The organism is Nonomuraea sp. B208, assembly GCF_057536035.1.
The window spans coordinates 489338-600728 of record NZ_BAAJOU010000025.1 but is presented as its reverse complement, the minus strand read 5'-3'; the positions used below and the strand labels follow the sequence as shown (position 1 = coordinate 600728).

The following is a 111391-nucleotide window of genomic DNA, read 5'->3' as shown; positions in this document are numbered from 1 at the left end:
GTCGTGCTGGACGCCGCCGGGGCGGAGCTCCAGCGGCTCGCCGAGCCGGCGCGGGCGAGGAACCGGGCGCTGCTCCAGGTTCTGCCATAGTTCGTGGGTGGACGATTTCTGGGGGACGGTCAACCGGGCGGTCTGCGGGGCGGCGGCGTACATCACGGACGAGCGCGGCCGGGTCCTGCTGGTGGATCCCAACTACCGTGAGCACTGGGGCTTTCCCGGCGGCATCATCGACGCCGGGGAGCACCCCGCGCAGGCGTGCGCGAGGGAGGTCGCCGAGGAGGTGGGGCTCACCGTCAAGGTCGGCCCCCTGTTGACCGTGGCCTGGGTCGACGGGCTGCCCTATGTGCCTTTCCCGTTGGTGAACTTCATGTTCGACTGCGGTGAGGTGCGCTCGGACACGCCGATCACGCTGCAGGCCGAGGAGCTCGACGGCTACGGGTTCTTCACCGTCGAGGAGGCCGGGCGGCTGCTCGCCGACCACGCCCACGCGCGGCTGGTGGCCGCCGCGGCCGCCCGGGTCTCTGGCGTGATCGCCTACCTAGCGCCCGGCCAGAACCGGCTGATCGGCCAGTAGCGATGACGGCAGCGCCACCACCGCGGTCAGGCCGCCGTACGGGGAGGCCACCAGGGTCGCCTTGATGCCGTGCCTGGCCGCCAGCCGGCTGACCACGAACAGCCCGAGCCGCTCGCTCTGCGCCAGGTCGAACTCGGGGGTGCGGTCCAGCCGGTCGTTGAGCTCGTCCAGCTCGGCGCGGGGCAGGCCGAGCCCGCGGTCCTCGATCTCGACGAGGAGGCCGTGCGGGCTGGTCGAGGTGCGTACGTCCACCCGGGTCTGCGGCGGCGAGAAGAGGGTGGCGTTCTCGATCAGCTCGGCCAGGAGGTGGGCCACGTCGGTGACGGCCGAGCCCACGAGCGCGACCGGCGGCGTCGAGAGCACCTCGACCCGCTCGTACTCCTCGATCTCGGCCACGGCGGCGCGCAGCACGTCGTGGATCGGCACCGGGTTGCGCCAGGCGCGGCCGGGGCTCTGGTCGGACAGGATGATCAGGCTCTCGGCGTGCCGGCGCATGCGGGTCGTCAGGTGGTCGAGCTTGAACAGGTCGGCCAGCATGCCGGGCTCCTCGGCGGCCCGCTCCATGCTGTCGAGCTGGAGGAGCTGGCGGTGCAGCAGCGACTGGTTGCGCCGGGCCAGGTTGACGAAGACCTGGTTGACGCCGTGCCGCAGCCTGGCCTGGTCCACGGCGGCCTCGACGGCGGTCGACTGCACCCGGTTGAACGCCTTGACGATGTCGTCCACCTCGGAGCTGTGCGTCACGACCTTCAGCGGCGCGGTCTCCTCGGGCGTCGGCTTGGAGGTGTTCGTCCGCAGCCGCGCGACCAGGGCGGGAAGGCGCACCTCGGCCAGCTCGGTGGCCGCGTCGCGGAGCCCGGCCAGCTCCTCCACCAGCCGCCGGCGGAAGCGCAGCGAGAGCAGGACCGAGGCGACCACCGCGATCAGGCCCAAGCCGCCGGCCACGCCGACCTTGACCAGCAGCCCGATGGCGGCCGGCTTGCTCCGGCCGGTGATGTCCTGGGTGAGCCGCACCTGTTCGCGCTCGACCACGGTCCACATGTTCTGGGCGTCGACCGGCCACGTGGCCGCCGCGGCGGGCAGGCCGGCGGCGGTCGACTGGTCCCTGATGGCGTTCTCGGCCGTCAGGAACTCCTTGTTGACGGGCGAGGCGACCAACCGCTCGTACGGCCCCCGCAGCTTGTTGTCGAGCTGCGGGAGCGCCTGGTTGAGCAGCAGTCGCCGGGTGGCGACCATCCCGGTGAACGCCGCCCGCTCCCGTGCGCCCACCCGGCCCGCGGAGAGCACGACGGCGATGAGCGCCCGCTCGCGCGAGAGCATCTCCGTGGCCTCGCCGAGCATGGTCGAGGCCCGCGCCTGGCGGTAGAGGCCCGTGTCGGGCACCAGGATCATGGCGTCGTACATGCGGAAGAAGGCGTCCACGGTCGTGCTGTAGCCGTTGATGACGTCGAGCGGCGCCCTCGTGCGGGCGTCCACGCCGCGGCGGGTCTCGCTGAGCTGGTCGAGCTTGCCGAACACCACGTTGAGCTGGGTCGCCATCTCCGGCGACAGGTCACGCATGGGCCTGGCGGAGGAGCGGAAGGTCGCCACGGCCTGGTCGGTGCGGGTGCGCTGCTCGGTGACCTTGCTGAGCGGCAGGTCGCCGACCATGAACTCGATCGAGGCCAGCCGCTCCTTCTGCAGCTCGGCGGCGGCTCTCTCCGAGGGCAGGGCCACGTTCGTGGCCAGCTCGCTGATCGCGAGCAGGCGCAGCCCGTCTCCGCCGGTCAGGCCCGCCGCGAACGCCCACAGCCCGGCCAGGGACAGCAGGGGGACGAGCAGCAGGACGAGGAGCTTCACCGCGATGGGACGGCCACGCTTGGGGGGCATGCGACCTCCGGGTGCATGATGAGATCGCCTCGCAGATTACACCCCCCTTCGGAAGGATTCCTGTGCGTCTCCCGCGTTCCTTCTCCGGCTGGACCATGGCGGTGTTCGGATTCCTGGCCTTCGCGCTGGGCCTGCTCGGGCTCGTCTCGCCCGCGACGCTGCTGGCCATGCTGGGGTTCGAGGTCCTCGACGTACGACCGGCGGGGGACTACACGCTGGTCTACATGGCCGCCTCGTCCATGGCGGCGGTGAACATGGGGGTCTACTACCTGTTCGCGGCGGCGGCCGACTACACGCCGTTCTTCCGCTGGACCGTGCCCTTCCGGCTGGTCACCTTCGCGGTCTTCACCACGCTCGTGCTGACCGGGGCCGCGCCGGCGAAGTTCTTCGGCGTCGGGCTCTGGGAGGGCGTGGGCGCGCTGGTGACGGGGTTCGCGCTGTGGCGCGAGGGCAAGCTCCTGCCCTCGCGCCACAAGCCGCGTGACGTGGCCTGACGGCCTTACCGCCTGCTGTCCTCGGAGCCGCGGGCCACGAGGCGGTCGTCCTCGGGCACCGCCGAGTGGCGGGCGGTGTGCTGGGCGGTGTGCTCCCGCTGCGCGGGAACGCCCTTGACGGGAGCCTGCTTGGCGGCGTGCTCACGCTCGAGACGCCGTTCGAGCTCGCGCTTCTCCTCCTCCAGCCGCGCCACGCGGCTGGAGGCCTCCGCCCGCTGGGCGCGGAGGCTGCGACGCTGCTTGGCCGTACGGCGCGCGCCCGAGCTCAGCATCCAGAGCCCCGCGAGCAGGACGGCCGCCGTGACCGCCCCGGCGAGGAACATCTCGACCTGGTTGAGCTCGAAGGTGTAACCGAAGAGGATGTACCTGCTGCTCTCCTCGGTGAAGACCAGGACACCGGCGCCGACGGCGAGCAGGACCAGGATCAAACCCAGGAAGATCATCCGACTCACCCCTTGTCGTAAGAGTGGGTTTCATCTGCCCGGCGGGCGCGGGGGTATGCGCGATGATGACTTTCATGAGACCAGAGCCCGGTCAGGTGCTGCACTTCTCCGAGGACCCGTCGATCGCGCGGTTCGTCCCGCACGTGGCGGTGACCACCTCGCTGGCCGAGCCGTACGTGTGGGCGGTCGGTCCCGAGCGCTGCCCCGACTACTGGTTCCCGCGCGCCTGCCCGCGCGCGATGGCGTGGGTGGGCCCGCGCACCACCGAGGACGACCGGGCCAGGATCATCGGGGCCGGCTGCGGCGAGCGGGTGCACGCCGTCGAATACTGCTGGCTGCAGGCCATGCGGGAGGTCGAGCTGTTCGCCTACCGGCTGCCGGCGAGCGAGTTCAGGCCGATCGGCGACCCGCCGCACGCGGTGGTCGCCACCGTCCCGGTCGAGCCGCTGGGCCCGCCCGAGCCGGTCGGCGACCTGTTCGAGCTGCACGAGCGGGCGGGCATCCAGCTGCGGGTGCTGCCCAACCTGTGGTCGTTCTGGAACGAGGTGACGGCCAGCAGCCTGGAGTTCAGCGGGATCCGGCTGCGCAACGCTCGTCGATGAGCGCGTTGAGCGTCTCCAGCGGCATCGAGGCGGGCGGCAGCTTCTCGCGGGCGCACCGGTCGGCCTCACGCCGCAGCACCTCGTTGACCGGGGTGGGCACGCCGTGCAGGCGGCCGAGCAGGACGATCTCCCCGTTGAGGTAGTCGGTCTCGATGGAGCCGCTGGCCCTGGCCAGGCTCTGCCACGACGAGCCGCCGCCGCGCCGGACGCCGGCGATGGGGCGGACGTCCACCTGGTGGCCGCGCACCGCGGCCTCCTCCTCGGGGGTTGAGTAGGGGATGCCGGCCCGGTCGAGGACCGTCCGCGCCTCGGCGCGGGCGCGTTCGGCCAGGTCGGCCATGCCGTCGGGGTGGCCCACCAGGGCCTCGACGGCGTTGCCGAGGTTGCCGAGCAGCTTGCCGTGCTTCCAGCGCATCACGTCGGGGGTGGCGCGGGCGGCGAGTCCGTGCTTGCCGAGGTCGGCGACGATCCGCTCGGTGAGGTCGTCCACACCCTGGGGATAGCGGCCGACGTGCAGCATGCCGGTGCAGGGCTGCGCGTACGCGGCCACCACCCCGGGCTCCAGGTGCTGGGCGGGCAGCCACACGCACATGCCGTAGACGTCGGGGAAGCGCCGCAGGACCTCGCGCTCGTTGGCGACGCCGTTCTGGGCGCACACCACGGGCAGGTCGCGGGACCAGCCGTCGAGTGCGGCGACGGTGTCCTGGGACTTGGTGGCGAGGATCAGCACGTCGTCGGCGCGGGCCGGCACCGGCCCGCCCGCCGCGGGGATCCGGAGGGTCTCGGCGCCCTCCGGCGTGATGAAGCGGAGTCCGTCGGCGCGTAGTGCCGCCAGATGGGCGCCTCTCGCGACGAGGAGGACGTCATGGCCTCCTTGGTGCAGACGCGCCCCGATGGCGCCGCCGACGGCTCCCGCTCCGATCACGATGTAGCGCATCGTTGAAGAATGCCATCCGTCACTCTGCGAAGGCGACCTGGGTGCGCCCCGCCACGGTGGCGCGCCCGGACCGCTCGCGGATGATGGTGCGCAGCACCCGCAGGCCGTCGCGGACGGCGTTGAGGTTGCTGGTGCCGTGGATGCGGGAGCGCTCGTGGCTGGGCACCTCGCGGATGACGAGCCCGGCCTTGGCGGCGCGGACGTTCATCAGCGTCTCGATCTCGAAACCGTCGCAATCGAGGTTCAGTGCGTCCAGGTGGCGCGCCCAGAAGGCGTTGTAGCCGTAGCACAGGTCGGTGTAGCGGGTGCCGTAGAGCAGGTTGGTCAGGCCCGTCAGGGCCTTGTTGCCGAGCGAGCGCACTGGGCTGAGGTCGTCGGAGCCGCCGCCGGGCGCGTAGCGGGAGCCCTTGGCGAAGTCGGCGCCGGCGAGCAGCGTGTCGACGAAGCTGCGGATCTCCCGGCCGTCGGTGGACCCGTCGGCGTCGATCATGACGATGATGTCGCCCTTGGCGGCCTGGAAGCCCTCGATGAGCGCGTTGCCCTTGCCGCGCCGGGTCTGCACGACGACCCGCAGGTCGGGGCGCAGCTTCCGCGCGACGGCGACGGTGTCGTCGGTTGAGTTGCCGTCGACGAGTATCACCTCGTCGATCCATTCGGGCAGCGTGGCGAAGACGTGGGGCAGGTTGTCGGCCTCGTTCATCGCAGGCACGATGACGGTGACGCTGACGCTGGCGGCGGAAGGCTGCATGTTCATGACTTCAGATTCTCCACAGCGCATGCAGTCCGCTTGACAGCGCCTTGCATAGATCGTTCTATGATTTGACGATTATCGCTTCATCCCATCTAGTGATGATTTTGTCGACCGTCTCCTCGGGGGTTTGCTCCGAGGTGTCCAGCCATAGGCCGAGCCGGGGCGTTTCGCGGCGAAGCACGGCGTCGAGCATGGCCGGTGTCCATCCGCCCGCATAGCCGGTCTTGACCCGACCTTGCTCTCGCGCCGCCACTACCTCGGGCCGGGGCGCCAGCACGACCACGCGCAGGGGGCGGGTGCGGATCAGGGTGACGAGGTGCTCCAGCTCGGCGCCGAGCACGACGTCCTGGACGACCGGGGTGAAGCCGGCCTCGGCGTACATGTCGGCGGCTGTCGCGGTGAGCCGGTAACGGAGGCGGAGCTGGCGGAGCGCCTCTTCCGACGGCTCGGGGGTCATCTCGGCGCGGCCGGAGACCACCATCCGGCGGAAGGCGTCGCCGCGCACGTGGGCGGCCCGCGGCAGGCGTTCGGCCAGCCGCTGGGCCACCGTGCTCTTGCCCGAGGCCATGATGCCGGTGATGAGGAAGGCGCTCATGCGCCGACCAGCTTGCGTACGCGGTCGGCACCCACCGCGAGTAGCAGTGTGGGCAGGCGCGGGCCGGTGTCGCGGCCGACGAGCAGCCGGTAGAGGAGGGCGAAGAAGGCCCGCTGGGCGGCCTTCAGCTCCGGGGTCGCGGCGGCGTCGGCGGGCAGGCCCGCCTGGAGCTTGGGCACGCCGTACACGAGCGTGGTCAGCCCGTCCAGCGACCAGTCGTCGAGGCCGTCGGCCAGCAGCCGCAGCGACTCGCGCTCGTCCGGGCCGAGCGAGTCGAGCAGCCCCTCGTCCGGCTCCTCGCGCACCCGCGTGCGCTGGTCGGCGGGCAGGTGCAGCTCCACCCAGCGCTGCGCCCGGTCCAGGCGCGGCGCGGCGGCGTCGAGCCCGGCGACGCCGTCGAGGTCGCGCAGGATGCGCAGGGTCTGCTCGGCGTCGCCGGTCGTGACGTCGGCGATGGAGGCCAGCGTGCGGTAGGGGACCGGGTGCGGGGTCGCCGGCAGCGGGCCGTCGGCGGTGGTGACCGCCCGCTCGTACGCGGCCAGCTCGGCCGGCTGCCCCTGCCCGGCGGCGACCTTGCGGCCGAGGGCGTCCCACTCGTCGTAGAGCCGGTGGATCTCCTGGTCAAAGGCGATCTTGAAGGACTGGGCCGGCTTGCGGCGGGCGTACAGCCAGCGCAGCACCGGGGCCTCCATGATCTCCAGGGCGTCGGACGGGGTCGGCACGTCGCCCTTGGAGCTGCTCATCTTGGCCATGCCGGTGATGCCGACGAAGGCGTACATGGGGCCGATGGGCCGCTCGCCGCCGAACACCTCGCCGACGATCTGGCCGCCGACCGTCCACGCCGAGCCGGGGGAGTGGTGGTCGACGCCGGACGGCTCGAACAGCACCCCTTCGTACGCCCACCGCATCGGCCAGTCGACCTTCCACACCAGCTTGCCCTGGTCGTGCTCGGCCAGGCGTACGGTCTCGCCGAAGCCGCACTCGCAGGTGTAGGCCAGCTCGGTGGTCTCGTCGTCGTACGCGGTGACCGTGGTGAGGTCGCGCCCGCACAGCTCGCAGTAGGGCCGGTAGGGGAAGTATTCGCCGGGACGCTCGGGCTCCTCGGGCTGCTCGGCCTGCTTGGTGCGGTGCCGCGAGAGCACGGCGTCGATCGCCGCCCGCTCGCGCATCGCCAGCAGGATCCGCTCCCGGTAGGCCCCCGAGGTGTACTGCTCGGTCTGGCTGATCATCCGGCACCGCACGCCGAGCGCGGCCATGGCCTCGATCATCGGGGCCTTGAAGTGCTCGGCCCAGTTGGGGTGCGGGCTGCCGGGCGGCGCGGGCACCGCGGTCAGCGGCTTGCCGATGTGCTCCGCCCAGGACGGGTCGATGCCCGCGGGCACCCGGCGGAAGCGGTCGTAGTCGTCCCACGACAGCAGGTGGTCGCAGGGCACGCCGCGCCGCCGCAGCTCGTCGGCCACCAGATGAGGGGTCATGATCTCGCGCAGGTTGCCCAGGTGGATCGGGCCCGAGGGGCTGAGACCGGAGGCGCAGACAATCGGGTGGCCGGTGCCGCGCCGCTCCGCCTCGGAGATCACCTCGTCCGCGAACCTGGACACCCAGTCGCCATCACCACGTTCAACCATCGGGCTATTGTCCCGGTTCTGGATGGCCGGAGCCAACGGATCAGCCGGGTTCGATCGGCGGATCCGAGAAGACCTGCCCGCCGACCCGGCGGCCGGCCTCCTCCGTGACGCGCAGAACGTGCAGCCCGGCCTCGGGGAGGACGGGCACCAGCCCGTAGCCGGCGTCGACCTCCTCCTCGGTCAGGCCGAGGGTTTCCAGGGCGTCGGCGAGGGTGGCGCCGGGCGGCAGGCGGACCTGGAGCAGGATCATTTGGCTTCCTCCCGGCCCTGAAGGATCGGGATTCCCCGTGCCGCTGACGCGGCATGCTGCCGCGCTCGTGGCCGGGGTGGTTGACGCTTCACAGACCGCCTGGTGGCGAGGTCTCCACGCCCTGAGACCGCCTGCCCGGCGGCCTTGATGTTCTTGGCGGCGTTCACATCGGCGTGCTCGACATAGCCGCAGGAGGTGCAGGCGAACCGCGCTTGGCTCTCACGCGATGCCGCATCCACCAGCCTGCACGCCGAGCACGTCTGAGACGTGTACGCCGCCGGGACCTTGATCACTCTGCTGCCGGTGTACCGGGCCGCGTTGTTGACCGCGCGTTCGAGCCCGTGCCAGCCCTTGTCCAAGATCGCCTTGTTGAGGCCGGACTTCTGAGCGACCCGCGAGCCGGGCCGCTCAACGGTGCCCTTCGCGCCGGCCGTCATGTTCTTCGTCTTGAGGTCTTCCAGCACGACCGTGCCGTACCGCCTGGTGAGCTGCGCGGCGAGCTGGGCGTTGAAGTCCGCGCGGCGGGACCGGACCCGCCGCATGATCGTTGCCAGCTTGGCCACCACGCGCGCACGCCGGTTGCCGCGCTTACGGGTGCGGGCCAGTTGCTGCTGGAGGCGGCGATACCGCTGCCTCTCGCCGCCGCTGATGAACGGCCGATCATGGAAATCCCCGTCGCTCGTGGTGGCGGCGACCACCACTCCCCGATCGATCCCCACAGCCGGACCTGGATGCGTGGCGGGGGTGACCTGGCCGTCCTCGACGAGGAACGACACGAACCAGTGCCTGCCGTCGCGGGCGATCGTGGCTGAACGCGCAGCTCCACCGAGCGGGCGTGACCAGCGGAACCGCACCCACCCGAACTTCGGCAGCTTCACCCGGCCCCACTTGCGGCCGATCCGTTCCACGATGATCTGCTTGGCGTCGGGGAACCGGAACGATGGCGACCACTTGCGGTGCGACCGCCACCGGACCTTCCATGTCCCATGGGTTCTGACCGCCTGGTCCAGGTCCTTGAGCGTCTGCTGGAGCACATGGGACGGCGCGTCCGCCAGCCATCCGAAATCCTTCTTGGCGTCGGCGAGTTGCTTGCACTGCTCGGCGTAACCGATGAACGCGCCGCGCTCGCGGTAGACGCGGCGCTGTTCCAGGCCGGTGTTCCACACCGACCGGCAGATACCGCCGATCCGCTCGGCGAACTCGGCCTGCGCCAGGGTGAACTCGACCTGGTACTTACGGCCGGACAGCATGAAGCACCTCCCTCCGCAGAACCCCGCAAGATCTCTGATGGTACCATGCAAAATCATGGTCGAGCGTATGAGCATTCGGGAACTCCGCAACAATCTGGGTCGCCGTGTCGAGGCCGCACACCTGGCTGGGGAACACACCATCGTGGAGAAATACGGCGAAACCCAAGCTGTCCTCGTCCCCTATACGTGGTGGGCCGAACAGCAAGAACGTGCGCGTCAGGGCACGCTCGCGCCCTAGCGGGCACCCGCGCTCGGGCTAACCCCGACCATGCAGGCCAGGGCTTGCGTCCTTCGAGTTCGGTCAGGCCGCGCGGGCGCGACTGAGGGCGGCGACCGCGGCGGGCGGGTCGATGACGCCCCAGCCGTAGTCGTAGTCGTAGCCGACGGCGCTGCGGTCGTCGGCCGTGCGGTTGAGCTGGGTGCGCAGCTGCTCGGGGGAGAGCTGCGCGGCCGGGCGGGCGGTGCGGACGGCGGCCACCACCCCGGCCGCGACGGGGCAGGCGGCGGAGGTGCCGGTGTCGGCCTCGCCGACCGCGCCCGAGCCGGCGAAGTGCGTGTAGGCGCACAGGTCGGGCTTGCGTTCGGCGAGCCGGCCCGGCCCCTGGGAGGAGTAGCCGACGCGTTCGCCGCGGACGTTCACCCCGCCGACGGACAGCACGTCGGGATGGCCGTTGGCGCCGACGATCGGCCGCTCGCGGAAGCCGCAGCGCCCGTCGGGGCAGTCGCGCCCGCAGTTGCCGGCCGCGAAGACGATGTCGGCGCCCGCGTCGGCCAGGCTGCCCACGATCAGGTTGAACGGGTGCGCCGGGTTGTCGGAGTAGTTGCCGGGGTGGCCGGGCGGCAGGTCGTGCTCGGGGCTGAACAGGCCCCAGCTGTTGGAGACCACCAGCGACCTCGACTCCTGCGGCATGGCGTTGAGCACGTCGCGCAGGTGGGAGTAGGCGGCGACGGCGTCGGAGAGCAGGCCCGTCATGTCGCCCTGCCGCGAGAGCAGGATGGGGATGTCGAGCAGGGTGGCCTTCGGCGCGGGCAGCAGCGCGTCGAAGGCGCACATCGTGCCGTGCTCGACGGGGTAGCGGCCGGGGGTCCTGCGGACGCCGGGTGGCGCCCAGCTGCGCTCCGCGTCGATCCTGACCTCCTCGCCGAGGACCGAACGGACGTGCGCGGCGTTGATGCCGGTGTCGCAGACGGCGACGGTCACGCCCTCGCCGTCGTGGCCCCGCTCCCACAGGTCGGCGGCGCCCAGCAGCCGCCTGACCTCCTGCCAGTCGCCGGCCGGGTCGTCGCCGCCGCAGGTGGGGCCGGCCGGGCTGATCCGCGGGTCGGCGTAGACGCCGGCCACCTCGCGGACCGCCGACTGCAGGCGGGCGAGCCTGATCGGCAGCTCCGAGTCGGGGATCTCGCCGCGCACCAGCACCGAGGCGTGCTCGGGGGACAGCGAGAACTCCACGCGCGAGGAGAGCGAGAGCGGGCCGCCGTGGGCCGCGCTGGGCCTGGCGCGCGGCACCGCCACCGGTCCGTACGCCTCGTCGAGCAGGACACCGGGCAGGTCGGCGACGACGTCGGACACCGAGCTGGCGACCAAGGGGTCGAGCACGGACGCCACGACGTCGGCCGCAGGACGGAGCTGGATCAGGACACGCATGTGATCACCTTCGCGAAGAGAGAAGCGTGGTCGCTCGATTACGCTCCGTGATACATGCAGTGACCGGCCTTTGGCAATGCCGGGGGGCGCGGGTGCGACCCGCGCCGCCCCGGTCTCACGCCAGCGTGGCGGCGTGCGGGTCCCAGCCGTCGGGCAGCGGCCCGGGCGCGGTCAGGGTCGAGGTGATCGCCCGGAACTCGCCGCGCTCGCCCGCCTCGGCGATCGCGGCCATCAGCTCCAGCACGTGGTACGCCAGCTCGCCCGAGGCCCGGTGCGGCGTGCCCGCCCGCAGCGACCTGGCCATGTCCAGGACGCCGATGCCCCGGCTCGTGGTGGTGCCCGAGACCGGCAGCTCGCGCCAGTCCGTGTCGTGCGCGCCACGGGCCAGCAGCGGCCCCTCGAAGGTGTTGGGATCGGGCAGGGAGAGCGCGCCCTCCGTGCCGATGATCTCGATCATCCTGCGGTTGACGGGGGAGTCGAAGCTGAACGTGGCCGCCGCCGTCGCCGTGCCGGGGAAGTCCAGCAGGGCGTTGACATGGGTGGGCACGTCCACGGGGAATGTGGTGCCGGCCTTGGGGCCGGAGCCCACGACGCGCTCCGCGCGGGCCCTGCGGGTGCTCGCCGCGACCCGGGCGACCGGGCCGAGCAGGGACACCAGGGCGGTCAGATAGTAGGGGCCGAGGTCGTACAGCGGGCCGCCGCCCGGCTGGTAGAAGAACTCGGGATTGGGGTGCCAGGACTCGGGGCCGAGGCTCTGCGTGGCCGCCGTGACGGCGACCGGCTCGCCGATGAGGCCGGAGCGCAGGGCGTGCAGCGCGGACTGCAGCCCCGCGCCTAAGAAGGTGTCGGGCGCGCCGCCCGCCCGCAGGCCGCGCGCGGCGGCCTCGGCGAGGATGGCGGCGCCCTCGGCGGGGTCCATGGCGAACGGCTTCTCGCCGTACACGTGCTTGCCGGCGCGCAGCGACTCCAGCGCGACGGCCGCGTGCGCGGCCGGCACGGTGAGGTTGACGACGAGCTCGACCTCGGGCAGTGCGAGCACGTCGGCGAGCGAGCCTGAGACGGGCACGCCGTGCTCGCGGGCCACCGCGGCGGCCCGCCCGCCGTCGAGGTCGGCGACGGCGAGCACGCGCACGTCGGGGAACGAGGTGAGGTTGCGGAGGTACTGGCCACTGATGACACCGGCGCCGACCAGGGCGACGCCGACGGGGCCTGCGGTCAACGGGCCTCCAGTGAGGTGAGGTAGGCGTGACTGTCGGCCAGCGCGGCGAAGACGTCGGTGGCGCACTCGTCGAGCTCGACGACGCGCCAGGCGTCCGGCGCGGCGGCGAGCACGGCGGGCACGGGCATCGCGCCCGCCCCCACGGCGGTGTGCGGCTCGCCCTTGACCATCGGGCCGTCCTTCACGTGCAGCGCGAGGACGCGCCCTGCCAGGCGGCCGAGCAGGGCGGGCACGTCGGCGCCGCCGACCGCCGCCCAGTAGGTGTCGATCTCCAGGAACACCTCGGGCGCGAGCAGGTCGGCCAGCGCCTCCAGTGCGTGCCTGCCGTCGATCCGCGGCTCGATCTCCCACCAGTGGTTGTGGTAGCCGATCCGCACGCCGTGCCCGGCCGCCCGCTCGGCCAGGCCGTTGAGCAGGTCGGCCGTGCGCCGCAGGCCGTCGGGGGTGGTGAACTCCTCGTGCGGGATGCCGCCCGGCACGATCGCCAGATCGGTGCCGATCGTGGCGATCGCGTCGAGCACGGCGTTGGTGTCCTCGGTGAGCAGCGCGTACGCGTGCGTCGCCGACACCTGTAACCCGAGGTCGTCGGCCACCCTGCGGAAGCCCTCCGGGTCGGCGGTCGGGTCGTACGGCTCGACCGCCGCGTAACCGATCCCGGCGAGCCGCCGCAGCACGGCGTCGCGATCGGCGGCCAGCGCATCCCTGACGGTGTAGAGCTGGACGCTGATCGGTGTGCTCATCCGCGGACCCCCATGAGGTGTTCGAGCGCGAGCTGGTTGAGCCGGGTGAAGTGGAAGCCGCGGGCGGCGGCCTCCTCGACGTCGAAGTCGTCCTTGGCGAGGTCCTGCCAGGTCTCGCCGGCGGCGAGGGTGGGCTGGGCCAGCTCGGTCACGCGGGAGGCGGCCAGGGCCTCCTGGACCTCGGGGTCGGCGCGGAAGGCGCGGGACTTCTCGCGCAGGATGAGGTAGGTGCGCATGTTGGCGGCGGCGGAGTCCCACACGTCCTGCGCGTCCTCGGTGCGCAGCGGCTTGTAGTCGAAGTGGCGCGGGCCGTCGTAGCCGCCGTTCTCCAGCAGGTCGACCAGGAAGAACGCGCTCTTGAGGTCGCCGTGGCCGAAGATCAGGTCCTGGTCGTACTTGGGGCCGTGCTGGCCGTTGAGGTCGATGTGGAAGAGCTTGCCGTGCCAGAGCGCCTGGGCGATGCCGTGGACGAAGTTGAGCCCGGCCATCTGCTCGTGGCCGACCTCCGGGTTGAGCCCGACCATCTCGGGGTGCTCCAGCTCGCCGATCAGGCCGAGGGCGTGGCCGATCGTGGGCAGCAGGATGTCGCCGCGCGGCTCGTTGGGCTTGGGCTCCAGGGCGAAGCGGATGTCGTAGCCCTTGTCGATGACGTACTGGCAGAGGAGGTCCAGGCCCTCCTTGTAGCGGTCGAGCGCGGCCTTGACGTCCTTGGCGGCGTCGGACTCGGCGCCCTCGCGGCCGCCCCAGCACACGTACGTCCGCGCGCCGAGCGAGGCGGCGAGGTCGACGTTGCGCATGACCTTGCGGAGGGCGTAGCGGCGCACGTCGCGGTCGTTGCTGGTGAACGCGCCGTCCTTGAAGACGGGGTGCGCGAAGAGGTTGGTGGTGGCCATGGGGACCTTCATGCCGGTCTCGTCCAGGGCCTTCCTGAAGGCGGCGATGGCCTTGTCGCGGTCGGGCTCGACGGCGAGCAGGTCGTCGTCGTGGAAGGTGACGCCGTACGCGCCGAGCTCGTGGAGCTTGTGCACGGTCTCGACCGGGTCGAGCGGGGCCCGGGAGGCGTCGCCGAACGGGTCGCGGGCCTGCCAGCCGACGGTCCAGAGGCCGAAGGTGAAGCGGTCGTCGGGGGTCGGGGTGAATGCGGTCATTTCCCTGCGCTCCGGTTCTTTAGTCCATAATCTGTACATAATCCTGAGGAGGTGGACGGGGTGTCGTCAAGAGGAGTGCGGCATGATTCCATGCGCGCCCGTAACCTGGCCGTAGTGCTCGACGCCATCCACCGCACCGGACCCCATACCCGCGCGGCGCTCGCCGAACGGACCGGGCTCACCAAGACCACCGTCTCCAGCCTGGTCGCCGACCTGCTGGAGGCCGGCGTGGTCAGCGAGCGCGGTGCCGTGCGCGGCGGCGAGCGGGGCCGGCCGGGAGTGGCCGTCAGCCTGAGCGGGCAGCGCGTGGCCACGCTGGGGCTGGAGGTCAACATCGACTACCTGGCCGCCTGCGTCGTCGATCTGACCCGCGCCGTACGCCTGCGCCGCACCCGCCCCGCCGACAACCGCAACTCCGACCCCGCCGAGATCCTGGGCCTGCTGCGCGCCCTCGCCCGCGAGACCATCGAGGCCGCCGAGGCCGGCGGGCTGCGCGTCATGGGCGCCGCCCTGGCCGTGCCCGGCACCGTGGAGGACGGCGTGCTGCGGAGCGCGCCGCACCTCGGCTGGCGGGACGTACGGGTCGCGGACCTGGCCGGCGACCTGCCGCTCGCGATCGACAACGAGGCCAACCTGGCGGCGCTCGGCGAGCTGTGGTTCGGCTCGCGGGAGGCCGACTTCCTGTACGTCTCCGGCGAGATCGGCATCGGCGCCGGGCTCGTCGTGGGCGGGGCGCTGTTCCGGGGGACGTACGGGCTGGCCGGCGAGCTGGGCCACGTCGTCGTCGTGCCCGACGGGCCCGCCTGCCGGTGCGGCGGGCGGGGCTGCCTGGAGGTGTACGCGGGACAGGACGCCCTCCTCGGCCCCCTGGAGTCGGTGACCGCGCTGGTCGAGCAGCTGGAGGCGGGCGAGCCGCGGGCGCTGGAGGCGTGCGCGCGGGCCGGACACGCGCTCGGGGTGGCGCTCACCTCCGCCGTGCACCTGCTGGACCCCGGCAGGATCGTGCTCGGCGGCGTCTTCGCCCCGCTCTTCCCCTGGCTCGACGGGCCCGTGCGGGACGGGCTCGGCGGCCGGCTCGCCCAGATGCGCGGCGCCCCGCCCCCGCTCGTCGTGTCGGGGATCGGCGCGGACGCGGCCGTGCTCGGCGCGGCCGGGCTGGTCATCCAGCGCATCCTCGCCGACCCGGCCCAGGCGCTCGGCCTCTGATCGCCGTCCCTACGATGACGGGCATGGTGATCGAAGAAAGGGAGCTGGGCGACGCCGAGCTCGGCACGCTGCTCGACGCGGCCTACGCCGAGCTGGTGGCCCGCTACGGCCCCCAGGGGCGCTCACAGGTGAAGCCGGGAGCCCGGTACCTGGTGGCGGTCGTGGACGGCGGCGCGGTCGGCTGCGGGGCGGTGCAGGACGCCGACGCGCTGACCGGCGAGCTCAAGCGCATGTACGTCGCCCCCGCCCACCGGGGCCGCGGGATCGCGACGGCGCTGCTCGGCGCACTGGAGGAGCTGGCACTCGCCATGGGGCACCGGCGGCTGCGGCTGGCCACCGGCCTGCGGCAGCCGGAGGCCATCGCGCTGTACGAGCGGTGCGCGTACGTGCTGACCGAGCCCTACGGCAGCTACGTCGGCGCGCCGCTGATGCGCTGCTACGCCAAGGCGCTCTAGCGGTCGCCAAGTCCACACCAAGAAGGGCCTAAGAGCGGCGGCGCACCCTGGTGGCATCCCCTAGCAGAGGAGCGACCCCATGGCGCCCAACACGATCGGCTTCCGCATCACCCACCGGGCCATGCGCGGCGACACGCGCCGCCTGGCCCGCACGATGGACGGCATCGCCGCCGGCGACGAGCGGGCCGACGCCGCCCGGTACAAGGCCATCGCCACGTTCGCCACGAAGCTGTGCGCCGGCATCCACCACCACCACAAGGCCGAGGACGACGTGCTCTGGCCGGTGATCGTCCGCTCGGCCGGGGCCGAGGTGGACCTGACCGACCTCACCGACGACCACACCCAGCTCGACCCGCTGCTGGACGAGATCACCCAGGCGGCCCGGGGGCTCGGCAAGGACCCGGCCGCCGCCAGGCGCCTGGCCAAGACCCTCGGCGTCCTCGCCGACCTGCTCGACGAGCACATCGAGGAGGAGGAGCGGCTGCTGTTCCCGATCATCGAGAAGTACGTCTCCGAGTCCGACTGGCACAAGGTCGAGACCGAGGTGCGCAAGGGCGGCGACACGGCCTTCGACCTGCCGCGCATCGCGGAGTACGCGCGGCCTGAGGAGCTGGCCGAGCTGCGTAAGGCTGCGGGGCCGGTGCTCGCCGCGCTGATCGCGGTGTTCAGCCGCGGGCACCGCCGCCGCCAGCGGCTCATCTTCGGGAGCCTGTGACGTCTCCGAGGCTTTCGCGGGCGGCCGCGGCCCAGTGCGGCGAGCCGATCCGCTCGGCGACCTGCGCCGCCCGCGCGTAGTGCGCGCCGGCCACGGGCAGCTCCAGCAGGCGGGCCAGGTCGCCCAGCACCTGCGCGACCGGCCCGAGCGCGACCGAGCCGCTGCTGAGCCCGGCCACCCGGTCCTCCCAGGGCAGCAGGGTGTCGTAGCAGCGCGCGGCCGTCTCGCGGTCTTCGAGCGCCACGGCGGTCTGCGCGTGCATCGCCTCCCACAGCAGCCAGTAGTAGTCGCGCGAGTGCCGCTCGCCGGGCCGCCAGACCCGGCGGGCCGCGTCCAGCTCGCCGACCTCGGTCAGGGCGCGGGCGTACAGCTCGCGGGTCCCGGGGTTCGACAGGCGCGCGTACAGGGCGGACAGCTCGGGGAGCGAGTCCCGTACGTCGCCGCGCGCCATGCGCACCGAGAACCTGCTGAGCATGCCCATGGCCGCGGCGTTCACCGCGCCGCGCTCGGCCATCTGCCGGGTGATCGCGGTGTACGCCTCCTCGGCCGCGTCGAAGTCGCCCTCGACGAGCTTGCGCAACGCCCCGAACAGCGACAGGACGACCAGCGACAGGCCGAGCTGCCCGCTCGTGGAGGACTCCAGGCCGGCGTCGGCGTGCCGGGCCGCCGCCTCCAGGTCGCCCCGGCCGAGCGCGCCCATGAGCAGCGCGAAGTGGGCCAGCGTCAGGTAGCCGACCAGCCGGTGCGCCCGGCCCAGCTCCAGCAGCTCCTCGCCCAGCGCGGCCAGCTCCTCGCGCCGCTCGGGGGAGAGCAACGAGAAGTAGCGGGCGTTGAGCGCCAGGCACAGCAGGTCGGGGCGGTCCAGCTCGCGGGCCAGCGCCACCGCCTCGGCCCCGGCGGCCTCCACCCGCTCGTCGTCGTGGCCCTCCACGGCGAAGACCAGCGCGGCGAGCAGCCGGCAGCGCGCCTCCGGCCCGTGCCCGGCGGCCAGCTCCCGCTCCACGGCCGCGACGAACTCCGCGTCGTAGCGGGTGTCGGGCTGGATGGTCCAGATCACGGGGGCGTCGTACGAGGTCAGCGCCCGCACCCCCGGCGACAGCAGGACCGCCTCCGCCCGCGCCTCGACCGCCCCGGCCACGTCGCCCGCGTGGCCGAGCGCCGACACCAGGCCGCACAGCAGCTCCAGCCGGGTGTCGTCGTCGCCCGCGTACGGCAGCGCCGCCCGGTACAGCGCCGCCGCCTCCCGGTGCGCGTGCAACCCCGACGCCTGCGCCGCCGCCGCCCTGGCGTGGCCGACCGCGCCCGGCGCCCCGGCCTCCAGCGCGTGGTGCGCCAGCGCCGCCACCTCGCCCGGTCGCAGCCGCTCCAGGGCCGCCACCACGCGGCCGTGCAGGCGGGTGCGCCGGATCCGGGCCGTGTCCTCGTACAGCACCTCCCGCACCAGGACGTGCGTGAACCGCACCCGCCCCGGGCCCGGCTCGGACAGCAGGCCGGTCATGACGCCGGCCTCCAGGCCGTCGAGCACCGTGTCCTCGTCGCCGTCCTGCAGCGCGACCAGCACGTCCACGTCCGCGTCGCGGCCGACGACAGCGGCGTTGCGCAGCACGGTCTGCGCCGTGGCGGGCAGGCGGGCGATCCTGCGCCTGATCAGGTCGCGTACGCCGGGCGGCAGCGCCCGCGTGGCCCCCGGACCCTCCGAGGCCAGCAGCCGGGCGATCTCGCACACGAACAGCGGGTTGCCCAGCGTGCGCTCGCACACCGCGCGGACGGTCGCCGCGTCGGGGGCCCGCTCGGTGTGGCGTTCCAGCAGCTCGGCGACCGCGTCCTCGCCCAGCCCTGACAGCTCCACGTGCCGGCTGCCCGCCGCGAGCGCGGCCAGCGTCGTGCCCAGGTCCTCGGTGGTCTCGGCGGGGCGGAAGGTGGCCACCACCAGCAGCCGCGCGGTCTGCGGCAGGTGGCGCAGCAGGTGCAGGGTCTCGCCGTCGGCGCGGTGGACGTCCTCCAGCACCACCAGCAGGGGCGCGCAGGAGGCGAGATAGCCGGCGACCGCCCTGGCGAGCAGGAACTGGTTGGGGATGGGGACGCCGTCGTGCAGCAGCGGGGCCAGCCCGGCCGGGTCCTCCGGCGGGTGCTCTTCGGCGAGCGTGCGGACGATCTCGCTCCACGCCCACGCGGGCGGGGCCCCGCCGTCGGTCTCGGGGCAGCGGCCGAACGCCACCCGCCAGCCGCGCCCGGCCAGCTCGGCGGCGAACGCCTCGGCCAGCGTGCTCTTGCCCGCGCCCGGCTCGCCGCCCAGCCAGACGGTGCGGTGGGTGGGCTGGGCGGCCTCCTCGTGCAGGATCGCCAGCTCGCGGGCGCGGCCGACGAGCACGGGGGCCGCCGGGTGCTCCAGGTGGCCGGCGGGCTGACCGGGGTGGCCGGGCTGGCCGGGGTGGCCGGGGTGGCCGGGGTGGCCGGGCTGGGCGGGCTGGCCGCGCTGGGCGGGCTGGGCGGGCTGGCCGGGCTGGCCGGGCTGGTTTGGCTGGGAGGGGTGGCCGGGGTGGCTTGGCTGGGCGGTCGGCTGGGGCTGGGCGGTGGCGGGTCTGGGCACCTCCGGCGCGTTCAGCGTGTCGGCGTGCCGGAGGATGTCCTGTTCCAGGGTCCGCAGCTCCGGGCCGGGGTCCACGCCCAGCTCGTCCGCCAGCCGCTCCCTGGCCCGCCGCAGCACGGTCAGCGCCTCCGCCTGCCCGCCCGCCCGGTAGCAGGCCAGCGCCAGCAGCCGTACGCCGCTCTCCCGCAGCGGGTGCCGCTCCACGTGCCCGCGCAGCTCCGCCACGACCTCCGCGTGCCTGCCCAGCAGCAGCGCGGCCTCCGCCCGGTGCTCCACGGCGAGCAGCCGCAGCTCGGCCAGCCGCTCGACCTCCGGAACGGCCCACTCCTCGTCGGCGAACTCCTCGTACGCCGCCCCCGTCCACAGCCCGAGCGCCCGGTCCAGCAGCTCGTACGCGACCGCCCCCGCCCCCTGACGCAGCGCCGCCCCCGCCTCCTCGACGATCCGGGGCAGCCGCCAGGCGTCCACGGCGTCCTCCGGCAGCCGCAGCCGGTAGCCGGGCGGGGCGCTCACGACGACCCGGGCCGGCGCGCGCGGCGGCCGGTCGGGCTCCAGGACGCGGCGCAGGTTGGAGACGTACACCTGGAGCGCGGCCAGCGCCTTCGGCGGCGGCTGCCCCCGCCACAGGTCGTCGATGAACCGGTCGGTGGACACGACCTGCCCGCCGGCCACGGCCAGCCGCGCGAGCACCGCCCGCTGCCTGGCCGGCCCGAGGTCCACGGCCCGCCCGTGCGCCTCGGCCTGGAGCGGACCGAGCACCCGGAGCGTGAGCGCGGGCGGTTCCTCCGGGAACGGTCCATGTATCACCCGCACAGAGTGGGGCAAAGAGTGAGCTCCTGGCAATCCGCAGCCGTCAGGCGCAGCGGTAGCCGGACGGGAACTGCGCGCCGCCGGACCGGATCGCCTGGAACCCGAACGTCGTGCTCTGCCCCGGGGCCAGCGTGCCGTTGTGCGCGGCGTTCCGCGCCGTCACGGTCTGGCCGTTCACCGTCAGCACGGCGTTCCACGAGCTGGTGATGGTGTGGCCGGCCGGCAGCGTGAACGTGACCGACCAGCCGTTGAGCGTGGCGGTGCTCGTGTTGGTGACCGTCACGGGCTGGATCACGTACCCGTTGCTCCACTGGGTCTGGGTGGTGGCGGTCACGGTGCAGGTCTCCGGCTGGCCGACGCCGGTCGGCGGGACCCGGATGATGCGGTCGTCGGCGGCGACCGGAGTGCCACGGCCGTCCCGGTTGCTGGTCGAGAGCCACAGCCAGCCGTCCGGGCCCACGGCGGCGGCCCGCAGCCGCCCGTACGCGCCCTGCAGCTCGGCGGTCGGCGTGCCCGCCGTGCCGTTCGGGGTGAGCGGCACGGCCCACACCCGCTGCCCGCGCAGCGCCGCCGCGAAGAGGGTGCCGTTCGCGTACGCCAGGCCGCTCGGCGACGCCTCCGCCGTCGCCCAGGTGACGATCGGGTTGCGGAAGGAGGAGCCGGAGCAGACGCCCTCGCAGGTCGGCCAGCCGTAGTTGCCGCCCGCCACGATCTGGTTGATCTCGTCCCAGGTGTTCTGGCCGAACTCGGCGGCGTACATGCGGCCCTGCGCGTCCCACGCGAGGCCCTGCACGTTGCGGTGGCCGTAGCTGTAGACGAGCGAGCCGGGGAACGGGTTGCCCGCCGGCACGCCGCCGTCGGGTGTCAGGCGCAGGATCTTGCCCGCCAGGCTGTTGAGGTTCTGCGCGTTCGCGGTGGTGTTGGCGTCGCCGGTGGAGACGTACAGCATGCCGTCCGGCCCGAACGCCAGCCGCCCGCCGTCATGGATCGTCGCGCTCGGCACGCCGGACAGCAGCACCGGCTGCGTCTGGGGCGCGGTGAGCCGCAGCCTGACCAGCCGGTTGTCCCCGGCCGTGCTGGTGAAGTAGGCGTACACCCAGCCGTCCTGCGCGTACGTCGGCGAGACGGCGATCCCCAGCAGGCCGCTCTCGCCCGACGCGCTCACCCCGCTGATCGTGGCGACCGCCGTGGCCGGCTGTCCGGGGCGTACCTGCATGATCCGCCCGGTGCCCCGCTCCGACACGAGCGCGCTGCCGTCCGGCAGGAACGCGATCGCCCACGGCACCTGCAGCCCCGTGGCCGCGACCTCCGCCCGGTTGAAGTCGAACCCGCCTGCCGCCTGCGCCCGTGCCTCGGGCGCGGTGACCAGGAACGCGAGCAGGGCCAGGACCAGAGCTGGGATGACGCGACCGCGCCGCATGACGGACTCCTTGACCGGATGGGGGCAAACCGCCGTCAATACCGTAGGCAGCCCTCATGCCCCGCATCAACGCGCCGGCCCGGGAAAACCCGCCCACCTGCGCGGCCTCGCTGAAACTTTCACTCAAGGAGCCGCAGGGCCGCCCGGCTGCGCGCGATCAGCTCGGGATCGCCCTCCCTCTCCCGCAGCGCCAGCGCCTCCTCCAGGGTTCGCCGTGCCTCCCGTACGCGTCCCCGCTCGGCGAGCGTCTTCCCGAGATGCTGCAGCGCGAAGCCCGTCAGCTCTGGCGCTTCCCGCCGCGCGACGGCGAGCGCCTCCCGGCACAGGCTCTCCGCGGTCGCCGCGTCGCCCGAGTAGCGATGGGCGTCCGCCAGGTTGATGGACGCGGCGATCCTCCTGCCGCCGCTGTCCGCCAGGTCGAGCGCCCGGTGGAGGTGCCGGATCGCCTCGCCGTGCTCGCCGAGGACCAGCAGCCCTATCCCGAACGCCCGCAGGGTCGCGTAGTCGGCGGGGGACTGCGCCCGTACCGACTCGACGACGGCCGCCAGCCGCTCACGGTCGCGCGGGACCATCCGCTGCCGCTCGTCATAGGCGACCAGCCGATCGATCTCGCGCAACAGCTCAGCGGACAAGACGGGTCACTCCCCCTCGGACACGGCCTTCTTCATGAGGGCGGCGATCCGCGCCTCCTCGTCGGGGCCCAGATCGGTGAGGGCGTAGGCGGACGGCCACATGGTGCCCTCGTCGATGTTCGCGACGTCGTTGAAGCCGAGCGTCGCGTAGCGGGTCTTGAACTTCGTGGCGGGCTGGAAGAAGCAGAGGACCTTGCCGTTCTTGGCGTACGCCGGCATGCCGTACCAGAGCTTCGGCGCGAGCTCGGGCGCGCTGGCCTTGATGATGGCGTGGATGCGCTCGGCCATCTCCCGGTCAGGCCCCTCCATCTCGGCGATCTTCGCGAGCACGTCCGGCTCCAGGTCGACCTGCTTGGAGCCACGCCGCGCCGTCTTCTTCAGCTCCTGGGCGTGCTCCTTCATCGCGGCACGCTCCTCCTCCGAGAAGCCCTCGAAGGTGGTGGCTTTGGTGTTCTTCGCGGCGCTCATACCGGTTCCTCCTGTGGTGCTGCTTGCTGGGCGTTTCCCATGTTAGGGAGGCACCTAGGCGTCAGGCTTCTTGAAAACTGACCTGAAGCGCACCCGCGTCACATGTGCTGAAATTTGCCACGATGATCGGACATATCCTCATCGCCGCCCTGCTGTCGGCGCCGACCACCCCCGCGCCGACCCTGCACGTGATGACCTGGAACGTCTGCGCCGGCACGAACAGCGCCTGCCCCCTCTACCGCCGCTCGACCGCCGACCTGGCCTGGCACGTCGCCGTCCTGGCCACCGAGACCGACGCGATCTTCCTCCAGGAGTTCTGCACCGGCGCTGACGCCGACCTCGAACGCGAGCTGGAAGCCCGCACCGGCCGGGCGTGGACCGTCAAGTCGGCCCCGCTCACCCACCCGGACGGCTCCCCGTACCAGTGCCACCCCGACCGAACCGGCAAGCCACGCGGAACCCAGAGCGCCACCCTGGCCGTGGCCGGCAACGACACCCGCTTCGAGATACACCCGCTCACCTCGCCCCCGTGGGGCCCGCGCCGCTTCGCGGTCTGCACGGCCGACCGCACGTTCTGCACCACACACCTCTCCTCCGGCATGGCGAACGACGACCACCAGAAGGGCGCCCCATACCGGCACGCCCAGCTCCGCGAACTGCTGAAGTTAGGCGCGGACGTCGTCGGCGGCGACCTCAACCTGATGCCACGCGCCGCCGCCACCGCCTACCAGGGCCGCGACGAATGCGACCCCCGCAACCGCTGGACGTACGCGACGCGCAAACGCAAGATCGACTACCTGTTCGCCGCCGACGGCCGCGTCCGCCGCTGCTTCCTCGACCACGCCCGCAGCACGTGGTCCGACCACGTCCCCCTGCACGCCTGGATCAGCCGGCGGTGAACCCGAGCGCCCGAAGTTGGTCGATCCACTCCGCGCCCAGCCGCCGCCCGTCCGGAAGCTGATCGCCTGGCTCCCACCGCCAGGTCGCGATGATCGCGAGCACAAGGGCCCGGCACTCACGCAGCAAGTCCGGATTGACCCCCGCATAATGATGGCCGACGTCTTCGGGCGCATGAGCGAGATCGAACTCGACCGGCCCACGGCAACACGTCTCCAGATCGATGAACAGCAGCCCGTTCTCGGTGCTGAGCACGTTGCCCGGGTGCGGCTCGCCGTGCAGCAACTGCTCGCCGCCGCCCCGCTCGCCGATCACTCGCCTCAGACTCCGCAACGTGTCCCCGAGCAGCTCCCGATCCGCGTCGGCGAGCTCCGGCGTGAGATCACGGCTCGCCACGAGCCGCTGAGCCTGCTCAACACGATCCATGAAGTGCGGCACCGGGACATCGACCTCACGCATGCCGGCGTGCAGCCGTTCGAGCGCCTTGGCGTACTCGGCCGGAGAGACCTCCCGAGACGACGCAGGCGCGTAGTAGGTCCACAGCGTGACCACGAACCCGTCCCGCTCATGAACGCGCGGCTCCACCCGGGGGTCGAGAGCAGCCACAGGACAACCGGACTCCGCCAGCCTCTGAGCAAGCTCCACCTCGAACCGCGCGACCTGCTGCGCCACGGGCGCCACCCGGGCCACGACGTCACACGGCAGCAGCCGCAGGGTGAGCTTGTTCGAGTCATGAAGAACGACCGCGTCGTCGGCCGCCAGCCCGAGCGACGAGGCGATCGACCTGGCCGCCGCCACCGCGCGGCGGATCTCTGAAGCCTGCATCCTCGCTGTGCCATCCTCTCCAAACGGTGCGACCCGGGCACGGTACCAAGCCGGAGACCGCTGCGCGGTTTATGTCGTTTTGTCCGATAAGTCCGGGTAGGGGGGAAGTGGAGGTGAGACGGGGATGGCTGAACGTAAGGATCCAGCAGGTGACGGGGGAGCGCGCCGCGGGCCGGACAGCTCCAAGAGCCTGAAGTACGCCCAGGAGATCCACTCGCCGGAGGAGGAGCCGGAACGTGCCAGCCGCAGCCTGGTGACCACGAGCCATGAGGTGATCCGGCAGTGGGCCGAGGAGCGGGAGGCGCAACCGGCCACCGTCGAGGGCACCGAGCACGGCGACCACCTGGGCGTGCTACGCCTCGACTTCCCGGGATACGGCGGCGACAAGCTCCGGCACGTGAGCTGGGAGGAGTGGTTCGCCACGTTCGACGAGCGGGGCCTGAACTTCATCTACCAGGAGCGCAGGAGCGACGGCAGCCCGAGCAACTTCTTCCGGCTGGAGAACCCTCAGCGCGAGGATGCCTGAGCGCCCGCGCTATGGGGAGCGGACTTCGTCGTCGGAGGCCGACGGGGTGGCGCGGAGATACGGCCGGTCGGCCGAGCGATAGAGCACGGCGATCAGGACGACGAGGGCGGCGAACCACCCGGCGAGCAGCACGGGTGGCAGCTCGCCGTAGCCGTGTTTGGCCAGCAGACCGGCCCCGCCCAGCCCGGCCACCGCCCAGCGCAGCACGTCCAGCAGGGCGATCTGGGAGCTGTCACCGTGTGAGCGCATCCGCATCATCAACGCGTCCACGATCAGCCAGACCGTGATGAGACCACCCACCGTGACGGCGATGCCGATCACGTGCTTGATCGGCTCATCCGCGCGTACGCCGCCCGCGAAGACGGCCACCAGCGAGACGGGGGCCATGCAGAGCGCCCACGCCCGGGCCACGGCGAAGGCGTCGCCCGGTCGCCGCAACGACAGCAGCCCGGCGGCGCACAGGGCCCAGCCGACGGGGTCGAACAGCAGGTCGACACCGTTGAGCCGGAGCGCGCAGAAGGCGATGACCAGCCCGGTGGCGATATTCGTGACGGGACGCACGCGCAGTGTCCTCCTCTCGTGGGGCCGGCCGTCAGAGCTCGCCGCTCACTGCCTTGTTGCACACCAGACTGGCCAGGCCGCGCTGCCAGGCCACGGGAACCTGACCCTCGCTCCCGGTCAGCTGCCACGGGTCCAGAATCACCTCCGACGACCCCGATCCCAGCCAGGTCCGGTAGGTGAATCGGATCGGCCGCGGCTCGCGCGGCACCGCCGCACAGTCGGCGATGACGATCCGCCGGACCACCGTCCTGGACCCGTTGCCCTCGACGGTGATCTCGGCGGGATCGTCCTCCGTGTCCTTGGAAGGGAGCAGGCGCAGGCCCGGAATGGACATCGAGATATCCGTGATGGTGAATGGGGCGATCGTCTGGTTCTCAAGCTCGATCAAGGCGCTGGTCGACAGCACGCCATTGCCGTCAACGTCGGCCTGGAGAAAGAAATCCTCGATTCCCCAGCGGATGTGCGGCGTTATCGACCCCGACCACCATAAACCCGCCGCGACGCACATCAGCACGACACAGCTGGACACCGCGGACGGCAATTGCCTACGCCGAGCAACGCCGAATTGCTGCCTTAAGTCCGCTGAAGTCACGAGACGGAACCATATATCGTGGCGCCTTGTGACGACACCCCCGATGATCTCCTGGGTGGCCGCGGTGATCACCGTGCTCGCGGCGGCCGTACCCCTCGGTTCGGGGCACCTCGGCAGGTTCGCCACCCTGACGGGCCTGGAAGTCACCTCGACCAATGCCCGCCAGGTCGCCGACCATTTCGCCGGCCTGCGCCGGTGGCGACTGGCGACCGTCGTCCTCGCGGCTCCCGTGGCGGGCCTGACCGCGGACCCGTTCTATCTCGTGCTGGGCTGGTGCGCCGTCCCGGTATTCCGCGTCGTACGGTCATCGTCCGCTGACGCCGCCTATCACCGCGCCTGGGCGCTCGCCGTATGCGCTTCTGCCCTAACAGGCTGCTATCTCCTGACAACGCAGGGAATCACTCCGACCCGGTTGGCCCACGCCGCCGTCGTGGTCGTGGTGGTGGCGGCGATATCGTACGCCCGACGAAATGCCGGGCCCGAAATGCCGGACGAAACAGAGTCGGCCATTCGCCGATGGTCCGTTCGTACCCGCTATTTAGCAGGAAGCGCGACAGTGCTCGCCGGCGTTCTCCTCGCTCCCTGGCAGCCGCTACCGACTGAACCGCCGCAGTACACGATGCCCAGACAGTTCCCGGAGCAGCAGGTCTCCTTCCAGGAGATCGACGAGGTCAAAAGGCCCACCTGTCCGTGGCTCGACGAAATGGACGCCCCGTGCCGCTACTGGCGGGTGGACGGCGAGCCGTTCCCGCAGGCCGCGCCGTACGTCGTCATGAAGGGCGGGGCGCCGACGGCGGCGCCGTTCCTGGTGAGCCCCGACCGGCGATCCGTCGTCTACCTGGACCGGACCTCGCGCCGCATGGTCTACCAGCACGCAGAAACCCGGCACGACCTCAGCGGCCCGCTCGCCGACCCGGACGTGCCCGAGGTGAGCATCAGCGAGCACGGCAGGTACGTCACCCTCACCAAGAACGACACCCGCGTCATCGACACCAGGTCACGGAGCGAGATCGTGCTCCCCGGCGCGCTGAAGGTGCTCGAAGTCAACTCGGCGGGGGTGGTGGTCACGACGGCTTCCCGCCTGGTGGCCCATGACCATCACGGCAAGGAGCTCCTGAGCATCCCCGTCCCCAGCACGCTCCTGGAGTCCCACACCGCCTTCCTCAAGCCGGACGGCAGCCGGCTCGTGGTCATCAGCGATGACGGAGACCTCGTCGACACTTACGACCTCGCCACCCGCAAGCGGATCCACCGCGTACGCCCCCGGCTCCCCGACGGCGACCCGATCGAATCGGGCACCGGCTGGTCCGGCAAGGGCCCGTTCCAGATCTATCGGGACGCTGATGAGGAGGAGCGCAGGGACTTCTTCCTCGACCTGGCGACCGGCAAGACCAGGTATGTCAAGAACGGCCTGCCGGACGGCTACCGCCCCGCGGACCAGTAGGCATAGCTGACGCCGGTAAGCCGTTCGGGCAGCTGCCACAGGCGAGCGGCCGTGTCGGTGTCGCGGATGGCGCGCTCACGAGTACGACGAGCCGGCTCACCGCGCAGCTGCAGCAGCCCGTCCGGAACGATGTAGCTGCCCCCGGCCAGATCCGGCATGGTCGCTGCGTACAGGGAGGTCTTCGCGCCTTCCGGGGCGGGTCGGAAGGCCACACGCACCAACAGGGACCACGGTGTACCGGCGGTGGAGAGATCGCGAGCGCCTGCTCAGCGGACGCCCTTGCCGAACACGTGGCAACGGACATTCCCGTCCCTGACACCAGAGCGATCGAGACCGACCTGCGAGCGCTGGCACGCTCGATCGTCCAAGCGTTCACCAGTCCAACCGGGCAGGCCATCCTCGCCGCCATGTTCACCCTCTGTCGAACGACCAGCCCACGGCGATGCCGCCGGCGAACGCGCTCTATGGCTCATGCCCACGAACACGCAAGCCGTCAGAGGAGCCGGCCGGAGCGGCGCAGCCGGCGCTCGCGCAGCGCGAGAGCGGGCGGCACGCAGAGCTGCACGCCGATGTAGACGGCCACGGCAAGCGCTTCCCAGAAGCCGGCCGAGGTGACCGAGTTGCTCGTGAGCTGCTCCAGCCCCCATTGCCCCAGGGAGACGACCAGCGGCAGCACGACGGTCGCGAACATCCAGCCCATGACGGCGACCCCGGCGACGTACGGAATCACGAACCAGCGGGCCACGCTCCGGTCGCGCTCCGACATCTGCGCCAGCTCGTTCGCCTCGGGCGGGCTGAGCCGGAAGAGCCGGGACTTGGCCGTCAGCCATGTCGCCCGGTAGAGGTTGTGGCAGCGCAACGCATTCGCCAGCAGCGCGTACGCGTCGCTGCGCAGCGGCAGCGCGGCCCACTGCCAGACCAGGTTGACGACCAGGAGGAGCGACACGGCGGCGAGGAATTCGCCGGCGACGCCGCCCACGCCGAGCAGCCGCGCGCCCAGCGACGCCGCCAGCAGCACGACGTCGACGGCCATCCCGGCGAGGTACACGCCGTGGCGGCGATGGCGCGGCACCGTCACGATCTGGGTGAGGTCGGTCTCGTAGACCAGGTACAGGCCGCGATGGCTCACCCGGAACACGGCCGGCACGTCGATCGCGCGGCCGGCCAGCCAGTGCCAGGCCTCGTGCACGGCGCCGCACGCCATGGCGAGCAGCAGCCAGATGAACGCCGAGAGCCCGGGGCTGGGCAGGAACCAGGCGTCCTGCCAGGACGGACGCAGCTCGGGCCGGAACAGCAGAAGCCCGGCGGAGAGCACCGCGGCGGCCCCGTAGCAGGACCAGGCGACGGGCCCGAACAGCCGTCGTGCGGCCCGCGGGCTCACTCCCTCGATCCACTTGACCCGGCCGCGCGGGTCGGGCTGCTCCCCAGGCGGGTCGAGGAGCCCGGCGGCGGTGAGTCCGTCGAGGAAGTCCGCTCCGTCCACCGGCTCCCCGGCGACGTCGCCGGCCCGAGCCGTGGCCTCGTCGAGAGAGCCGGTGTCCTGGAGCGTGGTGACGAAGACAGCGCCCGGCTCCGGCACCGCGACGAAGACGCCCAGCTCGGGGCGGCCGAGGATCCACGCCTCGCCGTCGTGGGCGACGGTCAGACGGGCCGCTCGGGCACGTAGTTCCTCATCCGTAGAAGTGGCCATTGTCTGTCTCCAACCGATGACGGCACCGACATGGGAGGGCCGCGCTCCGGCGTCGCCGGAGCGCGGCTCCTCGCCCGGATCAGGAGTCCGGGTGGATCAGCTGGGTCAGCCGGGTGTTCTCGATGCGCTTGATCTCGAGCTTCACAAGGATCACCTCCCTCCGCAGACGGCACAGTCGGGGTCGCGTGGCCACTCGGTCTGGCTCGTCGCGCAGCCGCGCGCGAAGTCGACGGTGAGCGGCCGGCCGGCGTACGCCGGCGGCTCGAAACCGGTCAGGTAGCGGAGCACCTCGAACGCGCCGAACGCGCCGAGCAGCCCGGCCACGGGACCGATGCCGCGGTTGGGCCGCGGCAGGCGGGCGAACAGCCGGTTCGCCGCGATCGCACCCGCGATGTCCGGGTCGTCGGGGTCGGGGAAGTCGGCCGGGTTCGCCGGGTCGGCGGGGACGCAGGCGCGGCAGGCGCTGACCCCCGGGTGCACCGACCACACCGTCCCCGTGGTGACGGCCATGCCGCCGCGGACGAAGGGCACGCCGGCGCGTACGCACGCCTCGTTGACCCAGAGGTCGATCCGGTTCGGACGGTCGACACCCGAGGCCACGACGTCCGGGCCGAGGCGGCGGATCAGCTCAGCGAGCTGCTCGGGCCCCTCAAGGTCGGCGTCGATCGCCTCGACCTGGATTCCCGGGTCGAACGCCCTGATCCACTCCGCGGCCCGTTCGGCTTTTCGCGCGCCGATGTCGGCCCAGCGGTACAGGTACTGGCGGGCGAAGTTGCGTGGCTCGACGACGTCCCGGTCGAGCACGGTCATCATGCCCACGCCGAGCCCCGCCAGATGCGGGATCGTGTTGGAGTTGAGCCCGCCGGTGCCGAGCACGAGCACGTGCGCGTGCCGCAGCCGTTCCTGCAGATCCTCGCGGCTGCGCTCCAGCGTGCCGAACGACTCGAAGAAGGCGAGGTTGCTGAAGTACCGCTCGGCGGCGTCCGGCTCCAGCCTGCCGAGACGATCGCCGTCCTCCAGCAGCCGCTGGGCGTCGAACGCCTCGACGGCGGCCCGTACGTCGGCCTCGTCGAGCCCGAGCTCGCCGGCGAGCTCGGGGACGGTCCTGCCGCCCTCGCCGAGCAGCTGGAGCAGCTTCTCCACCAGCCCGTCGGGGTCGGCGATCATCAACTGGTCGCGTGGGTCGTTCACCAGCCGCAGCTCGTCGCCGACCCGTTCCCAGGCCGTGTTCTTGAGTTGTGGCCTCATCGCCGCGTCCGCCAATCTCTCGGAGGGATCGGCCCACACAGTGGCAGCCGCCGGCATGATTCCCGCATGGATCGCGCATGGGCGGAGTTCAGGACGGGCGGAAAACGCATCGGCTAGCGTCTGACGGGTGCCCTCCGCCGACATCCGATTCCTCCTTCTCGGCACTGCGGAAAGCGTGGTCGCCGGCCGGGCCGTCCACCTGACGGGCAGGCAGCGCACGCTGCTCGCGGCGCTGCTGCTCGACCTCGGTCGTGTCGTGTCCGTCGAGCGGCTGGCCGACCACCTCTGGGGAGAGGACCTTCCGCCCAGCGCTCCCGCCAGGGTGCGCGGGCTGATCACGGAGCTGCGCCGGGCGCTCGGCGCGGACACCGTCGTCACGCGCAGCCCGGGATACCTCATCCCCGCCGAAGCCGCCGAGGTGGACACCGAGGAGTTCACCGCGCTGGTGGAGCGGGCGCGCGGGGAGAGCGGGGAGGTCGCCGTCGCCCGCTACGAGCGCGCTCTGGCGCTCTGGCGCGGCGAGCCCTTCCAGGAGCTGAGCGGCCCCGCCGCCCAGGCGGAGCGCTACCGGCTGGAGGAACTGCGGTACGAGGCGATCGAAGGCAGGGCCGCGACGCTGCTGGAGCTGGGTCGCGCCCATGAGGCCGGCACCTCACTGATGCGGCTCGCCGCCGAGCAACCGCTGCGCGAACGCCCGCACGGCCTGCTCATGCGCGCGCTGCACGAGACCGGGAGGGCCCCGCAGAGCCTGGAGGTGTATCGGGCGTTACGAACGCGGCTCGTAAGGGAACTCGGGGTGGAGCCGAGCGCGGAGCTCCAGCGGCTGCACCAGCGGCTGCTACAGAGCGATCGCCCGGAGCCGGCGCCGGCCCTCGTCCCGCGTCAGCTGCCGCCCGGCACCGGCCACTTCGTCGGCCGGTCGGCGGAGCTGTCACGCATCGCCGAGGGCCGGGCCCTGGTCGTGACCGGCCCCGCCGGCGTCGGGAAGACCGCGCTGGCCGTCCACTGGGCCCGTCAGGAGAGCGCACGTTTCCCCGACGGGCAGCTGTTCCTCGACATGCGCGGCTTCGACCAGCGGGAGCCGATGCGGGCGGCCGAGGCGCTGCCCCTGCTGCTGCAAGGGCTCGGTCAAGCCGTGACGGACATCCCGGTTGAACTGGACGCCCAGGTCGCGCTGTACCGATCGTTGCTGGCCGACCGGCGCCTGCTCGTGGTCCTCGACGACGTCGCCGAACCAGATCAGGTCCGCGCGCTGCTGCCCGGCGATCCCGGCTGCCTCGCCCTCATCACCAGCCGGGACCGCCTGCCCGGCCTGGTCGCGCTGGACGGGGTCGAACGCCTCACCCTGGACGTGCTGACCCACGAGGAGGCGCTGCGACTCGTCGCCCAGCGGGTCGGCGAGGATCGCCTGCGCCGCGAGCCTGAGGCGGCCGCGCGGCTCGTGACGCTCTGCGGCCGGCTGCCGCTTGCCCTGTCCATCGCCGTGTCCTGGATCGGCGAACACGAGCACCGGACGATCGGCCACTACGTACGCGAGCTCGCCGATCATGGGCAGCTGGCGCGGCTACGGGTCGAGGGCGACGAGAGCGCCACCGTACGGGCAGCACTCGACCTGTCCTACCAGGCGCTGCCGCAGGCGGCCCGGCGGGTCTTCCGGCTGCTCGGTCTGGCGCCGGGGGCCGGCATCTCGACCGCGGCCGCGGCGGCCCTGGCGGGCACGAGCGGCGAGCGCGTGCAGCAGTCGCTCGACGCGGCGGCGCGGATCCATCTGCTCAAGGAGACCGCCCTGAGCCGCTACGCCGCCCATGACCTGGTGCTGGAGTACGCCACGCAGCGCGGCCTCGCGGAGGACTCCCCCGAGGAACGCCGGGCCGCCGTCGAGCGGCTGTGCGCCTACTATCTGCGCACGGCCGAAGCCGCCGCCTCGGCCGCCGGGTTCCGGGCCGTGATCCCGCCGCACGGCCAGGCCGTTCCCGACGTGACCCCCACGGCCTTCCGCGACGCGACCGAGGCCCTCGACTGGCTCGGCCGCGAATGGGACAACCTCCCCGCCATGATCTCCCACGCTGCCACGGAGGGGCCGCGCCCGTACGCCTGGCTCCTCGTGGCGGCGCTGGCGGAAGTCATGCAGCACCTGCGGACGCTAGGGGAGGGACTGCGGCTCGCGGAGATCTCGCTGACCGCCGCCGAGCGGGAGGGGGACCTGGGCGGGCAGGCCGCCATGTGCCAGGTGATCGGTCTGTTCCGCTGGCGCCTGGCCGACTTCAAAGGCGCGATGAGCCACTACCAACGCGCGCTCATGCTCTCCCGCCAGGCGAGGTGGCCGCATGGTGAGGCGCTGGCGCTGCAGGGCTGCGGCGTCGTGCTCAAGCAACTCGGCGAGCCAGGCCAGGCCATCCCGCACTACCGGCGAGCGGTGAGGATCCACCGCTCGCTGGGTGACGGGCGGGGCGAGGCTCGCGGCCTGAACAACCTGGCCTCGGCGCATCTCATGCTCGCCCAGCTTCGGCAGGCCGAGCGGAGCCTGCTCGCCTGCCTCCCTCTCACCAGAAGGACGGGTGACCGGCATGTGCTGGCGCTGACCCTGGTCAACCTGGCGCTCGTGCACCAGAAGCAGGCCCGCTTCGCGGAAGCGTTGGAGTCGCTGCGCGAAGCCCTGGCGGTGGCCGAGGCGGCGGGCCTGCGCTACGCCGAGGCGGTCACGCACGAGACGTTCGGCTGGACGTACCGCGAGGCCGGCCACCTCCGGGAGGCCGTCGAGTCCTTCACCCGGAGCCTGGAGATCGCCGAGGACGTCGACAACCGGCGCTGCCGGATCGCCTCGCTGACCGGCCTCGCCGGCGCCGAGCTGGAGCTGGGCCGAACCGTCGAAGCCTTCGCCCGCCTCGACGCCGCGCTGGAGCTGGCCCGGCACACCGGCACCGACCTGGACGAGGTGCTGCTGGGCTACGCCGAGGCGCGCCACCACCAGGGGCGGCACGCCGAAGCGCTCGCGGAGGCGAACCGGGCACTGGAGCTGGCGCTGACGACCAACCCGCTGAACCTGCCGCGGCTGCACACCCTGCTCGGCGCCCTCCACCTCGCCACGGGCGATGACCGGCGCTGCGTCGAGGCATGCGAGCGGGCGCTGGAGCTCGCCGGCCGGTCCGGGCAGCGGCTGGAGTACGCCCGCGCGCAGCTGACGCTCGGCCACGCTCTCGCACGGCAGGGCGACGAGCGGGCGGAGCGGCACCGGCGCGAAGCCGAGGAGCTCCTGGCCGTCATCGGCGCGCCGGCGCCCCGCCTGTGAACCGACGACCGATCTGAAGGCCGGGCGGCCCGTTCTCGACTTCCGCCGCGCCACGCCGTCGGACTCGCGGCTCGCCGAGTCAGCACGCAGCAGGAAAGGCGATGGCGTGCAGAAGGGAGCGTTCGATGCCGAGCACCAGGGCTCCGGCGACGCCGCCCCGTTCCCGCAGCGTCGAATGCTCGGCGATCAGGTTCGTCGACCTGCTGCAGGGTTACGATCAAGCCGTGCCCGCTGCCGGGTACCTCGGTGGGGGCTAGAGGGGCGGCCTGACGCAGGGGGAGACGTCGATGGGGGAGTATCGCATTCTCGCGGTTGACGACGATCCCGCGATCCTGCGCTCGCTGCGGCGGGGGCTTCGGCTGGAAGGCTTCGAGGTCCGGACGGCCGGGTCCGGGCCGGCGGCGCTGGAGATCGCGGAGAGCGAGTCGCCGGACGCGATCGTGCTGGATGTGTCGATGCCCGGGATGTCGGGCATCGAGGTGTGCGCGCGGTTACGGCAGCGGCGGGCGGAGGTGCCGGTGCTCATGCTGTCCGCGCTGGACGAGGTCGCCGACCGCGTGGCCGGCCTGGCGGCGGGCGCCGACGACTACGTGGTCAAGCCCTATGACCTCAGGGAACTGGTGCTGCGGTTACGGGCCCTGCTGCGGCGTACGGCCCGCGTGGCGGCCGGCGACGAGACGGTCCGCGTAGGGCCGTTGTCCGTCGATCCCGCCACCCGCCGCGTGACCATGAACGGCCGGCGGGTCGAGCTGACCCGGCGCGAGTTCGAGCTGCTGGAGGTGCTCGCGCTCAACGCCGGCATCGTCCTGACCCGGCAGGTGCTGCTGGAGCGGGTCTGGGGCTACGACTTCGAGGTGACCGGCAACGCCGTGGACACCTTCGTCGGGTATCTGCGGCGCAAGCTGGAGGCGGCGGGCGAACCGCGGATGGTCCACACCGTACGCGGGGTCGGCTTCGTGCTGCGGGACGACCCCGCGTGAGGCTGTCCACCCGGTTCGTGGTGTTGCTGGCGGCGATCGTGCCGCTGCTGGTGCTGCTCGCGGGGGTGCTGGTGCTGGGCCTGGTGAGCGCCGATCTGCGTGCCGAACGCGACCGGAGACTGGAGGCGCGGCTCAGCGCGCTGACCCCGATGGCCACGACGTACGCCTTGACCTATCGGCTCAAACCGTGGACGCGCCCGGACTTTCTCGCCCAGCGACTGACCGGCGCCGCGCTGGGCGCCGACGATCCGGGCGGAGTGGTGGTGGACGTGTCCGGCGCCGAGGCGCTCGCCATCGGGGACACGCCGCGCGGCCGGCCCGCCCCCAACGCCGACGGCCCCGGCGGCTACACGGAGGGGGAGCGGCGGTGGCGGTACGTCGCCGCAGATCTCGGCCCTGCCGGGAACCTCGCCCGCGTCTACGTGTTCGAACCGGAACAGCTCCTTGAGCGGCAGATCGCGCTGCTCCGGCGCCGTCTGGCCGCCGTGACGCTGATCGCGGCGCTGGCCGGGGTCGGAGCCGGGCTCGTGCTCGGGCGGTTCGCGGTGCATCCCCTGGTGGTGCTGCGGCGGCAGGCCCGCGAGCTCGGCCGGTCGGCGCCGGGAACGGTGCGGCTGGACACCGCCTCCCGGGTCACCGAGATCGACGAACTGGCCGCCCTGCTCAACGAGTCGCTGGCCCGGCGCGACGAGGCCGTCAGCCGTACCGGGGAGGCGCTGGAGATCGCCCGCGCCTTCGCCGCGACCGTGGCGCACGAGCTGCGCACCCCATTGACCAGCATGGGAACCAATCTCGGCCTGCTGCGTCATCCCGGTCTGGAGCCGGACGACCAGGCCGAGATCATCGCCGACCTGGAGGGGGAGCACCTGCGCCTGCAACGGCTGATCACCCTGCTGCGCGGGCTCGCCCGTGGCGAGCTCGTGGACACCACGACGTTCACCGACCTCGATCTGGCCGACATCGTGGCGGACGCGGTCGGCGACGCGCGCCGGCGCCATCCGCGAGCGACGATCACCCTGACGGACTCCGGCCCGGCACGGGTGCGGGGCTGGGAGGAAGGACTGCGCGTGATCGTGGACAACCTGCTCGACAACGCGGCCATCCACGGGGCGGACGAAGCGGGCCACGTCGAGATCACGCTGACGGTCGACGCCCCGATCGTGGTGCTGTCCGTACGGGATCACGGGAGAGGGATCGCACCCGCCGAACGGGAGAAGATCTTCGACCGGTTCCACCGCGGGCCGACCAGCCCGGGCTCCGGACTCGGGCTCACGCTGGTACGGCAGCAGGCGAGGCTGCACGGAGGCGAGGTCGAGGCCGCGGATCCCGAGGACGGACCTGGCACCCGCTTCGTGGTACGCCTACCAGCGGCGGGCGGCGAGCCCACGCATGGAGGGACCGGAGGCCGACCGGCGCATCTCGGCGCCTGGCTGGCGGTGTCCCGGAGTTGAACGGAGCCGCCCGGCGCCGTTCCCAGAAATATGCCAAGAAGACCCGGCACCCTTCCGTGGCGACACGCGGGCATGCGGCCCGCGACCGTTCACAGGAGGGAACGTGTCCCACCCCAGCACCGTCCGCCGCTGGCCGAGACGCACAGGGAGACTGGCGATCGCCGCCCTGGCGGCGGTCACCGCCGTGCTCCCCGTGAGCGCCCTTGAACCGGCCTCAGCAGCCCCGGTCAGCGCGGAGACGGCGTCCGCGCTGATCGGCACCGACCTGGTGCACCCGTCCGGCAACCCGGTCGTGTTGCGCAGCGCGCCGAGAAAACTCGCGGTGACCTACACCCACAAGGGAGAGGAGCGTACGCTCGACGACTTCCTCAAGGCAACCAAGACCAACGGGTTCGTCGTCCTGGACGGCCAGGACATCGTCCTCGAACGCTACGTCGGCGCCAACCGTGACATGCGCTTCCAGTCCTGGTCGATGGCGAAGTCCTTCACCTCGGCGGCGATCGGCATCGCCCTGAGCGAGGGGCACATCCGCTCGATCGACGACCCGGTGACCCGGTATCTGCCCGAGTTGAAGGGCTCCGGTTTCGACGGCGTGAGCATCAGGAACCTGCTGCGCATGTCCTCGGGCATCGAGTGGGAGGAGACCAAGGGAGCGCCGCAGCTGCAGGCTCTCGCGCAGCGCGGGCGGCCGCTGAAGAGTTTCGCGGCGCGGCAGAAGCGCGGCTGGAAGCCGGGCAGCCGGTTCGAGTACACCAGCGTCAACTCCTTCGTGCTCGCCCGGCTCATCGGGCAGACGACGGGCATGCCGTACCACCGGTACGTGCAGGAGAAGATCTGGAAGCCGGCGGGGATGGAGTCGTCCGTCCTGATCGGCAACGACTCCTCCGGCGACAGTCTCGGCTACTGCTGCTTCCATGCCACCGACCGCGACTTCGCCCGCTTCGGCCTGCTCTACCTGCGGGGCGGCAAGGCGCACGGCAAGCAGGTCGTGCCCGCTTCCTGGGTGCGGCGCTCGACCCAGCCGTCCGCCTCCTTCAACGAACGGTACGGCCTGCACTGGTGGCTGGGCGGCGACGGAGAGAAGGACTACATGGCGGCCGGGTTCGGCGGCCAGCACATCTACGTCTCGCCGAAGCACGGTGTGGTCATCGTCAAGTCGGTCATCTCGACGCCCGGCGGCCAGATCGACCTGGACGAGGCGTTCACCGCCTTCCGCGCCGTGGCCGCAGAGGTGGCGCGCACTCGTACCGACTGATCGAAGGACCGGCGCGGTCACATAAGCGATCTCCTCGGCCGCCGCCTTCTCCACCGGGCCCGCTCCACGGAGAAGGCGGCGACCTCCGCTGACCATTCACGGCATTTCCCCGCCTCAGCATGAGAATGCCGGCTGATCGAGGCCGCGGCGCAGGCGGTCAACGCCAGGACGACCAGCGCCGCCGTCGCCCCGCCCGGCCCCCGGTCGAACGACCAGCCCACGGCGATGCCGCCGGCGAACGCGAACAGTCCCGAGAGGAACGTCTGCACGCCCAGGTATGCCCCGAAACGCGTCGGCGGAGCGAGCCGGGCGATCGTCTGGAACACCGCCGGTTGCAGCAGTCCGTCGGCGAGCCCGTGCAGCGCGGCCACCAACACCAGGCCCGTCAGCCCGCCGCCCGCGCCGGCGGCGAGCAGCAGATGGCCGGCGGCGGCGAACAGCAGCCCCGCGCGCAGCACGCCGGGCCGGTCGGCGCGGCCCGGCACCGCGCACCACGGCTGGACCATGGCCGACACCATGGCGAGCACACAGACGAACACGGTCACCGATCCCGCGTCCACGCCGCTGAGCGGTACCACCACCGACGCCTGGTCCGTCACCAGCATCGCGGGCGTCGACACGACGGCGAACCACAGGAAGGCCCGGTCCCGCAGCACCGTCCGCACCCCGGAGACGACCCCGCTCGCGGCCCGGACGGGCGGGTCGTGCCGCAGCAGGGCGAACAGGAAGGCCGCACCGATCCACAGCGCGGCCGCGGTGAGCGCCACCAGCCAGTAGCCGACGTTCAACAGCGCCAGCCCGAGCGCCGGGCCGAGGACCGCCGCGATCTGCAATGTCACCGTGTACGCCGCGTATCCGCGCGCCCTCCGCCGTTCGGCGAGCCCGGCCAGGAGCGACTGCGCAGCCGGATGGAACAGCGCCCCGCCCGTGCCCAGCAACACCGCCGCGACGACCAGCCAGGGCAGCGAGGACACGGTGCCCAGCAGCGCGAACCCGGCCGCGCGGAGCAGGCACGCCACTATGCCGATCCGCACCGGGCCGAGCACGTCCACCAGCGCGCCGACCGGCAGGGACAGCGTGTGCTGCACCAGATTGCGCAGCGCCAGCACCAGGCCGATCAGCCCGGCGGCCAGCCCCAGGTCGACTTTGAGGTGGAGGACGACATGCGCCATCGCCGCGAAGTAGCCCAGGGAGATGGCGGCCTGAATGGCGACGACCACGACGACCGTGCGACGGTCGCCGTGGTCGGAGAGGGGCCTGGTCACGCCGTGGGCAGGACGTTCAGCCGGTGCAGCAGTTCACGCGCGAGGGTGGCGCGCTTGGCGGCGTCGCCGTCCTTGGCGATGTCCATGTTCAGCGCGAACGTGTACACGCGTCCGCCGCGTTCGACCCACCCGGTCCACCAGCCCGTGCCGGGGCCGGGGGCGTTCTGCCAGCCTGACTTGGCGTACAGCGCGTACCCGTCCTTCTCCTCCTGCTTGATCAGGTCGTGGACGGTGCGCTGGTGCTCACGCGAGGCGGGCAGGCGCAGGGCGGCCAGCCGTTCCATGAACCTGGTCTGTTCCACCGCCGAGATCTTCAGCGGGCCGTCCAGCCAGAACCGGTCCACCACCGTCCCGGTCTGCCGGTTGCCGTAGTTCAGCCGGTGCAGCCACTGCCGCTCGCGCTGGAGGCCGATGCGGCGGGCGATCACCTGGAACGCCGCCGCGTTGGACACACGAACGGCCTCGCGCATGCTCATGTCCTTCTCCCATTCGGGGAACGGCTGCGGCGTGCCGTCCCAGGGGATCACCTCGTCGGGGCTCTTGACCACGCCGGTCTCCAGAGCGACCAGCGCGTGCGGGACCTTGAAACTGGAGGCGGGCACCATCGGCTTCTCGGCGCGCCGGCGGTCCACCACGGTCACCTTCCTGGACGACACGTCCAGCAACGCGAACGTGCCTCGCACCTTCGCCGTGTCGAACACCGCGCGCAGGTCATCGCGCACAACGGTACCCGGCCCGACCTCATGGGCCGTCGCGACCACGGCGCCGTGGGTGGTGGCACCGTACGCGGGGGCGCCGCAGAGAGTGAGCGAGACGAGCACGGCGGTGCCGAGCCCGGAGCGTAGGACCTGCGGGATCGTCTTCTTCATGCGCAGAGGGCATCACAGGACATCGTGACTGTCCAATATTGATATTGATGAAAGACCGATATTCGAATGCATATGGCCGCAGTTCAGAGCCCTTATTCAGGGACCGACGGGCCGAAGTGGGCGATCGGTGCGGAGGCTGAAGGCGAAAGGCGTGGCGACGATGGCCGCCACGAGTAACACCGGCCTCAGAGCGGATGGCCGGGAAGTCCCACCCGTAGTTCGCACTCGCCGATGGTCACGCAGTCGGTCACTGGAGAGACAAGAAAGGCCGCTTCCGATCTCGGAAGCGGCCTGTCTGCGGCAATGTGTCGGGGTGGCGGGATTTGAACCCACGACCTCTTCGTCCCGAACGAAGCGCGCTGCCAAGCTGCGCTACACCCCGGTGCACGCGCCGATCGGTGCGTACCTGGAAAAGTCTAGCGGACTCCCAAGGTGGTTGTGACCGCCTTTAGGCGCGGCGCGGTACGAGGGTGAGAAGGGACGCCTCCGGGAAGCAGGCGAAGCGGGCCGGAGCGTACGGCGAGGTGCCGAGGCCGGCCGAGACGTGCAGCCAGGCGCCGTCGTGGCGGCTCAGGCCCTTCACCCTGGCCCGGTCGATGCCGCAGTTGGTGACCAGGGCGCCGTAGAAGGGGACGCAGAGCTGGCCGCCGTGCGTGTGGCCGGCCAGCAGGAGCTGGTAGCCGTCGGCGGCGAAGAGGCTCATGTTGCGCGGCTCGGGGGAGTGCATGACGCCGAGGCGGAGGTCGGCGTCGGCCGGGGCCGGGCCGGCGACCAGGTCGTAGCGGTCGCGGGAGATGTGGGAGTCGTGGATGCCGGCCACGGCCACGTCGAGGTCGCCGACCTTGATGCGGGCCGTGGTGTTGTTCATGTCGAGCCAGCCCTCGGCGGCCATGCCGGCGCCCAGCTCCTCCCAGGGGAGGCTGGGGACGTGCTGGCGGCGCTCGTTCTTCGAGGTGCGCCAGAGGTAGCGGGCCGGGTTCTTCGGCTTGGGGGCGTAGAGGTCGTTGGAGCCGTAGACGAACAGGCCGGGACGGGAGAGCAGGGGCTCCAGGGCGTGCAGGAGCGAGGGGACGGCGTCCGGGTGCGCGATGGAGTCGCCGGTGTTGACGACCAGGTCGGGCTTGAGCTCGCCCAGCGAGCGGACCCACGTGATGAGCATCGAGCGGCGTGGCGTCAGATGCAGGTCGGACAGGTGGAGGATGCGCACCGGGCGCTGGCCGCGCTCCAGGACGGGCACGTCGAAGCGGCGCAACCGGAACCAGTTGCGCTCGACCACGGACGCGTAACCCAGCCCGGCCAGGCCGAGACCGAACATGGACAGGGGCACTGCGACGGCTTTCCTCACCCACTCATGATGCCTGACATCGGGCACGAGGTGTCCGCGCAGACGGCAAGATGGACCGCATGAGCGCATTGAAGGACAAGCTGAAGGCCGACCTCACGGCCTCGATGAAGAGCCGCGACGAGGTACGTCTGCGTACGATCCGGATGGCTTTGGCGGCGATCAACGTCGAGGAGGTCTCCGGCAAGGAGGCCAGGGAGCTTTCCGACGACGAGGTCATCAAGGTCCTCACGAAGGAGGCGAAGAAGCGCAAGGAGGCGGCCGAGGCGTTCGGCAACGCCGGGCGCGCCGAGCAGGCGCAGGCGGAGCTGGACGAGCAGGCGGTGCTGGAGGAGTACCTTCCCGCGCAGCTGTCCGACGAGGAGCTGGTGGTGCTCGTGGACGCGGCGATCGCGGAGACGGGCGCGTCCGGGCCGCAGGCCATGGGGCAGGTCATGAAGGCCGTGAACCCGAAGGTCGCGGGCAGGGCCGAGGGCGGGCGGGTGGCCGCCACCGTACGCGCCCGCCTCGCCGCCCAGTAGCGCAGCAGCCCGATAGCGCGAGAGCGCGATGGCTCAGTAGCCCCAGGGGCTCAGAGAGGCTTCGGCGGTGGCCGGAGTGGCTTCGGGCCAGGGAGAGGCGTTGCGGCGGCCACAGGGCCTCCTGGCGATGACAGGAGGCCCAGGCTCGGGAACCCGAGGGGTCAGTTGCCGCCGAAGCCCGGCTGGATGATCGGCCCGGCGTCGCCGCCCCGGTTCCGCCCGTTGTCGTCGCGGCCGCGCCCGCCGCCCCACCCGCGGTCGTCGTTGCCCGGCGGGTTGAAGATGTCGAACGGGTTGCCGCGGTCGCCCGGCTTCCTGTCGTCCTTCTCCTTCTTGGGCTTGGGCGCGCAGTGGTCGGTGCACCCGCCGAAGCGCGAGCGGTCCACCGGCGTGAAGTCGACCGGTTCGACCCCCTTCAGCGCCCCGATCATGGAGTCCTTCCAGATGCGCCCGGAGATCGACGCGCCGTACACGTACGAGTAGTAGCGCCCGCCGATGGTGATGCCGATGAGCTCGTGGTTCGCGGCGCCGCGCGGGTCGCCGAGCGAGACGGCGGAGGCCAGGTTGGGGGTGTAGCCGGCGAACCAGGCGGACATGTAGTTGTCCGTCGTGCCGGTCTTGCCGGCCGCGTCACGTCCGATGCCGCCGACCTCGGTCATCGTGCCCTTGGTGAACACCCCGGACAGGATGCCGCTGACCGCGTCGGCGACCTTCTCCTCCAGCACCTGGGAGCACTTCGGCTTGTACTGCTTGACCTTGCCGTTGCGGTCGGTGATCTCGGTGATCGCGAGCGGCTTGCAGTACTTGCCGCGCGAGCCGAACACCGCGTACGAGCTGGCGATCGTCACCGGGTCGACCTCGTTGACCCCGAGCGTGAACGTCTCCACCTCCGACAGCTTGTTGCCGTCGGCCCGCTTGACGCCGAGCTTCTTGGCCATCTTGACCGTGTCGCAGAGCCCGACCTTCTGCTCCAGCCGCAGGAAGAAGGTGTTGACCGAGCCCCAGGTGCCGCTCTCCAGGGTCTTGAAGCCGCCGCCGCCCTCGCTGGAGTTCGTGACGGTGTGGGAGGGGTCGCCGACGTTCTCGCCCTTGCAGTTCTTGAACGTGCTGTAGGCGTCGGCCTTGTAGCCGGCGGGGGCGGGGAAGCCGTCGCCGTACTTCAGCCCCTCCTCCAGGGCCGCGGCCAGCGTGTAGACCTTGGCCGTCGAGCCCTGCTGGAACCCGCGGCCGCCGCCGTGCGCGGCGTCGGCCACGATGTTGTAGCTCATCTCGTTCTTCTTCTTGCTCCCGCCGAACTTCCGCGAGGCGGCCATCGCCTTGATCTCGCCGGTGCCGGGAACGACCATGGCCTGCGAGGCCACGGGCTTGTCCTTGGTGGACACGTACTTCTTGATCGCCTTCTCGGAGGCGGCCTGCATCTTGGGGTCGATCGTGGTCTTGATCGTCAGGCCGCCCCGCTGGAGCAGCTTCCTGCGCTCGTCGGGGTTCTTGCCGAACTCGTCGTTGTTGAGGATCTCGTACTGGACGTAGAGGCAGAAGTACGGGTATTTGCTCTCTTCGCAGCCGCCCGGGAACTCGATGTCCTTGTAGCCGAGCTTCTTCTCCTTGGCCGCGGCGGCGTCCTGCGCCGAGATCTTGCCGATCTCGACCATCCGGTCGAGCACGGTGTTGCGCCGCTGCAGCAGCCGCTCGCGGGCCTCGGGGCCGACGTTGGGGTCGGTGCGCGCCGGGTTCTGGACGGCGCCGGCCAGCGTGGCGGCCTCGGCGAGGCTGAGCTTGGACGCGGGCTTGTCGAAGAAACGCCTGGCGGCGGCCTGGATGCCGTGGGCTCCGGCGCCGAAGTAGGCGATGTTGAGGTATTTCTCCAGGATCTGGTCCTTGGAGTATTTCTTCTCGATCGCCATCGCGTAGCGCAGCTCGGACAGCTTGCGGGAGACCGTGGGGGCGATGGCCGCCGCCTGCTCCTCCGGCGTCTCGGCCGCGTTGACCAGCACCTGCTTGACGTACTGCTGGGTGATCGAGGAGCCGCCCTGCGTCACGCCGCCGTTGGTGAGGTTCTTCACCAGCGCTCTGGCGGTTCCCTCCACATCGATCGGCCCGTGCTGGTAGAAACGGAAGTCCTCGATCGCGATCAGCGCCTCGCGCATGATCGGCGCCACCTGGTCGAGGGTCACCGACTGGCGGTTCTCGTAGTAGAAGAGCGCGATCTGCTTGCCGTTGGCGTCCAGGATCTTGGTGCGTTCGGGAAGAGGCGGCTCGTCCAGCTCTTCCGGCTTGAGGTTGAGCCCCTCAAGCGCGCTCTTGGTCGACATCCCGGCTCCGCCGACCGCGGGCAGGGCGACGGCGGCCGCGAGCACCCCGGCCGCGGTCGCGGCGATGATCAGTCGCACCAGGGTCAGGACGGGATTGGGCCGATCTTTGCGCTGCGCTTGCACGGTACCAAGGGTACGTCCAAAGGCTGACCGAATCGGTAGCCGCGCCACATTTCACCTTGACTGGGCCAGGTGACTAGTCATTCCCGGTCAACAGGGCCGCGAGAATTTGGTCCTCTGGGGGTCTGTCGGCCCGAACGTCTCGTTGCGTACGTTCTCTCTGCGGCAACTGAATAACGGAGGCTCGGCGCCCGCGCCCGTCGGCCCCAAATGACGACTGACCACCTAAGGGGAGTGGGGTCGAAAAATGTGGATCACGGATTGGACCTCCCGTGCCGCCTGTAAAGGTGCGGATCCGGATGCCCTGTTCGTGCAGGGCGCCGCGCAGAACAGGGCGAAGCTCATCTGCCGGGGTTGCCCGGTCCGTACCGAATGCCTCGCCGATGCGCTGGACAACCGCATCGAGTTCGGGGTGTGGGGCGGTATGACCGAACGCGAACGACGTGCGCTGCTGCGGCGGCGTCCAGACGTCGACTCGTGGCGAGAGCTGCTCGAGTCGGCGAAAGAAGAGTACGAGCGAACCAACGAGCTGATCGCGGGCTGATCCGGCCCGGCGAGCCGAGAGCGTTGACGTACGGCCGGCGCCGTCCGCCGGCCGTACTCCCATGAGAGTCCCGGGAGATTCCCCGGGAAGAGCGGCTACGCGCTCGCCAGCAGCTCCCCGATCTGCCGCAGACCGGTCAGATCGTGGACGTCCTCCGACATGGCGCGAACCTTCGCCATCGGCACCGTGGGATGTGCCGTGACGAAGTGCTCCCGTTCGCGGTTCTCGCGAGCGGCGAGCTGCATCCGACCGGCGTGCAGCCGCAGCACGGCGGCGGTCAGCTCGTGCTCGCCCCTGGACTCCAGGTCCTCGGCCGCGGCGGCGCTCCGTGCCGCTGAGAGCGCGGCGGCGGGGGACGTGTGCACCCGGTTGACCACCAGGCCGGCCAGGGGCATGCGTTCCTCGGCCAGCCGCTCGACGAAGTAGGAAGCCTCACGCATGGCGTCGCGCTCCGGCGCGGCGACCACGAGGAACGCCGTCCCTGGCGCCTGGAGCAGCTGGTACGTCATCTCGGCCCGCTGCCTGAACCCGCCGAAGACGGCGTCGAGCGCGGAGACGAACGTCTGCAGGTCCTTGATGACCTGAGCGCCGAGCAGCTTGGTCAACGCCCCGGCCATCAGCCCGAACCCGGCGTTGAGCAGCTTGAACGCGCTGCGGCCCCCGGCCTTGGCCGGCGCCGTCAGCAGCCGGATGAACCGGCCGTCCAAGAACCTCCCGAGCCGTTCTGGCGCGTCCAGGAAGTCCAGCGCCGAGCGCGACGGCGGCGTGTCGACCACGATGAGGTCCCACTCGTCGGAGCGGCGGAGCTGGCCCAGCTTCTCCATCGCCATGTACTCCTGGGTGCCGGCGAAGCTGGAGGACAGCGACTGGTAGAAGGGGTTCGACAGGATCTGCCTGGCCCGTTCGGGGTCGGCGTGCGCCTCGATGATCTCGTCGAACGTGCGCTTCATGTCGAGCATCATCGCGAACAGCTGCCCGCCGTCCTCCGACTCGTGGATGAGGCGCGGGGTGTTGTCGAGCTCGGTGAGCCCCATCGACTGCGCCAGGCGCCGCGCGGGGTCGACGGTCAGCACGACCGCGCACCGGCCGCGCTCGGCGGCCCGCAGCCCGAGGGCCGCGGCGGTCGTGGTCTTGCCCACGCCGCCCGCGCCGCAGCAGACGATGATCCGGGTGCCGGGGTCGTCGAGGATGGCGTCGATGTCGAGCCGGGCGGGCTTCTTCACGCTGCTCCCTGGGTGCGGATGGTCTCGGCCAGCTCGTACAGGCCGGCCAGGTCGACGCCGTCGGTGAGGAGCGGCAGCTCGAAATTCGGCAGCCCGGCCTCGGCCAGCGACTCGCGCTCGGCGCGCTCCAGCTCGGTGCGGTGGGCGTGCTCGACGACCTCCTCGGCGAGTGCCTCGGCGAGCGCCGTGGCCTCCGCGCCGTCGGCCACGCCGGCCGCCTTCAGCCCGAGCACGAGCTCGGCGGCGTCGAAGCGGCCCGTGGCGGCCTGGTCGAGCGCGGACTGCGGGAGCTGGGACTCGCGCACCATGTTGACGAAGATCCCGCCCGGCGGCAGGCCCGCGGAGCGCAGCTCGGCGACGCCGTCCAGGGTCTCCTGGACCGGCATCTCCTCCAGCAGGGTCACGAAGTGCACGGCGGTCTCCGGGCTCTTCACGACGCTGCTGACCAGCTCGGAGTGGTTCTTGATCGGCCCCACCCTGGCGAGCCCGGCGACCTCCTGCGTGACGTTGAGGAAGCGGGTGATGCGGCCGGTGGGCGGCGCGTCCAGCACGACCGCGTCGTAGACCCGGCGGCCGTTGCGGTTGCGCCTGCGTACGGCCTCCGTGGTCTTGCCGGTGACCAGCACGTCGCGGAAGCCGGGGGCGATGGTGGTGGCGAAGTCGACGATGCCCATCTTGCTCAGGGCGCGGCCGGCCCGCCGCATGCCGTAGAACATCTCCAGGTATTCGAGCATGGCGTCTTCGGGGTCGATCGCCAGCGCGTACACGTCCCCGCCGGAGGGCGCGACCGCGATGCGGCGCTCCTCGTAGGGCAACGGCGGCAGATCGAAGATCTGCGCGATGCCCTGCCTGGCCTCCACCTCGACGAGCAGCACCTTCTTGCCGCCCGAGGCCAGGGCGAGCGCGAGGGCGGCGGCGACGGTCGTCTTGCCCGTGCCGCCCTTGCCGGTGACGACGTGCATGTGCACGTCCGCCCAATCCGTGCGCGGAGAATCCACGCTTCGAGGCTACCGAACGGTCACTTGCCGAACGCCGGTGACCACCCTTTGAGATTGCTCACACTACTCTGGCCCTCATGAAGAAATGGGAGTACCTCACAGCCCCCTTGCTCATCCACAACACCAAGATGATCCTGGACAACTTCGGCTCCGACGGCTGGGAGCTGGTCCAGATCGTGCAGGGCGCCACGCCGGAGCAGCTCGTCGCCTACTTCAAGAGGGAGAAGCAGTAGATGACGCCGGAGGAGAAGCTGACGGAGCTCGGGCTGACGCTGCCCGAGGTGGTCAAGCCGGTGGCGGCGTACGTGCCCGCGGTGCGTACGGGCAACCTCGTCTACACCTCTGGCCAGGTGCCGATCGTCGACGGCAAGCCGGCGGGCACCGGCAAGCTGGGCGCCGAGGTCAGCCTGGAGCAGGGCTACGAGATGGCCCGCATCTGCGCGCTCAACGCCCTCGCCGCGCTGAAGGCCGAGGTGGGCGACCTCACGAAGATCGTACGGATCGTCAAGGTCGTCGTGTTCGTGGCGAGCGACCCGTCGTTCACCGACCAGCCCAAGGTCGGCAACGGCGCCAGCGACCTGCTGGGCGAGGTGCTGGGCGAGGCGGGCAAGCACGCGCGCAGCGCGGTGGGCGTGGCCGCGCTCCCGCTGAACGTGCCGGTCGAGGTGGAGCTGATCGCCGAGGTCGCCTGAGCGGAGATATGTCACCATGACCGAGTGATGTTCTAGAGGAGGTCATGTGACCGGATTGCCGCTTCCAGCCGAGCTCGCCACGCGGGCCAGGGACCTCATCGCCGGGAGGATCGAGCCGGTGACCCCGCGGGACGCCGCCACGGTGGTGATCCTGCGGGACGGCCCCGGCGGGCCGCAGACCTACCTGCTCCGGCGCAAGGCCACCATGGCCTTCGCGGCCGGCGCGTACGTCTTCCCCGGCGGGTCGGTGGACGCCCGTGACACCGACCAGGCCGTGGCGTGGGCCGGGCCGTCGCCCGCCGAGTGGGGCGCGGCCTTCCGCGCGGGCGAGCAGCTGGCCAGGGGCCTGGTGTGCGCGGCCGTGCGCGAGACGTTCGAGGAGTCGGGGGTGCTGCTGGCCGGCCCCGACGCCGGCTCGGTGGTGGCCGACACCACCGGCGACGACTGGGAGGCCGACCGGCTGGCGCTGATCGACCGCAGCCTCGCCTTCGCCGACTTCCTGGCGCGGAGGGGGCTGGTGCTCCGCTCCGACCTGCTCAAGCCGTGGGCCCACTGGATCACGCCGGAGATCGAGCAGCGCCGCTTCGACACCCGCTTCTTCGTGGCCGTGCTGCCCGAGGGCCAGCGCACCCGCGACGTGGGCGGCGAGGCCGACCAGGTGGTCTGGACGCGGCCCGCGCAGGCCGTCGAGCGGGCGCGCCAGGGGGAGATCTTCCTCATGCCGCCGACCCACCGCACGCTGAGCGAGCTGTCGGCGTACGGGAGCGTGGCCGAGGTGCTGGCCGCCCCCCGCGACATCGTGACCATCCTGCCGAGGGCCGTGGAGGTCGAGGGCGAGATGCGGCTGGTGAACACATGAGCGGCCTGCACATCCCGCTCGGCGGCGGGCCCGACGGCACCCGTACCGACCACGCCGTCAACGTCCTCGCCCCCAACCCCGGGATCATGACGCTCGACGGCACCAACACGTGGCTCATCGGCGACGGCGAGGAGACGATCGTCGTCGACCCGGGCCCGGACGACGCCGATCACCTCGAACGGGTGCGCGCCCACCTCGACGGCCGCCGGGTCACCGAGATCCTGCTGACCCACGGCCACTTCGACCACAGCGGGGGAGCCCGCTCCTTCGCCGCGCTGGTGGACGCCCCCGTCCGCGCCCTCGACCCGCGGCACCGGCTCGGCGGCGAGGGGCTGGCCGACGGCGACGTGGTCACGGTCGGCGGGCTGGAGGTGCACGTCCACGGCACGCCCGGCCACTCGTTCGACTCGCTGTGCTTCTGGCTGCCGCAGGACCGCGCGATGCTGACCGGCGACACCGTGCTCGGCCGCGGCACCACGATCATCGCGGGCGACGGCGGCCTCGCCGACTACCTGCGCAGCCTCGACCGGCTGAGGGAGGCGGCCGAACGCCTGGAGGCGAAGGTGCTGCTGCCGGGGCACGGCCCGGTGCTGACCGACCCCATCGCGGCGCTCGACGGCTATCTCGCGCACCGGCGCGAGCGGCTGGACCAGATCAGGGCGGCGCAGGCGCAGGGGGCGCGCACCCCGCGCGAGATCGTCCGCGTCGTCTACGCCGACGTGGACCGGTCGCTCTGGCCCGCCGCCGAGATGTCGGTGCGGGCCCAGCTCGACTATCTGGAGCGGTTGTAGAGCCGATCGGTGTCGAGGATCACCACGGCCTTGGCCTCGATGCGCAGCCAGCCGCGCTGGGCGAAGTCGGCCAGCGCCTTGTTGACCGTCTCGCGGGAGGCGCCGACCAGCTGGGCCAGCTCCTCCTGGGTGAGGTCGTGGTGGACCCGCAGGCCGTCGTCGGTCTTGGTGCCGAACCGCTCGGCGAGGTCGAGCAGCTGCTTGGCCACCCGGCCCGGCACGTCGGTGAAGACCAGGTCGGCCAGCACGTCGTTGGTGCGGCGCAGGCGCTGCGCGAGCGCGCGCAGCAGGTGCAGAGCCACCTCGGGACGGCCGGTGAGCCAGGGGCGCAGGTCGTCGTGGCCGAGGCCCGCCAGCCGCACCTCGGTCAGCGCCGTCGCCGTGGCCGTGCGCGGCCGCGGGTCGAACAGCGACAGCTCGCCGAACATCTCGCTCGGCCCCAGCACGCTCAGCAGGTTCTCCCGGCCGTCCGGGGACGTGCGGGAGAGCTTGATCTTGCCTTCGAGCACGACGTAGAGGCGGTCGCCCGTCTCGTTCTCGTGGAAGAGCGTCTGCCCCTTGGAGAGCTGGACCTCGGTGATGCTCGTCCGCAGCGCCGCGGCGCTCTCGCGGTCGAGCGCGGCGAACAGGGGGGCCTTGCCCAGCACATCGTCGGTGTTCACTCTGCCTCCTCTGCTGCCATTGTGACTCACCCCACTCAAGGCGGCACACACAGGTTATGGGAATGCCGGAGTGTTCTGGCTCGTCCGGGTACGTCGAGTCCAGGGGGAAAGTTACCGGAAGCTCCGGTTCAGCAGGCCAGCAGGTCGTCCACCGAGGCCATAGCGCTCGCCACCGACCGGCCGAGGAGAACGCGCAGGACATCGGCGGCGCGCGGGCGGGCCACCCAGTCGGGACGGCGGCACTGCGCGATCGCGAGGCGCAGCGCCGGCGGGAGGGCGTACGGGTCGCCGTCGCGGACGCCGGTCGCCGCGAAGACCATCAGGTCGGCCCAGGCCCGTACGTCGTCGGCCACCGCCCCCTCGTACGCCGCCGCCGACGGCATCCAGCCGATGAACACCTGACCGTGCGCGCCGAGCGCCACGCTGTCCTCGCTCAGCCGCAGCCCCGCGACGCCGCGCGCGTGCAGCCGCGCCATCGTCGCGGCGCAGGCCAGCGCCAGCCGGTCCAGCGCCGGCCCGCGCAGCGGCCCCGAGCTCCGGACGAACTCCGCCACCGTCGCGCCCTGACCGCCCATCGCCGTCCACCCCTCCCGCGTCGCCAGGTTGTACGAGGCTCCGGCGTCCGGGGTTCAAGCACCGGCGGAACCTTCTACCCTTGCGGTCATGGCGACGAAAGCGGCGGGGCGCAAGCCGGAGACCCAGCTCGCACTCGTACGGCGGGCGCGCAGGATGAACCGCATTCTGGCGGAGACCTACCCGGACGCCCACTGCGAGCTCGACTTCCGCAACCCGTTGGAGCTGCTGGTCGCGACCATCCTGTCCGCGCAGTGCACGGACAAGCGGGTCAACATGGTGACCCCCGTCCTCTTCGCGAAATATCCGACGGTCGAGGACTACGCCGCCGCCGACCGGTCGGAGATGGAGGACATCATCCGCTCGACCGGCTTCTTCCGGGCCAAGACCAACAGCATCATCGGCATGGCCCAGGCCGTGTGCGAGCGCTACGGCGGCGAGGTGCCCAGCCGGCTGAAGGACCTGGTGACCCTGCCCGGCGTCGGCCGCAAGACCGCCAACGTGGTGCTCGGCAACGCCTTCGACGTCCCCGGGCTCACCGTGGACACCCACTTCCAGCGCCTGGTGCGGCGGTTCGGCTGGACCGAGGAGACCGACCCCGTCAAGATCGAGCACGTGGTGGGCGAGCTGCTGCCGCGCCGCGAATGGACGATCTTCTCGCACCGGGTCATCTGGCACGGCCGGCGCATCTGCCACGCCCGCCGCCCGGCCTGCGGCGTCTGCCCGCTCGCCGCGCTCTGCCCGTCGTTCGGCACGGGGCCGACGTCCGAGGCCGAGGCGCGCAAGCTCGTCAGGTCCGGCCCCTTCTCCTGACGGCAGGCGGGGAAGCAGCAGGAGCCCCGGCGTGTTGGAGGATGCGTGACCCAAGTCCCCCATTGGCTGATCCGCCTGGCGGACCAGTCCCAGCGGCTCAGCGTCCCCCGATACCTGCGGCCGCCCGACGGACGCGGCCGGCGCGCGGCGGTGCTCCTGCTCTTCGGCGAGGGGCCGTACGGTCCCGACGTGCTGCTCATCCAGCGCAGCAGGCGCGGGCGCAGGCACCCGGGCCAGCCCGCGTTCCCCGGCGGCGGCGTGGACCCCGAGGACGGCGGCCCCGTCGAGGCGGCGCTGCGCGAGGCCGAGGAGGAGACCGGGGCCGACCCGCGCGGGGTGCACGTGCTCGGCACCCTGCCCGAGCTCTACCTGCACCACAGCGACAACCGGGTCACGCCCGTCGTCGCCTGGTGGCGGGAACCGTCGGCGGTGCACGCGGCCTCACCCGACGAGGTCGACTCGGTCGAGCGGGTGCCGATCGCCGAGCTGGTCGACCCGGCCAACCGGTTCACGCTGCGGCTGCCCACGGGCATCGCGGGGCCGGCGTTCCAGGTGCGGGGCATGCTCGTGTGGGGCTTCACCGCGATGGTGCTCGACCGCACGCTGGGCGCGGCCGGGCTCGACCAGCCGTGGGACACCTCGCGGGTGACGGAGCTGCCGCTGGAGTCCCTGACGGCCCGCCGCGTCTAACGGCCGGACCACAGGGCGACCCCGAGCGAGGCCCATCCGGCCACGTCGGCGTCGCTGTCGGCGGCCAGCGTCCGCAGCGTCCGCAGCCCCGACGGGTCCGGCGGGTCGCCGAGCACGTGCTGGAGCGCGTACGCGGCCCCGTAGCGCACCCGGGGGTCGCGGTGCGCGGCCAGCTCGATCACGGTCGGCAGCGAGCGCGGGTCGGCCAGGTGCCCGAAGGCGATCAGCACCGAATAGAGCACCATGGCGTCGTCCTCGCTGGCCGCCAGGTAGCGCAGCACCGGCAGCGTGCGGTCGGCGAACGGCCGCAGCATCCCCATGATGTCCACCCCGAGCAGCCGCTCGGTGACGGTGTCGGCCGCGCACAACCGGCGGGCCTCGATGAAGGACTCCAGGTCGCCGCGCTGACGCAGCACGGAGATCACGTGCCAGCGCAGGGGGCCGTCGGGATCGCTGTCACGCAGCGCGGCCTCGATGAGATCGCGAACTGTTCCCTCGGCCTGCGGCATAGCGCCAAGGTAGCCAGGAGGGTGACGCGGTCCTGGCCGAAGACGTGCACGCTTGACCTTATCCCTGGATACCTTTGAAGCGTGCGCGGTGATCTGCTTGACCTCATCCTGATCGGCCTCGTGGTCGCCTTCGGCATCTCGGGTTACCGTCAGGGCTTCATCATCGGGGCGATGAGCTTCGTGGGGTTCGTCGGCGGCGCCGTGCTCGGGGTCTTCATCGCGCCCCCCGTCTCCCGTGCCGTGGTCGACGGCGACACGCCGCAGGCGCTGCTGGCCATCGTGATCGTGTTCCTGTCCGCCACGATCGGGCAGTTCGCCTCCTCGACGATCGGCGCGGTCGTACGCAGCCACGTCACGTGGGAGCCCGCGAAGGTGGCCGACGCGGTCGGCGGCACGTTCGCCAGCGCGCTGTCGGTGCTGGTCATCGCCTGGCTGATCGGGTCGCTGATCGTCTCCACGTCGTTCACTCCGCTGGTCGACCAGGTCAAGAACTCCGCGCTGCTCACCACCGTGGACGACGCGATCCCGCAGGCGGCGCGCAACTGGCAGGCGCCGTTCAAGAGGTTCATCGACCGCTCGGAGTTCCCGCCGGTCTTCGACGACATAGGGGCGGGGCAGCTCTTCGACGTGCCGCCGCCCGACCAGAGCGTGCTGCAGGGCAACCGGCTCTCCCGGGCCCGCCGCGCCATCGTCAAGGTGCAGGGCGACGCGCAGAGCTGCAACAAGCACATCGAGGGCACCGGCTTCGTCTACGCCCCCGGCCGCATCATGACCAACGCGCACGTCGTCGCCGGCGTCACCCGCGACCTGGAGGTCGTCGACTACAACAACGCCCGCCACCGGGCCACGGTCGTGCGCTACAACCCGCGCCGCGACATCGCCATCCTCCATGTCCCCGGCCTCGACCTGCCGCAGCTCACCTTCGACGGCGAGGGCAGGCGCGGCGACAACGCGATCATCGCCGGGTTCCCCAAGGGCAAGGGCTTCACCGCCGAGCCCGCCCGCATCGGCGGCAAGCTCGACGCCGAGGGCCCCGACATCTACCGCGACACGACGGTGACCCGGAAGGTCTACCAGATCCGCGGCCTCGTGCTCCCCGGCAACTCCGGCGGCCCGCTGCTGACCGTGGACGGCCGCGTGTTCGGCGTGATCTTCGCGGCGGCCGTCAACGAGCAGGAGACCGGCTACGTCCTGACGGCCGAGGAGGTCGCCTCCGACGCCTCGCTCGGCCGCACCGACACCTCGCCGGCCAGCACGCAGAAGTGCGACTGACCGGCTAGTCCGGCAGCTTCTCCAGGATCAGGGCGATCGCCTCGCCGGGGTCGCTGTCCTGGCCCAGGCCGGAGGCGACCTTGCCGACGGCGTCGTACGCGCCGCCGGACGCCTGCACCCGGGCCGCGCCCCGCGCGAACAACGTGAGCGCGCCGCGCCCGTTGCCGCGCTGCAGGTGCGTGAGCCCGACGCAGATCTGCGCGAGGCCCTGCCACAGCTCGCGCTCCTCCTCCGGGGCGCACTTCCACCGGCCCTCGAACACCTCGTGGGCGTGGAACGGCATCCCCTCGGCGAGGAACCGCCGCCCGTCGGCGAGCGCCTGCTCGGCGGTGGGCGCGTAGTCGTCGGGCACCCTCGGCACGCCGGGGGAGCCGTAGGGGAGCGGCCTGCCGTACGCGTCGCGCGGCCGGGCGTTGCGCGGCCGGCCCTCGGGGTCGCGGTCTCTCATCTCTCAGGCTTTCTCGTCGGGCTCGCTCACCGGTCGGGCTCTGGGTCGGCCAGCCAGCCGAGCAGCTCGGTGTCGAACGCGTCGGGGATCTCCTCGTGCGGGAAGTGGCCGGCGCCCTCGAACAGCCGCCATCGGTAGGGGGCGGCGACGTACCGGCTCGAACCCTGGGCCGTACGGGGCAGCACGCGCGGGTCGAGCGCCCCGTGCAGGTGCAGCGTGGGCGCCTCGATCTCCGTGCGCATGGCGCGGGCGAAGCGCCGCCCGTCGGGCCGGAGCTGGGAGCGGCCGAACCAGCGGTGGTACTCCAGCGCGCAGTGCGCCACCGTCGGGATGCGGAACGCCTCGCGGTAGACCCGCGCCTCCTCGTCCTCCGGCCAGCCCGGCCCCGACCAGTCGCGCAGGAACCGGCCGACCAGCGCGCCGCCCTTGCGGGTGAGCCGGTGCTCCGGCAGCAGCGGCACCTGGAAGCCGAGCGCCTGCCTGCTGGCCTTGAGCTGCCCCATCGGGTCGGTGAGCAGCGCGTTGCGCAGCCGCAGCGGGTGGGGGGCGGACACGGCGACCAGCCGGTGCACGCACTTGGGGTCGAGCACGGCCATCGTCCAGGCCAGCAGCCCGCCCCAGTCGTGCCCGACCACGATCGCCCCGGTCTCGCCCAGCGCGCGGATCAGCCCGGCCGCGTCGGCGGCCAGCGTGGGCAGGTCGTAGCCGCGCGGCGGCTTGTCGCTGCCGCCGTAGCCGCGAAGGTCGGCCGCGACCGCCCGGTAGCCCGCCTTCGGCAGGGAGACGAGCTGGTGCCGCCAGGTCCACCAGAACTGCGGGAACCCGTGCAGCAGCAGGACCAGCGGGCCGTCACCGGCCTCCACGACGTGGAAGCGGGTGCCGCCCGCGTGCACCGCGCGGTGCGTCCAGGGGCCCTCGATCTGGACGACCGACTCGTCAGGTCGCATCTCGGGCCACCGGCTCGCGATCTCGGGCCGCCGGCCGGGCGTCGGGGGCGGTGGCGGGAAGCGCCTCGTCCTCGGGGGTGGCGATCTCCTTGAGCCCCCTGAGCGAGGCGGCGGTGCGCTTCATCCCGGCGAGGCCCTTCAGCCGCCGGATCCCGACGAACACCAGCAGACCCGCGACCAGCAGGTAGAACACGGTCACGATGAGGAAGGCCGCCCAGGTGGGCAGCCACTGGTCCAGCACGAACGCGATCGTGACCGAGGCGAGGATCAGGCACAGGTGCGCCATGAAGGCCGCGGCGGCGAACAGCCCGCCCGCCATGCCGACCCGCTTGGCGTCGAACCTGAACTCGGCCTTGGCCAGCTCGATCTCCGAGCGGACCAGGGTCGAGATCTGACTGCTCGCCTGGGCGACCAGGGAGCCCAGGGATTCTTCCTCGGGAGTCTGCGGCATGAACGTCTCCTATCGAGGCCCGGGGGCCGTGTCAATCATCATCCAGCGCAGCGCGACGGCCGCTTACTTCCCAAGGACGAGCCGCGCTATCACTCCCAGAACTACCCGATCGGAGAACATAGCGCCGACGCAGAAGGGGCGCACGTCCACGGTGTGTGACATGCGCCCCTTCTGTGACGAGGGTCAGTCGTCGGACTTGGCGGACGGGAGCTTCTCCGCGATGAGGTTCATCACCGTGCTGTCGGCGAGCGTGGTGACGTCGCCGATGCTGCGGTTCTCGGCCACGTCGCGCAGGAGGCGGCGCATGATCTTGCCGGAACGGGTCTTGGGCAGCTCGGGCACCACCAGGATCTGCCGCGGCTTGGCGATCGGGCCGAGCGTCTTGGCCACGTGGTTGCGCAGCTCGGAGGCGATGTCGTCGCTCTCCTCGACGCTGCCGCGCAGGATCACGAACGACACGATGGCCTGGCCCGTCACCGGGTCCGTCGCGCCCACGACCGCCGCCTCGGCCACCTTCGGGTGGCTGACCAGCGCGCTCTCCACCTCCGTGGTGGAGATGTTGTGCCCGGAGACCAGCATGACGTCGTCGACCCGGCCGAGCAGCCAGAGGTCGCCGTCCTCGTCCTTCTTGGCGCCGTCGCCGGGGAAGTACATCCCCTCGAAACGGCTCCAGTAGGTGTCGATGTAGCGCTGGTCGTCGCCCCAGATCGTACGCAGCATGGAGGGCCACGGCTCGCGTACGACGAGGAAGCCGCCCCCGCCGTTGGGGACGCTGTTGCCCTGGTCGTCCACCACGTCGGCGGCGACGCCCGGCAGCGGGCGCATCGCGGCGCCCGGCTTGGCGGCGGTGATGCCGGGCAGCGGGCTGATCATGATGGCGCCGGTCTCGGTCTGCCACCACGTGTCGACCACCGGGCAGCGGTCGCCGCCGATGTGCTCGCGGTACCAGACGTACGCCTCCGGGTTGATCGGCTCGCCGACCGAGCCCAGGACCCGCAGGCTGGACATGTCGTACTTGGCGGGGATGTCGTCTCCCCACTTCATGAACGTACGGATCGCCGTCGGCGCCGTGTAGAGGATCGTGACCTTGTACTTCTGCACGATCTCCCAGAACCGGCCGCGGTGCGGCGTGTCGGGGGTGCCCTCGTAGATGACGCTCGTCGCGCCGTTGGCCAGCGGGCCGTAGACGATGTAGGAGTGGCCGGTGACCCAGCCGATGTCGGCCGTGCACCAGTAGATGTCGGTCTCGGGCTTGAGGTCGAAGACCGCGTGGTGCGTCCAGGCCGTCTGCGTCAGATAGCCGCCGGTCGTGTGCAGGATGCCCTTGGGCTTACCGGTGGTGCCGCTGGTGTAGAGGATGTACAGCGGGTCCTCGGCGTCGTTGGGCTGCGGGGTGTGCTGGTCGCTCTGGCGGTCGACCACGTCGTGCCACCACAGGTCCTTCTCGCCGAACGCGACGTCCTCGCCGGTGCGCCGGACCACGAGGACGTTCTCGACCTGCGGGCACTCGGCGACGGCCTCGTCCACGGTCGGCTTGAGCGCGCTCGGCTTGCCCCGGCGGTAGCCGCCGTCGGCCGTGATCACCAGCTTGGCGTCGGCGTCGTCGATGCGGCTCTTCAGCGCCGTGGCGGAGAAGCCGCCGAACACCACCGAGTGGACCGCGCCGATGCGGGCGCAGGCCAGCATCGCGATCGGCAGCTCGGGGATCATCGGCATGTAGATCGCGACCCGGTCGCCCTTGCCCACGCCCAGCTCGGCCAGCGCGTTGGCGGCCTTGCTGACCTCGGACTTCAGGTCGTTGTAGGTGAGGACGCGGGTGTCGTCCTCCGGCTCGCCCTCCCAGTAGTAGGCGACCTTGTCGCCCCGGCCCTCCTCGACGTGGCGGTCCACGCAGTTGTAGGCCACGTTGAGCTCCCCGCCGATGAACCACTTGGCGAAGGGAGGGTTCCACTCCAGGGTCCTGTCCCACCGCTTGGCCCACGTCAGCCGCTCGGCCGCGTGCTCCCAGAAGGCGAGTCGGTCGGCGGCGGCCTCGTCGTACGCGGCGGCGGTCACGTTCGCGGACGCCGCGAGGTCGGCCGGAGGTGCGAACCGGCGGTTCTCCTGCAGCAGATTGGACAGCGCCTGGGTCTCGTTGCCAGGGGTCTCCGGGGCCACCTCGTGCTCCTTCTATGGCCAGGTTGGATAGGTCGTGTCCCACTTCACCAGCTCACGGCCCTCGCACACAAGAGGTCTAGACAGGTCTGTACCTCGGGCGCGGGGAGCGGGGGCTTGGTTATCGGGTGGGGTTATCTTCGCAATTGAAATGTTGTCATCCTGAAATCCAGAGAATATGCGAGCGGGGAGTGGCGGTTTTATGGGCCCCCTGGGGTGGCGGTTTGGGGGCGTACGGTAAAGGGGGTCTGCCGGCCCTCCCGGACGCTCTGCGTGACCCCGCGCCTTGGGGTCCCGCCTCCGTCTGCCGGCTGCCTCTGCGTGACTCCCCGCCTTGGGGTCCCGCCCCCCGTTCGCCGGCTCCCTCTGTGGGACCCCCGCCTCGGGGTCCCACCCCTGTCCGCCGGCTCCCTCTGCCTCCTCCTGCCTTGTCGCTGGTGGACCGTACCGGCCCGGTAGGGTCAGTCCTCGTGAGTGACCCTTTGGCCGTCATCGCGACCTTCCCCGGCGTGCAGGAGGCCGTGGACGAGGCCCGTCAGTCCGTCGACCGGCTCTACCGCCACCGTGTGCTCCGCCGCGCCAGCCCGGCCGTCTCCACGGAGTCGTCGCTGCGCGGCGCCCGCGCCTCGGCCGCCATCGAGGGTGCGGACGTCCCCTTGGACGCCCTGCGCCGCGACGAGATCCACGACCCGCTGGTGCAGGGCGCCCTGCGCGCGTCGGCGGAAATGGGCAGGCTGGGCCCGACCTGGCGCCGCGCGCCCCGGCAGGTCCTCGCCCGCCTGCACACGGTCGCCGCCGCCGGCCTCGCTCCGGAGGACGCCCTGGGTCGTCCCAGGTCGGGGGACGACGCCCCCGACCCGTTCGGCCTCGGCCCGGCTCCGGACGCCAAGGAGACGGCCGTACGCGTGGACGGCCTCATGGACCTCCTCGGACGCCCCACGAAGGCTCCCGCGATCGTGCTGGCGGCCGTGGTGCACGCCGAGCTGGCGGTGTTGCGGCCGTTCGGCGTGGCGGACGGCGTGGTGGCGCGCTCGGCCGAGCGGCTGACCCTGGTCGAGTACGGGCTGGACCCGAAGTCGCTGGTGGCCGTGGAGGTGGGGCATCACGAGCTGCCGTACGCGGAGGCGCTGCGGTCGTACCTGAGCGGCACTCCCGAGGGCGTCGCCCAGTGGGTACAGCATTGTGCCTCCGCGGTAAGCCTCGGCGTCCGCGAGACGACCGCCATCTGCGAGGCCATGCAAAGAGGCTGACCGGTGCTCGTCCGGCGGCCGACCGTAACGCGCTCTGCCTGCGAAGGACCTGGTAAGACGTCCTACCGACATAGCTGACGGCGTCTCAATACTGAGACGCCGTCTGCCAGTGCATCACGCCGGGTTACCAAGCGTGCACCTGTATCCGTCGAAGCGGGTCAAGCCCGTCACGACGCGCCTCCCGCGGCTGGTCGCACGTGGGTGCCCGACTCGATGCACCCGGACCATTGGTCCGTAAGACCTTTCTACGTCGGATTCGCCCTGCTGGGAACCCCTCGGGGCAAGACCTTTACCTGTGCGCGTACGCACCCGCGCCGCCGCCCTGTCCCGCCCGCGCCGGAGCCTTCCCGCCGCCGGGCGAGCCGGCCTCGCCGATCACTCTCCGTGATCTTCTTTATGTGATCGTTATCAATTCACGAAAAAACTTGGCGAAAATGCGAGATTACTGCTCGACGAAACTCGATCGGATCGGGCAGCATACGTTGGTATCGCCCAGGAACTGGAGCGCACTTGCGCGGGATGGCTTTGCGGGTCCCTTGCCAGGCTGTGGTGAAGTGATGAAAGCTTTCTTCTGAAACGGGACCGGCTCTACCCCCCCGGAGCCGGACCGATCAGGCGACCCCCGCTCTCCCCCCCGGCGGGGGTCGCCCCTTTTCCCCGCCTCCCGGTCATGGGACGGGTCTCCGTACGCTCGCCCGCTGGCACTCGCGCGCCCTCGTGAGCTGACCCGCAGCAGGCACTGGTGGCGCTCATCCACAGGCCCGCGTACGTGGAAACCCCCTCATCCACAGAACCCCGTTCGGCCCCTCGCGGCACCTGCCCTCCGCCCCACCCTGGACCTCCCACCACCCACGAACGGGAGGCCCACATTGCACCGTCCCTTGGTCATCACCGACGACCCCGCCCTCCTCGACGACCTGGTCCGCATAGCGGCGGCAGCCGGCGCCCAGCTCGACGTGGCCCAGCTCCCCGCCCACGCCCGCCCGCACTGGAACCTCGCCCCACTCGTGGCGATCGGTGCGGACCAGGCGGACGCCGTGGCCGCGACCGCACCCCCACCCCGCGACCAGGTCCTCCTCGTCACCCGCACCCCCGACGACCCCGACACCTGGCGAAGGTGCGTCGCAGCAGGCGCCCAGGCCGTCGTCACCCTCCCCGGCGACGAACGTCACCTCGTCGACCGCTTCGCCGACGCCATGGAGCCGGAGCCCCGCTCAGGCCCGGTGATCTGCGTACTGGGCGGCCGGGGCGGCGTGGGGTCAAGCGTCCTGTCGGCCTGCCTCGCCCTTCACGCCTCCGGCGGCGCCCGACTCCACACCCTCCTCGTGGACGCGGACCCGCTGGGCGGTGGCATCGACGCGCTGCTGGGCCACGAGGAAGCGCCGGGAGCCCGCTGGGGAGACCTCGTCGCGAGAGAGGGCCGCATCAGCAGCAGCGCCCTGCAGAAGGCCCTGCCCGCGTTCGGCGATCTCGCGATCCTCTCCTTCCACAGGGGCGAGGCGGCCCCGATCCCCGCCCAGGCCATGCGATCGGTCCTCGACGCCGGTCAGCGAGGCTTCGACCTGGTGGTCGTGGACCTCCCACGCCACTTCGACCCGGCCGCCGCCGAAGCCCTCACCAGGGCGAAGACCACCCTGCTGGTGGCCGCGGCGGACGTACGCGGCATCCTCTCCGCGCGCCAGGTCCTGGGCGAAGCCGGCAGGCACACGACCGACCTCCGCATGATCCTCCGCCCGGGCATCGTGGACGCCGACACCGCCGCCGCCTCCCTCGGCATCCCCTACGCGGGCACCCTCCCCGACCTGCCCCGGCTCACCGCCACCCTCAACCGCGGTGAGCTCCCCAAACTGGGCCCCCGCACCGCCCTGGGCACCCTCTGCGTCTCCCTCCTCCAAGACCTCCTCACTCCTGAGAACGCTTCCTCCCGAGCGGACAGGCAGCTCACATGACACCACCCCACGCCCACCTCGACGAGTCGGCACAACCCACCAAACCCCCGCTCACGACCACCCAGCCCTCACCCGGCAGAACCTCATCCGGGATGGCCACCACCTGGCCGGTCACGCCTCCGCCCACGGCACCCCCGCCATCGGTGTCCTCCGAACTCGTCGAGGCCGTCCGCGTACGCCTCGCCCGCACCGGGGCCGAACCCAGCGCCGCCCAGGTCGCCGTAGCCCTGCGAGCGGAAAAGGCGGTCTACGGCGACGCCGAGATCCTCGCCGTCGCCCGCGCCCTCTGCGCGGACCTGATCGGAGCCGGCCCCCTGGAGCCGCTCCTCGCCCGCCCTGACGTCACAGACGTCCTGGTCAACGGCCCGGACGAGGTATGGCTGGACGACGGCACCGGCCTCAGTCGCACCCCCATCCGCTTCACCGACGACGCCGCCGTACGCCGCCTCGCCCAGCGCCTCGCCGCCGCCGCGGGACGACGCCTGGACGACGCCTCGCCTTACGTGGACGCGCGACTCGCGGGCGGCGTACGCCTCCACGCCGTGCTTCCGCCCATAGCCCCCGAAGGCACCTGCCTGTCCCTACGCCTGCCGCCACGCCGTACGTTCACCCTGCACGACCTCGTCAAGGCGGGCACGATCACACAGCCGGCCGTCGCGATGCTCACGGCGATGGTCTCCGCCCGACTGGCCTTCCTGGTGACCGGCGGCACCGGAACAGGCAAGCCGAACCCTCGCTTATGACACCATTAAACCATGAGCGAGTACACCCCCCAGAGAGCCGTGATCTTGTGCCGGATCAGCGACGCCCGCGACGAGGACACGACCGGAGTCGACGACCAGGAGAGGCACTGCCGTCGGTGGGCCGATGCCCACGGGTGGAAGGTCTGGAAGGTTGTGGTGGAGAACGACGTGTCCGCCTACAAGCGGCGGAAGATTCAGCTCCCAGATGGCACCTACGGTCTGCGGACCATCCGACCCGGCTTGCGCGACGCGATCACGTGGCTGTCGACCGGTGAGGCCGACGGGCTGATCGCCTACGACCTCGACCGGGCCGCCCGCGATCCCCGCGACCTTGAGGACCTGATTGACGCCGTTGAGATGCGGAAGCCACGGCCTCCGGTGGCGTCGGTCACCGGGTCGCTGCGGCTCTCGAACGACGGCGAGATCACCATGGCGCGGGTCCTGGTAGCGGTGGCCAATAAGTCGTCCCGGGACACCGCCCGCCGCGTCTCGAACGCCCGCCTGCGCAAGGCGACCAACGGCGAGTACAGCGGCGGTATCCGCCCGTTCGGCTTCGAGAAGGACGGCGTCACGGTGGAGCCGACCGAAGCGGCGGAGATCGTCAAGGCGACGGAGGCCCTTTTGGCGGGGGCGAGCCTGCGGTCCGTCGTCCGGGCGATCAACGCTGCAGGTGTCCGGACCTCGCGCGGCAAGGAGTGGAGCACGGTCGAGATGAGGGACATGCTCCAGCGCGCCCGGAACGCCGGTTTGGCCGTCTACAAGGGCGAGGTGGTGGGTAAGGCCTCATGGCCCGCAGTCGTCCCCGAGGAGTCCTGGCGGGCCGTCGTGGCGCTGCTGTCCGACCCTGCGCGCAGGACGTCGCCGGGCAACCGGGCTCGGTGGCTCGGGTCCGGCATCTACATCTGCGGGGGTTGCGGGGAGACCGTCATCTGCTCCCGCTCTGGCGGGGGCGCGAACCCCAGCTACCGGTGCCGCCCGCCGCGTGGAGGATCCCAGCGGCCGGGCACCCACGTTACGCGGACGGCGGCGCCGCTGGACGAGTTCGTAGAGGAACTGATCATTGAACGGCTGTCCCGGCCTGACGCGGTTGAGCTGCCGCTGAAAGACCAGGGGGAGGACGTTGCTCCACTGCGCGTTGAGACCGTCACCCTGCGGGCCCGGCTCGACGAGCTGGCGACGCTGCACGCTGACGGGGCCATTGACGCGCGCCAGCTCGTGACCGGGAGCACCCGGCTCCGGAGCCAGCTCAAGGAGATTGAGGACCGGATTACCGCAGCGAGCCAGGGAAGCGTCTTCGCCGGGGTCGTCGGCACGGTGGACACGCGGGCTACGTGGAAGGCGCAGGACCTCGGCCGGAAGCGCGCCGTCCTCGACGCGTTGATGACCGTGACCATCCTGCCCACCCGGCACGGGCGGGGGCCCGACGGCAGCTACTTCGACCCTGCCTCGGTGAGGATCGACTGGAAGAGGTGACCAGGAGGCCGGGGGCGCGAGGCCCCCGTCGGCCTGCTCACTGAGGTCCCGAAGGACGTCAGGCGGCGTTGCTGGCGTTCGCCGGCTCATGGGCGGCGGCCGGAACCGCGCCGCGCATCAGGATCGCGATGCGGGCCTTCTGCTCGGCCGTGAGCGGCGGAGCGCCGTCGACGATTTCGCGGACGAGGGCCGCGTACTTGTACCCGCTCACGGGTGCCTGGTCATTCACTGCACGCACAGGGGCGCTATTCACCGCTTCCGCATTCGTCCGGTTGATCACGGGAACGACGTTACGGAGGGCATAGTTGGGATGCGCAAGTCCTGCGCGTGAATTCAAATTCACAGCTTCACTAGTTAGGATTTCGTTTGCCTGGCCATGGCCGCATCTGATAACGGCCGGGAGCTACACGCCCAAGCCGCCAGATCGCCGCAGGGCTGCCCTGTGGCTGCTCGGCGATAATCGGGCCATGCTGGCACTGACGGGGCCGGAGAATGGCGCTCAGGGCCGCCTAGAGGTCCACGCGGCTGGAGGTTAGGGGCAGGACCGGGCATCCCGCTGATGAATCGGCCGAAGGCCGTACCGGTAGCCGTGGATACCCATCCCCGATCCCCTGCCCCCCTCCCCGTCAAGCGCGGAGCGCGCGACGCCTTCTAGGTGCTTCTCGGTCTAACCCTTCTCCCTCTAACCCTTCTCCTTCTACGCGGCGCTGTGTGAGCTGACCCAGCGGTGCTCTCCGAGCTATCCCAGCGGTGCTGTGTGAGCTGACCCAGCGGTGGTATTTGAGCTATGTGGCGCTGACCTGCTGTTTCTCGGCGTACAAACTTTCGGCCTCGTCGAGTTGGGATGTGTTGTGGTGATCAGACAAAAATCTCAACTTGAGAATGGTCCTTGAGGGCCTGGAACGCCTGCCGGGATTGTTGGCATTGATATCCGAAACGGACATCCTGCTACCGTTGATCTAGGCCGAAACAACGGCCATGAAAAAGGCCCGCGAGTGGTGCGAACACTCCGGGCCGAGAGACGAAGGGTCGGCTTCATCTATGGCTAGGGTAGCAGGTCAGAGCCCCGAATCGTACTTCGGAATGCTCCCTGAAACGTTCATCTGGTCGGACCGGATTTCACACAACGGCATTCGTGTTCTGTCAGCCGTGTATGGCCGGTGGACTAACAATTTCTGGCCGGTCCTGACGAATGACGAGCTGTCCGAGCTGACCACCCTGAGCGCTGCGACGATCAAGCGCGAGGTGTCGGCCCTGAAAAAGCTTGGCCTGGTCAAGGTCACCAGGACCAAGGACGGGAACCGGTACGAGCTGATCAAGGTTGAGTTTGCTGGCGACACCTACCGTGGCCGGATCAACGTGCGGCGGGACGCCTGGTCGAAGGTGTTCATCTCCATGACGGCCAGCTCAATCTCCTCCGGCGCTCTGCGGCTCTGGCTGATGCTCGACCGGATCGGCGGGACGAACGAGTGGGCCTGGTCCTCTCAGAGCGCACTGGCCAAGTACATGGGCGTGAAGGAGCGTCAGATCCGGGTTTACCTGGACGAACTCAAGGAGGCCGGTCTCCTGGAGGTGCGACGGCCGGACCCCCTCGGGAAGAACGAGTACCGGCTGATCCGCACGCCGGTCATGGTCAAGGTCGCCGAGGAGCACGACGCCAAACAGGAGCAGCAGAACGCCACGCGACGAGTTGCCCGTACCTGGCTGGACGCCGTTGTCCACGAGGACCTCAGGACGTGGGTTGCGAACAATGGCGAGGTCTCCAGGACGATCCTGTGGGCGGTTGACGAGGCCGTTGAGCTGGTCGGCGAGGAGGCGACTGCTGAGGTCGTCAGCGACACGCTGGAGACGTACGGCACCGACTACCCGGCCGATTTCATCGTCAAGATTCTGGACGAATGGCTGACCGAACTCGGCTTCGGGTACGCGGCGCCGGAGCAGGACGACGATGAGGACGACCGCTAGAGCGTAGGAGCCAGAATGACCCGCGACATGCTCGCCTTCCCGGCCGCGCCGTACTCGGCGGTCACGTTCCCCGATGACGACTACCTGATCGTGCCCATGCGCCTGGCTGAGGCCGCCGTACCGCCCGGCGCCGTGTGCCTCTGGCTGCTGCTCGCGCGGCTCGCCGAGGGGCACCAGGAGGTAGAGGTGTCCACGGCGCAGCTTGAGCGGCACACCGGCTGGACCGACGCGGAGATCGGCGAGCATGCGCGGGCCCTGTCCGCCGACGGCTGGGTGACGATCAGCAAGGGACACACGCCCGGGTCGTACGTCTACCGGCTGCTGCGCATGCCGTCGGCGACTGCCGTCAAGGAGTGGGCCGAGGACCTCGACGAGCCGAGGCAACCGCCGCCGCTGACGACCGGCCCCCGCCTCGGCGAACGCCCCGCAGCCCCGAAGCATCACACGGCGTTCTGGCTCGGGCGGGTGGCCGACCCGCAACCGCTGCGATAACTGTCGGCGGCGCCCGGTAGCCTCGTCCGGCCCTGTGGGCGGGGGATCCGTGCCGGGTAGAAGGGAGCTGTACGTGCTGCACCACCGCCACCGTGAGGTCGTCGACGTGGCCCTGAGGTTGGGCCAGCGAGTCACCTCCATGCAGTCGAACAACCCCGAGGGGATGCCCACCGAGGACGTGTATCGGGTCGTTGAGGTCCTCGCCGAAGAACGGCGACGGCTGGCGGAACGCGACCGGCTGTATGAGGAGGCCCTGGCCATCTTCGTGGCCGAGCTGAAGCACCGGGGCAAGACTCACGAGGCCATCCAGCGCCGGATGCGCAGGCCAGGAGAAAAGCCCAACGCCAGCGAGATCACCCGCATTTTGCGGCGGTGGAGATCGGCACTGGAGGCAGGACCGGATGTGGCCCTGCAGAACAGCGCACTCCTGGCGGTGGTGACCTCGGCCGCCCTTTCCGAGGAGCACAACGCCACCGACTCGGCGACCTCGCCGGAGGTGCGCAGCCTGTCGCAGGACCGGGCGGAGCACCTGTGGCGGTGGAGCACGCTTGGCCACAACACGAATTCGAGCGACGGCACCGCATAACCGCAGGTCAAAAATGGTGCCGGATTTTTTGGCCAGTCAGCCGGCGAAAATCGGCGAGGGTCTGGGCCCGGTCATCCTCCACATAGAGCGACACTGTCGCGTCGTATACCTCCTGGTGCCCCACCGTTGACTCCGTGCCGCCAGCTCCCGGCCGAGGACCGAGCGCCAGCAGCTCCCGGCCGTCGACTCCCGGCCTCGTGGTCGTGGCCCTCGTCGGCCAGCTCGGCGCCGCGCCGTCGACCAACTAGGCCAGCGCCCCGCCCCTTGGTTTCTCAGGCCTTGGGCCCAGTCGAGCGCCGAGGGGCCGGGAACAGTGGCCGCGTCCGGCCGACTCGCGGGGTTGGTCAGGAGACGCGGTGGAAGCTGAACTCGGTGCCCTTCTTGTCTGCGGGGACACGCTGGTACTCCGTCTCGCCGCAGCTGTCGCATGGAGTCGGGTCCCAGCCGACTAGGGCGGTGAGGCCCCCGCATTCGGTGCATTGAACGGCGGGGGTACCGCAGCGGTCGCAGGTGCCGCCCGCTATGGGGGAGCCGTCGCCTTCCTCGTCAGGCCGCTCGTAGAGGTCCACTGAGCCGTAGTCGCAGTTGTCGGCTGGGCAGCCATGCCACGGTGGTTCGTATTCGTCCTCCCCGGGGTCAGGCGAGCTGCCGGAAAAATCGGCGGCGAAGGGATCTTGGCGTTCCTCGTCCATGGGTCAAGGGCTATCAGTCCTGCCCCGGGCGTGGAAGCCGGTTTCAGGATCGTCCCTAGTTGGCAACCCTGCGGCCGACGCGCCCGGCCGGGAGGCCGACGGCAGCCTGTACGTCACCCGTACGTGAACCGGATGACGTACAGGCCCGTGTGCGCGGTGTGGTCCCCGCCCTGGGAAATCGGCCCTCCGGGGCAGCAGCGGGGACCACACCTACCCCGGTAGTCACGTACCGGGGGTCTGGCCCGGCTCCCGTCGGCGGTGGGTGGTGAGCTGCAGCAACGGGAGCCGGGGGATCATGGCACGGATCTCAGTCCGTGCAGTTCAACCACCTGAGACGTGGCCAGCGCGTGAAGGTGGTATTGGGAGGCGTCCCAGGCCACGAAGACGTTGTGCGCCGTCGGCACCAACGTGCCAGGCAGCAGGCCAGGCCGGTACATGTCGGCGAGGACACCAACGCTTACGACGTCGATCGCCGTGACGAGGCCGAAGCTCATGCCCAGCATGGGGCACTCCTCCATGGCTTTGGGGATGCAGTTCCAGCACGTCGGCGGCGCGTTGGTACGTCCGCTGTCGGCGCCGGTGCGCTCGAACACGGTCGCTGTCAGCAGCCACGGTATGAGCCCCGTCTCAGGGTCGGTCGCGGGGTAGCCGCACACCTGGCACAGCCGCTTGTCCATGCATCGCCATTGGCGGCGCACGTTGAGCTTGCGCATGCGTTCGGGCCCCCGTTCGTCCGGCTTGGCTCGGAGGTCGCGGACACGGGCACGGAGGATGCCCGGCTCCCAGGACCGAGCTGACGGGCCCTTGACCCAGTCGCCGGGTTTGGACGACGGCAGGTAGCTCAGGCGCTGTCGACCCGCGTAGGGGACGAACCCCAACGGGTCTGACACCAGCTCGTTTGCGTACGCGATCACGAACGGCACGACCGTGTAACCGGTTGTGCGCTGACTGGACGGTGCCATAGCCCCGACTATACGGACTACTTGTTCATCCTGTACTGCCTTGGCAATCCGGACCGGCCGCAATGACCTGGGCGAACGTCCCTAACGTGTTGCGTGTGACCGTTGACCAGCTCGACCCCACGCCGCTCTGGGAGCAACTCGCCGCGATCATTCGCGAGCGCATCAAGGCCGGTGACTTCCAGCCGCGCCAGCCGTTGCCGAGCGAGGCCCAGCTACAGCAGGAACACGGCGTAGCTCGCGGCACCGTGCGGCGTGCGATGCGGGCCCTCGGCGAAGAGGGATGGACCGTGACCGTGCAAGGTCGTGGCACGTTCGTGGCGCCTGAGGAGTCCTGGCCGACGTCGTAGGCGTACGTCATCCCCGTACGTGAAACCGGTGGCATACCGAGCCCCCGGCCGCCGTCGTCGGCACTTCCCCGGCCTCGTGGCGTCGGCCGAGCCGGTGTCGAGAAACGATCGTTTGTCGACAGTCGCGCCCGACGCGCGTTCTCCCAGCATGGAAGTGTCGGGAACTCGTGTCGAGAAACTATGTCGATAAACGGTGTCGTCATGATATTCTCGACACATGTTGATCGGTTACGCGCGAGTCTCCACTGACGACCAGAACCCTGACCACCAGTACGACGCCCTCACCCGGGCCGGTGTCGAGCTTGAGCACATCCACCTGGACAAGATCAGCGGCTCTAAGTCCAGCCGCCCCAAGTTCGACCTCGTGATGCAGCTCCTCCGCGAGGGTGACACGCTCGTGGTCACCCGCCTTGACCGTCTTGGCCGCTCCATGGTCCACCTGGTCAACCTCGGCGCGGAACTGCGGGAGCGCGGCATTCACCTGCTCGTCACGGAGCAGGGCATTGACACCCGCACCCCCGAGGGCCGCGCCATGTACGGCATGTTCTCCGTGTTTGCCGAGTTCCAGCGCGAACTGATCATCGCCAACACTCATGACGGCCTGGCCGCCGCGCGGGCCCGTGGGCGCAGCGGGGGCCGCCCGAAGAAGCTGCGCGACCGTCAGGCCCAGCTTGCCCGCGAGATGTACGACGAGCTGGGCGAGGACGGCAAGCGGAAGTGGACGGTGCAGCAGATTGCCGACGAGCTGGGTGTGAAGCGCACCACCGTGTATGGCTACCTCAAGGCCGAGGACGCCAGTCGTCCGGCCGCCGACGCCACGGCTGTGGGTGCACGGTGACCGCCGCCCTGTAGCCCGTCCTCGTCGACCGCCTGAGCGTCCGCCCTGCTGTGGGTGGGCGCTCTTGGCGTGTGTGGGGCCTGCTGCTCGGCCTCGGCGGCCAGCTCGGCCACGCGCGGCATGTGAGCCGGCGAAAATCTGCCGCCCTCGTCGGCCTGGCCCTCGTCGCCGTCGGCCAGCTGGCGCACGCGACCCGCCCTCGGCCAGCCCTTGACAAGAGCGACCCCCGGCACCCTTAAGCCGTCCTGCCCCAAGGTGCCCGGCCTGAGCTTCTGCGTGCGTGGCGGTATTACGCGCGTGACAGTGGCCTTTCTGAATTCGGAATGGGCGCCGAGGGCAATTCTCGGCATTACTATTCGCGCAGTTATAGCTGCTACCGTAGCAATATGAACGGCGTCAAGATTTCCCCGGATCGTTTCAGGTCCATGCTCAAAGAGAGGGGTCTCACCCGGCAAGCCCTGGCCCGCCAAATCGGCAGCACCGGCTACCAGATGTGGCGGTTGACGAGTGACAGGCATACCACCAGCTTTCGCTTTCTGGGCAAGCTGGTGCCCCTGCTTGGCCTCGACGGCGTGGCCGACATCATCGCTGATGAGCAGCAGGGCGAACACTTCATCCTCTGGTACATCGCCACCCACAAGCATCCCAAGTCCGAGACCAAGCGCAAGACGGCATGACAGCCCTGAAAGGAATTTGCAAATGACCACCAATGCCAGCAGTAACAATTTCTGGAGTCGCGAGAACCTCGCCCGCCGGGCTAATTTGGCGCAGCAGCAGGCAGCAGCCGAGCAGGCCTACCAGCAACAGGAGGAGCACCAGAATTTCATGGCGACCGTCGGCCGGAAGCTGGTCGAAATCGTCAACGGCTACACGTCCAACATGCGTCGGGCCGAAACGGCGCAGGTGATGCGCGACTTCTACCAGGCCTTCCCGCAGGCAGGCCCCAACGACTTCCGGCAGAGCGTGGAAACGCTTAAGGCGATGGGCGTGTTGTACGAGGCCCAGGGCGCCGAAGGCTTCATGGGGCAGCGCTCGACCAGCCTCCACGTGCTGTGACCCGCAACACGGCCTGCTCCGTGGGTCACCCGGTCGACCGCGTCGACTCCCGGAGCGGGGGCAGCTGCCCGACATGTGGCCGTGCCCGCGCCCGTGCCCGTGTCCTTAAGCGGGTCCGGGCTGTTGAGGCGAGGGTGGCTGTCGTCGTCGACCTCCCGGCCGCCCGGCCGATCGACCCCCGGGAGGAGCCGTGATCAACTGGGGAGCTGCGAGCAGCCTGTCCCAGCAGCGCCGCGCACGCCAGCAGTGGTTCACCGACGGCGTGCAGAGCTTTGCCAGCCACGACGATGAGGGGGAGGACGAGGTCCACGAGCCGCTTGGGCATCCCCTGGCGGCTCCCCGACCGACGTTGGGTGCTGCGCCGCCGCCGAGGCAGGCGTACGGCTTCCGGCCTGCGGCTACGTTCCAGCACGGTGCCCTCGGCCACACCGCCCCGGTGGTCGTCGGCACCCGGCCCGCGCCGAACGAGTCCGTGTGACGCGGCCAGGACTGGAGCGGGTCGGCCTGCTGCTGGCCCGCACTGGCCACACCCTCGTCAGGCGCTCGTTCAAGACCCGTGCTCTCGAGGCCCTGGAGCACATCGTCAACGGCGATGAGGACGCGGCTGACGCGATCGTGCGCTACCGGCTGACCTTCGGCCAGGCCGAGGACCTCAAGCGGTCCATAGCCGACCTCGGCCGCCTTTTGGACGCCCGGCTGCTGGACCAGATTCTCAAGGAGTCGGAGCACGTCCCCCAGGGGCTCGACGGCCCCACCGCGTGACGCGGCCGGGGGTGCTCAGGGCCACGTACTTACTACTTGGCCCGAGCGCCACCCGGCCCATTCGCGGAAGTAGGCGCCCATGTAGTTGGGACGCACCCCAGTGAAACGCGGAACAGCATCCCAACTGGCGGCCGTCGCCAGAGGCCTTCTGCAGTGCCGGTGACACCCCTGCTGACCTGCGGCGACAAAGAGCCGGCGAATGCCCCGGGGTGGTCGAGCCCCTACCAACTACGTCGACTCGTTGAGCACCGCCCAGGCGGTCACCGACATCGCATGCCCTTTTGGTTGCGGAGGGTGGTCATCCGCCCGGTTGTCAGCGTGGGCCAACGGGGGGAGGGGCGCCGTACCGTTTCCGCAGGTGGGCAGCTCTCGCCCCCTCCCCTGATCCGACCCGTCCGGACCGGCCCTCAGGCACCTATCGGCAGGTCAACGGGTCTACACGTAGGTGTGCACGGGGCCTACACCGTGTAGACCAGGTGAAGACCTCCGTGCAGACCGTCAAAGATCACGCTGCGTACGGCTACGCCGTGGCGTCCAGCTCCCGCCCGGCGGCGGCCAGGAGCGCAGCACGAGGCCTAACCATGCCCGTCGACCGGCGCCGCGACGGGATCCCCGCAGCGTCGAGCAGCGCGGCCGTGCGCATCTCGGCCGTCTTGCCCGGCGCCCAGCCCATCCGCGCGGCTGCCATGGCGGCCAGCTCGGCGGCGGGCACCCACTCCGTGCCCCAGGACTGGACGTCAGTGGCGATGGCCTCCAGCAGCGCCAGGGCCTCGTTAGGAACCGGCTCCGGTTCGACCGGCGCCAGCGTGACGACAGGAGCCATGCCCGCGTCCTCGTCGGTGCGCACGTACACGCCAACTGCGTCCAGGTCTGCGGCCGTCAGCGTCTCGGCGTCGAGCAGCGGGCACCGGCCGAGGGCCGCGTACTGCTCGGCGCGGGCCTGTGCCACGGCGCCCGACATGTAACCGACGCGCATCGGGAGCGCCATGTCCTCCCCGGCCCCGGCGACGTAGAACGTCCCGGCGTCGTTCGGGGAGTCGGCCGAGGTCGCGGGCTGGTACCGGCCCGGGTCCCAGCCACGAGCACGAGCACCGGCGCCGAACAGGAGATCAGCCTGCCAGTCCTGCAGACCGGGCCCGGCCGCGCGGAACGCCACCTGGCCCGCGATGGAGTCGCCGAGAGTGTCCTTCTTGGCGTCCTGGCTGGCAAAGATGAGGAACACGGCCGCCTTCCGCCCGATCCGCAGCAGCGAGACCGCCGCGTCACGACCGGCCGGAGTCAGGCGCGGGTACTCGTCGACGATGACGGCCAGCGCCGGGCGCTCCGGCGTCGCCTGCCACGAGTCGCCCATGCCCAGCTTGCGCAGCAGCCGCGTACGCGCCACGGCGATGGCCACGGCGTCCGTCAGGGCGTTCTCGCAGTCCTTCGGGTCCAGCGCCACCCTGCCCATGACGGCCGCCTGCGGCGCCTGGCCGACGCCGGACGGGTCCAGGTCCCACAGGTGCACGTCGGAGGCCGCGCCGAGGCCGTCAACGATCGCCCGCAGCAGGATCGACTTACCGCCGCCGGACGCGGCCAGGATCAGGCTGTGCTTGCTGGCGAACGGGGTACTGACCTGGGCGCCGTCGAGCCGCTGGCCCAGCCAAATCGGGTCCAGCACGGTCCTGCTCTGGCCCGCGTAGTCGGCCGCCGACGGCATGTCAGCCCACGGGTCCGACTCGATCACGCGCAGCGTCACCCGGGCCCGCCGGTCCCGGTGCGGGGTGACCAGGACACCGGCCTCGCGCACGTCCAGCAGCGTCTCCAGGTCGGCCGCCGCGCGGGTGATGTCCCCGGGCTGGCCCTTGCGCATCTGCACGACGACTTCCCAGCCCCATGGCGTAGCGGTGGCCGTGAGCGGCCGGACGTTGATCCGCTCGACGGCCAGGGCCCGGCGTACGGCCTCCATGGCGGCGGCCGGAGTCGAGCAGTCCGCGATCGGCATGGACGGCAGCAGCTCCCCGGCCTCGGTCACGCCGACGTCGGCACCCTCACGCACCCGGAACTGCTCGCGGCGGCGGTCGTGCTCACGCCGGATGCTCCCGCCGACGGCAGCGAGCCCAGCGAGGCCAGCGGCGGGCAGAGCGGCAGGGCTGGCCAGGTGGACGACGGCGGTGACCGTGTCGGCGACGAGGCCGTTGAGCCCGCCGAGGATGGTTGCCAGGAGCGGATTCGCCGGCTGAGCGGCGTACACCCCCTCGCCTGCGGTAACGCCCCAGGTCACCAGGGCCACGGGGACCTTGCCGACCTTCGCGCGGGTCGTCCACGGCCAGGCGGCCACCCTGGCGACGGCACCGGCCCGGCGGGCCCGGTCCTGCTGCAGCTTCGCGTACGTCGCGGCGTGCCGCTCGGCGACCTGGCCCCGGTGGGTGCCGCCCTCGCGCAGGTGCGCCAGCTTGAGCCAGTCCCACGCCCGTTCCCAGGTGTGCAGCGGCGTCCGCAGGGCTCCGTGTCCGACGATGCTGGCGGCGTACCGCACAGCCCCCGCGTCGCCCGGCGCCAGCGGCCGACCGGCGGAGGCCCGGGAAGCGCTGAGATCGTCTGAGAGCCCCGCAATTTCGGGGGTGATCTCCTTGGACTTACGGGCCGCCGAAATCGGCTCAGAAGGCTCCTCAGGGCCGCCCATGATGATCTCTACGGCATCGGCGCTCATCGGGTGCCTCCCTCGACGTCAGCGGAGCAGAAGGTGTGCAGCGGGTCACGGCCGCAGCGGGGGCAGGTGGTGCCATCGGCGATGTCGGCGTCCAGCTTCCGGACCACGTCGGCGAACCGGCGCAGGTGCTCGTAGGCGCCGAAGTTCGGGTCGGCCGCGAACCTGTGGGCGTACTCGACGAGGGCCAGGGGCTCGTGATCGGTCAGGGCCTCGGAGATCCGCGTCAGCATCCGGGAGCGCAGCCAGGCCGGGGCCGCCCGGTAGTGGTCCGGCAACTGGCCGAGCACGTCACCAGCCAACCGAGAAAGATCTTCCTGATTCGCCGAAGGCGTCTGCGCGGCCCCGCGCGCGTTACGGACCGTGCGCTCCCCTACGGGGAGAAGATGATCACTGTTCTTCTTCTTGTTCTTCTGGTTGTTGTTCTTCTTAAAGAGGGTGGAAAATCCGTCGTTGGTGCCGACCTGCGACGATGCGTCGTCTCCGCTGGTCACGTCCTGCGACGGGTTATCCGTCGTAGGTGCGGCCTGGGCGTTGGCCCCGTTTCCGCTGGTCGGAGCCTGTGACGGATTTTCCGGCGTAGGCGCGGGAGCGGCGGGTCCACCAGGGACGGAAAATCCGTCGTTGGTGCTGACCTGCTGATTTGCGGCCGTCCACGGGTCGCACAGGATGTAGTCGGTGCCGCCGAGCTTGCCGCTGGCCGCGCGCTGGCGCTCACGGATGAGGTAGCCGTGCCGCTCCAGCTCCTTCAGGGCGCCGCGTACGGCGTCACGCCCGTCGGGCGCAGCGGCGATGAGCGCCTTCTCCGAGATCCGGAAGCCGATCTTGTGGGAGGCCAGCCAGCCGAGGACGCCGCGCGCCTTCCAGGTCAGCCGCTTGTCGCGGACCCACCTGTTGCTGATCGTCGTGAAGTGATCCGTGGGGAGTTCGGCCCGGCGGATCCCCGGGGTACGGTTGGGCAAGGTTCGCTCCTGATATGCGCAGGGGTGGCCCTAGACCCCGGGCCGGTGTTGGCGCACCGACCGGGGTCGTACTGTCTGTGTGGCTTCGTCAGGCCCTCTTGCGGGCCGGGGGTCAGCGCTCGTCGCGGAGGAGCTTGGCGGTGTCACGGCTGCAGCCGAGCGCCTTGCGGATGGCCTCCGCCGACGGCTTCGCCGGGAGAGCACCGTTCGCGATCAGGACCGTCAGCTCCGTCCGGTGATCGGCCAGCGAGCGGCCACGCGGAGGGGTCTCCGAACCCCTATCCGACTGCTGGTCAGCGGGGGCGGAGGACGACGGCCGCCGAACGGCCGGAGGGGTGTAGTCGGAGGCCTCCGCGCCGGTAGTCCGACCGTGGTCCAGGCCGGTGAACGCGGCCAGGATGATCGGGAGCGCGGTCACGATGGCCACGGCCACGACCGGCCCAAGGATGTGGAGGACCAGAGCCGACACGCTGAAGTCGTCGGCCACGCCGGGCAGGTGACGCCAGGCGTTCATGCCCAAGGTGAGGCCCAGGAACAGGTACTCGATCCGCGTGAGCATCTTGGACTCGATCGGCTGGCCGTGCGTCCCCATGTAGGCGCGGGCGCCGACGACCACGAGCAGGGCCATGCTCATGAACGGCTCGACCAGCCAGGCGAACACCCACGACGGCGACCAGGCCGGAGCACCCTCGGCGGCGAACACCTGGACACCGGCCGTCGACCAGGCCAGCGCCAGCGCCAGCGACACCATGGCCACGGTGACCAGGAGCTTGCGCATGCGGGAGGCCTGCCAGGCGCGCATCATCGGGTCCTGGGCCAGCTCGTGCAAGCGGGCAGCCTCGTACGCGGCCTTGCGCCGCTTGCGCACCTTGGGGGAGTCGAGCAGCAGCGGGGAGTCGTCGTTCTGAAGGTCTGCCAGAAGGTGAGCCTCGGCGACCTCGGCCCGGAGCTGGCGCACGCGCTTGGTCTCGCCGGACACGGCCGCAGACGGGGCGGTGGTGACGACCGACGGGGCGGGCTGCTCGACCGGCGTATTAGCTGCCAGGAGCGCCTCGGCCCCGCTGATCAGCGCGGAGATGTCCTCAGGCTCGGGGGTTCCTGTAACGTCGTGCATGGGTCCTCTCCTGGTGTTCGCAGGTGGGGGTCAAGGCCCTGAGCAGGTGTTCCAGCACCCGCTTGGGGCCGAGTTGCTTAGGTGTGTCTTTTGTCGGGACCCGGCAAGACGACCCTGCTCTCGGGGCTCCTCTCCCTGGCCGACCCGGGCGAACGCCTCCTCCTCGTGGAGGACTCGGCCGAACTCCGCCCCTTCCACCCCCACGTGGTCCGCCTCGAAACCCGTCCACCGAACCTGGAGGGCGCCGGCGGCGTGAACCTCCGCGGCCTGGTACGCCAGGCCCTGCGCATGCGCCCTGACCGCCTCGTGGTGGGCGAGGTCAGAGGGTCCGAGGTCGTGGACTTGCTCGCCGCCCTCAACACAGGCCACGAGGGCGGCTGCGGCACGCTTCACGCGAACACCGCCGCCGACGTGCCGCCCCGGCTGGAAGCTCTGGGCTGCGCGGCCGGACTGAGTCGCGAGGCCGTCCACAGTCAACTGGCCGCCGCCCTGGACGCCGTCATCCACCTGACCCGCGACCGCCACAACGGCCGAAGGCGCATCGCCGAGATCTGCCTGCTCACCCGGACATCCACAGGATTCGTCGAGTCCCTCCCCGCCGTGACCTTCGACCCGTCCGGCGACACCCACCTCGGCCCCGGTTACGAAGCCTTCTCGAATGCCGTACGCCCTCACCCCTGCCTCCCTCCCCACGGGCCGGCGAGCGCATAGACGCACCCGCCACTCCTGACCCGCGAAGGAAGAAACCGTGCCGACCGCAGTCTGGCTGGCCGCGTTGTCCACAGGCTTCGCTGTATGGCTGTGGACAACTCCCGCCACCGCCACAACGCGCCTGGCCAAGCTCACAGCGCCCGCTAAATCACACCAATCCCGCCCTTTCTGGACGCTCCTCCGCGCTCCCCAGAGCCCGAAACGCCGTACCGAAGCCTGGCGACTGGCCTCCATCGAGCTCTGCCAGGCCCTCTCCGCCGAACTATCCACAGGCCGCACCCCGGGCGAAGCCCTGACCAGGGCGATGTCCGCAATCACCGTCCCCGACCCCGACCTCCTGCGCCCGGTCCTCGCCGCGGCGAGAGACGGCGGCGACGTCCCGACGGCCCTCACGAACGCGGCCCCGCCCCAGGGCGGCGAGGGTCTACGCCAACTGGCGGCCTGCTGGCAGGTGAGCATCACCACAGGAGCCGGCCTCGCCGCCTTGGCGGACCGCGTCGCCGCCACGTTACGCACAGCCCAACTCCACAGCCAGGACGTGACCGCTCAGCTCGCAGGCCCACGAACCACGGCCAAAATGCTCGCCGTCCTCCCCGTACTGGGCCTCCTCATGGCCGCCACGCTGAACATGAATCCCCTGCGTTTCCTGCTCGGCAGCCTCCCAGGCATCGCCTGCCTGACAACCGGCATCGCCCTGAACGCCTGCGGCCTGTGGTGGACCCACCACATGTCCACCAAAGCCGAACTCTGACAACGGCGCTGCTGTGCTGACTGGCGGGGCGCGGGGCCTGCTGTGCTGACTGGCGGGGTGCGGGTGCTGCTGTGCTGATCGGGCGTGGTGCGGGGCTCCGACCGGGGCACCACCACCAGCGATCCCTCGCTCAGCGCAACTCGGACCTCCAAGCCATCAACTGCACCGACCAGTCACGCCTACCACCGCAACCGACGGGACCCCCATTGCTCCCTTTGCTGTCCGCACTATGCGCCGCCATGGCCATTTGGTTCTGGCTCCCCTCACACACGCCCCAGGACCGCCTGGCCCGCCTGACCCGCGTGCCCCGCCTGAAGCCACCCACGAGCCCAGGCGACCAGCAAAGCCCGAACCTGCCCCCCGGCCTTGACCACCGCCGACGTCCGAACCCGAAATCCCAGCCGCACGCCGCGGCGCTCGATCCCGCAACCACCACCACACACCCTGCCGACACCGAAACCGAACCGCCCCCGACATGGCTGGACCAACTCGGCAAAGGCCCTAGTCGGGGCGTCACCCGAAAGACCATCCTCATCGCGACCTCGGCAGGCCTGGCGATAGCCGTCTTGATCGGAGGCGCCGTCGGCGTGATGGTAGGACTTCTCATAACTCCCGCTACCGGCATCTACCTGCACAAGAGACAACCCACACGGTCACAACAGGACCAGCAGCAGATCCTGACTGACCTCCCTTTCGCCGCCGACCTGATGACCGCCGGCCTCCTGGCAGGCTGCCCGGTCAGCGCCGCCACCGAGATCGCCGCCGACGCGATAGGCGGCCCTCTCGGCCAACGCCTCGGCTGGGTGAGCACGCAACTGCGCCTCGGCGCGGACGCAGAACCCACCTGGGCCCTCCTGGCCAAGGACCCAGCATTAGGACAGCTCTCCCGAACCATGATCAGAGCCACCCAAAGCGGCACCCCCGTAGCCGATGCCCTGACCCGCCTGGCGGACGACGCCCGCGACGCGTCCAGGGCCGCCGCAGCGGCGGCAGCGAGGCGCGTCGGAGTCAAGGCAGTGGCCCCTCTGGGCCTGTGCTTCCTCCCGGCGTTCGTCCTCCTGGGCATCGTCCCGGTAGTGGCCGACCTCGCCTCCGCCCTCATCCTCCCGTAGCCACGCCACCTCCCATAGCCCCGCAACGATGACCGACAACCCGGCACTGCGCATTCCGCTAGCACCGTGTCGGACCACGCCTCACACCAGCACCAGCGCGACCACCCCTCACACCAGCAGAGAAGGGTCACCGCTCACACCAGCACCACTGGGGACCACGCCTCACACCAGCACCAGCGCGACCAGCCCTCACACCAGCAGAGAAGGGTCACCGCTCACACCAGCACCACTGGGGACCACGCCGCACACAAGGCCACCATGGCTGGGGACTGTCAGCGCCACATGGGACAGCCGTGTCAGCTCAGGTCTCAGCACAGCCTTCCATGATCACGCCGCCTTTCGTAGCCACGCCATCAGCCGCGCGGTCTCCCGCAGCTGCGCCGTCTCTCGCAGCCGCGCAGCGGTGACCGGCAACTCGGCACATCGCCTCGCACCAGCACCAGTCCGCGCCACATGTCGCCCATGCCCCCGCCGCTGGGCACCGTCAGCGCCGCAAAGGACAACTGCGCCAGCTCAGGCCTCAGCACGCCACAGCCCGTCGTCCGATCCTCACCCAGCTGCCCCTACGCGCACCGCCTCCCGATCACCCCAGACACACGCGGCGCACAGTTATCCACAGAACGCCGCTCGGCCACTTCCGCCGGCTCGATCTCGACGAACCTGTAACCCGCCGGGCAGAACCGGCTCCACCAAGCACCTGGAGGCACGATGCACAGCCCCGCCCCCACACCGGACGCCACCACGTCCACATCAGAAGCTGCCACTCCTCCACCGCCGCCCACCGCTCTGAAGCGAAACCACGAGAGCATCCCTCAGCCTCCGATCAGCCGCCCCACCTCCCGGACAAGCCGCGCACTCGCCGCCCATGACAACACCACCACAGCCCCGACATCCCCTGTATGGGAAGCCCCGGCGCCCGAACACACGGCACCCAAGACGGACGACCCCCAGAAGCCTTCAGTCGACGGCTCCGACACTGACGGCCACAGGACCCACGCGAGAACCCCGAGGCGCCCGAGCCTTCACCCTCGCTCCAACAAGTGGCTGCACTACGCGGCCACAAACCGCGAGCGCGGCATGTCCACCGCCGAATACGCCGTGGGAACCATCGCGGCCTGCGCTTTCGCGGCGCTCCTCATGAAGATCGTCAGTGGCACAGAAGTCGCGGATCTGCTCACCGGCATCATCAGCCGAGCGCTGAAAACGGGCGAGTGAGCTTTCGCCCGAGGCGGCTTCCCCGAGGCGCTTCGGCAGCGCGAGGCTCTGTGACCGCTGAGACCGCAGCCGTGCTTCCGGCACTGATGATCGTCCTGGCAGCCGGTCTGTGGGCCCTCCAGTCCGTCGCCGTCCAGCTCGAATGCGTGGACGCGGCCCGCGCCGCGGCCCGGGCCGCCGCGAGAGGCGAGCCGTTGGAGGAGGTCCGCGCGGTCGCCATCACGGCCACGAGCGCGGACGCGCAAGTGGACATCGTCCGCGACCCGGAGACGACGCAAGTTCAGATCGCCGTTCAAGTGAGACCAGCATGGGGTTCGGCATTCCCGCCAGTACGCGTATCCGCCTCCGCCTTCGCCGACACAGAGCCGTAGTCGAGATCCATCACGTCTGTCGCAAGCATTGCCGCATCGTCGCGACCACGGGGCCAGCTGACATGTGCCCACCTCATGGCCGCGCCGGATCGTGACGCGCGCCGCCACGGCCCCGTGGTCCACGCTGCGGCTCAAGCCAGTCAAGCCGAGGAGGACGTCGTCACCTCCGCCGAAAGACACTCCGCACAAGCGGCGGATGAAGGGAAGCCAGGTGCAAGGAGTGGTTCGAGAACGCACGCATGACGGACGACGTCCGCCGCAGTCCTACCAGCGAAGACGCGCGCGGTTCGATGCGCGTCGGGGGCTGCGGGCCGTCACACGAAGGGATGATGCCGATGCCGGCGAACGCGGATCCGCCACCTTGTGGGGTGTGGCCCTGATGGGGCTTCTGATGGCTGTGGCCACGGCTTTCGCCACGGCGGGCACCGCGCGCGTGGCCCGCCACCGCGTGAACAACGCGGCCGACCTCAGCGCTTTGGCGGCCGCCCGGCTCGCGCTGCTCGATCCGCAGGAAGCGTGCGCCCGAGCCGGCGCGCTGGCAGCCGGCAACGGTGTCGAGATGATCCGATGCGAGATCAGCGGCGAGGTGGCCGATGTCTGGACCGCTCTGTCGATCTCGCTACCGGTCGTAGGCACCGCAACTGTCAGAGGCAGAGCCCGAGCAGGCCCGGCCCCGTAACCGGACAGCATCATCAGCATGCCGGCGCGCGTGCTGGACGTGGGCGGCGGCATCGGCGTGCACGCCGAGTGGCTGAGCGCCGACGGCTACGCGGTCGAACTGCTGGACCCCGTTCCGCGCCACGTCCAGCGTGCCGCGCGACTGGCCGGGGTGAGCGCGCCGCTCGGCGACGCACGCCCCCTGCCCGTCGCGGACGCGAGCCAGGACGCGGTCCTTCTCCTGGGCCCCCTCTACCACCTGCCGGACCGGGCCGATCGAGTGCGGGACCCTGACAGAGGCCCGGCGCGCCCTGAGACCCGGCGGCGTGATCGCGGTTGCGACGATCAGCCGTCACGCGGCCGTGCACGACGCCATCTACCTGGGGCACTACCTCCAAGAACGGCAACGGGAGGCCGCACGCGCAGCGGCGGCGAACGGGATCACGCTTTCTCCTGGGCGAGGATTCCCGGCCTACCTTCGCGACCCCGACGAGGTGCCGGAAAATTCGCCGACGCGGGCTTTCCCGATGTCGAACGGTACGGCCTGGAAGGCGGCTTCTCTCTGTACGGCGACATCGGCGACTGGCTGGAAGACCCCGAGCGCAGACCCCTCCTGCTCGACGCGCAGCGCTCGATGGGATCGGTGCCGTCGTTGCTCGGGGTCAGCGGTCACCTGCTCAGCATCGCCGGACGCGATCAGTGACACGTGGTGGGCGCGGCGGCCCCTGCTTCTACGGTGGAGCGACTCTGACGCCGGTCCGGTAAACGCTCTTCTTGCCTGCTCTTGCCGCTCAGGCCAGACGGTCGGTGAGCCCGTCGGCTCGGAGGGGCACTTGAGCCGACCGGACCGACAGCAGGGGACTCCTCAAGTCCGACGAGACAGAACACCCTCCTCACGATCTCTTGTTTTCACACAATATTCAGTACATACTGAACTTTATAGGAGATTGTGGAGGTGAACGGATGGTAGAAGACCGGGAGCGGATCCTTGAGTGGGTCGAGCAGGCGGCAGCCTTCTGCATCGACGAATATGCCGTCCCGCCCATAGCCGGCCGTGTGCTGGCCTGGCTGATGATCTGTGACCCGCCGGAGCAGTCGGCGGGTCAGATCGCCGAGGCGATCGGGGCGAGCAGGGCATCACTGGCCACCAGCATGCGCCTGCTCATCGACGCCGGGTTCGTGCGCCGTCGCACCCGCCCCGGACAGAAGACCCACTACTACCAGGTGGACGATGACGCCTGGGAACGGGTCATCCGGCGCAGGGTGGCGGGCCTGGCCGCGTTCCGTGAGATCACCGCGGCGGGCATGGAGCTGGCCGGCTCCGATCCTGCGCGCACCGGGCGGCTGCGCGCGGCGCACAACGTCTTCGACTGGATGGACAAGGCCTTCGCGAGCATGCCCGGGCCGCAGCACGAGGGAGAGGTTGATGAACGCTGAGCGGGGTCGCACCGCGATCGTGGCCGGGGCCGGGATCGGAGGGCTGGCCGCGGCCGTCGGCCTGCTGCGCGGCGGCTGGGACGTGACCGTGCTGGAGCGGGCGCGGGAACTGGGTGAGGTGGGCGCCGGCTGGTCGTTCGCGCCGAACGCGTTGCGCGCGGCCGACGCCCTGGGCGTCGGCGAGGAGTTCCGGGCTTGTTCGGTGCCCACCGAGGCGGGCGCCACGATGCGGCTGCCGGACGGGACCTACCTGGTGAGGTTCCAGCCGGACGCTGATCAGGCGCTGCTCGCCAACCACCGCGCCGATCTGCAGCGCGTGCTGGCCCGGCATGTGCCGGCCGAGCGGATCCGTACCGGCGCCGAGGTGACCGGCGTCCGCCAGGACGGCGGCGGCGTCACGGTCACCTGCCGGGACGGCGCCGAGCTGCGGGCCGATCTGCTGGTCGGGGCCGACGGCATTCACAGCACGGTACGCCGCAGCGTCTGGCCCGACGCGCCCGAGCCTGTCTTCCAGCGCATTCTGTGCTGGCGCGGGGTGACAGAGCCGGGCGCGGTCTGGCCGGTGAGCGGGTTCCAGACCTGGGGGCGCGGCGCCCGGTTCGGCGCGCATCCCCTGGTAGGTGAGCGGGTGTTCTGGTTCCTCACCGTGCGCCAGGAGGAGCCGGGGCTGCGTTTCGATGACGATCTGCGAGAGGTGTCGGCCAGGACCCGCGGCTGGCACGATCCGATCCCGGCGCTGCTGGCTGCCACGCCGCCCGAAGCGGTGCTGTGTCACGACATCTACGACCTGGACCCCCTGCCCGCCTACGTGAAGGGCCGCATCGCGTTGCTGGGCGATGCCGCCCACGCGATGACTCCTTTCCTGGCGCAAGGCGCCTGCCAGGCGCTGGAGGACGCGGTCGTGCTCGCAGCCGAGACGGCCCGGGCGACCTCCGTCCCGCAGGCTCTCGACCGCTACGACCAGGCCCGCCGCCCGCGCACCCAGCAGGTGCAGCGCATGGCGAGGACCGACCCCAGGCTCAGCCTGTCCACCAGCGGCGCCACCTACCGGCTCATGACCACGATGACCCGTCTGGCCTCCTCCGGCGTGGCCCGCCGCAAGAGCTCCCGGCTCTGGGACTGGACCCCTCCACTCTCCACGGAAGTGACACGATGACGATCGAGCACATCACGTTCCGCAGCGGCGACGTACGCTGCGCGGCCGACCTCCACCTGCCGCGGGAAGCCGACGGGCCGGTGCCCGGCGTGGTGATGGGGCACAGCGTCCACATGGTCAAGGAGGCTCTGGCACCCGGCGCCGCCTACCTGACACGGGCCGGCTTCGCCGTGCTCGCGATCGACTATCGCACCATCGGCGCCAGTGAGGGCCACCCGCGCGGCCAGGTCTTCCCGCACCGCTACGTCGACGACGTCCGCAATGCCGTCACCTATCTGCAAGGCCGCCCCGAGGTGGACGCGGCCAGGATCGGGCTGTGGGGGCACAGCCTGGGCGCCACCGTGGCGATCCAGGCAGCCGCGATCGACCGCCGAGTCCGATGTGTCGCCTGCCAGAACCCCAGCATGTTCAACGGCTGGCGAGCCATGGAGAAGGCCCGTGGCCGGGCCGGTGTCCAGGGCCTGCTCGACGTGGTCGACCAGGATCTGCACCAGCGGCACGAGACCGGCAGCGGGATGCGCATGCCCCTGCTCGGCACCGGCGACCCGCACATCGTGGACTACCTGGCCCTGGCCAAGGAGGTCTTCCCGACCTTCGACGACGAGGTGGAGGCCGAGTCACTGGCCCAGATACTGTTGTGGGCGCCGGAGGCGTTCCTCGAACGCCTCGCCCCCCGGCCGCTCCTCATGGTCACCGGGCGTGAGGATCTCACTCACGACATCGACGAGGTTCTGGACGCCTACGAGCGGGCACGCGAACCGAAACTCCTCGAGATCCTGCCCTACGACGAGCGCGGCCTGTCGGTGGAACCCGGGCTCGGCCAGGCCATGGGCATCGCGGCCGAGTGGTTCCGCCGGCACCTGGTCGAGGCAGAGCCGTTCGTTCCCTCCCCGCCGGCCCGCGAGGTGCGTGCCAAGGGTCTGCGGCCCGAATTCTCCCCTCAGCAGGCCTGACAGCGTGTACGGAAGCGCTGAGCAGCCACACGATCCTGAGCACTCGCCCGGACGCCTGTGACCGTCCGCTTCATCCCCCACCCCGCGCCCGCCCTGGAACAACGGGCACCGTGACGGTCGTGGTCGGCTGATGTCCTGCTGGCCCGCCTGTCTGAGGGGCGCCGCGTTCCGGCAGATGCGTTCAAGACTGAGATCAGATTCGGAAACCGGACAAGGGGGCCGTGCAGAGAGTCTGCTCGGCGTCGAATTCCACGAACGTGCTGACAGGGCGGAAACCAAGGCGGGCGGCGAGTTTCAGAGATCGCTGGTTCGCGGTCTGGGTCACGACCAGGACCGGCTGGTCAGGAAGTTCGTCAGCCGCGGCGCGCAACGCCGCAGTTGCGGCCTCGTACGCGAATCCCGCGCCCCACGCACTGCGCCGCAGCACATAGCCCAGTTCCAGTTCCCCGCCACCCTCGGTGACATGGCCGGGACGATCGGCCGACCGGCGGGCGAGCGTCAATGTGCCGATAAGTCGGTTCGTCGTGTTGTCCGCGATGACGAAATTGCCAGGGCTGGGGGTCGGGTTCGCGATGCTCATATCGAAATACTGCTCGACCTCGCTCCGAGGGCGGGGGCCACCGAGGTAGGCCCGCACCTCGGGATCGGTCATGAGTTCGATGAGGCCGTCGCGGTCGGTGTGGTGCGCTTTGCGAAGCAGGAGTCGTTCCGACGTGACTTCCGTGGCGGACAGCGTGGGCAATTGGCTCATGAGCTTGTGATCATAGATCACGCAGCACTTCTCGGGCGCTGGTTGGGGCGGCTGCACTCGTCTGCGCCCGTGCCTGGCATAGATGTGCACCTTGTCGGTGTCTCAGACGTGCCATCGGTTCGCGATCTCGCGTCTCGGCCAGGGCGGGGCTTGGAGCTTTCGACGAGCGGGCGTGCGGTGGTGATGGTCGGGTGGCATGCCTTTCCTGGCCCACGGGGTCATTGATCAAGTCATCGGCTATGGGAGCGCGAAAAGCGTGAACCCAGAGAAGCAGGCGGGTTTTTATAGTTACCGAAGGGCGATCGGGTTTTGTCGACAAGCGCTTCCTCCAGGAGATCGGTGCAATGTCGGTTTCGGTGGACGAGGGCTGTGGGGCGAGGTGTGGAGATATAGGACACGCTCATAAGGCATTTTGGGGGCTGCTGGATGGTGGCGTAGTCGGCGGTGGTCGGGGTGCCTTGTAAGGAGGGTTTGCTGGTGGTGGCGGATGTGGTGAAGTACGGTGGTTTTTGGGGTTTGTGGGGCTAGGTCGCAATCAAGTCACGACTTCTTGGACTTGGTGTCCAAGAGTCTGCTTGCTCACGTAACGTTCCGCTTACCCGCGGTCCATGCCGTTCTGATGAAGGGTCTGGGAGAGCCGGAACGGTGTCGCCAGGGTGCGGGGCCGGGGGCGGTCGGTGACCGTTTCGCCGGGCGAACTGCACTTCCGGTCGTCGCTTGACTCGCTCCTCGCGAGTGGGCCGGGTGGCGCGAGTCTCTCGATGGAGGGAAGCGTCGTGACGGTAGTTGGCAGAGTGGTGGCCGCGGGGATCGTCGCGGTGGGGTCCATGATGTTCGGTGGATCCGCTCATGCGGCCGTGACGGCGGGAAGCGGCTCCTCTGGGCAAATCACCTCGCCGTCGGACGGACAGGTCGTCTCCGGGTCGTCGGTCACTGTTTCCGCACGTACAGGGCTCATGCAACTGCGCATGGGGCTGTACGTCGACGGGCCGTCCACAGGCTCGGTGAAGGTGGCCGGCGGGGGCGCCAACCAGACCATCTCCGGGACGTTCGACGCCGGCAGCGCCCCGAACGGGACCTTCACCGTGACCCTCAAGGGGGAGATCACCGGCACCAGGTACGACAGCAGCACCTTCAAGCTGCGGCGGCCCGCCGAGACGCCGAGCAATGTGAGCGCCGAGCTCCAGGGCACCACGAAGGTCATCGTGACCTGGAGCAAGGGCGCCGAGCCCGATCTGCAGACGTACCAGGTGTCCAACACGCAGTCGGGGGTTGTGGGGCGGCTGGCGGCGGACAGCGCGTGCAGCGGCGGGTCGTGCAAGGCGGTGCTCGCGGTGCCGGCCAAGGCGGCGGGGCAGAAGGTGGGGTTCACGGTCAGGGCGTTCCGGAGTGACGGGGACGGAGGGACGGTCGGGTCGGGCGAGTCAGGCACCGCCTACGTCAGCGTTCCGGCACCGCCTGCCGCTCAGCCGAAGAAGGAAGTCAACAAGACGCGGCAGGCGCCCAAGACATCCGAGAGGGCCGATCCGCTGCCGACGCTGCCCGCCAAGAAGCAGGCTCAGCCTTCGCGCAAGGCGACGACTCACCGCCCGAAGGTGACGGCCAAGGTACCCGCGATCCCTGACACGGACACGAAGGGCAATCTGCCTATTCCGACTGCTGATGTACGGCAGGGAGAAGGGGAAAAAGATGCCCTGACGCCATCAGGTGGGAACGGTGAGGGGCGGAGCGACCAGGGCGAGAGTGCTTCGGACACCGCGTCAGTGCAGGTGAACGGTGTGAAGGCGCAGTCGAGCGAGTCCGTGTTGGGGGACGTCGGGCAGTACGGGCTGTATGTCGCGGGTGGGCTGCTTCTGCTGTTGCTCGGCGCGCATGCCGGAGCTTGGGCTCGGCGGCGGGCGCTGGCTGCCGAGGGAGGACGGGGCGGGAGTTCGCAGGCTCTGAGAACGGGCCCGGCGTCGATGGCGAGGGGCACTTCTGCTGCTTCTTCTGCTTCTGCTGCGAGAGCGGCAGGGGGTGTCGGTGTTTCGCGCACCGGGGCTGAAGTTGGCCCTTCGGGGGCGGGCGTCTCCCGTGGAGAAGGGGCGGCTGGGGTGACGCCTCGGCGTAGGCCCACAGTGATCCTTGCGGTGGCGAAGACGCGAATGCCGCCGGGGTCGCAGACGGCTGATGGGCAGGCTTCGGCTTCCGGCGGGGCTTCCAATCATGGTGATTCGTCGCCTTTGCCTGCTGATTGGCAGGGGGCGGGCGCGGGTGGTGGTCAGGTTCTGCGGCAGGTGTCTGCGATGCCTGGGTTAGAGGCTGGTGGGGCGAACATCGCCTCTGCTGCGGATGCTGCTCCTGTTCGAGGGGTGCTCCCGGTAGAGGCTGGTTCGGCGCATCTGGTTCCGCAGACTGTCGGGCTTCCAGATGAGCGGGGCGGTCAGGGCTACAAAGGTGTGCAGAGTCCCGGTGGTGGTCAGAGGCATGGCGGTGGCTTGAGCGAGGGCGGCCCTGGCCATGCAGGTGGTCAGGGCCGCGAAGGGGGCGCGGCTGATCACGGTGGACGTGGTGGGCGGCAGGAGCCGGTACGGATCGCGCTGCCCAGTTCGGCGGTGATCGAGGTGTCGGAGCCGGCCGCAGCGGCGGCGCAGCGGCCTGCTGTGCGGATCGAGGAGCGGTGGGATGACTATCTGCCGCCTTCGCCCCGGTCCATGGAGGACAGCGGGTTCTGGGAGCGGCCGCAGCCTGGGGCGCTGGATTTCTGGGCGCCGGATGATGAGGGCGCGGAGGGCGGGAGGAGCCTTGGCACCGGTGGTGGCAGGACCATCCACGCCGGTGGTGCTGGGACGATCCACGGCGGTGGTGCTGGTGATGCCGTGACCGGCGGTTCGGGGGGTGCGGTGACCAGCGGTTTGGGTGGTGCCGTAACAGGCGGCCCCGGTGGTGCTGCCAGTGCTGTGACAGGTGCTTCTGGCGTTGGCACGGATGCTGCCAAGGGTAGTGCTGGCGGCGGCGGTAGTGCTGGCGGGGGCGGCGGTGGTGCTGGCAACGGTGGTGCCGGCGGTGACGCTGATGATCCTGGTGCTGGCGGTGGTGCTGTGAATCGGCCCGCTGGTGCCGGGGGCGGGGCGGGTGGTTCTGGTGGTGCCGGTACGTCCGCCTATGCGGGGCGTCGGCACGAGGGCGGTCTCAGTTAGGGATTCTGCTTGGGGGATGGGCACGGCGGTCCGAACCGCCGGGTGGGGCTCTGCGGACGGGCTTGGCGGGGTTCGGCGGGGGTGGGTCAGTCGGTGGTGAGCAGGGTGTTCAGGAGGAGGATGGCGCCCCGTTTGTCCAGGGGTTCGTTGCCGTTCCCGCACTTGGGTGACTGGATGCAGGACGGGCAGCCGCGTTCGCACTCACAGGAGGTGATCGCCTCGCGGGTGGCCGTCAGCCAGTCGTTCGCCCTGGCGTAACCGCGTTCGGCGAAACCGGCGCCGCCCTCGTGGCCGTCGTACACGAAGACCGTCAGCAGGCCCGTGTCGGCGTGCAGTTCGGTGGAGACGCCGCCGATGTCCCAGCGGTCGCAGGTGGCGAACAGGGGGAGGAGGCCGATGGAGGCGTGTTCGGCGGCGTGGGCCGCGCCGCCGAGGTCGATGCCCGCCTCCGCGAGAGGGGCCACGGCCGACGCAGGAAGGGTCCACCAGACGGCGCGGGTGCGGAGGGTGCGAGGTGGCAGGTCAAGGGGCTCGTCGCCGAGCATCTCACCCGACTGGAAGCGCCTCTTGAGGTACGAGACCACCTGCCTGGTCACCTCGACCTCGCCGAAGTGCAGCGTGCCTTGCCCCAAGGGGTGGGAGCGCTGGGTGGAAAGGATGGAGATGTCGGTGATGTCGCGGGCGAACGTCGAGTAGTCGGGATCGGCGGCCGTGACCAGGGCCACGTCGGCCTCCAGGTCGAGCGCCTCCACGAGGAACGTCTCGCCCTGGTGGATGTAGACCGCGCCCGTGTGGACGGTGGTGTGGGCGGAGGGCTCGTCCACGCTGCCGAGGAGGCGGCCGGTGTTCGCCTCCACGACGTGGATGAGGGACCCGCCGCCGCCCCGGATGTCGGCGAGGTCGGTGGGGCGTTCGCGCCTGGTCCAGAACCAGCCGGTCGGGCGGGCGCGGAGCATGCCCTGGTTCACCAGGTCGTCCAGGACGTCGGCGGTGGTCGGGCCGAAGATGGGCAGATCGGCCTCGGTCAGCGGGATCTCGGCGGCTGCGGCGCACAGGTGGGGGCCCAGGACGTACGGGTTGTCGGGGTCCAGGACGATGGCCTCCACCGGCTGGCCGAACAGGGCCTGCGGGTGGTGGACGAGGTAGGTGTCCAGAGGGTCGTCCCTGGCGATCAGGACGGCCAGGGCGTCCTGGCCGTCGCGGCCCGCGCGGCCCGCCTGCTGCCAGAGGCTGGCTCTGGTGCCGGGCCAGCCGGCGATGAGGACGGCGTCGAGGCCGGAGACGTCGACGCCGAGTTCGAGGGCGTTCGTGGTGGCCAGGCCCATGATGGTGCCGTCGCGGAGGGCCTTCTCCAGGACGCGGCGGTCTTCGGCGAGGTAGCCGGCGCGGTAGGCGGCGATCTTGTCAGGGAGGTTGGACAGGTCGGAGATGTCGGGCAAGGCCCAGGACAGGGGGTTCTCGGGCGCGCTGTGGGAGGGGATGCGGCTGGGCGTGCTGTGGGAGGGGGTGCTGCCGGGAGCGCGGGTGGGTGCGCTGCTGGGCCTTCCGTCTGCCGGGCCGTCGGCCGGGTCGTCGGGCCTGCTGCTGAGGTTCTCGCCGGGGCTGCGGCTGAGGCCGTTGATCGGGCCGCGGTTGGGACCAGCGGTGGGGTCGGTGTGCGGGTTTTGGTCGAGGGTGTCGTTGAGGGGCGTGTCAGAGGGTGGGTGGGTGGCCCGAGGGGTTGAGGGCGTGGTCGTGCCTGCGGTCTCAGGGTGAGGGGTGGCCGGGGGGAGCGGGGCGCCCGCGTACGGCATGGAGAAGGCCACGTCGGCCAGTTTCGCGCGGGCGGTCAGCGCGACCGTCTCGGCGCCGCGCCGGGAGCGTACGAAGGCCAAGGTGCGGACATCGGCCAGCACGAGATCGGCGAGCAGGTCGGCGGCCTCCGCCGTGGCCGTACGCCGCACCGGCGCTCCTCCCTCGCCCCGTAGCTCGGTCAGCGGCGGCTCCCACAGCGCGATGGTGGTGGAACCCTTGGGAGAGGCGTCCACGGTCACCTCGTCCATCTCAAGCCCCGTCAGCCTCATCGCGAACGCCCCCGGCTCGCTCGCCGTCGCCGAGGCGAGCAGGAACGTGGGTGCCGAGCCGTACCGTGCGCACACCCGGCGGAGCCGGCGCAGGATCTGGGCGACGTGGGAGCCGAACACACCCCGGTAGCCATGGCACTCGTCCACCACGACCAGGCGCAGCCGCCGGAAGAACGACGTCCAGCTCGCGTGCCTGGGCAGGATGCTCCGGTGGAGCATGTCGGGATTGGTCAGGACGTAGTTGGCGTGCCGGCGTATCCAGGTGCGTTCCTCGAACGGCGTGTCGCCGTCGTACGTGGCCGCCCGCATCTGCGTGATGTGCAGTTCGCGGAGCCCGCGCAGCTGGTCGGCGGCCAGCGCCTTGGTCGGCGTGAGGTAGAGCACCGTCCCGCCGTCGAGGCAGGACGCGACCGCCGGAGTGAGGTACGCGAGGGACTTCCCGGACGCCGTGCCCGTGGAGACGATCACGTTTCGGCCACGGAATGCCAGGTCGGCGGCCTCGTACTGGTGTGGCCAGAGCCCCGTCACCCCGCGGTTCGCCAAGCGCGTAACCAGCACGTCCGGCGCCCAATCGGGCCAACCGACTTGACCCGCCTGACGTGCTGGAACATGCTCCACATGGGTGACGCGCTCATGACGTGCGGGAACACCGAGCAGGTGGCGGAGGAGTGGACCTGCCTGTTCTGGGGAGGATGCGGAGGAAGTCACTGTTTCCAGTCTTGCATCAGTGGGCAAAGTCGCCGGGAATCGTGATTTCGTATAGACACAAGCCAGGCGCGTGGTTGAATGCCGCGCGTCAGGGTCGGACAGTCTGGGGCCACGCTCCAGATTGCCAGGCCGGCAAGAGTACTTTCGCAGGCGAGGCGCTGGAGGATCTGTGGATCTGAAGTTGGATCACCACAACGAGGACCGACTCACCATCGTCGAGGTCGAGGGTGAGATCGATGTCTACACTGCGCCGAGATTGCGTGAACTCCTCATCGACCTGGTGAACAAGGGCAACTTCCACCTTCTCGTCAACATGGAGAAGGTCGACTTCCTGGACTCGACGGGTCTTGGTGTCCTGGTCGGAGGGCTCAAGCGGGTCCGTGCGCACGACGGCTCCCTGGAACTGGTCTGCACCCAGGAGCGCATCCTGAAGATCTTCCGGATCACCGGCCTGACCAAGGTCTTCGGGATCTACGCTTCGGTCGACGAGGCCAAGGAAGCTCACGGCAAAGACAAGTAGCATGGCTACCGTCGAGCTGACGTTCAGCGCCCTCCCCGCGCACGTGCGCACCGCACGGCTGGTGGCCACGGCCATCGCCCGGCGCACGGGTGTGGAGGAGTCCCTGCTGGACGAGGTCAGGCTCGCCGTGGGTGAGGCATGTTCCCGGGCTGTGGAGGCGCACCGCGCCCACTGCCCGGGCGAGCCCATCCGCATCGAGCTCCGAGATGATTCCGGACGGTTCGAGGTCACGGTCAGCGACCATGCCCCCAGCGACGAGCTCCATCTGGAGCAGCCGCTCGACCTGGGCACGCTGTCCGACTCGTTCATGACGGGCTTCGGCCTCGCGGTCATCACCGGGCTGGCCGACGACGTCGAGGTCTTTCCCACCCCCAAGGGGACCGACATCCGGATGAGCTGGCCCGCGGCGAACGGGATTCCCGCGCCGTGAGGGTCGCCGTCCTCCGATGAGTGCTTCAGGCGCCCTCCCCGGGCGCCTGGCATCCCCCATTTCTTCTGTTTACGGCAAGCCACCCCGGCCCCACCCGCCGACCCCCGCCGGGGGCCTCCAGGGTGACGCCCGCTGACCCGCACGTGGCCGGCCGCCGTCACGGCGCCCCAATCCCCACCACCATGGCAAGGCGTTGACCATTGTCTTCGCCGGGTGCGAGGTGGGTCCCGGTGGCTGGAGACTGCGCCTGGCGGCCTCTGTAGTGCCCCTAGCCGCCCGGTAAGGGTTCTGCGCCATCCCAGATACCCCCTGCAGGCCGTGCGGGCTCCCTGCTGGCCCTCAGCGTCTTGACCACGAGAGGGGGCGGGGCGGGCAGGAGCGCGGATGCGGGGCAGGTGCGCGGGTGGGCATTGGCATGGCACGGGGCGGGTGCGTGAGCGGGCGCTGGCACAGGCACTAGACCGGGTGCGGGCACGAGCGCCCGGCGTGTGGGGATGGGTAATCGGTCCGTAGGTCATGTGGCCCGGCAATGGGCCGTCAGCCCTGCTGTGCACTGGCGCGGGCGTGAGAGCGGATGCCGGTGAATGATCGTTCCGTGGGTCGTGTGACCCGTCTGCCGGGCGTCAGCACAACTGCGCCCTGGCAGGGGCGTGGGCGCGAGTGTGGATGCGGGTGAGTGGTCGTCCCGTGGGTCGTGTGACCCGTCTGCCGGGCGTCAGCACAACTGCGCCCTGGCACGGGTGTGGCCGCCAGAGCAGACGCGTGAGTGGGCGCGGGTGCGGGACCGGTGATCGGTCCGTGGGTCGTGTGACACCTCCGTGGGACGTCAGCCCTGCTGTGCACTCGCACCGTGTGGCCGCCAGAGCGGGTGGGCCAGGGGGACTGGCATGGGTGCAGGCACGAGGCCGCGTGCGCGCACGAGAGAGCAAGGTGCGGGATGGGTGGTCGCTCCGTGGGCCGCCTGACTCGTGCGGCAGGGCGTCGACCGTCGACCCGGCCCGCATTTGAATGCGCTCACCTGGGGCAAGCGCCCTGTTCGAGATGCCTGCCCGCAGTGTCCGGGCCGTGAATGCGGCATTCGGGGCGGAACCCCTGTTATGTGCGCCCCCACCTAAGATCATCAAAACTGCAGTAAAGGCATGCTTACCGTTCACCCATGAGACGATCTTTTTGCCTTTGTGCAACCCCCCATTGACGCGCCCGCCACGCGAACCCCCCGCCCCCAGCCCCTGCCGCCAGGCGCTCGCGGGCCGCAACACCCCCGCCCAAGCGTTCGATGGAGCTTGGTTTCGGTCAGCCCATATCGTTTCCTTGTCATGACCTTAACCCCCAGGAAATTTCCCTTGTCAGCCCGCAAACCGGGCTGCTGACCGGCTCTTACTGGACTCGCGGATAATTAGTGACCTTCGGAGCCTTCATATCCGTTCACTGCCTGCGTAGACTCCCGGCACCGGCCAAGGTGATCCGGCGGAACGCGGATTCAACCGGAAGCGGCACCCACAACCCGGATGGTGCCGCAACACCCGCCGAGGAGGGGGCGCAGCACCGCCCGGGCAGGACGACCGGTCTTGCCGAGGAGAACGATGAGCAGGCACATGCTGGCAGCGGAGCCAGCGTCAAATCTGGCCCTGAGCGGAAACAATCTCACCATCGTGGTCGTGGTCGCCGCGGTCGCGTTGATCGCGCTGGCCGTGGCAGGTGGTCTAGTGCGCGAGGTGCTGGGCGCGGGCCAAGGCACCGAACGCATGCAGAACATCGCCCGTGCCGTACAGGAAGGCGCCGCCGCCTATCTGGCGCGGCAGTTCCGCACGTTGGCGATCTTCGTCGTCGTGATCCCGTTCCTGTTGCTCCTGCTACCAGGGGAGACCGACGTCCGGATCGGGCGGTCGATCTTCTTCGTGGTCGGGGCGGTCTTCTCCGCGCTGACCGGGTTCATGGGCATGTGGCTGGCCGTGCGCGGGAACGTGCGCGTCGCCGCCGCGGCCAACGAGGCGGGCGAGAAGCGCGCCATGCGGATCGCGTTCCGCACCGGCGGCGTGGCCGGCATGTTCACCGTGGGCCTCGGCCTGCTGGGCGCGGCCGTGGTCGTGCTCCTCTACCAGGGTGACGCCCCTGGCGTGCTCGAAGGGTTCGGCTTCGGCGCGGCGCTGCTGGCGATGTTCATGCGCGTCGGCGGCGGCATCTTCACCAAGGCCGCCGACGTCGGCGCCGACCTGGTGGGCAAGGTCGAGCAGGGCATCCCCGAGGACGACCCGCGCAACGCCGCCACCATCGCCGACAACGTGGGCGACAACGTCGGCGACTGCGCCGGCATGGCGGCCGACCTGTTCGAGTCGTACGCGGTCATGCTGGTCGCCAGCCTCATCCTGGGCCGGGCGGCGTTCGGCGAGGAAGGGCTCGTCTTCCCGCTGATCGTGCCCATGATCGGTGTGATCACGGCGATCATCGGCATCTTCGTCACCGGCATGCGCGACCGCGACCGCAACGGCATGGCGGCCATCAACCGCAGCTTCTTCATCTCCGCCGCCATCTCGGCGGTGCTGGTGACCGCGGCCGCGTTCTGGTACCTGCCGGCCAGCTTCTCCGGCCTGACCGGCTCGCGTGTGGAGTCCGACGCCGACCCGCGGCTCATCGCGATCGGCGCGGTCCTCATCGGCCTGGTGCTGGCCAGCGCCATCCAGCTGCTGACCGGCTACTTCACCGAGACCACGCGCCGCCCCGTACGGGAGATCGGCGAGAGCTCGCGCACCGGCCCCGCCACCGTCATCCTGTCCGGCATCAGCGTCGGCCTGGAGTCGGCCGTCTACTCGGCCCTGATCATCGGCGGCGCGGTCTACGGCGCGTTCCTGCTGGGCTTCGGGAACGTGACGCTCGCGCTGTTCGCGGTGGCCCTGGCCGGCACCGGTCTGCTGACCACGGTGGGCGTCATCGTCTCCATGGACACCTTCGGCCCGGTCTCCGACAACGCCCAGGGCATCGCCGAGATGTCGGGCGACGTCGAGGGCGAGGGCGCCCGCGTGCTGACCAGCCTCGACGCGGTCGGCAACACCACCAAGGCCATCACCAAGGGCATCGCGATCGCCACGGCCGTCCTGGCGGCCACCGCGCTGTTCGGCGCCTTCCGCACGGCCGTGGAGGGCGAGCTCGCGCAGGCCGACACGGCGATCAAGGACGCGCTCGGCATCTTCCAGAACTTCAACCTCAGCATCGACAACCCCAACGTCCTGGTCGGCCTGATCATCGGCGCGGCGGTGGTGTTCCTGTTCTCCGGCCTGGCGATCATGGCCGTCGGACGGGCCGCGATGCGGGTGGTGTTCGAGGTGCGCGACCAGTTCCGCAACAACCCGGGCATCATGGACGGCACCCAGAAGCCCGAGTACGGCCGCGTCGTGGACATCTGCACCCGCGACTCGCTGCGCGAGCTGGCCACGCCCGGCCTGCTCGCGGTCATGACGCCGATCGCCGTGGGCTTCGCGCTCGGGTACGCCCCGCTGGGCGCGTTCCTCGCGGGCGCGATCGCCTGCGGCACGCTCATGGCGGTGTTCCTGGCCAACTCCGGCGGCGCCTGGGACAACGCCAAGAAGCTCGTCGAGGACGGGCACCACGGCGGCAAGGGCTCCGAGGCGCACGCCGCGACCGTCATCGGCGACACCGTCGGCGACCCGTTCAAGGACACCGCCGGTCCTGCCATCAACCCGCTGATCAAGGTGATGAACCTGGTGGCGCTGCTGGTGGCGCCCGCGGTGGTGCTGTACGCGGGCAACCCGGTGCTGCGGATCGGCATCACGGTGGTGGCGGTGGCCGTGGTGGTGGCGGCCATCGTGGTCTCCAAGCGCCGTTCGGTGACGTCCGAGCCGGCCAGCGACAACGACAACCACAGGGAGGAGGAGCCGGTCGCGTCCTGACGACGGCCGGCCGCCCGACTTCCCGCGGACGCCCGCTTCCCCTGGCCGGGGGAGCGGGCGTTCCGCTGTCCCGGGCGGTTGCGGGAGCTGTCCCGGGCGTTTGCGGGAGCGGGCGGGGGAAGGGGGTGCCGAGGGGAAGGGGAGGCGGGATGGGTGAGCGGTGGGGCAGGTGGTCGCGGCACCCCGGGTGCTCGATGGGACACTGTCCGCGTGGAGAGCGACAAGCGGCCGAACGGCGCAAAAACCCTCGGCTACATCCTGCTGGCCATGTTCGTCATTCTGGCCGTACTGATCGGGCTGTCCGTCTGGGCCTCGAGGACAGGGTGATCCGGTGCGGACGTTAATCGTGTTGAGGCACGCCAAGGCCGCCCACGTGGCGGGCCTGGCGGACCGGGAGCGGCCGCTGACCGGCCGCGGGGAGCGGGACGCCGCGCGGGCGGGCGACGAGATCAGGGGGGCCGGGCTGAGACCGGAGGCGGTGTTCTGCTCCCCGGCCGTCCGGACCAGGCGCACCGCCGAGCTGGCCTTCCCCGAGCTGGAGATCAGCTACGAGCGCGAGATCTACGAGGCGTACCCCGAAGAGCTGCTGGACGTGCTGCGCCGCGCCGACCCCGAGCTCGGCACGGTGGTGCTGTGCGGCCACAATCCTGGCGTGCACGAGCTGGCGCTGGGGCTGGCGGGCGGCGACTACGGCTTCCGCCCGGGAGCGTTCGCGGTGATCGAGATCGGCGCGCCGTGGGCGGACCTCCACCTGGGGGAGGGCCGCCTGGTCACCCGCTGGGACCCTAGCGGGGCGTGAGGACGCCGTCCTCGGCGTCGGCGGCCTCCACCTCGTCGCGCGAGATGCCGAGCAGGTAGAGGATCGAGTCGAGGTAGGGCGTGTTGACCGCGGTGTCGGCGGCCTGGCGCACGACGGGCTTGGCGTTGAACGCGATGCCGAGCCCGGCCGCCGCGATCATGTCGAGGTCGTTGGCGCCGTCGCCGATGGCCACGGTCTGGGAGATGGGCAGGCCGGCGGCGGCCGCGAAGCGTTCGAGCGCCCGCGCCTTGCCGGGCCGGTCGACGATGTCGCCGACGACGCGGCCGGTCAGCCGCCCGTCCGCGACTTCGAGGACGTTCGCCGCGGAGTAGTCGATGCCCAGCTCCTCGACCAGCGCGTCGGTGATCTGGGTGAAGCCGCCGCTGACGATGGCGAAGCGGTAGTCGAGCCGCTTGAGCGTGCGGACGAGGGTGCGGGCGCCGGGCGTCAGCACGACCTCCTTGCGCACCTCGGCGAACACCTCCTCGGGCAGGCCCTCCAGCAGCGCCACCCGCTTGCGCAGGGACTCGGCGAAGTCCAGCTCGCCGCGCATGGCCTGCTCGGTGACCCTGGCGACCTCGTCGAGGCAGCCGGCGTGGGCCGCGAGCAGCTCGATGACCTCGCCCTGGATGAGGGTGGAGTCGACGTCCATGACGATGAGCCGCTTGGCCCGGCGGGACAGGCCCGTGCGCTGCACGGCCACGTCCACCTCCTGGGCGGCGGCCTCGGCGGCCAGCTCGACGCGGAGCGCGGCGGGGTTGGCGCCGGAGACGGACAGCTCGATGCAGGTGACGGGCCACTGGGCGAGGCGCTCGATGCGGTCGATGTTGGCGCCCGCGGCGGCGATGCGGCCGGCGATGCCGGCGATCGCGGCGGGCTGCAGCGTCTCGCCGAGCACGCTGACGGAGAGTCGCCCGCGGCGGCGCTGCTCCTTGGTCTGGGAGCCGGTGGAGAGCTCGACCTCCATGCCGAGGTCCTCGGCCACCCGCTCGACGGCGGTCCACAGGGCGCCGAGCGTCGTGCCGGTGCCGGTGGACGGTCCGCCCGCGTAGGCGACGAGCACGCCGAGCGTCAGCCGGCCGCGGATGACGACCTGCTCGATGTCGGCGACGGTCACCGGGAAGCCGGACAGGACGGAGAAGAGGCGCGAGGTGACGCCGGGCCGGTCGGGGCCGGTCAGGGTGATCAGGAGGGTGCGCTGGTCCACATCCAGCCACGGTACTGCGCCCGGTCCGATGCTCGCGCAGCAGGCTCGCCATTCGGACACGGGCGCATGTCGTGGTTCGTCGTTCGTCGTTAACGCACGACCGTGGTCTTCACGGACTTGGCGAACAGGTAACCGGGCACCCCGAGCCGGTCGAGCTCGCGCAGGTCCATGTCCTCCATGCCCTGGTCGAGGTTGTAGGAGATGACGCCGAGCGTCGCCTTCTGCGAACCGCGAGTGCTCTTCTTGGTCTTTGCGTAGAAAGTAACGGAGAAGGAACTTCCGACCGCGATGTCCTTATCCGCAAAGCAGAAGAAGCCGCGAGCGGTCAGCAGGATGCACTCCATCTTCTTGCCGCTGGTGGAGTAGCGGATGTTCCTCGGGTCGATGCCCTTGGGGAACGCGCCGCCGACGTACCAGGCCTCGGCGGAGGCGAAGTGCGGGCCCACGTTGGTCGCGGAGATCTTGTACTTGATGTAGCTGCCGGCCTTGGCCTTCTTGGTCGCCGTCACCTTCACGGCGAAGGAGGAGTAGGGCTTGGCCGCCTTCGTGGTCACCGCGCTGGTCGTGGCGGTGGAAGCGGTCGTGGGAACGGCCGCGGAAGCGGGAACAGCGGGAACGAGCAGAGCACCGGCCGCGAGCGTGGCCAGCATGCCCTTGGTAAGGGACTTGTGCATTACCTCTCCGGGTAAGGGAATTGGACTCGGGGCCGTGTAATACAACAAGCCCCCCGTAAATGCCCGCTGTGTATATCAGTTATTAAAATTTATGTAAAGCCGGTTACTTCAGTATCAGGTGCGTGTCGCCGAACTCGTGCCACAGATACCCCTCGCGCAACGCCTCCTCGTACGCCCGGGCCAGCGCCTTCTCGCCGGCGACGGCCGTCAGCATGAGCAGGTGGCTGGAGCGGGGCTCGTGCAGCCCCGTGAGCAGCCCGGTCACCGCCCGGACGCCGCGCTCGGGGGTCACCAGGTGCCGGGTCCAGCCCGAGGCCGCGCGCACCCGGCCGTCGGCGCCCACAGCGCTCTCCAGGGCCCGTACGACGGTCGTCCCCGCCGCGACCACCTGGCCGCCGCTCTCGCGGGCCAGCTCGACCAGGCGCGCGGTCGCGGCCGGCACCTCGTACCGCTCCGCGTAGGGCGGCTCGTCCTTCTCCGGCGAGGCCACGCCGGTGTGCAGGGTGATCGGCGCGATCCCGACCCCGCGCGCCACCAGCGCCGTCACCAGGGCCTCGGTGAACGGCCGCGCCGCGCTCGGCATCTCGGCGCTGCCCGGCACGGTCGCGAACACGGTCTGGTACGTCTCGATCGGCCACTCGCCCACCACGTACGAGTAGCGGATCGGCACCCCGTACGCCCGCAGGTACGCCTCCACGTCCCGGTCCAGCCGCGCCCGCCACAGCCGGGGCGTCTCCCGCCCGATCAGCCGCAGCGTGGCCCGGCCCGGCAGCGGCAGCCACTCGCCGGGCTCGCCCCCCGCGTAGGGCTCGCTCGCCCGGCCGGTACGCCGCCGCAGCTCGACCAGCCACGTCCCGTCCTCGCAGGCGGTCGAGAAGTGCACCGCCAGCCGGTCCAGCCGGACGGCCGCGGGCAGGGTCGCGGAGTTGTTGACCACGATGAGGTCGCCGGGCCCGAGCAGGTCGGGCAGGTCGCCGAAGCGGCGGTGCTCGGGGGCCCGCTCGCCGCGCGAGACCAGCAGGCGCACGTCGTCACGGGACCGGCCGCGCACCTCGGGCGGCTCCTGGGCCGACAGTCCGGGCGGCAGCTCGAAGTCGAGGGCCTGGGCGGTCATTGCAGGCTCACCCTGCCGCCGGCCGGGCGGGCCGAGACGAGGTCGTACAGCGCGGCGGCGACCTTGGCCGGGTCCGTGGCCCCTGCCGCCTCCTCGGCGCCGACGGCGTCGGCGAGCATGCGGGTGTTCATCTCGCCCGGATCGACCCACCAGACCCGTACGTCCGGCTCCTCGGCGGCCAGCACGTTGGACAGCTGCTCCAGCGCGGCCTTGCTCGCCCCGTAGCCGCCCCAGCCCTCGTAGGCGCCGGTGGCGGCGTCGGAGGTCACGTTCACGATCGCGCCGCCCGCCGCCCGCAGCGCCGGGAGCGTGGCCTGGACGAGGGCGAGCGGCGCGGTCACGTTCGTGGCCAGCAGCGCGCCGAACGCCTCCAGCGGATAGTCCGCGAGCCGGGGCAGCGGCGTCGGCCCGAGGTCGCTGGCGTTGTTGACCAGCAGGTCCAGCGTGGGGGCCGCGTCGGCCAGCCGCCGTACGTGCGCGGGGTCGGTCACGTCGCCGGGGATCGCGGTGGCCCCCAGCTCGGCGGCGGCCCGTTCCAGGTCGGCCGCGCCCCGGGCGGTGAGCACGAGGTGCCAGCCCGCGCCGGCCAGGACGCGCGCGAGGGCGAGACCGAGCCCGCGCGAGGCCCCCGTGACGAGAGCGGTGCGGTTCCGGGTGGATGTGGTGTCCGTCATGCCTTCGACGCTAGAAACGCCGGGCGGCGCGGGCATCGGGCCGAGGTCTGGTCCGGCCTGGGTACTTCGTCCTAGGGCCTGCTCGTAGTCGTGAAGACCCGGTCAGGTCACAGACGCGTCAGCACGGCGTCGGCGACCGCCCGGAGGGTGGCGATGGGATCGTCGCCGAGCGGGTAGACGCCGACCTGGTCCGCGCCGGCATCGAGGTGCGCGGTCAGGCCGCGCGCGAGGCCGGCCGGGTCGCCGTAGGCGAGCAGCGCGTCGATGACGCGGTCGCTGCCGGCGCCGGAGAGGTCCTCATCCGTGAAGCCCAGCCGCCGGAGGTTGCTCGCGTAGTTGGTGACCTGCAGCGCCTTCCCGGGCGGCGCGTCCCGGGCGACGGCGCGGGCCCGCGCGACGTCGGGCTCCGCGAGCGCGAAATGGCCGGGAAGGAGCAGCTTGCCGGCACCCAGGATCTCCCTGGCCCGCCGGGTGTGCTCGGGCGTGACCATGCAGGGGATGACGCCCGCGGTGCGGTCGCGGGCCAGCCGCGTCATTCTCGGACCGAGGGCGGCCAGCACCACCCGCTCGGACGGGACGCCGGCCAGCGCCAGCCGACGCAGGTAGGACGCCAGGGTGTCGTACGGCGAGGCCCACTCGGCGTGGACCTCGCGGTGCCCGACCCCGACGCCGAGGATGAACCGGCCGGAGTGCCTGGCGGCGATGCGGTGATAGGAGGCGGCGACGGTCTCGGCGTCGGCGGTCCACACGTTGATCACGCTCGTGCCGACCACCAGCCGGGTGGTCGCGTCGAGGAGCTTCTCCGCGAAGGCGAGGTCGGCCGGTGGCGAGGCGTCCAGCCAGAGCGTTCCGTATCCGGCCCGCTCCACCTCCACCGCGCTCTCCGGGCTCACCTCGTGCTCGCGCAGATGGGCGCCGAGCAGGCCCAGGTCGATGTTCATGATCCGATCCCAGCATCACGCCACCACAGGGAACCAGGCCCGGTTCCGACGCGCTCGATAACCTGGAGGCATCGTCGCAGGACAGGGGGCGGCTCGGTGGAACTGCGCGCACTGCGCTACTTCGTCGCGGTGGCCGACGAACTGCACTTCGGGCGGGCCGCCGAGCGGCTGCACATCGCCCAGCCCGCGGTCAGCAGGCGGATCGCCCAGCTGGAACGGGAGCTGGGAGTCCGGCTGCTGGACCGTTCACCGCGCCGGGTCCGGCTCACCGCCGCGGGGCACCGGGTGCTCGCCGCGGCGCGGGAGGCGCTCGCGGCCGTGGACCGGGTCCAGGCCGCCGCTGGTGCGCCGGCGGGCACCATGCGGATCGGCACGGCCGCCGGGTTCGGCGCCCGCCTGGAGCGAGGGGTCGACGCGCTGCGCGAGCACCCCTCGGCGCTCGGCGTCGACGTCGAGCTGGTCGACCTCCCGCTGACGGCCCGGCTGGACGGCGTGCGGCGGGGGGAGATCGATCTGGCACTGGCTCGGGGGGTGCGTTCGGCGCCCGGGCTGAGGGTGCTGCCGGCGTGGACGGAGCAGCTGTTCGCGATCGTGTCCGTGCGGCACCTCGCCGCCGGTCGCCCGGCAGTCGACGTGGCCGATCTCGACGTCGGCGGGCTGCGGATCCCGTCGCGGGACCACGGCCTGCTCCTGCCGGGGGCTTTGACGGCCGCGATGCGGAAGGCCGGGATCGACACCCGGGTCGGGCGGCTCGCCGGGACGGTCCAGGACACGATCGTCGAAGTCGGTCTCAACCCGCGAAGCTGGACCGTGCTGCCGGGCGACCAGGTGGCGGAGATCCGCTCCACCCGGGTGCGGGCGATCCCGTTCGCGCCGCGGACCACGATCACCGGCAGCGTCGTGGTGCCGGTGGACCTCCCGGCCACCTGCGCCGCCGCCCATCAGGCCGCTTTCGGAGACTGAACCCGACGCGGCGCGGTCCGGCGCAGTGCCGCACTCAGATGATCTGTTCGGTGGGCAGGATGGTGATCTCGGTGAGGTTGACGTGCTTGGGCACCGCCGCGATGAACGCCACGGTCTCGGCGATGTCGTCCGACTGCAGCACGTCGATCTCCTTGATCAGGTCGGCCATCAGCCGGCTCGCGTCGGCGTCGGTGACGTGGTCGGGCAGTTCCGTGTCGACCATGCCGGGCTCCACCGCCGAGACCCGTACCTTCTTGCGGCCGAGCTCGGTGCGCAGCAGCCGGGTCAGCTGGCTGAGGTACGCCTTCGTACCGGAGTAGACCTGGAACTTCTCCAGGACGCGGGTGGCCGCGATCGACGACGTGATGATCAGGTCGGCGGGTTTCCCTTCGGCGGCCGCGGACTCCAGATCGCGTACGAACGCCTCGATGGTGTACATGACGCCCTTGACGTTCAGGTCGATCTGTCTGTCCCAATCGTCGACCGCCAGATCCCCGATGGGGGAGATGAGCTGGACACCGGCGTTCGCGAACACCAGGTCCACCTTCCCGAACCGCTCGTGCACGGCGGCGGCGGCCCGGGCGAGCGCGTCGCGGTCGGTCACGTCGGTGGGCATCGCCAGCGCCTTTCCTCCGCGCTGGGTGATGCGCTCGGCGGTGGCCTCCAGCCGGTCCGCGCGCCGGGCCAGCAGCGCGACATCGGCGCCCAGCGCCGCCAGGCGCTCGGCCGTGGCCTGTCCAATGCCGCTCGACGCGCCGGTGACCACGGCCACCCGGTCAGCCAGCGGCTTACCACCAAGAACTGCGGACATCGTGCTTGACCTTTCTCTTCGTGATCGTGTCCGCGGAACAGCCGCAGACGAAGATCCGTTTGGGGTCGGAACCGGCCTACCCGTGACCATGAGCCCAAACCGGTCAGCGGGCGGCGACGCTCTCTTCGACCTCGGGCCGGAGCGGCGCGGTGTTCTTGGGGCCGCGCAGGGCGACGTGGAGGAGCAGTGCGGCCATGACGGCCGCGCCGACCCACATCGCCTGCTGCCAGCCGTCGACGAAGGACTGCTGTGCCGCGTGGATCAGGTCCTGGGCCTGGCCGCCGGTCCGGGGTGCGGCCGCGACGGCGTTGGCGATGCCTTCGCGGGCGGTCTCCGCGACGCCCGCGGGGACGCCGGTGAGCCTGCCGTCCATGGCGCTGCGGTAGCCGTTGGCCAGGAGCGCGCCGAGCATGGCGACGCCGAGAGCGGTGCCGAGCTCGCGGGTGACATCGTTGAGCGCGGAGGCGACGCCCTGCTCGGCGCGGGGCAGTGAGCCGGTGATGGCCTCGGTGGAGGGCGTCATCGACAGGCCCATGCCGACGCCCATGGCGAGCATGCCGGCCAGGATGGACAGGTAGCCGCCGTCGACGGACACGAACAGGGCCATCAGGACCAGGCCGAGGGCGGACAGGGCGACGCCGACGGCCATGGTGGAGCGGGCGCCGATCCTGGAGGCCAGCTTCGGGGCCAGGCCCGAGGTCATCATCATCATGACGGCCATCGGCATCATCGCCACCGTGGACAGCAGCCCGGACCAGCCGAGCACGGCCTGGAAGAACGGGAAGAGGACGACGGCGATCCCGGCCTGGACGCCGAAGACGACCAGCAGGGTGATCGAGCCGGAGGCCAGGCCCCGCTCACGGAAGAGGCGTACGTCCAGGAGAGACGCGTCGCGGCGGTGCAGCTCCCAGGCCACGAAGGTGATCGCGGCGATGACGCCGACGGCCAGGCCGATCAGCGTGGTGGGGGCGGTCCAGCCGTGCTCGGGGCCGTCCTGGAGGACGAAGATCAGGCCGATCACGGCGACGGCGGAGACCAGCGCGCCGACGGTGTCGAAGGGGTGGGCGGAGCGTTCGCGGGAGTCGGGCACCGATCGCAGCGTCATCGCCAGCGCGACGACGACCAGGACCACGGGCAGGACGAACAGCAGGCGCCAGTCGGCGACGTCGACCAGCAGGGCGGACAGGAACATGCCCAGGATGCCGCCGCCTCCGGCGACACCGGTCCACACGCCGATCGCCTTGCCCCGTTCCTCCTCGGGGAAGGTCGAGGTGATCACGGCCAGCGTGATCGGCATGATCATCGCGGCGCTGACGCCGGCGGCCACGCGGGCGCCGATCATCACCGCGGCCGACGGGGCGAGCCCCGCGACGGCGCTGGCGGCGCCGAAGACGATCAGTCCGGTGACCAGCATGGGCTTGCGGCCGAGCCGGTCACCGATCGCGCCGAGTGGCAGCAGCAGTGCGGCCAGGGTGAGGGTGTAGACGTTGATGATCCACAGCACGGTGGTCTGCGAGGCGCCGAACTCGACGGCCAGGTGGGTCTGGGCGACGTTCAGCCCGGACACCGAGGCGATGACGGCCATCAACGCGATCGAGACGGCGATCAGGATCGCGCGCAGCTGACGCGCGTCCGGCGCGGTCACCGCCTGGGGAGGCTGGTCGACACTCATGGGTTTCCTCTCTTGCAAGGGCGGGTTCGCTCTCGGTTTGCGACGTTAAGCCCTTCTTGCATCCTGGGCATAGGATGTTGCCTATGACGCAAGAAGATGGGCAGCTGGAAAGCCTCGTACGCAAACGCATCCGCGCACTGCGCGTCGCTCAGGGCTGGTCGCTGGAGGAGCTGGCCACGCGGGCCAACCTCAGCCAGTCGTCACTGAGCCGCATCGAGAACGGCCGGCGCCGCCTCGCCCTCGACCAGCTGGTCACTCTCGCCCGCGCGCTGGACACCACGTTGGACCAGCTCGTGGAGAACGCCGCCGACGACGTCGTCATCAGCCCGATCATCGACGGCGCGCACGGCCTGATGCGCTGGCCCGTGAAGGGCGACCCCGGCATGAGCGTGATGCGTCAGCGGATGACCGACCCGCCGCCCGACAACCCGGCCCGCATGCGTGCCCATCCCGGCCGCGAATGGCTGGTGGTGCTGTCCGGCACCGCCGTCCTCATGCTCGGCCACCGGCGCTTCCGCATCGAGACCAACCAGGCCGCGGAGTTCCCCACGATGATGCCGCACGCCATCGGCGCCGAGGGCAGACCGTGCGAGATCCTGGGCATCTTCGACCGCGACGCCCGCCGCGGCCACCAGAAGGACGCCGGCGCCGACGTCTCCGACACCGGCCGCTGAGGCGCCCAGGGCTCCTGTCGACGGCGGGTCACTGCCGCACCGCCTGGGGCCGTCCGGCGCGCCGGTCCCTAGAGTGGGGGCCGTGACGTCCGAACGAGACGAGATCCTGCACGCGGTGAGCTCCGCCGTGCTCGCGGTCACCCGGCACCTGTCCGTGCGCGAGGTGCTGCAGGTGATCGTGCGCTCGGCGCAGCGCCTGCTCGACGCCCGTTACGCCGCGCTCGGCGTGCCCGACGACGACGGCTCGTTCGCCGAGTTCGTCGCCGAGGGCCTGACCGACAAGCAGTGGGACGCGATCGGGCCGCTGCCCCGCCAGCACGGCATGCTGGGCGCGATGCTGCGCGAAGGCGCCCCCGTACGGCTGCCCGACCTGCGCGAGGACCCGAGGTTCGAGTGGTGGCCGAAGGCGCACCCGGTCATGAAGGACTTCCTCGGCGTCCCCATCCGCGACGGCGACGAGGTGCTCGGCATCATCTTCCTCGCCAACAAGCGCACGCCGGGCGCGGAGTTCACGCAGGCCGACCAGGAGCTGCTGACGCTGTTCGCCGCGCACGCGGCGATCGCGCTGGCCAACGCCCGCCTCTACGAGAGCGGCCGCGAGCTCGCCATGCTGGAGGAGCGCAACCGCATGGCGAGGGAGCTGCACGACGCGGTCACGCAGAAGCTGTTCTCGCTGCGGCTGAGCGCCCAGGCGGCCGGCACGATGCTGGAGAAGGCCCCCGACCGGGCGGCGGCGGAGCTCGCGAACGTCCAGCGCCTGGCCGGCGAGGCCCTCGCCGAGCTGCGCGCGGTCATCGTCGAGCTGCGCCCGGCCGAGCTCGACCGGCACGGGCTGGCCGAGACGCTGCGCAAGCACGTACGCCTGCTGGACCGGCTGCACCCGCCGGTCGTGACGTTCGCCTGCGCCGAGCTGCCGCCGTTGCGGCCGGAGGTCGAGGTGGCGATGTTGCGGGTGGCCCAGGAGGCGCTGCACAACGCGCTGCGGCACTCGGGAGCCGGCGAGGTCGCCGTCCGCCTGACGTACGAGGGCGGCACGCTGGCGCTGACCGTACGCGACGACGGCGCCGGTTTCGAGCCCGGGGAATCACGCGGACTCGGGCTGGTTTCCATGAGGGACAGGGCCGAGGCGGTCGGCGGCGTGCTGACCGTCGAGTCGGCCCCGGGACGGGGAACGACGGTGCGCGTGGAGGTGAGCGGGTGATCCGGGTGCTGATCGCCGACGATCATCCGGTGGTGCGGCAGGGGCTGCGGACGTTCCTGGACCTCCAGGACGACATCACGGTCGTCGGCGAGGCGGGCGACGGCGAGCAGGCCGTCGAGCTGGTCGGGCGGCTCGCCCCCGACGTGCTGCTCCTGGATCTCAGGATGCCGGTGCTGGACGGCCTCGGCGCGCTGGAGCGGCTGACGGGCGGGCCGACCCGCGTGGTGGTGCTGACGTCCGTGAGCGACCCGGGCGACGTGGGGCCGGCCATGCGGGCCGGCGCGGCCGGCTTCCTCTACAAGGACGTCGCTCCCGACGCCCTCGTCCAGGCGGTCCGTACGGTCCACGGCGGCCAGGTGCTGCTCGCCCCCGAGGCCGCCGAGGCGATGCTGGCCGGGGAGTCGTCGCCCGCCGGGCCGCCGGACGCACCGGTGCCGCTGACCGACCGCGAGCGCGAGGTGCTGCGGCTCATCGCGGCCGGCCGGTCGAACAAGGAGATCGCCAAGGCGCTCACGGTGGCGGAGAAGACGGTCAAGACGCACGTGTCGAACGTGCTCATGAAGCTGGGCGTCCAGGACCGCACCCAGGCCGCGCTGTACGCGGTCCGCCACGGCCTGGCCTGATTCCCGGGCTCAGGGGCTGCGGAGCGGCTCGAAGATGGCGTGGTGCGCGGCCACCAGGGCGCGGCGCACCGCCCGGTCGAGGTCGCGCAGCGCGCTCCCGCGCCGGGCGACCTGCGCGGCGGTGAGCCCGCGCTCGTCGGCCAGGCGGAGCACGGCGGCCAGCCGGGTGGCGAGGGTGCTGACGCGGTGGGCGCGGGCGGGGTAGCCGGGGGCCAGCTCGCCGCCGTGCCGGCCCAGCTCGGGCCGGCCCTGGGCGGGCCCTTCCGCCGACGAAAGCGCGTCGGTGGCCGCGCGCATGGCGTCGGACAGCTCCCGCTCGGCCTCCGCCAGCGACGGCAGGTCGTGCCGGACCGGGCCCGACTCGTGCACGCAGAAACGCACGCCGTCGTACGACGAGCCGCGCCGGTCGGGCGCGGGCACCAGGCCGAGGTTGCGGTCGTCGAGCACGGCGATCGCGGCCTGGCCGGCGTCGACCGCGGCCGCGTTGAACGCCGGCGGCCCCGACAGCCCGAGCGGGTCGCCGGGCGCGGGCAGGGCGAGACGCAGCTCCCGCAGACCGCTCGCGCGCAGGTTCGCGAGGTACGCGCGCAGCGGCACCTCACCCGCGACGGCGGGCCCACCGGCGGTTTCCACGTGATCGGCCGCCTCGTCGAGCCCCACGTGACCGGCGAGCCACGCGTTGCCCCAGGCGACCAGGGACGGACAGACAGGTGATTCAGGGCGCACCGATCCACGATATGCGCTCGCCCTGCAATAGGTTTGTCCCGAGGGTGACTCCTGAAGGAGGTAACGGGGATGGGTGGTCAGGTGCTGCGGCTCCAGGACGTCGCCGTCAGGCGGGACGGAGCGGCCCTGCTGCGCGGCATCGACTGGGAGGTCAACGCGGACGAACGCTGGGTCGTCATCGGTGCCAACGGCGCGGGGAAGACGACGTTGCTGCAGGTGGCGTCCACGTTGCTCTATCCGAGCGAGGGCGTGATCGAGGTGCTGGGCGAGCGGCTGGGGCAGACCGACGTGTTCGACCTGCGGCCGCGCATCGGCCTGGCGAGCGCGGCGCTCGCCGAGCGGATCCCGCCGGAGGAGAAGGTCATCGACCTCGTCCTGACGGCGTCGTACGGCATCATGGGCCGCTACACCGAGGAGTACGACTCCGACGACGTGACCCGGGCCGTCGAGCTGATCGACATGATGGGGGCTGCCCACCTGATCAGGCGCAGGTTCGGCACGCTGTCGGAAGGCGAGCGCAAGCGGGTGCAGATCGCCCGCGCCCTCATGCCCGACCCGGAGCTGCTGCTGCTCGACGAGCCGGCCGCCGGGCTCGACCTGGGCGGGCGCGAGGACCTGGTGCGCCGGCTGTCGACGCTGGCCGGCGACTACCGCTCGCCGACGCTGGTCCTGGTGACGCACCACGTGGAGGAGGTGCCGATCGGGTTCACCCACGGACTGCTGCTGCGGCACGGCTCGGTGGTGGCCCAGGGGCCGCTGGAGCACGTGATGACGGCCGACAACCTGTCGCAGACGTTCGGGGTGCCGCTGACGCTGGATCGGAGCGCGGAGGGCCGCTGGTACGCGCGGGCGTACTAGCTTGGTTCACCATTTATCGCGATAAAAAACGAAATAGGATCTCCGCAGCCGGTTCCCCCGACTCCGGAGCGTCGCCATGTCCGTCGAGCAGCTCGTCGTCGTCCTCGTCGTGGTCCTCGCGGTGATCTTCGGGGTGGTCCGCACCGTCCGCATCATCCCCCAGGCCACGGCGGCCATCGTGGAACGCCTGGGCCGCTACCACCGGACGCTGCGGCCGGGGCTCAACCTGGTGGTGCCGTTCATCGACCGCATCAAGGACCTGATCGACCTGCGCGAGCAGGTGGTGTCGTTCCCGCCGCAGCCGGTCATCACCTCCGACAACCTCGTGGTCTCCATCGACACCGTGATCTACTTCCAGGTCACGAACCCGAAGGCGGCCACGTACGAGATCGCCAACTTCCTCACCGGCGTCGAGCAACTGACCGTCACCACCCTCCGCAACGTGGTCGGCGGCATGGATCTCGAACGCACGCTGACCTCCCGCGAGGACATCAACACGGCCCTCCGCGGCGTCCTCGACGAGGCCACCGGCAAATGGGGCATCCGGGTCAACCGGGTCGAGCTGAAGGCCATCGACCCGCCCGCCTCCATCCAGGACTCGATGGAGAAGCAGATGCGCGCCGACCGCGACAAGCGGGCCGCGGTGCTGACCGCCGAGGGCCAGCGGCAGGCGGCGATCCTCCAGGCCGAGGGCGAGAAGCAGGCGTCGGTGCTGCGGGCGCGCGGCGAGGCGGAGGCGGCGGTGCTGCGCGCGCAGGCCGAGGCCGAGGCACAGGCGATGCGGGCCAAGGGCCAGGCGGACGCGATCGGCATGGTCTTCCGCGCGATCCACGACGGCAGACCGGACCAGCACCTGCTCGCCTACCAGTACCTCCAGACCCTGCCGGAGATCGCCAAAGGCGAGGCAAATAAGATCTGGATCGTCCCGTCGGAGATGGGAAAGGTCCTGGAGAGCCTTGGCGGCCTGTTCACGCCCCCCAAGAGCCCAGACACGTAAGGAGCGCTCGTGACGGGGTGGGAACTGGTCGCGGTCGGCGCGGCCGGCGTGGTGGCGGGCGCCATCAACGCGGTGGTCGGCTCCGGCTCGCTGATCACGTTCCCGACGCTGGTGGCGATGGGCGTCGACCCCGTGACGGCCAACGTCTCCAACACCATCGGCCTGGTGCCGGGCTCGTTCACCGGCGCCTACGGCTACCGCGCCGAGCTGAGCGGGCAGCGCGACCGGCTGCTCAGGCTCGGCCTCGCCTCGGCGCTGGGGGCACTGATCGGCGGGCTCCTGCTGCTGGTCCTCGATCCCGGCGTGTTCGAGATCGTGGTGGTGGTGCTGATCGCGCTGGCCTGCGTGCTGGTCGTGATCCAGCCCCGGCTCAACGCCCTGCTGGCCGAGCGGCGCGAGCACGCGCACCCGGACGGCGGCCCGGTGCTCTGGCTGGCCGTGCTGGCCGCCGGCGTCTACGGCGGCTATTTCGGCGCGGCCCAGGGCGTGCTGCTCATCGGCCTGCTCGGCAGCTTCCTCGCCGACGGCCTGCAGCGGGTCAACGCCGCCAAGAACGTGCTCGCGCTGATCGTCAACGGGGTGGCGGCGGTGCTGTTCGTGGTGGTCGCGGAGGTGGACTGGCAGGCGGTGCTCGGCGTGGCGCTGGGGGCGATCGTCGGCGGCTTCGTGGGGGCCCGGGTGGGGCGGCGGATCCCGGCTCCGGTGCTGCGCGGCGTCATCGTGGCCGTGGGGGTCACGGCGATTATCGTACTGGTGTACGGATAACGAAAAATGGGTATATCCCGGACATGAAGGGTGACCGGGTGGAGATCGTCATCGACGCGGGCGGCTCGCCCCGCACGTACGAGATCAGCGCCACCCGCGCCGGCCGGCGGGTCGAGATCGCCACGCGCCGAGGGCTCGTCGAGGTGAGCGAGGTCACCCGCGGCGGCACCCCCGTACGCACGGCCAGGTTCATGTCCAGCCGCGTCCTCGCCCTGGTCGAGCACCCGGCGGACGAGCGGCACGAGAGGCCGGACGACGCCTAGCTGAAGTCGGCGGCGTGGTCGGCGGCCCACTGGCGGAACGTCAGCGCGGGCCGGCCGAGCAGTCGCTCCACCGTGTCGGTGACCACCTCGGGCGCGGTCACGAAGCTCTCCCAGGTGCGCAGCGCGCCCTCCACGAACTCGGGGGCGCCCCAGAGCGCCGTCAGCAGCTCGCGGGCCTGCTCGGGCGACTGCTCCTCCCAGCGCACCTCGCGCCCGACCGCCTCGCCGATCACCCTGACCTGCTCGGCCTGGGTCAGCCGCTCGGGACCGGTCAGCAGGTACGCGGCCCCGTTGTGCCCCGCAGAGGTCAGCACGTGCGCCGCCACCGCCGCGATGTCCTTCTCGTGGATCAGCGAGCGCGCCGCCCGCCCGTACGGCCAGCGCACCACGCCCTGCCGCACCTGCTCCGCCCAGCCGAGGGTGTTGACCGCGAAGCCGCTGGGCCGCAGGAACGTCCAGCCGAGCCCGGAGCGCCGGACCAGCCGCTCCACCTCGTGGTAGTGGCTGCCCGGCTGGTCGGCCCCGGGGGCCGACAGGAGCACCACGCGGCGGGCGTGCCGGGCGATCGCCGTGATCGTCTCGTCGGCGCCGTCGGCGGTGAAGCTCGGCCAGAGGAGGAAGACGCTCTCCACGTCGCGCAGCGCCGGCTCCAGGCTCTCCGGCGCGGTCAGGTCGCCGCGTACCGTCTCGACGGGCCAGGTCCCGGCTGGCCCGGTCCCGGCAGGCACGGTCTCGACGGGCAGCGCGGCCCGTCCGGGGTCGCGGGCGAGTGCCCGCACGTCCAGCCCCGCCTCCGCGAGCTGGGACACCACATGCTTGCCGACGTTTCCGGTCGCGCCGGTCACCAGGATCTTGCTCATGGCACGACCGTAGGACCTCAAGCTAACTTCAGGTCAACCTCGCGTCAGGTCATGGGCCGCACCTGGATCGTGCCGTCCCGCCGGATCCGCGTCTCGAACATGGGCGCGGGCGCGGTGGCCGGTCCGTGCCGCACCGAGCCGTCGCCGAGCCGGAACGTGCTGCCGTGCCACGGGCACACCACGCACGCCTCGCCGTTCTCCATGACCAGCCGCCCCTGGTGGAGTGGCCCGGCCAGGTGCGGGCAGTGGTCGGCGAGCACGGTGACGGCCTCGCCCCTCCGCAGCACGAAGAGCTGGATGTAGCCGAGCCGCCGCGCGACGGGCCGGCCGTCGGGAAGGTCCTTGAGCGGGCACAGGTCGTGCCACCCCAGCGGCACCAAATGGGCCACCTGCGGGGCGTGGTTGGGCCCCGCGGCCTGGCGGTAGGCCAGGTGGCCGCCCAGGTAGGCGCCCAGCATGCCGACGCCGAGCCCGGCGAAGGACAACATCTTGCCCGGCCGCTCGTGCCCCTTCAGCCGCAGC

Annotated in this window: 111 protein-coding genes, 1 tRNA gene and 2 pseudogenes (2 of these 114 cut by a window edge); 59 read left to right on the top strand and 55 right to left on the bottom strand. The window is 71.0% G+C overall.

Going from position 1 to position 111391, the window contains the following annotated elements; all coding sequences use genetic code 11:
• Positions 1-90 carry the final stretch of a hypothetical protein gene (locus tag AC27IY_RS31095; RefSeq protein ID WP_487180051.1) on the top strand. The gene continues 774 nt to the left of window position 1, outside the view, so only the last 90 of its 864 coding nucleotides appear in the window; the start codon falls outside the window, past its left edge; its stop codon occupies positions 88-90.
• Between the two features lie 7 nt (positions 91-97).
• Positions 98-574 (top strand): NUDIX domain-containing protein, encoded by a 477-nt coding sequence (locus AC27IY_RS31090; protein WP_487180050.1) that lies wholly within the window; start codon positions 98-100, stop codon positions 572-574.
• Here AC27IY_RS31090 and AC27IY_RS31085 read toward each other — a convergent pair.
• Entirely contained in the window at positions 539-2440 is a 1902-nt protein-coding gene (locus AC27IY_RS31085) for a sensor histidine kinase (protein ID WP_487180049.1), read from the bottom strand. The genes AC27IY_RS31090 and AC27IY_RS31085 overlap by 36 nt on opposite strands.
• Before the next feature lie 62 nt (positions 2441-2502).
• Between AC27IY_RS31085 and AC27IY_RS31080 the strand changes: the two genes are divergently transcribed.
• On the top strand, positions 2503-2934 hold the full coding sequence (locus AC27IY_RS31080) for a hypothetical protein (protein ID WP_487180048.1): 432 nt from the start codon (positions 2503-2505) through the stop codon (positions 2932-2934).
• Between the two features lie 5 nt (positions 2935-2939).
• Here the strand turns inward: AC27IY_RS31080 and AC27IY_RS31075 are convergent, their stop codons facing one another.
• Complete coding sequence (locus AC27IY_RS31075; RefSeq protein WP_344208522.1) at positions 2940-3377, bottom strand: hypothetical protein; 438 nt, start codon at positions 3375-3377, stop codon at positions 2940-2942.
• A gap of 74 nt (positions 3378-3451) precedes the next feature.
• Between AC27IY_RS31075 and AC27IY_RS31070 the strand changes: the two genes are divergently transcribed.
• Complete coding sequence (locus tag AC27IY_RS31070; RefSeq protein WP_344208520.1) at positions 3452-3979, top strand: DUF6886 family protein; 528 nt, start codon at positions 3452-3454, stop codon at positions 3977-3979.
• Here the strand turns inward: AC27IY_RS31070 and AC27IY_RS31065 are convergent.
• Genes AC27IY_RS31065 through AC27IY_RS31040 form a run of 6 tightly spaced genes read right to left on the bottom strand, consistent with a single transcriptional unit; the run spans position 3945 to position 9387 of the window.
• Positions 3945-4916, bottom strand: a complete 972-nt coding sequence (locus tag AC27IY_RS31065; RefSeq protein ID WP_423451428.1) for a ketopantoate reductase family protein — start codon at positions 4914-4916, stop codon at positions 3945-3947. The two genes, AC27IY_RS31070 and AC27IY_RS31065, sit on opposite strands and share 35 nt — an antisense overlap.
• A 19-nt stretch (positions 4917-4935) precedes the next feature.
• Positions 4936-5670: a glycosyltransferase family 2 protein gene (locus tag AC27IY_RS31060; protein WP_423451427.1), complete on the bottom strand. Its 735-nt coding sequence runs from the start codon at positions 5668-5670 to the stop codon at positions 4936-4938.
• A 58-nt stretch (positions 5671-5728) separates the two neighbouring features.
• The gene (locus tag AC27IY_RS31055; RefSeq protein WP_449947281.1) at positions 5729-6262 is read right to left on the bottom strand and encodes an AAA family ATPase; all 534 of its coding nucleotides are present in this window, start codon (positions 6260-6262) and stop codon (positions 5729-5731) included.
• Complete coding sequence (lysS, locus tag AC27IY_RS31050; protein ID WP_487180047.1) at positions 6259-7887, bottom strand: lysine--tRNA ligase; 1629 nt, start codon at positions 7885-7887, stop codon at positions 6259-6261. Before lysS ends, AC27IY_RS31055 begins: the two co-directional genes overlap by 4 nt.
• A gap of 40 nt (positions 7888-7927) precedes the next feature.
• On the bottom strand, positions 7928-8137 hold the full coding sequence (locus AC27IY_RS31045) for a hypothetical protein (protein ID WP_344208511.1): 210 nt from the start codon (positions 8135-8137) through the stop codon (positions 7928-7930).
• Positions 8134-9387 carry an RNA-guided endonuclease InsQ/TnpB family protein gene (locus AC27IY_RS31040; RefSeq protein ID WP_487180046.1) on the bottom strand — a complete coding sequence of 418 codons (1254 nt, stop codon included), beginning with the start codon at positions 9385-9387 and terminating at the stop codon, positions 8134-8136. Before AC27IY_RS31040 ends, AC27IY_RS31045 begins: the two co-directional genes overlap by 4 nt.
• Positions 9388-9442: 55 nt before the next feature.
• On the opposite strand from AC27IY_RS31040, the gene AC27IY_RS31035 reads away from it, so the two are divergent.
• The gene (locus AC27IY_RS31035) at positions 9443-9625 is read left to right on the top strand and encodes a hypothetical protein (RefSeq protein WP_423451423.1); all 183 of its coding nucleotides are present in this window, start codon (positions 9443-9445) and stop codon (positions 9623-9625) included.
• Positions 9626-9688: 63 nt separating this feature from the next.
• Here the strand turns inward: AC27IY_RS31035 and AC27IY_RS31030 are convergent, their stop codons facing one another.
• The 4 genes from AC27IY_RS31030 to xylA all read right to left on the bottom strand — a co-directional run bounded on the left by AC27IY_RS31030 (position 9689) and on the right by xylA (position 14139).
• On the bottom strand, positions 9689-11032 hold the full coding sequence (locus AC27IY_RS31030) for a S8 family serine peptidase (RefSeq protein ID WP_487180045.1): 1344 nt from the start codon (positions 11030-11032) through the stop codon (positions 9689-9691).
• 115 nt (positions 11033-11147) lie between these two features.
• Positions 11148-12251, bottom strand: coding sequence for a Gfo/Idh/MocA family protein (locus AC27IY_RS31025; protein ID WP_487180044.1), 1104 nt, complete (start codon positions 12249-12251; stop codon positions 11148-11150).
• On the bottom strand, positions 12248-12991 hold the full coding sequence (locus AC27IY_RS31020; protein ID WP_487180043.1) for a sugar phosphate isomerase/epimerase family protein: 744 nt from the start codon (positions 12989-12991) through the stop codon (positions 12248-12250). Before AC27IY_RS31020 ends, AC27IY_RS31025 begins: the two co-directional genes overlap by 4 nt.
• Positions 12988-14139 (bottom strand): xylose isomerase, encoded by a 1152-nt coding sequence (gene xylA / locus AC27IY_RS31015; protein ID WP_487180042.1) that lies wholly within the window; start codon positions 14137-14139, stop codon positions 12988-12990. The genes AC27IY_RS31020 and xylA overlap by 4 nt, the downstream gene beginning before the upstream one ends.
• A gap of 90 nt (positions 14140-14229) precedes the next feature.
• On the opposite strand from xylA, the gene AC27IY_RS31010 reads away from it, so the two are divergent.
• The 3 genes from AC27IY_RS31010 to AC27IY_RS31000 all read left to right on the top strand — a co-directional run bounded on the left by AC27IY_RS31010 (position 14230) and on the right by AC27IY_RS31000 (position 16515).
• On the top strand, positions 14230-15345 hold the full coding sequence (locus AC27IY_RS31010; protein WP_344208501.1) for an ROK family protein: 1116 nt from the start codon (positions 14230-14232) through the stop codon (positions 15343-15345).
• 23 nt (positions 15346-15368) lie between these two features.
• The gene (locus AC27IY_RS31005) at positions 15369-15800 is read left to right on the top strand and encodes a GNAT family N-acetyltransferase (protein WP_423477995.1); all 432 of its coding nucleotides are present in this window, start codon (positions 15369-15371) and stop codon (positions 15798-15800) included.
• 79 nt (positions 15801-15879) lie between these two features.
• A complete protein-coding gene (locus tag AC27IY_RS31000; RefSeq protein ID WP_344208497.1) occupies positions 15880-16515 on the top strand; it encodes a hemerythrin domain-containing protein in 636 nt (211 codons plus the stop codon).
• Here AC27IY_RS31000 and AC27IY_RS30995 read toward each other — a convergent pair.
• The 4 genes from AC27IY_RS30995 to AC27IY_RS30980 all read right to left on the bottom strand — a co-directional run bounded on the left by AC27IY_RS30995 (position 16496) and on the right by AC27IY_RS30980 (position 22435).
• Positions 16496-19912: an ATP-binding protein gene (locus AC27IY_RS30995; RefSeq protein WP_487180041.1), complete on the bottom strand. Its 3417-nt coding sequence runs from the start codon at positions 19910-19912 to the stop codon at positions 16496-16498. The genes AC27IY_RS31000 and AC27IY_RS30995 overlap by 20 nt on opposite strands.
• 46 nt (positions 19913-19958) lie before the next feature.
• The gene (locus AC27IY_RS30990; protein WP_423451417.1) at positions 19959-21335 is read right to left on the bottom strand and encodes a PQQ-dependent sugar dehydrogenase; all 1377 of its coding nucleotides are present in this window, start codon (positions 21333-21335) and stop codon (positions 19959-19961) included.
• 119 nt (positions 21336-21454) lie between these two features.
• The gene (locus AC27IY_RS30985; RefSeq protein WP_487180040.1) at positions 21455-21967 is read right to left on the bottom strand and encodes a tetratricopeptide repeat protein; all 513 of its coding nucleotides are present in this window, start codon (positions 21965-21967) and stop codon (positions 21455-21457) included.
• 6 nt (positions 21968-21973) lie between these two features.
• A complete protein-coding gene (locus AC27IY_RS30980) occupies positions 21974-22435 on the bottom strand; it encodes an iron chaperone (RefSeq protein WP_371250902.1) in 462 nt (153 codons plus the stop codon).
• A 122-nt stretch (positions 22436-22557) separates the two neighbouring features.
• On the opposite strand from AC27IY_RS30980, the gene AC27IY_RS30975 reads away from it, so the two are divergent.
• Positions 22558-23334, top strand: coding sequence for an endonuclease/exonuclease/phosphatase family protein (locus AC27IY_RS30975; protein WP_423451414.1), 777 nt, complete (start codon positions 22558-22560; stop codon positions 23332-23334).
• Here the strand turns inward: AC27IY_RS30975 and AC27IY_RS30970 are convergent.
• Positions 23321-24157 carry a phosphotransferase enzyme family protein gene (locus AC27IY_RS30970; protein WP_487180039.1) on the bottom strand — a complete coding sequence of 279 codons (837 nt, stop codon included), beginning with the start codon at positions 24155-24157 and terminating at the stop codon, positions 23321-23323. The two genes, AC27IY_RS30975 and AC27IY_RS30970, sit on opposite strands and share 14 nt — an antisense overlap.
• A 124-nt stretch (positions 24158-24281) precedes the next feature.
• On the opposite strand from AC27IY_RS30970, the gene AC27IY_RS30965 reads away from it, so the two are divergent.
• Positions 24282-24683 carry a hypothetical protein gene (locus AC27IY_RS30965; protein ID WP_487180038.1) on the top strand — a complete coding sequence of 134 codons (402 nt, stop codon included), beginning with the start codon at positions 24282-24284 and terminating at the stop codon, positions 24681-24683.
• A gap of 9 nt (positions 24684-24692) precedes the next feature.
• On the opposite strand, the gene AC27IY_RS30960 is transcribed toward AC27IY_RS30965, so the two are convergent.
• Together AC27IY_RS30960 and AC27IY_RS30955 are read right to left on the bottom strand one after the other, a co-directional pair.
• The gene (locus tag AC27IY_RS30960; RefSeq protein ID WP_487180037.1) at positions 24693-25244 is read right to left on the bottom strand and encodes a hypothetical protein; all 552 of its coding nucleotides are present in this window, start codon (positions 25242-25244) and stop codon (positions 24693-24695) included.
• Positions 25245-25275: 31 nt separating this feature from the next.
• A complete protein-coding gene (locus tag AC27IY_RS30955) occupies positions 25276-25836 on the bottom strand; it encodes a hypothetical protein (protein ID WP_449947251.1) in 561 nt (186 codons plus the stop codon).
• Between the two features lie 619 nt (positions 25837-26455).
• On the opposite strand from AC27IY_RS30955, the gene AC27IY_RS30950 reads away from it, so the two are divergent.
• Complete coding sequence (locus tag AC27IY_RS30950; RefSeq protein ID WP_487180036.1) at positions 26456-27280, top strand: hypothetical protein; 825 nt, start codon at positions 26456-26458, stop codon at positions 27278-27280.
• Here the strand turns inward: AC27IY_RS30950 and AC27IY_RS30945 are convergent.
• From AC27IY_RS30945 to AC27IY_RS30935, 3 genes are all read right to left on the bottom strand, one after another.
• Positions 27259-27438, bottom strand: a complete 180-nt coding sequence (locus tag AC27IY_RS30945; protein WP_487180035.1) for a hypothetical protein — start codon at positions 27436-27438, stop codon at positions 27259-27261. The genes AC27IY_RS30950 and AC27IY_RS30945 overlap by 22 nt on opposite strands.
• Before the next feature lie 335 nt (positions 27439-27773).
• Positions 27774-28970 carry a hypothetical protein gene (locus AC27IY_RS30940; RefSeq protein ID WP_487180034.1) on the bottom strand — a complete coding sequence of 399 codons (1197 nt, stop codon included), beginning with the start codon at positions 28968-28970 and terminating at the stop codon, positions 27774-27776.
• 150 nt (positions 28971-29120) lie between these two features.
• Positions 29121-30218 (bottom strand): HesA/MoeB/ThiF family protein, encoded by a 1098-nt coding sequence (locus tag AC27IY_RS30935; protein ID WP_423451408.1) that lies wholly within the window; start codon positions 30216-30218, stop codon positions 29121-29123.
• Between the two features lie 127 nt (positions 30219-30345).
• Here AC27IY_RS30935 and AC27IY_RS30930 point away from each other — a divergent pair, with 127 nt between their 5' ends.
• The 4 genes from AC27IY_RS30930 to AC27IY_RS30915 all read left to right on the top strand — a co-directional run bounded on the left by AC27IY_RS30930 (position 30346) and on the right by AC27IY_RS30915 (position 37193).
• A complete protein-coding gene (locus AC27IY_RS30930) occupies positions 30346-33507 on the top strand; it encodes an AfsR/SARP family transcriptional regulator (protein WP_487180033.1) in 3162 nt (1053 codons plus the stop codon).
• 287 nt (positions 33508-33794) lie between these two features.
• On the top strand, positions 33795-34487 hold the full coding sequence (locus AC27IY_RS30925) for a response regulator transcription factor (protein WP_423451405.1): 693 nt from the start codon (positions 33795-33797) through the stop codon (positions 34485-34487).
• Positions 34484-35938, top strand: a complete 1455-nt coding sequence (locus AC27IY_RS30920) for a sensor histidine kinase (RefSeq protein WP_487180032.1) — start codon at positions 34484-34486, stop codon at positions 35936-35938. The genes AC27IY_RS30925 and AC27IY_RS30920 overlap by 4 nt, the downstream gene beginning before the upstream one ends.
• Before the next feature lie 103 nt (positions 35939-36041).
• Complete coding sequence (locus AC27IY_RS30915) at positions 36042-37193, top strand: serine hydrolase domain-containing protein (RefSeq protein ID WP_487180031.1); 1152 nt, start codon at positions 36042-36044, stop codon at positions 37191-37193.
• 17 nt (positions 37194-37210) lie between these two features.
• Here the strand turns inward: AC27IY_RS30915 and AC27IY_RS30910 are convergent, their stop codons facing one another.
• The 4 genes from AC27IY_RS30910 to AC27IY_RS30895 form a co-directional block, all read right to left on the bottom strand.
• The gene (locus AC27IY_RS30910; RefSeq protein ID WP_487180030.1) at positions 37211-38458 is read right to left on the bottom strand and encodes an MFS transporter; all 1248 of its coding nucleotides are present in this window, start codon (positions 38456-38458) and stop codon (positions 37211-37213) included.
• Positions 38455-39327 carry a class D beta-lactamase gene (gene blaOXA / locus AC27IY_RS30905; RefSeq protein ID WP_487180029.1) on the bottom strand — a complete coding sequence of 291 codons (873 nt, stop codon included), beginning with the start codon at positions 39325-39327 and terminating at the stop codon, positions 38455-38457. Before blaOXA ends, AC27IY_RS30910 begins: the two co-directional genes overlap by 4 nt.
• Before the next feature lie 308 nt (positions 39328-39635).
• A tRNA-Pro gene (locus tag AC27IY_RS30900) sits at positions 39636-39709 on the bottom strand.
• A 66-nt stretch (positions 39710-39775) separates the two neighbouring features.
• A complete protein-coding gene (locus AC27IY_RS30895; protein WP_344209097.1) occupies positions 39776-40642 on the bottom strand; it encodes a metallophosphoesterase in 867 nt (288 codons plus the stop codon).
• An 89-nt stretch (positions 40643-40731) separates the two neighbouring features.
• Between AC27IY_RS30895 and AC27IY_RS30890 the strand changes: the two genes are divergently transcribed.
• Entirely contained in the window at positions 40732-41190 is a 459-nt protein-coding gene (locus tag AC27IY_RS30890; protein ID WP_364456782.1) for a GatB/YqeY domain-containing protein, read from the top strand.
• Between the two features lie 161 nt (positions 41191-41351).
• Here the strand turns inward: AC27IY_RS30890 and AC27IY_RS30885 are convergent, their stop codons facing one another.
• Positions 41352-43625 (bottom strand): transglycosylase domain-containing protein, encoded by a 2274-nt coding sequence (locus AC27IY_RS30885; protein ID WP_423478013.1) that lies wholly within the window; start codon positions 43623-43625, stop codon positions 41352-41354.
• Positions 43626-43869: 244 nt separating this feature from the next.
• Here AC27IY_RS30885 and AC27IY_RS30880 point away from each other — a divergent pair, with 244 nt between their 5' ends.
• Positions 43870-44166 carry a WhiB family transcriptional regulator gene (locus AC27IY_RS30880; protein WP_020542548.1) on the top strand — a complete coding sequence of 99 codons (297 nt, stop codon included), beginning with the start codon at positions 43870-43872 and terminating at the stop codon, positions 44164-44166.
• A 95-nt stretch (positions 44167-44261) separates the two neighbouring features.
• Here the strand turns inward: AC27IY_RS30880 and bagB are convergent, their stop codons facing one another.
• Both bagB and bagA read right to left on the bottom strand, forming a co-directional pair.
• Positions 44262-45389, bottom strand: a complete 1128-nt coding sequence (gene bagB, locus AC27IY_RS30875) for an ATPase BagB (protein WP_364456777.1) — start codon at positions 45387-45389, stop codon at positions 44262-44264.
• Positions 45386-46387 (bottom strand): ATPase BagA, encoded by a 1002-nt coding sequence (gene bagA, locus AC27IY_RS30870; RefSeq protein ID WP_487180028.1) that lies wholly within the window; start codon positions 46385-46387, stop codon positions 45386-45388. The genes bagB and bagA overlap by 4 nt, the downstream gene beginning before the upstream one ends.
• Positions 46388-46464: 77 nt before the next feature.
• Between bagA and sp36 the strand changes: the two genes are divergently transcribed.
• Genes sp36 through AC27IY_RS30850 form a run of 4 tightly spaced genes read left to right on the top strand, consistent with a single transcriptional unit; the run spans position 46465 to position 48729 of the window.
• Positions 46465-46620 (top strand): Sp36 family protein, encoded by a 156-nt coding sequence (sp36, locus tag AC27IY_RS30865; protein ID WP_185069889.1) that lies wholly within the window; start codon positions 46465-46467, stop codon positions 46618-46620.
• Positions 46621-47079 carry a RidA family protein gene (locus AC27IY_RS30860; RefSeq protein WP_423451401.1) on the top strand — a complete coding sequence of 153 codons (459 nt, stop codon included), beginning with the start codon at positions 46621-46623 and terminating at the stop codon, positions 47077-47079.
• Positions 47080-47134: 55 nt separating this feature from the next.
• Positions 47135-47938 carry an NUDIX hydrolase gene (locus AC27IY_RS30855; RefSeq protein ID WP_449947785.1) on the top strand — a complete coding sequence of 268 codons (804 nt, stop codon included), beginning with the start codon at positions 47135-47137 and terminating at the stop codon, positions 47936-47938.
• Positions 47935-48729 (top strand): MBL fold metallo-hydrolase, encoded by a 795-nt coding sequence (locus tag AC27IY_RS30850; protein WP_487180027.1) that lies wholly within the window; start codon positions 47935-47937, stop codon positions 48727-48729. The genes AC27IY_RS30855 and AC27IY_RS30850 overlap by 4 nt, the downstream gene beginning before the upstream one ends.
• Here the strand turns inward: AC27IY_RS30850 and AC27IY_RS30845 are convergent.
• Positions 48711-49391: a Crp/Fnr family transcriptional regulator gene (locus AC27IY_RS30845; protein WP_329587137.1), complete on the bottom strand. Its 681-nt coding sequence runs from the start codon at positions 49389-49391 to the stop codon at positions 48711-48713. The genes AC27IY_RS30850 and AC27IY_RS30845 overlap by 19 nt on opposite strands.
• 128 nt (positions 49392-49519) lie before the next feature.
• Entirely contained in the window at positions 49520-49966 is a 447-nt protein-coding gene (locus AC27IY_RS30840) for a hypothetical protein (RefSeq protein WP_487180026.1), read from the bottom strand.
• Between the two features lie 88 nt (positions 49967-50054).
• On the opposite strand from AC27IY_RS30840, the gene nth reads away from it, so the two are divergent.
• Both nth and AC27IY_RS30830 read left to right on the top strand, forming a co-directional pair.
• Positions 50055-50777: an endonuclease III gene (gene nth, locus AC27IY_RS30835; RefSeq protein WP_487180025.1), complete on the top strand. Its 723-nt coding sequence runs from the start codon at positions 50055-50057 to the stop codon at positions 50775-50777.
• Positions 50778-50822: 45 nt separating this feature from the next.
• Positions 50823-51467, top strand: a complete 645-nt coding sequence (locus AC27IY_RS30830) for an NUDIX hydrolase (protein ID WP_487180024.1) — start codon at positions 50823-50825, stop codon at positions 51465-51467.
• On the opposite strand, the gene AC27IY_RS30825 is transcribed toward AC27IY_RS30830, so the two are convergent.
• Positions 51464-51976 carry a HEAT repeat domain-containing protein gene (locus AC27IY_RS30825; RefSeq protein ID WP_329587126.1) on the bottom strand — a complete coding sequence of 171 codons (513 nt, stop codon included), beginning with the start codon at positions 51974-51976 and terminating at the stop codon, positions 51464-51466. The genes AC27IY_RS30830 and AC27IY_RS30825 overlap by 4 nt on opposite strands.
• Positions 51977-52057: 81 nt before the next feature.
• Here AC27IY_RS30825 and AC27IY_RS30820 point away from each other — a divergent pair, with 81 nt between their 5' ends.
• On the top strand, positions 52058-53248 hold the full coding sequence (locus tag AC27IY_RS30820) for a MarP family serine protease (RefSeq protein ID WP_344208417.1): 1191 nt from the start codon (positions 52058-52060) through the stop codon (positions 53246-53248).
• A gap of 4 nt (positions 53249-53252) precedes the next feature.
• Here the strand turns inward: AC27IY_RS30820 and AC27IY_RS30815 are convergent, their stop codons facing one another.
• From AC27IY_RS30815 to acs, 4 genes are all read right to left on the bottom strand, one after another.
• Positions 53253-53696, bottom strand: coding sequence for a DUF309 domain-containing protein (locus AC27IY_RS30815; RefSeq protein ID WP_329587120.1), 444 nt, complete (start codon positions 53694-53696; stop codon positions 53253-53255).
• Between the two features lie 26 nt (positions 53697-53722).
• Positions 53723-54643 carry an alpha/beta fold hydrolase gene (locus AC27IY_RS30810; RefSeq protein WP_423451397.1) on the bottom strand — a complete coding sequence of 307 codons (921 nt, stop codon included), beginning with the start codon at positions 54641-54643 and terminating at the stop codon, positions 53723-53725.
• Positions 54633-55094, bottom strand: coding sequence for a phage holin family protein (locus AC27IY_RS30805; protein WP_344208412.1), 462 nt, complete (start codon positions 55092-55094; stop codon positions 54633-54635). The genes AC27IY_RS30810 and AC27IY_RS30805 overlap by 11 nt, the downstream gene beginning before the upstream one ends.
• A 183-nt stretch (positions 55095-55277) precedes the next feature.
• Positions 55278-57251: an acetate--CoA ligase gene (gene acs / locus AC27IY_RS30800; protein WP_423478018.1), complete on the bottom strand. Its 1974-nt coding sequence runs from the start codon at positions 57249-57251 to the stop codon at positions 55278-55280.
• A 467-nt stretch (positions 57252-57718) separates the two neighbouring features.
• Here acs and AC27IY_RS30795 point away from each other — a divergent pair, with 467 nt between their 5' ends.
• From AC27IY_RS30795 to AC27IY_RS30780, 4 genes and pseudogenes are all read left to right on the top strand, one after another.
• Positions 57719-58498, top strand: coding sequence for a Fic family protein (locus AC27IY_RS30795; RefSeq protein WP_423451395.1), 780 nt, complete (start codon positions 57719-57721; stop codon positions 58496-58498).
• 869 nt (positions 58499-59367) lie between these two features.
• Positions 59368-60447, top strand: coding sequence for a septum site-determining protein Ssd (gene ssd / locus AC27IY_RS30790; RefSeq protein WP_487180023.1), 1080 nt, complete (start codon positions 59368-59370; stop codon positions 60445-60447).
• Positions 60448-60539: 92 nt separating this feature from the next.
• Positions 60540-61172: pseudogene (locus AC27IY_RS30785) on the top strand (ATPase, T2SS/T4P/T4SS family); the annotation flags it as partial.
• 30 nt (positions 61173-61202) lie between these two features.
• Entirely contained in the window at positions 61203-62663 is a 1461-nt protein-coding gene (locus AC27IY_RS30780) for a recombinase family protein (protein ID WP_487180022.1), read from the top strand.
• Between the two features lie 58 nt (positions 62664-62721).
• Here AC27IY_RS30780 and AC27IY_RS30775 read toward each other — a convergent pair whose 3' ends face one another.
• The gene (locus tag AC27IY_RS30775; RefSeq protein WP_487180021.1) at positions 62722-62943 is read right to left on the bottom strand and encodes a hypothetical protein; all 222 of its coding nucleotides are present in this window, start codon (positions 62941-62943) and stop codon (positions 62722-62724) included.
• Positions 62944-63746: 803 nt separating this feature from the next.
• Here AC27IY_RS30775 and AC27IY_RS30770 point away from each other — a divergent pair.
• The 3 genes from AC27IY_RS30770 to AC27IY_RS30760 all read left to right on the top strand — a co-directional run bounded on the left by AC27IY_RS30770 (position 63747) and on the right by AC27IY_RS30760 (position 65706).
• Positions 63747-64628, top strand: a complete 882-nt coding sequence (locus AC27IY_RS30770) for a helix-turn-helix domain-containing protein (protein ID WP_487180020.1) — start codon at positions 63747-63749, stop codon at positions 64626-64628.
• 15 nt (positions 64629-64643) lie between these two features.
• Positions 64644-65120, top strand: a complete 477-nt coding sequence (locus AC27IY_RS30765) for a hypothetical protein (protein WP_487180019.1) — start codon at positions 64644-64646, stop codon at positions 65118-65120.
• A 73-nt stretch (positions 65121-65193) separates the two neighbouring features.
• Entirely contained in the window at positions 65194-65706 is a 513-nt protein-coding gene (locus AC27IY_RS30760; RefSeq protein WP_487180018.1) for a hypothetical protein, read from the top strand.
• A 344-nt stretch (positions 65707-66050) separates the two neighbouring features.
• Here the strand turns inward: AC27IY_RS30760 and AC27IY_RS30755 are convergent, their stop codons facing one another.
• Together AC27IY_RS30755 and AC27IY_RS30750 are read right to left on the bottom strand one after the other, a co-directional pair.
• On the bottom strand, positions 66051-66398 hold the full coding sequence (locus AC27IY_RS30755; protein ID WP_487180017.1) for a hypothetical protein: 348 nt from the start codon (positions 66396-66398) through the stop codon (positions 66051-66053).
• Positions 66399-66691: 293 nt separating this feature from the next.
• Complete coding sequence (locus AC27IY_RS30750; RefSeq protein WP_487180016.1) at positions 66692-67360, bottom strand: hypothetical protein; 669 nt, start codon at positions 67358-67360, stop codon at positions 66692-66694.
• Between the two features lie 95 nt (positions 67361-67455).
• Here AC27IY_RS30750 and AC27IY_RS30745 point away from each other — a divergent pair, with 95 nt between their 5' ends.
• The 6 genes from AC27IY_RS30745 to AC27IY_RS30720 all read left to right on the top strand — a co-directional run bounded on the left by AC27IY_RS30745 (position 67456) and on the right by AC27IY_RS30720 (position 70363).
• Positions 67456-67707, top strand: a complete 252-nt coding sequence (locus AC27IY_RS30745; protein ID WP_487180015.1) for a GntR family transcriptional regulator — start codon at positions 67456-67458, stop codon at positions 67705-67707.
• Positions 67708-67924: 217 nt separating this feature from the next.
• On the top strand, positions 67925-68545 hold the full coding sequence (locus tag AC27IY_RS30740; RefSeq protein WP_487180014.1) for a recombinase family protein: 621 nt from the start codon (positions 67925-67927) through the stop codon (positions 68543-68545).
• A 386-nt stretch (positions 68546-68931) separates the two neighbouring features.
• Entirely contained in the window at positions 68932-69222 is a 291-nt protein-coding gene (locus AC27IY_RS30735; protein ID WP_487180013.1) for a hypothetical protein, read from the top strand.
• A gap of 22 nt (positions 69223-69244) precedes the next feature.
• A complete protein-coding gene (locus tag AC27IY_RS30730; RefSeq protein ID WP_487180012.1) occupies positions 69245-69601 on the top strand; it encodes a hypothetical protein in 357 nt (118 codons plus the stop codon).
• A 190-nt stretch (positions 69602-69791) separates the two neighbouring features.
• Positions 69792-70079: a hypothetical protein gene (locus AC27IY_RS30725; RefSeq protein ID WP_487180011.1), complete on the top strand. Its 288-nt coding sequence runs from the start codon at positions 69792-69794 to the stop codon at positions 70077-70079.
• Positions 70076-70363 (top strand): hypothetical protein, encoded by a 288-nt coding sequence (locus AC27IY_RS30720; protein WP_487180010.1) that lies wholly within the window; start codon positions 70076-70078, stop codon positions 70361-70363. Before AC27IY_RS30725 ends, AC27IY_RS30720 begins: the two co-directional genes overlap by 4 nt.
• A gap of 520 nt (positions 70364-70883) precedes the next feature.
• Here the strand turns inward: AC27IY_RS30720 and AC27IY_RS30715 are convergent.
• From AC27IY_RS30715 to AC27IY_RS30705, 3 genes are all read right to left on the bottom strand, one after another.
• Positions 70884-73055 (bottom strand): hypothetical protein, encoded by a 2172-nt coding sequence (locus tag AC27IY_RS30715; protein WP_487180009.1) that lies wholly within the window; start codon positions 73053-73055, stop codon positions 70884-70886.
• The gene (locus AC27IY_RS30710; protein ID WP_487180008.1) at positions 73052-74014 is read right to left on the bottom strand and encodes a hypothetical protein; all 963 of its coding nucleotides are present in this window, start codon (positions 74012-74014) and stop codon (positions 73052-73054) included. Before AC27IY_RS30710 ends, AC27IY_RS30715 begins: the two co-directional genes overlap by 4 nt.
• A 112-nt stretch (positions 74015-74126) precedes the next feature.
• Complete coding sequence (locus tag AC27IY_RS30705) at positions 74127-75128, bottom strand: hypothetical protein (protein ID WP_487180007.1); 1002 nt, start codon at positions 75126-75128, stop codon at positions 74127-74129.
• A gap of 93 nt (positions 75129-75221) precedes the next feature.
• Between AC27IY_RS30705 and AC27IY_RS30700 the strand changes: the two are divergent.
• The 10 genes and pseudogenes from AC27IY_RS30700 to AC27IY_RS30655 all read left to right on the top strand — a co-directional run.
• A pseudogene (locus AC27IY_RS30700) lies at positions 75222-75839 on the top strand (ATPase, T2SS/T4P/T4SS family); the annotation flags it as partial.
• 37 nt (positions 75840-75876) lie between these two features.
• Entirely contained in the window at positions 75877-76590 is a 714-nt protein-coding gene (locus AC27IY_RS30695) for a type II secretion system F family protein (protein ID WP_487180006.1), read from the top strand.
• A gap of 239 nt (positions 76591-76829) precedes the next feature.
• A complete protein-coding gene (locus tag AC27IY_RS30690) occupies positions 76830-77702 on the top strand; it encodes a type II secretion system F family protein (RefSeq protein ID WP_487180005.1) in 873 nt (290 codons plus the stop codon).
• A 708-nt stretch (positions 77703-78410) separates the two neighbouring features.
• On the top strand, positions 78411-78917 hold the full coding sequence (locus tag AC27IY_RS30685) for a DUF4244 domain-containing protein (protein WP_487180004.1): 507 nt from the start codon (positions 78411-78413) through the stop codon (positions 78915-78917).
• Positions 78914-79288, top strand: coding sequence for a TadE family type IV pilus minor pilin (locus AC27IY_RS30680; protein ID WP_487180003.1), 375 nt, complete (start codon positions 78914-78916; stop codon positions 79286-79288). The genes AC27IY_RS30685 and AC27IY_RS30680 overlap by 4 nt, the downstream gene beginning before the upstream one ends.
• A 196-nt stretch (positions 79289-79484) precedes the next feature.
• Positions 79485-79967: an Rv3654c family TadE-like protein gene (locus tag AC27IY_RS30675; RefSeq protein ID WP_487180002.1), complete on the top strand. Its 483-nt coding sequence runs from the start codon at positions 79485-79487 to the stop codon at positions 79965-79967.
• Between the two features lie 18 nt (positions 79968-79985).
• A complete protein-coding gene (locus AC27IY_RS30670) occupies positions 79986-80648 on the top strand; it encodes a class I SAM-dependent methyltransferase (protein WP_487180001.1) in 663 nt (220 codons plus the stop codon).
• Between the two features lie 260 nt (positions 80649-80908).
• On the top strand, positions 80909-81382 hold the full coding sequence (locus AC27IY_RS30665; RefSeq protein ID WP_487180000.1) for a GbsR/MarR family transcriptional regulator: 474 nt from the start codon (positions 80909-80911) through the stop codon (positions 81380-81382).
• Complete coding sequence (locus tag AC27IY_RS30660; RefSeq protein ID WP_449947167.1) at positions 81372-82538, top strand: FAD-dependent monooxygenase; 1167 nt, start codon at positions 81372-81374, stop codon at positions 82536-82538. Before AC27IY_RS30665 ends, AC27IY_RS30660 begins: the two co-directional genes overlap by 11 nt.
• Positions 82535-83491, top strand: coding sequence for an alpha/beta hydrolase (locus AC27IY_RS30655; protein ID WP_487179999.1), 957 nt, complete (start codon positions 82535-82537; stop codon positions 83489-83491). The genes AC27IY_RS30660 and AC27IY_RS30655 overlap by 4 nt, the downstream gene beginning before the upstream one ends.
• Before the next feature lie 193 nt (positions 83492-83684).
• Here AC27IY_RS30655 and AC27IY_RS30650 read toward each other — a convergent pair whose 3' ends face one another.
• The 3 genes from AC27IY_RS30650 to AC27IY_RS30640 form a co-directional block, all read right to left on the bottom strand.
• A complete protein-coding gene (locus tag AC27IY_RS30650) occupies positions 83685-84263 on the bottom strand; it encodes a GNAT family N-acetyltransferase (protein WP_423478027.1) in 579 nt (192 codons plus the stop codon).
• A gap of 826 nt (positions 84264-85089) precedes the next feature.
• Positions 85090-85614 carry a hypothetical protein gene (locus AC27IY_RS30645; RefSeq protein ID WP_487179998.1) on the bottom strand — a complete coding sequence of 175 codons (525 nt, stop codon included), beginning with the start codon at positions 85612-85614 and terminating at the stop codon, positions 85090-85092.
• A gap of 1893 nt (positions 85615-87507) precedes the next feature.
• Positions 87508-89952, bottom strand: a complete 2445-nt coding sequence (locus AC27IY_RS30640; protein WP_487179997.1) for a DEAD/DEAH box helicase — start codon at positions 89950-89952, stop codon at positions 87508-87510.
• A gap of 409 nt (positions 89953-90361) precedes the next feature.
• Here AC27IY_RS30640 and AC27IY_RS30635 point away from each other — a divergent pair, with 409 nt between their 5' ends.
• The 4 genes from AC27IY_RS30635 (at position 90362) to AC27IY_RS30620 (ending at position 95846) form a co-directional block, all read left to right on the top strand.
• Entirely contained in the window at positions 90362-90712 is a 351-nt protein-coding gene (locus AC27IY_RS30635) for an STAS domain-containing protein (RefSeq protein ID WP_020542579.1), read from the top strand.
• 1 nt (position 90713) lies between these two features.
• On the top strand, positions 90714-91142 hold the full coding sequence (locus tag AC27IY_RS30630) for an ATP-binding protein (protein WP_344208385.1): 429 nt from the start codon (positions 90714-90716) through the stop codon (positions 91140-91142).
• A 1583-nt stretch (positions 91143-92725) separates the two neighbouring features.
• Positions 92726-95047 (top strand): sodium-translocating pyrophosphatase, encoded by a 2322-nt coding sequence (locus AC27IY_RS30625; RefSeq protein ID WP_344208383.1) that lies wholly within the window; start codon positions 92726-92728, stop codon positions 95045-95047.
• Positions 95048-95378: 331 nt separating this feature from the next.
• Complete coding sequence (locus tag AC27IY_RS30620) at positions 95379-95846, top strand: SixA phosphatase family protein (RefSeq protein WP_487179996.1); 468 nt, start codon at positions 95379-95381, stop codon at positions 95844-95846.
• Here AC27IY_RS30620 and serB read toward each other — a convergent pair.
• From serB to AC27IY_RS30595, 5 genes are all read right to left on the bottom strand, one after another.
• On the bottom strand, positions 95833-97053 hold the full coding sequence (gene serB / locus AC27IY_RS30615) for a phosphoserine phosphatase SerB (protein ID WP_344208379.1): 1221 nt from the start codon (positions 97051-97053) through the stop codon (positions 95833-95835). The two genes, AC27IY_RS30620 and serB, sit on opposite strands and share 14 nt — an antisense overlap.
• Positions 97054-97142: 89 nt before the next feature.
• Positions 97143-97727 carry a hypothetical protein gene (locus AC27IY_RS30610; RefSeq protein ID WP_423451382.1) on the bottom strand — a complete coding sequence of 195 codons (585 nt, stop codon included), beginning with the start codon at positions 97725-97727 and terminating at the stop codon, positions 97143-97145.
• 103 nt (positions 97728-97830) lie between these two features.
• Complete coding sequence (locus AC27IY_RS30605; protein ID WP_487179995.1) at positions 97831-98841, bottom strand: S-adenosylmethionine:tRNA ribosyltransferase-isomerase; 1011 nt, start codon at positions 98839-98841, stop codon at positions 97831-97833.
• Positions 98838-99515 (bottom strand): SDR family NAD(P)-dependent oxidoreductase, encoded by a 678-nt coding sequence (locus AC27IY_RS30600; RefSeq protein ID WP_487179994.1) that lies wholly within the window; start codon positions 99513-99515, stop codon positions 98838-98840. The genes AC27IY_RS30605 and AC27IY_RS30600 overlap by 4 nt, the downstream gene beginning before the upstream one ends.
• Before the next feature lie 107 nt (positions 99516-99622).
• Complete coding sequence (locus AC27IY_RS30595) at positions 99623-100456, bottom strand: TIGR03620 family F420-dependent LLM class oxidoreductase (protein ID WP_487179993.1); 834 nt, start codon at positions 100454-100456, stop codon at positions 99623-99625.
• 96 nt (positions 100457-100552) lie between these two features.
• Between AC27IY_RS30595 and AC27IY_RS30590 the strand changes: the two genes are divergently transcribed.
• Positions 100553-101419: a LysR family transcriptional regulator gene (locus tag AC27IY_RS30590; RefSeq protein WP_487179992.1), complete on the top strand. Its 867-nt coding sequence runs from the start codon at positions 100553-100555 to the stop codon at positions 101417-101419.
• A gap of 34 nt (positions 101420-101453) precedes the next feature.
• On the opposite strand, the gene AC27IY_RS30585 is transcribed toward AC27IY_RS30590, so the two are convergent.
• Together AC27IY_RS30585 and AC27IY_RS30580 are read right to left on the bottom strand one after the other, a co-directional pair.
• Complete coding sequence (locus AC27IY_RS30585; protein WP_423451377.1) at positions 101454-102230, bottom strand: SDR family oxidoreductase; 777 nt, start codon at positions 102228-102230, stop codon at positions 101454-101456.
• Positions 102231-102333: 103 nt separating this feature from the next.
• Positions 102334-103902 carry an MFS transporter gene (locus AC27IY_RS30580; RefSeq protein ID WP_487179991.1) on the bottom strand — a complete coding sequence of 523 codons (1569 nt, stop codon included), beginning with the start codon at positions 103900-103902 and terminating at the stop codon, positions 102334-102336.
• An 83-nt stretch (positions 103903-103985) separates the two neighbouring features.
• On the opposite strand from AC27IY_RS30580, the gene AC27IY_RS30575 reads away from it, so the two are divergent.
• The 3 genes from AC27IY_RS30575 to AC27IY_RS30565 all read left to right on the top strand — a co-directional run bounded on the left by AC27IY_RS30575 (position 103986) and on the right by AC27IY_RS30565 (position 106400).
• Positions 103986-104576, top strand: a complete 591-nt coding sequence (locus AC27IY_RS30575; RefSeq protein WP_423451375.1) for a helix-turn-helix domain-containing protein — start codon at positions 103986-103988, stop codon at positions 104574-104576.
• Positions 104577-104658: 82 nt separating this feature from the next.
• A complete protein-coding gene (locus tag AC27IY_RS30570) occupies positions 104659-105777 on the top strand; it encodes a GAF domain-containing sensor histidine kinase (protein WP_423451374.1) in 1119 nt (372 codons plus the stop codon).
• Positions 105774-106400, top strand: coding sequence for a response regulator (locus AC27IY_RS30565; RefSeq protein WP_344208360.1), 627 nt, complete (start codon positions 105774-105776; stop codon positions 106398-106400). Before AC27IY_RS30570 ends, AC27IY_RS30565 begins: the two co-directional genes overlap by 4 nt.
• A 9-nt stretch (positions 106401-106409) precedes the next feature.
• Here the strand turns inward: AC27IY_RS30565 and AC27IY_RS30560 are convergent, their stop codons facing one another.
• The gene (locus tag AC27IY_RS30560; protein WP_364456714.1) at positions 106410-107126 is read right to left on the bottom strand and encodes a hypothetical protein; all 717 of its coding nucleotides are present in this window, start codon (positions 107124-107126) and stop codon (positions 106410-106412) included.
• A 69-nt stretch (positions 107127-107195) separates the two neighbouring features.
• Between AC27IY_RS30560 and AC27IY_RS30555 the strand changes: the two genes are divergently transcribed.
• From AC27IY_RS30555 to AC27IY_RS30540, 4 genes are all read left to right on the top strand, one after another.
• Positions 107196-107984 carry an ABC transporter ATP-binding protein gene (locus AC27IY_RS30555; protein ID WP_364456712.1) on the top strand — a complete coding sequence of 263 codons (789 nt, stop codon included), beginning with the start codon at positions 107196-107198 and terminating at the stop codon, positions 107982-107984.
• A 76-nt stretch (positions 107985-108060) separates the two neighbouring features.
• The gene (locus tag AC27IY_RS30550; protein ID WP_364456709.1) at positions 108061-108981 is read left to right on the top strand and encodes an SPFH domain-containing protein; all 921 of its coding nucleotides are present in this window, start codon (positions 108061-108063) and stop codon (positions 108979-108981) included.
• 9 nt (positions 108982-108990) lie between these two features.
• Positions 108991-109746, top strand: coding sequence for a sulfite exporter TauE/SafE family protein (locus tag AC27IY_RS30545; RefSeq protein ID WP_364456707.1), 756 nt, complete (start codon positions 108991-108993; stop codon positions 109744-109746).
• 23 nt (positions 109747-109769) lie between these two features.
• The gene (locus AC27IY_RS30540) at positions 109770-110009 is read left to right on the top strand and encodes a hypothetical protein (protein WP_487179990.1); all 240 of its coding nucleotides are present in this window, start codon (positions 109770-109772) and stop codon (positions 110007-110009) included.
• Here AC27IY_RS30540 and AC27IY_RS30535 read toward each other — a convergent pair.
• Both AC27IY_RS30535 and AC27IY_RS30530 read right to left on the bottom strand, forming a co-directional pair.
• Positions 110006-110869, bottom strand: coding sequence for an NAD(P)H-binding protein (locus AC27IY_RS30535; protein ID WP_487179989.1), 864 nt, complete (start codon positions 110867-110869; stop codon positions 110006-110008). The two genes, AC27IY_RS30540 and AC27IY_RS30535, sit on opposite strands and share 4 nt — an antisense overlap.
• A gap of 44 nt (positions 110870-110913) precedes the next feature.
• A protein-coding gene (locus AC27IY_RS30530; protein ID WP_487179988.1) for a Rieske 2Fe-2S domain-containing protein crosses the window boundary here: on the bottom strand, positions 110914-111391 show its 3' portion. The gene runs 341 nt beyond the window's last position; only the last 478 of its 819 coding nucleotides appear in the window; its start codon lies beyond the right edge, outside the window; it ends in the stop codon at positions 110914-110916.

Excerpts from the sequence above, each read along its gene's own strand:
- AC27IY_RS31035 (WP_423451423.1), top strand. The coding sequence starts at position 9,443 with ATGGTCGAGCGTATGAGCATTCGGGAACTCCGCAACAATCTGGGTCGC.
- AC27IY_RS31085 (WP_487180049.1), bottom strand. The coding sequence starts at position 2,440 with ATGCCCCCCAAGCGTGGCCGTCCCATCGCGGTGAAGCTCCTCGTCCTG.
- AC27IY_RS30655 (WP_487179999.1), top strand. The coding sequence starts at position 82,535 with ATGACGATCGAGCACATCACGTTCCGCAGCGGCGACGTACGCTGCGCG.
- AC27IY_RS31075 (WP_344208522.1), bottom strand. The coding sequence starts at position 3,377 with ATGATCTTCCTGGGTTTGATCCTGGTCCTGCTCGCCGTCGGCGCCGGT.
- AC27IY_RS30935 (WP_423451408.1), bottom strand. The coding sequence starts at position 30,218 with ATGAGGCCACAACTCAAGAACACGGCCTGGGAACGGGTCGGCGACGAG.
- AC27IY_RS30690 (WP_487180005.1), top strand. The coding sequence starts at position 76,830 with ATGGCCATTTGGTTCTGGCTCCCCTCACACACGCCCCAGGACCGCCTG.
- AC27IY_RS30675 (WP_487180002.1), top strand. The coding sequence starts at position 79,485 with ATGAAGGGAAGCCAGGTGCAAGGAGTGGTTCGAGAACGCACGCATGAC.
- AC27IY_RS31005 (WP_423477995.1), top strand. The coding sequence starts at position 15,369 with ATGGTGATCGAAGAAAGGGAGCTGGGCGACGCCGAGCTCGGCACGCTG.
- AC27IY_RS30980 (WP_371250902.1), bottom strand. The coding sequence starts at position 22,435 with ATGAGCGCCGCGAAGAACACCAAAGCCACCACCTTCGAGGGCTTCTCG.
- AC27IY_RS30540 (WP_487179990.1), top strand. The coding sequence starts at position 109,770 with ATGAAGGGTGACCGGGTGGAGATCGTCATCGACGCGGGCGGCTCGCCC.
- AC27IY_RS30815 (WP_329587120.1), bottom strand. The coding sequence starts at position 53,696 with ATGAGAGACCGCGACCCCGAGGGCCGGCCGCGCAACGCCCGGCCGCGC.
- AC27IY_RS30825 (WP_329587126.1), bottom strand. The coding sequence starts at position 51,976 with ATGCCGCAGGCCGAGGGAACAGTTCGCGATCTCATCGAGGCCGCGCTG.
- AC27IY_RS30580 (WP_487179991.1), bottom strand. The coding sequence starts at position 103,902 with ATGAGTGTCGACCAGCCTCCCCAGGCGGTGACCGCGCCGGACGCGCGT.
- AC27IY_RS30600 (WP_487179994.1), bottom strand. The coding sequence starts at position 99,515 with ATGACGGACACCACATCCACCCGGAACCGCACCGCTCTCGTCACGGGG.
- AC27IY_RS31000 (WP_344208497.1), top strand. The coding sequence starts at position 15,880 with ATGGCGCCCAACACGATCGGCTTCCGCATCACCCACCGGGCCATGCGC.
- AC27IY_RS30685 (WP_487180004.1), top strand. The coding sequence starts at position 78,411 with ATGCACAGCCCCGCCCCCACACCGGACGCCACCACGTCCACATCAGAA.
- nth (WP_487180025.1), top strand. The coding sequence starts at position 50,055 with ATGGCGACGAAAGCGGCGGGGCGCAAGCCGGAGACCCAGCTCGCACTC.
- AC27IY_RS30670 (WP_487180001.1), top strand. The coding sequence starts at position 79,986 with ATGCCGGCGCGCGTGCTGGACGTGGGCGGCGGCATCGGCGTGCACGCC.
- AC27IY_RS30940 (WP_487180034.1), bottom strand. The coding sequence starts at position 28,970 with ATGGCCACTTCTACGGATGAGGAACTACGTGCCCGAGCGGCCCGTCTG.
- AC27IY_RS31020 (WP_487180043.1), bottom strand. The coding sequence starts at position 12,991 with ATGAGCACACCGATCAGCGTCCAGCTCTACACCGTCAGGGATGCGCTG.
- lysS (WP_487180047.1), bottom strand. The coding sequence starts at position 7,887 with ATGGTTGAACGTGGTGATGGCGACTGGGTGTCCAGGTTCGCGGACGAG.
- AC27IY_RS30595 (WP_487179993.1), bottom strand. The coding sequence starts at position 100,456 with ATGAACATCGACCTGGGCCTGCTCGGCGCCCATCTGCGCGAGCACGAG.
- AC27IY_RS31055 (WP_449947281.1), bottom strand. The coding sequence starts at position 6,262 with ATGAGCGCCTTCCTCATCACCGGCATCATGGCCTCGGGCAAGAGCACG.
- AC27IY_RS30605 (WP_487179995.1), bottom strand. The coding sequence starts at position 98,841 with ATGACCGCCCAGGCCCTCGACTTCGAGCTGCCGCCCGGACTGTCGGCC.
- AC27IY_RS30990 (WP_423451417.1), bottom strand. The coding sequence starts at position 21,335 with ATGCGGCGCGGTCGCGTCATCCCAGCTCTGGTCCTGGCCCTGCTCGCG.
- AC27IY_RS30610 (WP_423451382.1), bottom strand. The coding sequence starts at position 97,727 with ATGCACAAGTCCCTTACCAAGGGCATGCTGGCCACGCTCGCGGCCGGT.
- AC27IY_RS30765 (WP_487180019.1), top strand. The coding sequence starts at position 64,644 with ATGACCCGCGACATGCTCGCCTTCCCGGCCGCGCCGTACTCGGCGGTC.
- AC27IY_RS30895 (WP_344209097.1), bottom strand. The coding sequence starts at position 40,642 with ATGTTCGGTCTCGGCCTGGCCGGGCTGGGTTACGCGTCCGTGGTCGAG.
- AC27IY_RS30975 (WP_423451414.1), top strand. The coding sequence starts at position 22,558 with ATGATCGGACATATCCTCATCGCCGCCCTGCTGTCGGCGCCGACCACC.
- AC27IY_RS31065 (WP_423451428.1), bottom strand. The coding sequence starts at position 4,916 with ATGCGCTACATCGTGATCGGAGCGGGAGCCGTCGGCGGCGCCATCGGG.
- AC27IY_RS30535 (WP_487179989.1), bottom strand. The coding sequence starts at position 110,869 with ATGAGCAAGATCCTGGTGACCGGCGCGACCGGAAACGTCGGCAAGCAT.
- blaOXA (WP_487180029.1), bottom strand. The coding sequence starts at position 39,327 with ATGAAGAAGACGATCCCGCAGGTCCTACGCTCCGGGCTCGGCACCGCC.
- AC27IY_RS30880 (WP_020542548.1), top strand. The coding sequence starts at position 43,870 with ATGTGGATCACGGATTGGACCTCCCGTGCCGCCTGTAAAGGTGCGGAT.
- AC27IY_RS30735 (WP_487180013.1), top strand. The coding sequence starts at position 68,932 with ATGAACGGCGTCAAGATTTCCCCGGATCGTTTCAGGTCCATGCTCAAA.
- AC27IY_RS30755 (WP_487180017.1), bottom strand. The coding sequence starts at position 66,398 with ATGGACGAGGAACGCCAAGATCCCTTCGCCGCCGATTTTTCCGGCAGC.
- sp36 (WP_185069889.1), top strand. The coding sequence starts at position 46,465 with ATGAAGAAATGGGAGTACCTCACAGCCCCCTTGCTCATCCACAACACC.
- AC27IY_RS31070 (WP_344208520.1), top strand. The coding sequence starts at position 3,452 with ATGAGACCAGAGCCCGGTCAGGTGCTGCACTTCTCCGAGGACCCGTCG.
- AC27IY_RS30730 (WP_487180012.1), top strand. The coding sequence starts at position 69,245 with ATGACCACCAATGCCAGCAGTAACAATTTCTGGAGTCGCGAGAACCTC.
- AC27IY_RS30945 (WP_487180035.1), bottom strand. The coding sequence starts at position 27,438 with ATGCCGGATCTGGCCGGGGGCAGCTACATCGTTCCGGACGGGCTGCTG.
- AC27IY_RS30965 (WP_487180038.1), top strand. The coding sequence starts at position 24,282 with ATGGCTGAACGTAAGGATCCAGCAGGTGACGGGGGAGCGCGCCGCGGG.
- AC27IY_RS30860 (WP_423451401.1), top strand. The coding sequence starts at position 46,621 with ATGACGCCGGAGGAGAAGCTGACGGAGCTCGGGCTGACGCTGCCCGAG.
- AC27IY_RS30550 (WP_364456709.1), top strand. The coding sequence starts at position 108,061 with ATGTCCGTCGAGCAGCTCGTCGTCGTCCTCGTCGTGGTCCTCGCGGTG.
- AC27IY_RS31045 (WP_344208511.1), bottom strand. The coding sequence starts at position 8,137 with ATGATCCTGCTCCAGGTCCGCCTGCCGCCCGGCGCCACCCTCGCCGAC.
- AC27IY_RS30665 (WP_487180000.1), top strand. The coding sequence starts at position 80,909 with ATGGTAGAAGACCGGGAGCGGATCCTTGAGTGGGTCGAGCAGGCGGCA.
- AC27IY_RS30925 (WP_423451405.1), top strand. The coding sequence starts at position 33,795 with ATGGGGGAGTATCGCATTCTCGCGGTTGACGACGATCCCGCGATCCTG.
- AC27IY_RS30660 (WP_449947167.1), top strand. The coding sequence starts at position 81,372 with ATGAACGCTGAGCGGGGTCGCACCGCGATCGTGGCCGGGGCCGGGATC.
- AC27IY_RS30575 (WP_423451375.1), top strand. The coding sequence starts at position 103,986 with ATGACGCAAGAAGATGGGCAGCTGGAAAGCCTCGTACGCAAACGCATC.
- AC27IY_RS31060 (WP_423451427.1), bottom strand. The coding sequence starts at position 5,670 with ATGAACATGCAGCCTTCCGCCGCCAGCGTCAGCGTCACCGTCATCGTG.
- AC27IY_RS30805 (WP_344208412.1), bottom strand. The coding sequence starts at position 55,094 with ATGCCGCAGACTCCCGAGGAAGAATCCCTGGGCTCCCTGGTCGCCCAG.
- AC27IY_RS30810 (WP_423451397.1), bottom strand. The coding sequence starts at position 54,643 with ATGCGACCTGACGAGTCGGTCGTCCAGATCGAGGGCCCCTGGACGCAC.
- xylA (WP_487180042.1), bottom strand. The coding sequence starts at position 14,139 with ATGACCGCATTCACCCCGACCCCCGACGACCGCTTCACCTTCGGCCTC.
- AC27IY_RS30890 (WP_364456782.1), top strand. The coding sequence starts at position 40,732 with ATGAGCGCATTGAAGGACAAGCTGAAGGCCGACCTCACGGCCTCGATG.
- AC27IY_RS30970 (WP_487180039.1), bottom strand. The coding sequence starts at position 24,157 with ATGCAGGCTTCAGAGATCCGCCGCGCGGTGGCGGCGGCCAGGTCGATC.
- AC27IY_RS30630 (WP_344208385.1), top strand. The coding sequence starts at position 90,714 with ATGGCTACCGTCGAGCTGACGTTCAGCGCCCTCCCCGCGCACGTGCGC.
- AC27IY_RS31030 (WP_487180045.1), bottom strand. The coding sequence starts at position 11,032 with ATGCGTGTCCTGATCCAGCTCCGTCCTGCGGCCGACGTCGTGGCGTCC.
- AC27IY_RS30950 (WP_487180036.1), top strand. The coding sequence starts at position 26,456 with ATGCCCAGACAGTTCCCGGAGCAGCAGGTCTCCTTCCAGGAGATCGAC.
- AC27IY_RS30850 (WP_487180027.1), top strand. The coding sequence starts at position 47,935 with ATGAGCGGCCTGCACATCCCGCTCGGCGGCGGGCCCGACGGCACCCGT.
- AC27IY_RS30585 (WP_423451377.1), bottom strand. The coding sequence starts at position 102,230 with ATGTCCGCAGTTCTTGGTGGTAAGCCGCTGGCTGACCGGGTGGCCGTG.
- AC27IY_RS30705 (WP_487180007.1), bottom strand. The coding sequence starts at position 75,128 with ATGCACGACGTTACAGGAACCCCCGAGCCTGAGGACATCTCCGCGCTG.
- AC27IY_RS30840 (WP_487180026.1), bottom strand. The coding sequence starts at position 49,966 with ATGGGCGGTCAGGGCGCGACGGTGGCGGAGTTCGTCCGGAGCTCGGGG.
- AC27IY_RS30625 (WP_344208383.1), top strand. The coding sequence starts at position 92,726 with ATGAGCAGGCACATGCTGGCAGCGGAGCCAGCGTCAAATCTGGCCCTG.
- AC27IY_RS30715 (WP_487180009.1), bottom strand. The coding sequence starts at position 73,055 with ATGAGCGCCGATGCCGTAGAGATCATCATGGGCGGCCCTGAGGAGCCT.
- AC27IY_RS30555 (WP_364456712.1), top strand. The coding sequence starts at position 107,196 with ATGGGTGGTCAGGTGCTGCGGCTCCAGGACGTCGCCGTCAGGCGGGAC.
- AC27IY_RS30740 (WP_487180014.1), top strand. The coding sequence starts at position 67,925 with ATGTTGATCGGTTACGCGCGAGTCTCCACTGACGACCAGAACCCTGAC.
- AC27IY_RS30750 (WP_487180016.1), bottom strand. The coding sequence starts at position 67,360 with ATGGCACCGTCCAGTCAGCGCACAACCGGTTACACGGTCGTGCCGTTC.
- AC27IY_RS30770 (WP_487180020.1), top strand. The coding sequence starts at position 63,747 with ATGCTCCCTGAAACGTTCATCTGGTCGGACCGGATTTCACACAACGGC.
- AC27IY_RS31040 (WP_487180046.1), bottom strand. The coding sequence starts at position 9,387 with ATGCTGTCCGGCCGTAAGTACCAGGTCGAGTTCACCCTGGCGCAGGCC.
- AC27IY_RS31010 (WP_344208501.1), top strand. The coding sequence starts at position 14,230 with ATGCGCGCCCGTAACCTGGCCGTAGTGCTCGACGCCATCCACCGCACC.
- AC27IY_RS30780 (WP_487180022.1), top strand. The coding sequence starts at position 61,203 with ATGAGCGAGTACACCCCCCAGAGAGCCGTGATCTTGTGCCGGATCAGC.